General features: G+C 67.4%; 106 protein-coding genes, 3 tRNA genes, 1 pseudogene and 2 riboswitches (2 of these 112 cut by a window edge). Of the genes and pseudogenes, 35 read left to right on the top strand and 75 right to left on the bottom strand.

All coding sequences use genetic code 11. From position 1 onward, the window contains the following. The 4 genes in view from AC1D2F_RS07270 to AC1D2F_RS07285 are tightly spaced (at most 46 nt apart) and all read right to left on the bottom strand, a layout consistent with a single transcriptional unit that may run on beyond the window. Nucleotides 1–204, bottom strand: partial view of an N-acetylglucosamine-6-phosphate deacetylase gene (locus AC1D2F_RS07270; RefSeq protein ID WP_229993004.1) — the 5' portion only. It extends 1,023 nt beyond the left edge of the window; 204 of the gene's 1,227 nt are visible here — the first part of the coding sequence; the start codon lies at nt 202–204; its stop codon lies beyond the left edge, outside the window. Continuing rightward, on the bottom strand, nt 194–1,033 hold the full coding sequence (locus tag AC1D2F_RS07275) for a copper homeostasis protein CutC (protein WP_229993005.1): 840 nt from the start codon (nt 1,031–1,033) through the stop codon (nt 194–196). The genes AC1D2F_RS07270 and AC1D2F_RS07275 overlap by 11 nt, the downstream gene beginning before the upstream one ends. Next, nucleotides 1,018–1,794 carry a glucosamine-6-phosphate deaminase gene (gene nagB / locus AC1D2F_RS07280; protein WP_229993006.1) on the bottom strand — a complete coding sequence of 259 codons (777 nt, stop codon included), beginning with the start codon at nt 1,792–1,794 and terminating at the stop codon, nt 1,018–1,020. Before nagB ends, AC1D2F_RS07275 begins: the two co-directional genes overlap by 16 nt. Nucleotides 1,795–1,840: 46 nt before the next feature. Continuing rightward, a complete protein-coding gene (locus AC1D2F_RS07285) occupies nt 1,841–3,091 on the bottom strand; it encodes a PTS transporter subunit EIIC (RefSeq protein ID WP_364747419.1) in 1,251 nt (416 codons plus the stop codon). Nucleotides 3,092–3,296: 205 nt separating this feature from the next. Between AC1D2F_RS07285 and AC1D2F_RS07290 the strand changes: the two genes are divergently transcribed. Continuing rightward, on the top strand, nt 3,297–3,527 hold the full coding sequence (locus tag AC1D2F_RS07290; RefSeq protein WP_476966475.1) for a PTS sugar transporter subunit IIB: 231 nt from the start codon (nt 3,297–3,299) through the stop codon (nt 3,525–3,527). Then, the gene (locus tag AC1D2F_RS07295; protein ID WP_229993009.1) at nt 3,527–3,985 is read left to right on the top strand and encodes a PTS sugar transporter subunit IIA; all 459 of its coding nucleotides are present in this window, start codon (nt 3,527–3,529) and stop codon (nt 3,983–3,985) included. Before AC1D2F_RS07290 ends, AC1D2F_RS07295 begins: the two co-directional genes overlap by 1 nt. Nucleotides 3,986–4,025: 40 nt before the next feature. On the opposite strand, the gene AC1D2F_RS07300 is transcribed toward AC1D2F_RS07295, so the two are convergent. Continuing rightward, the gene (locus AC1D2F_RS07300) at nt 4,026–4,730 is read right to left on the bottom strand and encodes a GntR family transcriptional regulator (protein WP_229993010.1); all 705 of its coding nucleotides are present in this window, start codon (nt 4,728–4,730) and stop codon (nt 4,026–4,028) included. Between the two features lie 374 nt (nt 4,731–5,104). Between AC1D2F_RS07300 and AC1D2F_RS07305 the strand changes: the two genes are divergently transcribed. Further along, nucleotides 5,105–5,659 (top strand): NUDIX domain-containing protein, encoded by a 555-nt coding sequence (locus AC1D2F_RS07305; protein ID WP_476966476.1) that lies wholly within the window; start codon nt 5,105–5,107, stop codon nt 5,657–5,659. 44 nt (nt 5,660–5,703) lie between these two features. On the opposite strand, the gene AC1D2F_RS07310 is transcribed toward AC1D2F_RS07305, so the two are convergent. From AC1D2F_RS07310 to truB, 3 genes are all read right to left on the bottom strand, one after another. Then, the gene (locus tag AC1D2F_RS07310) at nt 5,704–6,195 is read right to left on the bottom strand and encodes a hypothetical protein (protein WP_476966558.1); all 492 of its coding nucleotides are present in this window, start codon (nt 6,193–6,195) and stop codon (nt 5,704–5,706) included. A gap of 76 nt (nt 6,196–6,271) precedes the next feature. Next, nucleotides 6,272–6,625, bottom strand: coding sequence for a hypothetical protein (locus AC1D2F_RS07315; protein ID WP_229993013.1), 354 nt, complete (start codon nt 6,623–6,625; stop codon nt 6,272–6,274). Continuing rightward, nucleotides 6,625–7,635: a tRNA pseudouridine(55) synthase TruB gene (truB, locus tag AC1D2F_RS07320; RefSeq protein WP_476966477.1), complete on the bottom strand. Its 1,011-nt coding sequence runs from the start codon at nt 7,633–7,635 to the stop codon at nt 6,625–6,627. Before truB ends, AC1D2F_RS07315 begins: the two co-directional genes overlap by 1 nt. Nucleotides 7,636–7,720: 85 nt before the next feature. Here truB and AC1D2F_RS07325 point away from each other — a divergent pair, with 85 nt between their 5' ends. Together AC1D2F_RS07325 and AC1D2F_RS07330 are read left to right on the top strand one after the other, a co-directional pair. Then, nucleotides 7,721–8,935 carry a pyridoxal phosphate-dependent aminotransferase gene (locus AC1D2F_RS07325; protein ID WP_476966478.1) on the top strand — a complete coding sequence of 405 codons (1,215 nt, stop codon included), beginning with the start codon at nt 7,721–7,723 and terminating at the stop codon, nt 8,933–8,935. Between the two features lie 91 nt (nt 8,936–9,026). Continuing rightward, nucleotides 9,027–9,236: a hypothetical protein gene (locus AC1D2F_RS07330; RefSeq protein ID WP_026266615.1), complete on the top strand. Its 210-nt coding sequence runs from the start codon at nt 9,027–9,029 to the stop codon at nt 9,234–9,236. A 98-nt stretch (nt 9,237–9,334) separates the two neighbouring features. Here the strand turns inward: AC1D2F_RS07330 and trxA are convergent, their stop codons facing one another. The 6 genes from trxA to AC1D2F_RS07360 form a co-directional block, all read right to left on the bottom strand. Beyond that, a complete protein-coding gene (trxA, locus tag AC1D2F_RS07335; protein ID WP_476966479.1) occupies nt 9,335–9,772 on the bottom strand; it encodes a thioredoxin in 438 nt (145 codons plus the stop codon). A 149-nt stretch (nt 9,773–9,921) separates the two neighbouring features. Beyond that, the gene (rbfA, locus tag AC1D2F_RS07340) at nt 9,922–10,431 is read right to left on the bottom strand and encodes a 30S ribosome-binding factor RbfA (RefSeq protein ID WP_364747414.1); all 510 of its coding nucleotides are present in this window, start codon (nt 10,429–10,431) and stop codon (nt 9,922–9,924) included. A gap of 291 nt (nt 10,432–10,722) precedes the next feature. Next, a complete protein-coding gene (infB, locus tag AC1D2F_RS07345) occupies nt 10,723–13,626 on the bottom strand; it encodes a translation initiation factor IF-2 (RefSeq protein ID WP_364747413.1) in 2,904 nt (967 codons plus the stop codon). A 152-nt stretch (nt 13,627–13,778) separates the two neighbouring features. After that, nucleotides 13,779–14,207: a YlxR family protein gene (locus AC1D2F_RS07350; protein WP_476966480.1), complete on the bottom strand. Its 429-nt coding sequence runs from the start codon at nt 14,205–14,207 to the stop codon at nt 13,779–13,781. Between the two features lie 173 nt (nt 14,208–14,380). Continuing rightward, on the bottom strand, nt 14,381–15,361 hold the full coding sequence (gene nusA / locus AC1D2F_RS07355; RefSeq protein WP_018774503.1) for a transcription termination factor NusA: 981 nt from the start codon (nt 15,359–15,361) through the stop codon (nt 14,381–14,383). Next, nucleotides 15,361–15,978, bottom strand: coding sequence for a ribosome maturation factor RimP (locus AC1D2F_RS07360; protein ID WP_229993401.1), 618 nt, complete (start codon nt 15,976–15,978; stop codon nt 15,361–15,363). The genes nusA and AC1D2F_RS07360 overlap by 1 nt, the downstream gene beginning before the upstream one ends. An 86-nt stretch (nt 15,979–16,064) precedes the next feature. Between AC1D2F_RS07360 and AC1D2F_RS07365 the strand changes: the two genes are divergently transcribed. From AC1D2F_RS07365 to fdhF, 5 genes are all read left to right on the top strand, one after another. After that, nucleotides 16,065–17,381: a ferritin-like domain-containing protein gene (locus AC1D2F_RS07365; protein ID WP_476966481.1), complete on the top strand. Its 1,317-nt coding sequence runs from the start codon at nt 16,065–16,067 to the stop codon at nt 17,379–17,381. 79 nt (nt 17,382–17,460) lie between these two features. Beyond that, a complete protein-coding gene (locus AC1D2F_RS07370) occupies nt 17,461–18,189 on the top strand; it encodes a VIT1/CCC1 transporter family protein (RefSeq protein ID WP_229993403.1) in 729 nt (242 codons plus the stop codon). Nucleotides 18,190–18,255: 66 nt separating this feature from the next. Beyond that, nucleotides 18,256–19,347, top strand: coding sequence for an aminoglycoside phosphotransferase family protein (locus AC1D2F_RS07375; protein WP_476966482.1), 1,092 nt, complete (start codon nt 18,256–18,258; stop codon nt 19,345–19,347). Nucleotides 19,348–19,431: 84 nt separating this feature from the next. Further along, complete coding sequence (locus tag AC1D2F_RS07380; protein ID WP_476966483.1) at nt 19,432–21,132, top strand: NAD(P)H-dependent oxidoreductase subunit E; 1,701 nt, start codon at nt 19,432–19,434, stop codon at nt 21,130–21,132. Beyond that, nucleotides 21,120–23,804: a formate dehydrogenase subunit alpha gene (gene fdhF / locus AC1D2F_RS07385; protein WP_476966484.1), complete on the top strand. Its 2,685-nt coding sequence runs from the start codon at nt 21,120–21,122 to the stop codon at nt 23,802–23,804. Before AC1D2F_RS07380 ends, fdhF begins: the two co-directional genes overlap by 13 nt. A gap of 9 nt (nt 23,805–23,813) precedes the next feature. On the opposite strand, the gene AC1D2F_RS07390 is transcribed toward fdhF, so the two are convergent. The 10 genes from AC1D2F_RS07390 to dxr all read right to left on the bottom strand — a co-directional run bounded on the left by AC1D2F_RS07390 (nt 23,814) and on the right by dxr (nt 34,683). Next, on the bottom strand, nt 23,814–25,226 hold the full coding sequence (locus tag AC1D2F_RS07390; RefSeq protein WP_364747400.1) for a pyridoxal phosphate-dependent decarboxylase family protein: 1,413 nt from the start codon (nt 25,224–25,226) through the stop codon (nt 23,814–23,816). Between the two features lie 75 nt (nt 25,227–25,301). Beyond that, nucleotides 25,302–26,096 carry a sulfite exporter TauE/SafE family protein gene (locus AC1D2F_RS07395; protein WP_364747399.1) on the bottom strand — a complete coding sequence of 265 codons (795 nt, stop codon included), beginning with the start codon at nt 26,094–26,096 and terminating at the stop codon, nt 25,302–25,304. Nucleotides 26,097–26,125: 29 nt separating this feature from the next. Continuing rightward, nucleotides 26,126–27,937: a proline--tRNA ligase gene (locus AC1D2F_RS07400; protein ID WP_229993409.1), complete on the bottom strand. Its 1,812-nt coding sequence runs from the start codon at nt 27,935–27,937 to the stop codon at nt 26,126–26,128. Nucleotides 27,938–28,369: 432 nt separating this feature from the next. Then, complete coding sequence (locus AC1D2F_RS07405) at nt 28,370–29,266, bottom strand: GNAT family N-acetyltransferase (protein ID WP_476966485.1); 897 nt, start codon at nt 29,264–29,266, stop codon at nt 28,370–28,372. Continuing rightward, a complete protein-coding gene (ispG, locus tag AC1D2F_RS07410) occupies nt 29,220–30,386 on the bottom strand; it encodes a flavodoxin-dependent (E)-4-hydroxy-3-methylbut-2-enyl-diphosphate synthase (protein WP_028277109.1) in 1,167 nt (388 codons plus the stop codon). Before ispG ends, AC1D2F_RS07405 begins: the two co-directional genes overlap by 47 nt. Nucleotides 30,387–30,434: 48 nt before the next feature. Then, entirely contained in the window at nt 30,435–30,725 is a 291-nt protein-coding gene (locus AC1D2F_RS07415) for a YciI family protein (protein WP_364747397.1), read from the bottom strand. Between the two features lie 59 nt (nt 30,726–30,784). Next, nucleotides 30,785–31,327 carry a hypothetical protein gene (locus tag AC1D2F_RS07420; protein WP_229993411.1) on the bottom strand — a complete coding sequence of 181 codons (543 nt, stop codon included), beginning with the start codon at nt 31,325–31,327 and terminating at the stop codon, nt 30,785–30,787. Next, entirely contained in the window at nt 31,324–32,022 is a 699-nt protein-coding gene (locus AC1D2F_RS07425; protein WP_229993412.1) for a MarR family transcriptional regulator, read from the bottom strand. Before AC1D2F_RS07425 ends, AC1D2F_RS07420 begins: the two co-directional genes overlap by 4 nt. 125 nt (nt 32,023–32,147) lie before the next feature. Then, nucleotides 32,148–33,479, bottom strand: coding sequence for a M50 family metallopeptidase (locus tag AC1D2F_RS07430; protein WP_476966486.1), 1,332 nt, complete (start codon nt 33,477–33,479; stop codon nt 32,148–32,150). A 19-nt stretch (nt 33,480–33,498) separates the two neighbouring features. Further along, complete coding sequence (gene dxr / locus AC1D2F_RS07435; RefSeq protein ID WP_229993414.1) at nt 33,499–34,683, bottom strand: 1-deoxy-D-xylulose-5-phosphate reductoisomerase; 1,185 nt, start codon at nt 34,681–34,683, stop codon at nt 33,499–33,501. A gap of 107 nt (nt 34,684–34,790) precedes the next feature. On the opposite strand from dxr, the gene AC1D2F_RS07440 reads away from it, so the two are divergent. Then, a complete protein-coding gene (locus tag AC1D2F_RS07440) occupies nt 34,791–36,269 on the top strand; it encodes a lipase maturation factor family protein (RefSeq protein WP_476966487.1) in 1,479 nt (492 codons plus the stop codon). A gap of 118 nt (nt 36,270–36,387) precedes the next feature. On the opposite strand, the gene AC1D2F_RS07445 is transcribed toward AC1D2F_RS07440, so the two are convergent. From AC1D2F_RS07445 to AC1D2F_RS07455, 3 genes are read right to left on the bottom strand one after another with little or no spacing between them, the layout of a single operon-like run. Further along, nucleotides 36,388–37,920, bottom strand: coding sequence for a tripartite tricarboxylate transporter permease (locus AC1D2F_RS07445; protein WP_229993416.1), 1,533 nt, complete (start codon nt 37,918–37,920; stop codon nt 36,388–36,390). Further along, nucleotides 37,913–38,434, bottom strand: a complete 522-nt coding sequence (locus AC1D2F_RS07450; protein ID WP_229993417.1) for a tripartite tricarboxylate transporter TctB family protein — start codon at nt 38,432–38,434, stop codon at nt 37,913–37,915. Before AC1D2F_RS07450 ends, AC1D2F_RS07445 begins: the two co-directional genes overlap by 8 nt. Nucleotides 38,435–38,436: 2 nt before the next feature. Continuing rightward, complete coding sequence (locus AC1D2F_RS07455; protein WP_476966488.1) at nt 38,437–39,468, bottom strand: Bug family tripartite tricarboxylate transporter substrate binding protein; 1,032 nt, start codon at nt 39,466–39,468, stop codon at nt 38,437–38,439. 172 nt (nt 39,469–39,640) lie between these two features. Between AC1D2F_RS07455 and AC1D2F_RS07460 the strand changes: the two genes are divergently transcribed. Together AC1D2F_RS07460 and AC1D2F_RS07465 are read left to right on the top strand one after the other, a co-directional pair. After that, a complete protein-coding gene (locus AC1D2F_RS07460) occupies nt 39,641–41,221 on the top strand; it encodes an ATP-binding protein (RefSeq protein WP_229993419.1) in 1,581 nt (526 codons plus the stop codon). After that, entirely contained in the window at nt 41,218–41,937 is a 720-nt protein-coding gene (locus tag AC1D2F_RS07465; protein ID WP_476966489.1) for a response regulator, read from the top strand. The genes AC1D2F_RS07460 and AC1D2F_RS07465 overlap by 4 nt, the downstream gene beginning before the upstream one ends. 1,036 nt (nt 41,938–42,973) lie before the next feature. Here AC1D2F_RS07465 and AC1D2F_RS07470 read toward each other — a convergent pair. The 7 genes from AC1D2F_RS07470 to AC1D2F_RS07500 all read right to left on the bottom strand — a co-directional run bounded on the left by AC1D2F_RS07470 (nt 42,974) and on the right by AC1D2F_RS07500 (nt 51,009). After that, complete coding sequence (locus tag AC1D2F_RS07470; RefSeq protein ID WP_476966490.1) at nt 42,974–43,807, bottom strand: HpcH/HpaI aldolase/citrate lyase family protein; 834 nt, start codon at nt 43,805–43,807, stop codon at nt 42,974–42,976. Further along, on the bottom strand, nt 43,804–44,364 hold the full coding sequence (locus AC1D2F_RS07475) for a MaoC family dehydratase (protein ID WP_229993422.1): 561 nt from the start codon (nt 44,362–44,364) through the stop codon (nt 43,804–43,806). The genes AC1D2F_RS07470 and AC1D2F_RS07475 overlap by 4 nt, the downstream gene beginning before the upstream one ends. Continuing rightward, nucleotides 44,361–45,122, bottom strand: coding sequence for a CoA transferase subunit B (locus AC1D2F_RS07480; RefSeq protein WP_290369350.1), 762 nt, complete (start codon nt 45,120–45,122; stop codon nt 44,361–44,363). The genes AC1D2F_RS07475 and AC1D2F_RS07480 overlap by 4 nt, the downstream gene beginning before the upstream one ends. A gap of 2 nt (nt 45,123–45,124) precedes the next feature. After that, the gene (locus AC1D2F_RS07485; protein WP_229993423.1) at nt 45,125–45,925 is read right to left on the bottom strand and encodes a CoA transferase subunit A; all 801 of its coding nucleotides are present in this window, start codon (nt 45,923–45,925) and stop codon (nt 45,125–45,127) included. A gap of 19 nt (nt 45,926–45,944) precedes the next feature. Further along, complete coding sequence (locus AC1D2F_RS07490) at nt 45,945–47,108, bottom strand: acyl-CoA dehydrogenase family protein (protein WP_229993424.1); 1,164 nt, start codon at nt 47,106–47,108, stop codon at nt 45,945–45,947. A gap of 96 nt (nt 47,109–47,204) precedes the next feature. After that, nucleotides 47,205–49,367, bottom strand: a complete 2,163-nt coding sequence (locus AC1D2F_RS07495; protein ID WP_476966491.1) for an acetyl/propionyl/methylcrotonyl-CoA carboxylase subunit alpha — start codon at nt 49,365–49,367, stop codon at nt 47,205–47,207. A gap of 34 nt (nt 49,368–49,401) precedes the next feature. Beyond that, a complete protein-coding gene (locus AC1D2F_RS07500) occupies nt 49,402–51,009 on the bottom strand; it encodes a carboxyl transferase domain-containing protein (RefSeq protein ID WP_364747377.1) in 1,608 nt (535 codons plus the stop codon). A gap of 149 nt (nt 51,010–51,158) precedes the next feature. On the opposite strand from AC1D2F_RS07500, the gene AC1D2F_RS07505 reads away from it, so the two are divergent. Further along, on the top strand, nt 51,159–51,830 hold the full coding sequence (locus AC1D2F_RS07505; protein WP_290369351.1) for an SACE_7040 family transcriptional regulator: 672 nt from the start codon (nt 51,159–51,161) through the stop codon (nt 51,828–51,830). A gap of 236 nt (nt 51,831–52,066) precedes the next feature. Here the strand turns inward: AC1D2F_RS07505 and AC1D2F_RS07510 are convergent, their stop codons facing one another. From AC1D2F_RS07510 to pdhA, 3 genes are read right to left on the bottom strand one after another with little or no spacing between them, the layout of a single operon-like run. Further along, nucleotides 52,067–53,488 (bottom strand): dihydrolipoamide acetyltransferase family protein, encoded by a 1,422-nt coding sequence (locus AC1D2F_RS07510; protein WP_476966492.1) that lies wholly within the window; start codon nt 53,486–53,488, stop codon nt 52,067–52,069. After that, entirely contained in the window at nt 53,485–54,495 is a 1,011-nt protein-coding gene (locus AC1D2F_RS07515) for an alpha-ketoacid dehydrogenase subunit beta (protein WP_364747374.1), read from the bottom strand. The genes AC1D2F_RS07510 and AC1D2F_RS07515 overlap by 4 nt, the downstream gene beginning before the upstream one ends. Continuing rightward, entirely contained in the window at nt 54,495–55,673 is a 1,179-nt protein-coding gene (gene pdhA, locus AC1D2F_RS07520) for a pyruvate dehydrogenase (acetyl-transferring) E1 component subunit alpha (protein WP_229993429.1), read from the bottom strand. The genes AC1D2F_RS07515 and pdhA overlap by 1 nt, the downstream gene beginning before the upstream one ends. A gap of 195 nt (nt 55,674–55,868) precedes the next feature. On the opposite strand from pdhA, the gene AC1D2F_RS07525 reads away from it, so the two are divergent. Both AC1D2F_RS07525 and AC1D2F_RS07530 read left to right on the top strand, forming a co-directional pair. Further along, nucleotides 55,869–56,342, top strand: coding sequence for an Lrp/AsnC family transcriptional regulator (locus tag AC1D2F_RS07525; protein WP_229993430.1), 474 nt, complete (start codon nt 55,869–55,871; stop codon nt 56,340–56,342). Nucleotides 56,343–56,476: 134 nt separating this feature from the next. Beyond that, on the top strand, nt 56,477–57,157 hold the full coding sequence (locus AC1D2F_RS07530) for a hypothetical protein (protein ID WP_229993431.1): 681 nt from the start codon (nt 56,477–56,479) through the stop codon (nt 57,155–57,157). Between the two features lie 90 nt (nt 57,158–57,247). Here the strand turns inward: AC1D2F_RS07530 and AC1D2F_RS07535 are convergent, their stop codons facing one another. After that, the gene (locus AC1D2F_RS07535) at nt 57,248–58,864 is read right to left on the bottom strand and encodes a solute symporter family protein (protein ID WP_229993432.1); all 1,617 of its coding nucleotides are present in this window, start codon (nt 58,862–58,864) and stop codon (nt 57,248–57,250) included. Continuing rightward, nucleotides 58,861–59,241 carry a DUF485 domain-containing protein gene (locus tag AC1D2F_RS07540; protein WP_229993433.1) on the bottom strand — a complete coding sequence of 127 codons (381 nt, stop codon included), beginning with the start codon at nt 59,239–59,241 and terminating at the stop codon, nt 58,861–58,863. Before AC1D2F_RS07540 ends, AC1D2F_RS07535 begins: the two co-directional genes overlap by 4 nt. Nucleotides 59,242–59,467: 226 nt before the next feature. On the opposite strand from AC1D2F_RS07540, the gene AC1D2F_RS07545 reads away from it, so the two are divergent. The 4 genes from AC1D2F_RS07545 to AC1D2F_RS07560 all read left to right on the top strand — a co-directional run bounded on the left by AC1D2F_RS07545 (nt 59,468) and on the right by AC1D2F_RS07560 (nt 63,400). Further along, nucleotides 59,468–60,685, top strand: coding sequence for a sensor histidine kinase (locus AC1D2F_RS07545; RefSeq protein WP_476966493.1), 1,218 nt, complete (start codon nt 59,468–59,470; stop codon nt 60,683–60,685). Nucleotides 60,686–60,784: 99 nt separating this feature from the next. Further along, nucleotides 60,785–61,504 (top strand): LytR/AlgR family response regulator transcription factor, encoded by a 720-nt coding sequence (locus AC1D2F_RS07550; protein ID WP_476966494.1) that lies wholly within the window; start codon nt 60,785–60,787, stop codon nt 61,502–61,504. Continuing rightward, the gene (locus tag AC1D2F_RS07555) at nt 61,501–61,896 is read left to right on the top strand and encodes a DUF485 domain-containing protein (protein ID WP_476966495.1); all 396 of its coding nucleotides are present in this window, start codon (nt 61,501–61,503) and stop codon (nt 61,894–61,896) included. Before AC1D2F_RS07550 ends, AC1D2F_RS07555 begins: the two co-directional genes overlap by 4 nt. Nucleotides 61,897–61,936: 40 nt before the next feature. Next, the gene (locus AC1D2F_RS07560; RefSeq protein ID WP_364747366.1) at nt 61,937–63,400 is read left to right on the top strand and encodes a sodium/solute symporter; all 1,464 of its coding nucleotides are present in this window, start codon (nt 61,937–61,939) and stop codon (nt 63,398–63,400) included. Nucleotides 63,401–63,488: 88 nt separating this feature from the next. Here AC1D2F_RS07560 and AC1D2F_RS07565 read toward each other — a convergent pair whose 3' ends face one another. From AC1D2F_RS07565 to rpsB, 6 genes are all read right to left on the bottom strand, one after another. Then, a complete protein-coding gene (locus AC1D2F_RS07565; RefSeq protein ID WP_229993438.1) occupies nt 63,489–64,115 on the bottom strand; it encodes a DivIVA domain-containing protein in 627 nt (208 codons plus the stop codon). Nucleotides 64,116–64,146: 31 nt separating this feature from the next. Beyond that, a complete protein-coding gene (locus AC1D2F_RS07570; protein ID WP_229993439.1) occupies nt 64,147–65,067 on the bottom strand; it encodes a phosphatidate cytidylyltransferase in 921 nt (306 codons plus the stop codon). Further along, nucleotides 65,067–65,624, bottom strand: a complete 558-nt coding sequence (gene frr / locus AC1D2F_RS07575) for a ribosome recycling factor (protein ID WP_018774548.1) — start codon at nt 65,622–65,624, stop codon at nt 65,067–65,069. Before frr ends, AC1D2F_RS07570 begins: the two co-directional genes overlap by 1 nt. 112 nt (nt 65,625–65,736) lie before the next feature. Continuing rightward, entirely contained in the window at nt 65,737–66,474 is a 738-nt protein-coding gene (gene pyrH / locus AC1D2F_RS07580; RefSeq protein WP_018774549.1) for a UMP kinase, read from the bottom strand. Between the two features lie 176 nt (nt 66,475–66,650). Then, nucleotides 66,651–67,487 (bottom strand): translation elongation factor Ts, encoded by an 837-nt coding sequence (tsf, locus tag AC1D2F_RS07585; protein ID WP_229993440.1) that lies wholly within the window; start codon nt 67,485–67,487, stop codon nt 66,651–66,653. A 133-nt stretch (nt 67,488–67,620) separates the two neighbouring features. Next, entirely contained in the window at nt 67,621–68,520 is a 900-nt protein-coding gene (gene rpsB, locus AC1D2F_RS07590; RefSeq protein ID WP_229993441.1) for a 30S ribosomal protein S2, read from the bottom strand. A gap of 908 nt (nt 68,521–69,428) precedes the next feature. Here rpsB and AC1D2F_RS07595 point away from each other — a divergent pair. Continuing rightward, nucleotides 69,429–70,040, top strand: coding sequence for a M23 family metallopeptidase (locus tag AC1D2F_RS07595; protein ID WP_229993442.1), 612 nt, complete (start codon nt 69,429–69,431; stop codon nt 70,038–70,040). 56 nt (nt 70,041–70,096) lie between these two features. On the opposite strand, the gene AC1D2F_RS07600 is transcribed toward AC1D2F_RS07595, so the two are convergent. Then, the gene (locus AC1D2F_RS07600) at nt 70,097–71,287 is read right to left on the bottom strand and encodes an acyl-CoA dehydrogenase family protein (protein ID WP_364747356.1); all 1,191 of its coding nucleotides are present in this window, start codon (nt 71,285–71,287) and stop codon (nt 70,097–70,099) included. Nucleotides 71,288–71,592: 305 nt separating this feature from the next. Further along, nucleotides 71,593–71,922, bottom strand: a complete 330-nt coding sequence (locus AC1D2F_RS07605; RefSeq protein ID WP_356815720.1) for a site-specific integrase — start codon at nt 71,920–71,922, stop codon at nt 71,593–71,595. 81 nt (nt 71,923–72,003) lie between these two features. Here AC1D2F_RS07605 and AC1D2F_RS07610 point away from each other — a divergent pair, with 81 nt between their 5' ends. Beyond that, entirely contained in the window at nt 72,004–72,141 is a 138-nt protein-coding gene (locus tag AC1D2F_RS07610; protein WP_229993444.1) for a hypothetical protein, read from the top strand. A 147-nt stretch (nt 72,142–72,288) separates the two neighbouring features. On the opposite strand, the pseudogene AC1D2F_RS07615 reads toward AC1D2F_RS07610, so the two are convergent. Then, nucleotides 72,289–72,390: pseudogene (locus AC1D2F_RS07615) on the bottom strand (IS3 family transposase); the annotation flags it as partial. Between the two features lie 759 nt (nt 72,391–73,149). Then, nucleotides 73,150–74,520, bottom strand: coding sequence for a sialate O-acetylesterase (locus AC1D2F_RS07620; RefSeq protein ID WP_476966496.1), 1,371 nt, complete (start codon nt 74,518–74,520; stop codon nt 73,150–73,152). Nucleotides 74,521–75,021: 501 nt separating this feature from the next. Here AC1D2F_RS07620 and AC1D2F_RS07625 point away from each other — a divergent pair. Further along, complete coding sequence (locus tag AC1D2F_RS07625; RefSeq protein WP_229995746.1) at nt 75,022–75,585, top strand: recombinase family protein; 564 nt, start codon at nt 75,022–75,024, stop codon at nt 75,583–75,585. A 101-nt stretch (nt 75,586–75,686) separates the two neighbouring features. On the opposite strand, the gene AC1D2F_RS07630 is transcribed toward AC1D2F_RS07625, so the two are convergent. The 6 genes from AC1D2F_RS07630 to AC1D2F_RS07655 all read right to left on the bottom strand — a co-directional run bounded on the left by AC1D2F_RS07630 (nt 75,687) and on the right by AC1D2F_RS07655 (nt 80,369). Then, nucleotides 75,687–76,025 carry a helix-turn-helix domain-containing protein gene (locus AC1D2F_RS07630; protein ID WP_476966497.1) on the bottom strand — a complete coding sequence of 113 codons (339 nt, stop codon included), beginning with the start codon at nt 76,023–76,025 and terminating at the stop codon, nt 75,687–75,689. 364 nt (nt 76,026–76,389) lie between these two features. Beyond that, nucleotides 76,390–76,463: transfer RNA gene (locus AC1D2F_RS07635), tRNA-Ile, on the bottom strand. A gap of 143 nt (nt 76,464–76,606) precedes the next feature. After that, entirely contained in the window at nt 76,607–77,803 is a 1,197-nt protein-coding gene (locus AC1D2F_RS07640) for a glycosyltransferase (protein WP_229995748.1), read from the bottom strand. 106 nt (nt 77,804–77,909) lie between these two features. Then, the gene (locus tag AC1D2F_RS07645; protein WP_229995749.1) at nt 77,910–78,812 is read right to left on the bottom strand and encodes a DMT family transporter; all 903 of its coding nucleotides are present in this window, start codon (nt 78,810–78,812) and stop codon (nt 77,910–77,912) included. Then, on the bottom strand, nt 78,812–79,435 hold the full coding sequence (locus AC1D2F_RS07650; RefSeq protein ID WP_229995750.1) for a CDP-alcohol phosphatidyltransferase family protein: 624 nt from the start codon (nt 79,433–79,435) through the stop codon (nt 78,812–78,814). The genes AC1D2F_RS07645 and AC1D2F_RS07650 overlap by 1 nt, the downstream gene beginning before the upstream one ends. Before the next feature lie 55 nt (nt 79,436–79,490). Then, the gene (locus AC1D2F_RS07655) at nt 79,491–80,369 is read right to left on the bottom strand and encodes a phage holin family protein (RefSeq protein WP_229995751.1); all 879 of its coding nucleotides are present in this window, start codon (nt 80,367–80,369) and stop codon (nt 79,491–79,493) included. A 184-nt stretch (nt 80,370–80,553) separates the two neighbouring features. On the opposite strand from AC1D2F_RS07655, the gene AC1D2F_RS07660 reads away from it, so the two are divergent. Both AC1D2F_RS07660 and AC1D2F_RS07665 read left to right on the top strand, forming a co-directional pair. After that, entirely contained in the window at nt 80,554–81,777 is a 1,224-nt protein-coding gene (locus AC1D2F_RS07660) for a multidrug effflux MFS transporter (RefSeq protein WP_229995752.1), read from the top strand. A 465-nt stretch (nt 81,778–82,242) separates the two neighbouring features. Continuing rightward, nucleotides 82,243–82,650 (top strand): hypothetical protein, encoded by a 408-nt coding sequence (locus AC1D2F_RS07665; RefSeq protein WP_229995753.1) that lies wholly within the window; start codon nt 82,243–82,245, stop codon nt 82,648–82,650. A gap of 100 nt (nt 82,651–82,750) precedes the next feature. Here the strand turns inward: AC1D2F_RS07665 and AC1D2F_RS07670 are convergent. The 7 genes from AC1D2F_RS07670 to AC1D2F_RS07700 all read right to left on the bottom strand — a co-directional run bounded on the left by AC1D2F_RS07670 (nt 82,751) and on the right by AC1D2F_RS07700 (nt 90,625). Beyond that, nucleotides 82,751–82,823: transfer RNA gene (locus tag AC1D2F_RS07670), tRNA-Asn, on the bottom strand. A gap of 135 nt (nt 82,824–82,958) precedes the next feature. Further along, nucleotides 82,959–83,031 (bottom strand) — tRNA-Asn (locus tag AC1D2F_RS07675). A 53-nt stretch (nt 83,032–83,084) separates the two neighbouring features. Continuing rightward, complete coding sequence (dnaG, locus tag AC1D2F_RS07680) at nt 83,085–85,022, bottom strand: DNA primase (protein WP_476966498.1); 1,938 nt, start codon at nt 85,020–85,022, stop codon at nt 83,085–83,087. 52 nt (nt 85,023–85,074) lie between these two features. Then, nucleotides 85,075–86,364: a deoxyguanosinetriphosphate triphosphohydrolase gene (locus AC1D2F_RS07685; protein ID WP_229995755.1), complete on the bottom strand. Its 1,290-nt coding sequence runs from the start codon at nt 86,362–86,364 to the stop codon at nt 85,075–85,077. Continuing rightward, nucleotides 86,357–87,535 carry a tRNA dihydrouridine synthase DusB gene (gene dusB, locus AC1D2F_RS07690; RefSeq protein WP_476966499.1) on the bottom strand — a complete coding sequence of 393 codons (1,179 nt, stop codon included), beginning with the start codon at nt 87,533–87,535 and terminating at the stop codon, nt 86,357–86,359. The genes AC1D2F_RS07685 and dusB overlap by 8 nt, the downstream gene beginning before the upstream one ends. 101 nt (nt 87,536–87,636) lie before the next feature. After that, nucleotides 87,637–89,103 (bottom strand): YibE/F family protein, encoded by a 1,467-nt coding sequence (locus AC1D2F_RS07695; protein ID WP_476966500.1) that lies wholly within the window; start codon nt 89,101–89,103, stop codon nt 87,637–87,639. Between the two features lie 148 nt (nt 89,104–89,251). Then, nucleotides 89,252–90,625, bottom strand: coding sequence for an FAD-binding oxidoreductase (locus AC1D2F_RS07700; RefSeq protein ID WP_476966501.1), 1,374 nt, complete (start codon nt 90,623–90,625; stop codon nt 89,252–89,254). A gap of 270 nt (nt 90,626–90,895) precedes the next feature. Between AC1D2F_RS07700 and AC1D2F_RS07705 the strand changes: the two genes are divergently transcribed. From AC1D2F_RS07705 to AC1D2F_RS07720, 4 genes are all read left to right on the top strand, one after another. Continuing rightward, a complete protein-coding gene (locus AC1D2F_RS07705) occupies nt 90,896–91,660 on the top strand; it encodes an alpha/beta hydrolase (protein ID WP_476966502.1) in 765 nt (254 codons plus the stop codon). After that, nucleotides 91,660–92,472, top strand: coding sequence for a DUF1295 domain-containing protein (locus tag AC1D2F_RS07710; RefSeq protein WP_364747332.1), 813 nt, complete (start codon nt 91,660–91,662; stop codon nt 92,470–92,472). The genes AC1D2F_RS07705 and AC1D2F_RS07710 overlap by 1 nt, the downstream gene beginning before the upstream one ends. A 76-nt stretch (nt 92,473–92,548) precedes the next feature. Next, a complete protein-coding gene (locus tag AC1D2F_RS07715) occupies nt 92,549–93,418 on the top strand; it encodes a lysophospholipid acyltransferase family protein (protein WP_476966559.1) in 870 nt (289 codons plus the stop codon). Nucleotides 93,419–93,438: 20 nt separating this feature from the next. After that, nucleotides 93,439–93,660: a hypothetical protein gene (locus AC1D2F_RS07720; protein ID WP_364747330.1), complete on the top strand. Its 222-nt coding sequence runs from the start codon at nt 93,439–93,441 to the stop codon at nt 93,658–93,660. A gap of 87 nt (nt 93,661–93,747) precedes the next feature. On the opposite strand, the gene AC1D2F_RS07725 is transcribed toward AC1D2F_RS07720, so the two are convergent. From AC1D2F_RS07725 to AC1D2F_RS07735, 3 genes are all read right to left on the bottom strand, one after another. Then, nucleotides 93,748–94,752 carry a GNAT family N-acetyltransferase gene (locus AC1D2F_RS07725; RefSeq protein ID WP_364747329.1) on the bottom strand — a complete coding sequence of 335 codons (1,005 nt, stop codon included), beginning with the start codon at nt 94,750–94,752 and terminating at the stop codon, nt 93,748–93,750. Nucleotides 94,753–94,754: 2 nt separating this feature from the next. Beyond that, nucleotides 94,755–96,140: a glycine--tRNA ligase gene (locus AC1D2F_RS07730; protein WP_229993749.1), complete on the bottom strand. Its 1,386-nt coding sequence runs from the start codon at nt 96,138–96,140 to the stop codon at nt 94,755–94,757. Between the two features lie 121 nt (nt 96,141–96,261). Next, the gene (locus AC1D2F_RS07735) at nt 96,262–97,227 is read right to left on the bottom strand and encodes a DMT family transporter (protein WP_229993750.1); all 966 of its coding nucleotides are present in this window, start codon (nt 97,225–97,227) and stop codon (nt 96,262–96,264) included. Between the two features lie 33 nt (nt 97,228–97,260). Between AC1D2F_RS07735 and AC1D2F_RS07740 the strand changes: the two genes are divergently transcribed. Further along, complete coding sequence (locus AC1D2F_RS07740; protein WP_229993751.1) at nt 97,261–97,497, top strand: RNA-binding S4 domain-containing protein; 237 nt, start codon at nt 97,261–97,263, stop codon at nt 97,495–97,497. Nucleotides 97,498–97,548: 51 nt separating this feature from the next. On the opposite strand, the gene AC1D2F_RS07745 is transcribed toward AC1D2F_RS07740, so the two are convergent. Next, nucleotides 97,549–98,205: an alpha/beta hydrolase gene (locus tag AC1D2F_RS07745; protein ID WP_476966503.1), complete on the bottom strand. Its 657-nt coding sequence runs from the start codon at nt 98,203–98,205 to the stop codon at nt 97,549–97,551. 94 nt (nt 98,206–98,299) lie between these two features. Between AC1D2F_RS07745 and AC1D2F_RS07750 the strand changes: the two genes are divergently transcribed. Together AC1D2F_RS07750 and AC1D2F_RS07755 are read left to right on the top strand one after the other, a co-directional pair. After that, nucleotides 98,300–99,163: an SGNH/GDSL hydrolase family protein gene (locus tag AC1D2F_RS07750; protein WP_229993785.1), complete on the top strand. Its 864-nt coding sequence runs from the start codon at nt 98,300–98,302 to the stop codon at nt 99,161–99,163. A gap of 99 nt (nt 99,164–99,262) precedes the next feature. Further along, on the top strand, nt 99,263–99,811 hold the full coding sequence (locus AC1D2F_RS07755; RefSeq protein ID WP_229993786.1) for a hypothetical protein: 549 nt from the start codon (nt 99,263–99,265) through the stop codon (nt 99,809–99,811). On the opposite strand, the gene AC1D2F_RS07760 is transcribed toward AC1D2F_RS07755, so the two are convergent. The 3 genes from AC1D2F_RS07760 to mmsB all read right to left on the bottom strand — a co-directional run bounded on the left by AC1D2F_RS07760 (nt 99,808) and on the right by mmsB (nt 102,977). Continuing rightward, nucleotides 99,808–100,374 carry an isochorismatase family protein gene (locus tag AC1D2F_RS07760; RefSeq protein ID WP_229993753.1) on the bottom strand — a complete coding sequence of 189 codons (567 nt, stop codon included), beginning with the start codon at nt 100,372–100,374 and terminating at the stop codon, nt 99,808–99,810. The genes AC1D2F_RS07755 and AC1D2F_RS07760 overlap by 4 nt on opposite strands. Nucleotides 100,375–100,512: 138 nt before the next feature. Then, nucleotides 100,513–101,997: a CoA-acylating methylmalonate-semialdehyde dehydrogenase gene (locus AC1D2F_RS07765; protein WP_229993754.1), complete on the bottom strand. Its 1,485-nt coding sequence runs from the start codon at nt 101,995–101,997 to the stop codon at nt 100,513–100,515. Nucleotides 101,998–102,074: 77 nt separating this feature from the next. Next, complete coding sequence (gene mmsB, locus AC1D2F_RS07770; RefSeq protein ID WP_229993755.1) at nt 102,075–102,977, bottom strand: 3-hydroxyisobutyrate dehydrogenase; 903 nt, start codon at nt 102,975–102,977, stop codon at nt 102,075–102,077. Nucleotides 102,978–103,180: 203 nt separating this feature from the next. Between mmsB and AC1D2F_RS07775 the strand changes: the two genes are divergently transcribed. Further along, nucleotides 103,181–104,080, top strand: coding sequence for a LysR family transcriptional regulator (locus AC1D2F_RS07775; protein WP_229993787.1), 900 nt, complete (start codon nt 103,181–103,183; stop codon nt 104,078–104,080). A gap of 91 nt (nt 104,081–104,171) precedes the next feature. Here AC1D2F_RS07775 and AC1D2F_RS07780 read toward each other — a convergent pair whose 3' ends face one another. From AC1D2F_RS07780 to AC1D2F_RS07790, 3 genes are all read right to left on the bottom strand, one after another. Next, entirely contained in the window at nt 104,172–105,551 is a 1,380-nt protein-coding gene (locus AC1D2F_RS07780; protein ID WP_229993756.1) for an MFS transporter, read from the bottom strand. A 166-nt stretch (nt 105,552–105,717) separates the two neighbouring features. Beyond that, the gene (gene metX / locus AC1D2F_RS07785; RefSeq protein WP_229993757.1) at nt 105,718–106,857 is read right to left on the bottom strand and encodes a homoserine O-acetyltransferase MetX; all 1,140 of its coding nucleotides are present in this window, start codon (nt 106,855–106,857) and stop codon (nt 105,718–105,720) included. An 11-nt stretch (nt 106,858–106,868) separates the two neighbouring features. Continuing rightward, nucleotides 106,869–106,984: riboswitch (SAM riboswitch) on the bottom strand. Between the two features lie 115 nt (nt 106,985–107,099). Further along, nucleotides 107,100–108,416, bottom strand: coding sequence for a bifunctional o-acetylhomoserine/o-acetylserine sulfhydrylase (locus AC1D2F_RS07790; protein ID WP_476966504.1), 1,317 nt, complete (start codon nt 108,414–108,416; stop codon nt 107,100–107,102). Nucleotides 108,417–108,478: 62 nt separating this feature from the next. After that, a riboswitch (SAM riboswitch) is annotated at nt 108,479–108,594 on the bottom strand. A 170-nt stretch (nt 108,595–108,764) separates the two neighbouring features. On the opposite strand from AC1D2F_RS07790, the gene AC1D2F_RS07795 reads away from it, so the two are divergent. Continuing rightward, nucleotides 108,765–109,403, top strand: a complete 639-nt coding sequence (locus AC1D2F_RS07795) for a VOC family protein (RefSeq protein WP_229993759.1) — start codon at nt 108,765–108,767, stop codon at nt 109,401–109,403. Nucleotides 109,404–109,500: 97 nt separating this feature from the next. Here the strand turns inward: AC1D2F_RS07795 and AC1D2F_RS07800 are convergent, their stop codons facing one another. After that, a complete protein-coding gene (locus AC1D2F_RS07800) occupies nt 109,501–110,268 on the bottom strand; it encodes a CPBP family intramembrane glutamic endopeptidase (RefSeq protein ID WP_229993760.1) in 768 nt (255 codons plus the stop codon). A gap of 100 nt (nt 110,269–110,368) precedes the next feature. Here AC1D2F_RS07800 and AC1D2F_RS07805 point away from each other — a divergent pair, with 100 nt between their 5' ends. Continuing rightward, a complete protein-coding gene (locus AC1D2F_RS07805) occupies nt 110,369–111,049 on the top strand; it encodes a histidine phosphatase family protein (RefSeq protein ID WP_229993761.1) in 681 nt (226 codons plus the stop codon). Nucleotides 111,050–111,096: 47 nt separating this feature from the next. Here AC1D2F_RS07805 and AC1D2F_RS07810 read toward each other — a convergent pair whose 3' ends face one another. Next, a complete protein-coding gene (locus AC1D2F_RS07810) occupies nt 111,097–112,326 on the bottom strand; it encodes an amidohydrolase family protein (RefSeq protein WP_229993762.1) in 1,230 nt (409 codons plus the stop codon). Nucleotides 112,327–112,337: 11 nt separating this feature from the next. After that, nucleotides 112,338–112,867, bottom strand: the final stretch of a protein-coding gene (locus AC1D2F_RS07815; protein WP_364747319.1) for an NAD(P)/FAD-dependent oxidoreductase. 613 nt of this gene lie beyond the right edge of the window; only the last 530 of its 1,143 coding nucleotides appear in the window; its start codon lies off the right edge, out of view — the gene reads right to left on this strand; it ends in the stop codon at nt 112,338–112,340.

The following is a 112,867-nucleotide window of genomic DNA, read 5'->3' on the forward strand; positions in this document are numbered from 1 at the left end:
GCAGTGCAGGTCCACGAGGCCCGGCAGCAGGGTGTACCGGCCGTCCCGCGCCGGGCGGTTCTGCTCCAGATCAGCAATTCCGGGGAATGCCGAAGCCGGTCCGACGTAGCTGATGCGGTCACCGGCCACGGCGATCACGCCGTCGTCGATGGCCAGGCTACCGGTGACGATGCGGCCACGAAGCGTCACGACCTCATTCACCATGTTCAGTGATCCTGTCCGCGGTCCGCAGCGCTGCCGCGATGCCCGCTGCGAGTTCCGGGTCCATCGCCTCCGGCCGGACGCCGGCGCCCGTATCCAGGGGAGATGCGGGCCGCGGGCGCGCCGATGAGTGCACCGCATGCACTCCTGCTGTCACGAGCCGCGGCACGATGTCCACAGTCACTCCGCCGCCAGCCATGATCTGTACTCCCGGCGCGTGGTCCCGTCCGAGTTCCACGAGCCGAGCCAACATTCCGATCCCCTGTGTGCAGTCGGTTCCGCCGCCGCTGGTGAGCACCCGGTTCACGCCGGCGTCTTCGAGCCGCCCGAGCGCGTCGGCGGGGTTCGCGCCGGCGGCCAGTGCGGCGTCGAATGCGCGGTGGAAGGTCAGCTGTGCGGCGGGCTTTTGGGCACGCGCGACGGCGACAATCCGGGTGAGCGCGACGGCGTCCGGTCCGCCGTCGGGTGCCAGGGCGCCGACCACGACGCCGGCCGCCCCTGCCCGCAGCACCGCCACCACGTCACGTTCGATGATCCGGAGCTCCTCGGGTGTGTAGGCGAACCCTCCCGGCCGGGGCCGGACGAGGACATGGACGGGCAGCCCGGCCTCGCACGCCATGTCCACCATCCGCATGTCAGGGGTGATGCCGCCCGTCGCGATGAGCGCGGCGCACAGCTCGACGCGCGTGGCGCCGACGGCCGCGGAGATCCGCATCCCGGTGACGTCTTCGACGGCGAACTCGAGGTCCGGCACAGGGCGCAGCTCCCCGGCGGCCGCGTCGTTCAGAAGCCCCGCTGTGCCGGCTTCCGCGCCGCTCAGAAGCCCTGCCATGCCGGCTTCCGTCCCAACGTGTAGTGGTAGTACTCGGTGTGGGCGAGCTTGGACGCTGCCGGCGTGTCCAGGAGAACGGTCACATGTGGATGGAGCTGGAGCGCCGAGGCGGGGCAGATAGCGGCGACCGGCCCCTCAACAGCCGCCGCAACGGCGTCGGCCTTCGCCTCGCCCAGCCCGAGTAGCAGAAGATGTCGGGCTTGCCGAATCGTTCCAAGACCCTGGGTGAGTACGTGCTCTGGGACCTCGTCGAGGCCAGCGAAGAAGCGTGCGTTGTCGCGGCGGGTCTGGGCGGTGAGCGTTTTGATGCGGGTCCGTGACGCGAGGGACGACATGGGCTCGTTGAAGCCGATGTGCCCGTCGGTGCCGATGCCGAGGATCTGAACATCCACACCTCCGGCTGCAGAGATACTCGCGTCGTACCGGGCGGCCTCCGCCGCCGGGTACGATGCGCCGTCGAGTCCGTGCACGGCGTCGGCGGGGAAATCCACGCTGTCCGTGAATTCGCGCCGGATCACCGAGTGGTAGGACTCGGGGTGGCTGGCTGGCAGTCCGACGTACTCGTCGAGGAGGAACGCCTGGGCGGCGGCGAAGCTCAGCCCGTCGCGGCGGTGGCGGTCGATAAGTTCGCGGTAGGTCCCGAGGGGCGTCGAGCCGGTCGCGAGGCCCAAGACGGACGGACCGCTGCGGAGGCGCTCCTCAATGATGTCCGCTGCGGTGTGGGCGACGTCATCGGCGCCGGGAAGGATGATGATTTCCATGCTGGGGTGTACTCCCTGTGGCTGTCAGTGCGGGTGGGCTGTGTGGCTATTTCGCGGGTTCGGTCTCGACGGTGACTTCGTCGTCCCCGCGTCCGGGAGTGCGCAGGTTCCAGCGCTTGATTACGAAGGAGAACAGGAAGTAGTAGATGGCCGCGTAGCCGAGCCCGATGGGGATGAGCATCCAGGCGTTTTGTGCCTTGCTGAAGTTCAGGACGAAGTCGATCAGGCCGGCGGAGAACGTGAAGCCGTCGTGGATTCCCAGTGCATTGACGAGCGCGTGCGAGGTGCCGGTCAGGACGGCGTGGACGATGTAGAGGGGCCACGCGACGAACATGAAGGCGTACTCAAGTGGTTCGGTGATCCCGGTCAGGAAGGCCGTCAGGCCGGTGGAGAGCATGATCCCGCCGACAAGATTCCGTTGTGACGGCTTGGCGTGGCGCCAGATGGCGAAAGCGGCCGCGGGGAGGCCAAACATCATGATGGGGAAGAACCCTGTCATGAACACGCCGGCGGTCGGATCACCTGCGAAGAAGCGGTTGAGGTCGCCGCGGACAAGCTGACCGGAGGCGTCATTGAAGTCGCCTACGAGGAACCAGACCACCGAATTGAGGACGTGATGGAGCCCCACCGGGATGAGCATACGGTTTGCAAAACCGTAAAGCCCGCCGCCAAGGACAGCGTTTCCGGCCACGATCTCGCCAACCCAGGACAGCCCCGCGTTGAACGCTGAATAGAGCAGGGCCATGATCACGCCGACCACGAGGGCGGTGAGGGACGTCAGGATGGGCACGAGGCGCCGGCCGCTGAAAAAGCCCAGGTAGTCCGGCAACTTGGTGCGGTAGAACTTTTGCCACAGGATAGCCGAGAACAACCCGACGACGATGCCGGCAAGAACGCCGTAATTGATGACGGCGGGTTTGCCCGCGGGATCCACTTGCCCGGCAAGAACGAGTGGAGACATTGCCTTGAAGACCCCATCGATCACCATGTAGCCGACGGCGGCCGCCAGAGCAGTCGACCCGTCGGACTTCTTGGCCCAGCCGATGGCGATACCAATGGCGAAGATGAGCGGAAGCCACGTAAAGACCGCGCTGCCGGCGGCTTCGACCACGGAGGCACCGCCTTCGAAGCCGGGGATGGCGCCCAAAAGGTCCACTTGACCGGCCCGGAGGAGGATACCCGCGGCGGGCAAAACCGCGATCGGAAGCATGAGCGTGCGGCCCAACCGCTGGAGGTTCGAGAAGGCGGCATTCGCCTTCTTCTCCGGCGCCGTGGCGATGGATTCAGGGACTGACATGAGAGGCACCTTTGCGTTTAGGAAGGGCTTGTGGAAGATCGGCTCAGCCGGTACTGTCTGGTTATAACCAGTGTGATTCATCCCACGCGGACCTGTCAAGGCAGTCGATCCGCCGGACGGATCGACTCATCCTGGCCACACCGGGGCCGCTTGGCCTCGGATCCGAAGTGCCCCCGGAAGGGGGGCGCAATGAGAGAGGCATGCCATGTCAAAGGCAGAAAAGATCATTGAAGGACTCGGCGGAGCTGGGAACATCGTCGAAGTCGAGGCGTGCATCACCCGCCTGCGCACTGAGGTCAAGGACTCCTCACTCGTGAGCGAGGCGGTCCTGAAGGCAGCCGGGGCGCACGGCGTACTCACTGCGGGCACAGCTGTTCAGGTCATCGTGGGCCCGGAGGCGGACACACTCGCCGACGACATCGAGGACCTCCTCTGATGACGGAGGCACTCCTCATCCACGCACCCCTGGCCGGCAGGGTTATGCCCCTCGGTGAGGTCCCGGACCCGGTGTTCTCTGCCCAGATGGTCGGCTCCGGCGCGGCCATTGAGCCGCCGGAGGGCGAAACATTTGACGTCGTCTCCCCGGTTGCCGGGAAGATCATCAAGCTGCTTCCGCATGCTTTCATCGTCGTCGACACCGCCGGCAGGGGCGTGCTTACACATGTCGGGATCGACACCGTCAAGCTTCAGGGCGAGGGGTTCGAGCTGCTCATTGACAAGGGGGCGACGGTCGACGCCGGTGCACTGATCATGCGCGTGGATCCGGCTGCCGCTGTGGCCGCCGGATATTCCCTCGTGAGCCCCATCGTCGTACTGGACACCAAGCCGGACACGGCGACGCCGATCGCCTCAGGCGCCGTGGCGGCCGGCGCCGAGCTGTTCTCGGTGCCGTAGGCAGGGCGGGGTCACGGAAACAAAGCCGGAGCCCTTCCCGCTACAGCCGCACCTCCATGTTCAGCGAGTACCTGTCAGATCGGTACCACGAACGCGTGTGCTCGATGGCGAGCTGGCCCGAGTAGGAAGTGCGGTCGAAGAACAGGACCGGCGCACCCGTCCCGGTGCCGAGCAGCGCCCCGACATCCGCCGGGGCGCCCTCGGCGCGCACGGTCTGGCGGGCGCGGTTGATCTCTTTGCCGAACTGGGCGGCCAGGGCCTTGTAAACCGAGCCGGTGAGGTCAATGTCGAGGAGCCCACTGGCATGTTCCGGGTTGTACCAGGCGTCGTCGACGCTGACCGGCCGGCCGTCGGCGAGACGCAGCCGGCGCAGGTGGATCGCCTCGGCACCCTGGGACAGGCCCAGTGCGTCCGCCGTGTCCTTCGGCGCGGCCGCGAGCTCCGCCAGGAGCACCACGGTGCTGGGGGTATGACCCTGGGCCTCCATCTCCTGGGTGAAGGACGCCAGGTGGAGGGTGGACTGAACTGCCGAGTCGGCTACGAATGTGCCCTTGGCCGGGACACGCACGAGGTGGCCCTCGGTGACGAGTCGGCCGATGGCGGCCCGGACGGTGATACGGCTGACGCCGTACGCGTCCATCAGTTCGCGCTCGCTGGGGAGGCGGGCGCCGGGTTCGAGTTCCTCTTTGGCCACCTTGAGGATAATCGAGCGCAGCTGCTCGTGCTTGGGTACCTGACTGTTCACGATATGCACCTGGGTGGCAGGTGCCGTGCTCGTGCGTGCGGCTGGCAAATCGGCCCCTTTGTTAGTGGAGCGATCCGGTAAGGACCACCTACTCGGATTATGCCACGTGAACCCTGACACGGCCTACCGGAATACTCACGACCAGCCCTGCCGGCTCTTGAAGCTGGTTTGGCCGACGCCGTGGTCTGGTTTGATCTCAATTATTTGGTGAGGCCCTTCGAGTGAAGGCCTGGGTGCAGGCTTCGGTCGAAGACCCTTGGCCAACGATCCCTGGTCGAAGATCGCTGAGCGAGTATCCGTGGGCAGCGGTTCAGCCCGTAACACTGCGTACGCCATCCGCCGTCGTATGGACCGGCGCGTGGCAAGCTGTAGGGATGGACAGCACAGCCGCGCCCCAAGCGGGGGAATCACCATTCGCACGACCGGTGCCGGGCGGCCTGCGCCACCCGTTGGGTCCACGCGATCCCGGTGACGCCTGGGTCGAGGGCGAGCACGGACGGTTCTGGGGTCGGTTCGGTTCCGCCGGGCTCCTGGTCCACGACGCCGCAAAGGGAATCCTTCTCCAACACCGCGCTTTGTGGAGCCATCAAGGCGGCACGTGGGGGCTCCCGGGAGGTGCCCTGCACCAAGGGGAAGGGGCCATCGACGGGGCGTTGCGGGAAGCACGCGAGGAAGCGGCCGTGCCTCCGGAGAACGTCCGTGTCCTGTTCACGTCGGTGTTCGACGTCGGCTACTGGACCTACACCACGGTGGTTGCCGAGGCACTGCAGGCCTTCGAGGCCGCCATCAGTGATCCGGAAAGTCTCGAACTGCAGTGGGTGGGGGTTGACGCAGTCGGTGGCAAGAAACTGCACCCGGGCTTCGCCACCGCCTGGCCCGGACTGCGCAGCAGGCTCACGGAGGCCCGGCGCATCACCAGCCGGCCGTAACCAGCCGTGTGTGCCCGGGCAAGCCCCGGACGGGGCAGCCCGGCCTAGTGCTGCCGGGGCGCGGGACGCCGGCGATACAGCCAGATGAGTCCCAGAATGGGCAGCAGGAGCGGGATGAATCCGTAGCCGCGGCCAAACAAGGACCACACCGTCTCGTGCGGGAAGTTCACCGAGTCGAATACGCTCAATGCCCCCACCACGAGGACGCCCACAAGCTCCACCAGGACTGCCGCCACGGAAACTTTGAACGCGGTGCGGCCCGGCTTCGCGAGGGACACGGTGGCAACTACGTAGACGGCTGCGGCGAAGGCGGACAGCAAATATGCCAGGGGCGCCTCGGAAAACTTCGTGAGAATCTGGTAGCCGGCCCGGGCGGTCGCCGAAATCGCAAACACGGCATAGACAGCAATCAGCAGCCGTCCCGGCCCAGTGTTGCGGGTGTCGGTCGCCGGCGCAGTTTGCGCCGCCCCAGTTTGTGTGGCACCAGCCTCAGTGGAACCAGCAGCTGCCGGCCCGGCGTCCGCTGCCCCGGTGATGCCGGAGGCCGACCCCGCCGGGTTGCCTGTGCCCTCCTGGGAGGATTTTGCGTTCACGTTTTCTGCCTCTTCCATCTCAATACCAGATCTGGTTCATACGGGCCGCCATCACCAGGGCAGTGACGCCGACTGCGGCCAGGACGAAGTTGCTCCAGCGGGTCCGCTCCAGGATGGACCAATACACGGCGCCGATCGGGAGGATCAGCGCTGTCGCCAGATAGCCCCAGAACTCCCAGGACTCCCCCGCGATCTGCTCCCCGCTGGCCACCCGGACAATCGAGCCCACCAGATAGACCAGGAGGGCAAGTTCGACGGCGGCCACCGACAGTATGGTCGTGTCGTTGGGCGCCTTCTTCAGGATGCCCGCGGCGACGCAGATGATGCTGGAGAGCAGGCCAACCACAAGGATGATGTAGAAATACGCGTCCACTACTGCCCGGCCCGCTGTTCGTTGCCGCCCGCTTCGGTGGCGCCCTTTTCAGTGGAGCGCTTTTCGGTGCCGCTCTTTTCAGTGAAGCGCTTTTCGTTATCGGGCGCGAACACCAGCACGGGCTTGGCGTAGCTTCCCGCGTCGGCCAGGAGCGCCACGAGCGTACCGTCCGGCGCGAACGCTGCTGCCGGCTTGTCCGCGGTCGCTGCCTCCGGCGTGCCGGCTGCGGCTCCTGCGGCGACCCTGCGGCCGAAGGAAATCTCGGTGGTCTCCGCCTCGCTGAGTTCACGGTTCGGCATTAGGGCCCGGGCCGCGTCCGAGATCTCCAGGACGTCCAGCTTCTCCGCCAATTGTTCAAGGGTGTGTGCCTGCTCAAGCGTGTAGGGACCCACTTGGGTCCTGCGCAGTGCCGTCAGGTGGCCGCCGACGCCGAGTGCCTCACCGAGGTCGCGCGCCAGGGCACGGATGTATGTGCCGGAAGAGCACTCCACCGTGACATCGACGTCCAGGGCTTCCCGGTCTGCGTCGCCATCGTGCACGCGGCGGACCTGGTGGACCTCAAAGCGGTGAATCGTCACGGGACGGGCCGCGAGCTTGACCTCTTCACCGGACCGGACCCGGGCGTAGGCGCGTTCACCGTTGACCTTGATGGCGCTGACACTGCTGGGAACCTGTTCAATTTCCCCGGTCAGAGCGGCGACTCCGGCGCGGACAGCGTCTTCGGTGACCCCGGCGGCGCTGCGGGTGGCGGTGACCTCGCCTTCGGCGTCGTCCGTCACGGTGGATTCACCGAGCCTGATGGTGGCGGTGTAAGTCTTGGAGGTGCCCACAATGTAGGTCAGCAGCCGGGTTGCCTTGTTGATGCCCACCACGAGAACGCCGGTGGCCATCGGATCGAGCGTCCCGGCGTGGCCGACCTTTCGGGTACCGGCGATCCGCCGCATCCGTCCAACCACATCGTGGCTGGTCCAACCTTGCGGCTTGTCTACTATCACCAGTCCAGAAAGCACGCCTCCCAGTATATGCGGGCCAGCCGCGCCCCACCGCCCACGGCCCCCGCGCCCACCGCGGACGCCGGGCGTTAGGATGGCACACATGCCCGAGCTTGCCGCACATGTCCGCGACGTCCCGATCAACCAGATCCGCGAGATCACCGAAGCCGCCTGGGGAACGCCCGGTGCGATCGTGCTCAGTATCGGGGAGCCGGGCTTCGCAGTCCCCCGCCACGTCCTCGAGGCCGGGATGGCGTGCCTGGACCGGGACGAGACCAACTACACCCCTAACGCCGGGATCCCCGCATTGCGGGAGGCCTTCGCCGCCCGCTTCCGGGAACACAACGCGACGCCGGTCGGCGCCGAGCGCGTCTATGTGGTCGACGGCGCCCAGCAAGGCCTGCACTTTGCCATGAGCCTGCTGCTCTCCCCCGGGGACGAGATCCTCATTCCCAACCCCGGCTACCCCACCTTCGCGATGACGAGCAGCCTGCTGCACGCCGTGCCCGTACGCTACCCGCTGTACCCGGAGCACGATTTCCAGCCGCGGATCGAGGACATCGAGGCGCTCATCACGCCGCGGACCAAGGTATTGATCCTGAACTCTCCGTCCAACCCGCTCGGCGCCGTCCTGGGCGAGGACCTGACGCGCCGCCTCGTGGAGCTGGCGAGGCGCAACGATCTGTGGGTCATCTCCGACGAATGCTACGAGGCGTTCACTTACGATGTGCCGCACGTCAGCCCGGCCCGCTTCGACAGCGACGTTCCAGGCGAAGCGCGCGTGTTCACCTCGCTCACGCTCTCCAAAACCTACGGGCTGACGGGACTGCGCATCGGCGCGCTGATCTGCCCGCCCGGGCTGGAGCAGAAGATGAATAACGTCATGGAGTCGATCGTGTCCTGTGTGGCCTCCCCCTCGCAGTACGCGGCACTGGCAGCTTTGACCGGTCCGCAGGACTACGTCAGCCATGCCCACGCCCATTACCGGGCCAACCGGGACGCGGCCTCGGCGGTGCTGAGCTCCCATGGCATCCCCTACCTCGCGGCCCAAGGCGCGTTCTATCTGTGGGCGGACGTCTCACATGCCAGCGGCGGGGATGTCCGGACATGGACGCGCCGCTTCCTGGCGGACTCCGGCGTGGCCTTCGCCCCCGGCACGGCGTTCGGCTCTATTGGCGAGGGTTGGATCCGCATTGCGCTCTGCGGAAACCAGGCCGATCTTGTGGAGGGCCTCCGGCGTATCCCTGCACGCGAACTGGCAGCAGACCCCGACGGGTCCACCGGCCCTACCGCCGGAGAAGCTGGCGCCCTAGCCTGAGCACACGGCGCTTCCAGGCTGGCCCGCCATCCTGGCTTCGGGTTGTCCTGGCCCGTCCGGGCGCCGTGGATTCCGGCCAAGGGAGTACATCGTGTGGTGGCAAGACCTGCTGTGGGGTTTCTGGAATGGGCTGACGGCATGGATCGTCCTGATCGCCCATGTCTTCGGTTTCTGGAGTGAGTTCCCGTTCTATAACTCCGCCCGCGCGGGGAACTGGTATGACTTCGGCTACCTCCTCGGCATGGGATCTCCCGTGCTAGGCGGTGGGCTGGGAGCCCGGGGACGCTCCAAGCGCCGCTAGGCATTTCGAGATGGCATTTGGCGGCAATTTTTGCCCGCGCACTGCCGTGTTCTGCAATCTCGACGTCATCTGGGTGCCAAGCCCGACCCAACCGGCGGTCATCCCGGATTTGCCGCCAATGCCTCATCGAGCCAGCTGCGGAGGGCCGCGGCCGGCGGCGCGCCAGCCTGGCGGGCCGCCACCGTCCCCTTCTTGATGACAAGCAACGTTGGGATGGCCTGGATATCGAACCGCCTGGACAATCCCGGGGAGGTGTCGACGTCGACCTTCACGAGCTTGAACTTCCCGGCCCGCTCCTGCGCCAACCTGTCCAGCACCGGGCTGACCATCCGGCACGGCCCGCACCACGCCGCCCAGAAATCGACGAGAACCGGAACGGAAGACTGCTCCGCGACAACCGGGAAGTCGGCGTCTGACGCCGACACGATCCAGGGAAGGTCCTTGCCGCAGTTGCCGCAGCGCGGGTGCCCGGCAGCGGCCGCGGGAATCCGGTTGGTCTTCCCGCAATGCGGGCACTTGGTCAGGCTGGATTCCACGGCACTCCGATGGCCCTGCGCATACGTGCAGTCATGGTTCCATGGGACTCCCCTGCCCCTCAACGGGCCAAGGGTCGAAGGTCCCCGGATACAGAAACAGCAGGGGCCGGACCCGTTTCCGGTTCCGGCCCCTGCTGTTAAAGGCACTCTTACTTGTTGCGGTCCTCATCGATCGCGTCGTTGTCGATGAGGTCCAGGTCCTCTTCGTCAAAGTCGTCCTCGTCGAGCTCCACGTCCTGGGGCGTATCACTCTTGTAAGGATCGGCGTCTCCGGCGTGCGTGGCGCTTTCGGCCAGCGCGGCCACCTCGGCGTCGCGCTTCTTCGCCGCGCGGAGCAGTTCCTCAAGGTTCGAGGCGGTGACGGGGATCTGGTCGGCCACGAATTCGAGCGTCGGTGTCAGCCGCACGGTGATGTTCCGGCCGACTTCCTGCCGCAGCACACCCTTGGCCTTCTCGAGCCCCTTGGCGGCATCGGCCTGGGCCACTTCGTCACCGAACACGGTGTAGTAAACAGTTGCGTGCTGCAGGTCGTTGGTCACCCGCGAGTCGGTCACGGTGACGCCCTCCAGTCGGGGATCCTTCACCCTCCGGCCCAGCGCCTCGGCAACGACAACCTTAATCCGCTGCGCCAACTTGGCAGCCCGTGCGGGATCAGCCATTTCCACTCCTAAAAATTTGGATGTACGACGGCGCCGGAACGGTGGCCGCACAACTGTTGGGTTTTAATGCCACGCCCCTAAGGCGAGTCTACGACGGACTCCCGTTGGTTTCTTCCGGCGACCCTTTGGAGCCGTGGAGGGGGCCCGGGAGTGGCATCGGGCCTGCCGGAGCTGGGTGGCCGACGTCGTAAGACGTCGGCCACCCAGCGTAGGGGCGGGGCCCCTCTACGGCGGAAAAGTGCGGGGCCGCCGGAAAATCCAACGACCCCGCACCTGTACTGCTAAACCAACCTAGACGCGCGGCTTTTCGCGCATCTCGAAGGTCTCGATGATGTCGCCTTCGGTGATGTCGTTGAACGAGCCAAGACCGATACCACACTCGAAGTCCGTGCGGACCTCGGTGGCGTCATCCTTGAAGCGCTTGAGCGTCTCAACGGTGAGGTTGTCACCGATGATCTTGCCGTCGCGGGTGATGCGTGCCTTGGCGTTGCGTCGGATAACACCCGAGCGGACGATCGAGCCTGCGATGTTGCCGAACTTGGAGGAACGGAACACTTCGCGGACCTCGGCGGTGCCAAGCTGGACCTCTTCGTACTCCGGCTTGAGCATGCCCTTGAGGGCTGCCTCAATGTCATCGATTGCTGCGTAGATGACGGAGTAGAAGCGCATGTCCACGCCTTCGCGGTCTGCCAGTTCGGCAACACGCTCGGCGGGCTTGACGTTGAAGCCGATGATGACGGCGCTGTCGACCGTTGCCAGGTTGACGTCGTTCTGCGTGATCGCACCGACACCGCGGTGGATGACGCGGAGCTGGACACCCTCGCCGACGTCGATCTTGAGCAGCGCGTCTTCGAGGGCTTCCACGGCACCGGACACGTCACCCTTGAGGATGAGGTTGAGGGTGTCGATCTTGCCATCGGCGACGGCCTGGTCGAAGTCTTCCAGGCTGATCCGCTTGCGGCGCTTGGCCAGTGCGGCGTTGCGGTCGGCGGCTTCACGCTTCTCGGCGATCTGGCGGGCGGTGCGCTCGTCAGCGGTCACGAAGAAGGTGTCACCGGCGCGCGGGACGTTGGACAGACCCAGCACCTGCACGGGGCGGGACGGGCCGGCCTCGGTCAGCGCGCTGCCGTCGTCGTCGAACATCGCACGGACGCGGCCGTGGGCCGTGCCTGCCACGATGGTGTCGCCGACGTGCAGGGTACCGGACTGAACCAGGACGGTGGCCACGGAACCGCGGCCCTTGTCCAGGTTGGCTTCAATCGCGATACCGCGGGCGTCCTTGTTCGGGTTGGCGCGCATGTCCAGGGCAGCGTCTGCGGTGAGCAGAACGGCGCCGAGGAGCTCGTCGATGTTGAGGTTCTGTCGGGCCGAGACCTCCACGAACATGGTGTCGCCACCGTATTCTTCCGGAACCAGGCCGTACTCGGTCAGCTGGCCGCGGACCTTGTCCGGGTTGGCGCCTTCCTTGTCGATCTTGTTCACGGCCACGACGATCGGCACGTTGGCCGCCTGGGCGTGGTTGAGGGCTTCAACGGTCTGCGGCATAACGCCGTCGTCCGCTGCGACCACCAGGATGGCGATGTCGGTGACCTTCGCACCACGGGCACGCATGGCGGTGAACGCCTCGTGGCCCGGAGTATCGATGAAGGTGATCTTCCGATCAATGCCTTCGTGGGCGTGGGTGACCTGGTAGGCACCGATGTGCTGCGTGATGCCGCCGTGCTCGCCCGCCATAACGTCGGACTTGCGGATGGCGTCGAGCAGCCGGGTCTTACCGTGGTCAACGTGACCCATGACGGTGACAACCGGAGGACGTGCCTCGAGGTCTTCATCGCCTTCGGCTTCCAGTTCGGCGTCGAAGTCGATGTCGAAGGTGGAGAGCAGCTCGCGCTCCTCGTCCTCCGGGGACACAACCTGAAGCTTGTAGCCAAGCTCCTCGCCGAGCAGCGCGAAGGTCTCTTCATCCAGCGACTGCGTGGCCGTGGCCATTTCGCCGAGGTGGAAGAGGACCGTCACCAGTGCGGCGGGGTTCGCCTCGATCTTGTCGGCAAAGTCCGTGATGGACGAGCCACGGCGAAGCCGGACTACGGTGTTGCCGTCGCCGCGGGGTACGCTCACGCCACCCAGCGACGGAGCACTCATCTGCTCCAGTTCCTGACGCTTGGCACGCTTCGACTTGCGCTGCTTGCCACGGCCTGCGCCGCCCTTACCGAAGGCACCCTGGGTGCCGCCGCGACCGCGACCGCCCTTACCAAAGCCACCACCGGCCGGAGCGCCGCCACCGGCACCGGGAGCACCGGTACCTGGAGCGCCACCCGGACGGCCCGGACCACGGCCTCCGCCGCCGGGACGGCCGGCACCAGCGGGTGCGGGACGTTCGGTGCGGTTAGGCATCATGCCCGGAGTCGGGCGGTTGCCGCCGGCTCCTGCCGGACGACCGGCGCCGGGAGCGCCGGCCGGACGCGGGGCGCCGGGGCGGGGGCCGCCTGCGCCTGCTGCCGGACGGGGACCACCCGGACGGGGGCCGCCTGCGCCTGCTGCGGGGCGCGGACCACCGGGGCGTTCACCCTCGGTGCGGCTTCCGCCCGGACGGGGCATGCCCTGGGACGGAGCGAACGGGTTGTTGCCCGGACGCGAGGGACGATCGTTGTCGCCGCCGCGGCCGCGGGGCATGCCCTGGGACGTGGCGAAGGGGTTGTTGCCGGGACGGGGACCGCCCGGACGCGGTGCAGAACCGCCCTGGCGTGCCGGAGCAGCCGGGGTTTCAGCCTTGGGGGCCGGACGCGCGCCGGGCTTGATGCCCGTCGAGGGAGCAGCCGGAGCCTGGGCGGCGGGGGCTGCCGGAGCCTGGGCGGCGGGGGCTGCCGGAGCGGCGGGCGCGGCGGCAGGTGCCGCAGCAGCCGGAGCCGGAGCTTCAGCCTTGGGTTCCGCGGCCTTGGGCGCAGCGGGGCCAGGCGCAGGCGCCGGACGGGTCGCTGCCGGGCTGGCAGATGCCTGGGGGGCGGACGCCGGAGCTTCGGACTTCGAAGCTGCGGGGGCGTCGGGGAAAGCGTTGCGCAGTTTCCGCACAACGGGAGCCTCGATAGTTGACGAGGCGGAGCGAACGAATTCGCCCAGTTCCTGCAGTTTGGTTACTGCATCTTTGGAAGTAATACCGAGCTCTTTAGCAAGCTCATGTACGCGGACCTTGGCCACATTTCTCCTGTCTCGGTCCGCACCGAGCCAGGCACGAACCGTCTACTTCTTACTGCGGGCCTCCGCCGCGAATGCAGCTGAAAGGCCCATTGCAGAGCGCAACAAAGTTGTCATCGTTGCGCACTCATCGCTGGGAACTCATCGGGTTTCCATCAGTTTTCTGACCCGCTTTCAGGTTGGACGGTTGTTGCTGCGGTCACCGGGGTGCCCACGGCTTCCGTGCCGGCAGTGATCCGGCGTTCCACATCAGCTGTACCGGCTGCGCCCTTGAGGGCGCGACCGAACGCTCGACGTTTGACCGCCAGTGCCAGGCACTTTTCGCTGGGGTGCAGCCATGCTCCCCGGCCAGCCATCCGGCGTCGTTCATCCACCACGACGGCGGACGAACCACCGGCGCCGGCGACGAGCCGGAGTAACTCCGACCGCGACCCTTTTTGTCGGCATCCGATACAAGTGCGCTGCGGCTGATTCCCGAGGTGTTGCACATGTGCCACGTTCGAGTATCTTCCTGCCAGTACAACTGCTTGGTGAATCACCGCGTCCCGGGAATCTGGGAAAACCCAGACGCGCCAAAGACACACGGATACCGGCCGTTAGGCGCGGTCATCTTCTATTCTAGCCCCTCCGGCGCCCGGGTCCCGAACCCAGGCGTGCCGGTCAGCTCGGAAATCACGGCTGACCCGTGAGAGTGCACACGCTCACCGGGCCACGACGGCGGCCCGGCGCCTGTGTTCGTGTGCTGCGCGCTTGCGAGCTATTTGCCGGTGTTGACGGCGGCGTCGGAGACGATGTCGATTCGCCATCCCGTGAGCTTGGCGGCGAGACGGGCGTTCTGGCCCTCCTTGCCGATGGCCAGGGAGAGCTGGTAGTCGGGAACGACCACCCGTGCAGAACGGGTCGCCTCGTCGGTGATCGTGACCGAGTTCACGCGCGACGGCGAGAGGGCGCTGGCGATGAAGGTCGCCGGATCGTCGTTGTAGTCAACGATGTCGATCTTTTCGTCGTTCAGTTCCGTCATGACCGCCCGGACACGAGAACCCATTTCGCCGATGCAGGCACCCTTGGCATTGACGCCGGGGGTGTTTGCCTTGACGGCGATCTTGGTGCGGTGGCCGGCCTCGCGGGCAAGCGCCACGATCTCGACCGAACGGTCCGCGATCTCGGGAACTTCGAGTTCGAAGAGCTTCCGGACGAGCCCGGGGTGGGAGCGGGACAGCGTGATGGACGGGCCCTTGGTGCCGCGGTGGACGTCGATCACGAAGGCGCGCAGCCGGTTGCCGTGGATGTACTTCTCGCCGGGAACCTGCTCGGGCGGCGGCAGCAGTGCCTCCACCGTGCCCAGGTTGACCTGGATCATGTGCGGGTTGTTGCCCTGCTGGATGGTGCCGGCCACGAGCTCACCTTCTCGGCCCTTGAACTGGCCCAGCACGTTGTCGTCCTCAGCGTCCCGGAGGCGCTGCAGGATGATCTGCCGCGCGGTGCTCGCCGCGATGCGTCCGAAGCCCGCGGGGGTGTCCTCGAATTCGCCGATCGGGGCGCCGTCGTCGTCGATCTCGGTGGCCCAGATGGTCACGTGGCCGCTCTTGCGGTCGAGCTCGGCCCGGGCCTTTTCGAAGGCGCCGGGGGTCTTGTGGTAGGCCACCAGCAGGGCCTGCTCGATCGTCGGAATCAGGAGATCCAGCGGGATTTCACGCTCACGCTCCAGAAGTCTCAGCGCGCTCATGTCAATATCCATCAGGCCTCCTCAGAAGGTCCATTGTTTGCTTTTTCCAGACCGGCCTCTTCGAGGTGGCTGAACTCTATCTCGACTTTTCCGCTGCGGATCCTGTCGAAAGGAAGCTTGACGGGTTCACCCTGTTTGGGTTTCATGCCCTTCTTGACGGCAATTTCCGGGACGAGGGTGACTCCCCCATCATCCACGGACTGGACCCTGCCGGTGACGTTGTCACCCTGGATCACGTTCACGTTGACCATCCGTCCGCGGGCGCGGTGCCAGTGCCGCTCCTCCGTCAGTGGACGTCCGACGCCGGGTGAGGAGACCTCGAGCTCATAGGGGCGCGCGTCCATGCTGGGGTCGTTGTCCAGGGTGTCGGAGAGGGTCTTGGAGATCTCCGCGATGACGTCGAGCCCGACGCCGCCGGTCTCCTCCTGCGGCAGGTCCACCACTACGTGGACCACCCGGTTGGCGCCGGCGACATGGATGGAAACGTCCTCCAGATACAGCCGGTTCGCCAGCACTGCGGGTTCCAGGAGTGCGTGAAGGCGCTCGGCCTCGACATTTTGAACGGGTGCGGCTTCAGCCTTCCCCGTCCCGGTCCGGTCTGTTGAAGTCGTGGCTTCTGCGTTCGTCATGATGCCGGCCGCCTCCCGCTAGATAATGTTGTGTGTACTAGCCTAGCGATTTTCCGGGCGGCGTGGTGCACGTGTTCCGGACCGGCATGACAACATGGTCTGTTGTGAACGACGACACCAGGGAAAAGCGATGGCAGGATCACTTTCCCCGGTCGCTCCCCCGCTACGTGCTGCTGGCGTGCCTCGCCCTGGTGGTGGTGAGCCTGGGGGTGGTCCTGATGCCGGCCCGGCCGCCGGAACCTGCGGATCCGCCCTTTTCCGAACAGGCGCGCGCCACCGCACTGGCAGAAACCGTGCGGTTGAAGGACGCTGGCAGCCAGCTTGGCACCGCGAAGCAAGACGGTTCAAAAGACAGCTCGGCGGGCAGCACGGACGGCCCTTCGGCCGGTGCCGGGAACCCTGCCATCGAACGGACTGTGACCTTGCTGACAACCCAGGCGCAGGCCCTGCTGGCACCGGGGGAAAGTCCTGCGGACGCAGCCAGCGCAGCGGCCGCTGACTCCGGCCGGGCAACGTCCCCGGCCCCGGCAACTTCCTCCGCCTCAACGGCTCCGTCCGTTTCCGGCCAGACCAGTGCCGGCCAGACCAGTGCCGGCCAGACCAGTGCCGGCCAGTCCAGTGCCGGAGCGACCGCCGCACCCCTGCCTTCGACCGCCGCCGGGCTCGTGGCGGCTCTCGCGGACAGCGGGAACCAGCGCCTCGCAGACGCTGCCGTGGCCGACGGCGGCATGGCACGGCTGTTGGCTGCAGTCGGCACCGCTCAGCTGCTGCAGGCTACCGCCCTCGCCGCGGGCACCGGGACGGCGGCGCCGGCCGTCGACGTGGCCGCACCGCGGCTGTCCGGCACATGCCCGTCCCCGTCCGCGACTCCGCAATCCGGTGCCGCCGAGTCCTCCGCCGGGCAGCCCGGTCCCGGGCAGTCCTCGGCAGTGCAGTCCGCGGCCGCGGCCGGCCTCGGCGGTGCCCTGGCGGCGGTGGTCCGGACCGAAGCGCAGACCATCTACGGCTACCAGGTGGCGCTGCCCCGGCTCGGCGGCACCGCGGCGAAATCCGCGGCCGAGGAACTGGCCCGCCATGACGCGCTCCTCGGCGGCGCGGAATTGCTGAGCCGGCTGCACTGCTCCACTGTTCCGCCGCGGGAGGCCGGCTACACGCTGGGTCAGTCCTTCCTGGCCTCCCCAGCCGCCGGCCTCGGCAGCCTGGAGGCCGCCGCGCTGCCCGCGTACGGCGACCTCGTGGCCCTGAGCGAAGGTGAGACCCGGCAGTGGGCCATCGCGGCCTTGCTCGGTGCCGGGAAGCGGGCCGTGCTGTGGGGCACGGATCCCGGCGCCCTGCCGGGCCTTGACCCCGCCACGCTGCCGGGCCTGGAACCCACCACGCCGCCGTCACAGCCGGCAAACTGAGCACGCGACCAAGCCTCGGCTTATTTTGGTTAGCCTCGGAATACTGGCATGCCTTTGGCCCGGGTGATTTGCTGTAGTCATGGACACGACCGGCGCCGCAACCCTGCACGAGAACGAGCCGCACCACAACGACATCGCGCACCGCCTCAACTGGCTCCGCGCGGGCGTCCTGGGGGCCAATGACGGCATCGTCTCGGTCGCCGCGATCGTCGTCGGTGTCGCCAGCGCCACGACGGACACCGGGCCGATCCTGGTCGCGGGCGTCGCAGGCGTCGTGGGCGGCGCCATCTCGATGGCCCTCGGCGAATACGTCTCCGTCAGCAGCCAGAAGGACAGCCAGCACGCCTTGATCGAGAAGGAGCGCCGGGAACTGGCGGAACAACCCGAGGAGGAGCTCGAGGAACTCGCCGCGATCTACCAGGGCAAAGGACTGAGCCCCGCGACGGCACGGACGGTGGCCAAGGAGCTCACGGCACACGATGCCCTCGGCGCGCACCTCTCAGCCGAACTCCACATTGACGAAACCGACATCGTGAGTCCGTGGCACGCGGCGTTCGCTTCTGCCATCGCTTTCCTCATTGGCGCGATCCTACCCATGCTGGCCATCCTGCTCCCGCCGGAAAACATCAGGATCCCGCTGACCTTCGTCGCCGTGCTCGTAGCATTGGCGGCCACCGGCGCCGTCGGCGCGTGGATAGGCGGCGGCTCGAAGCTCAGGGCAGCCATCCGCGTGGTGATTGGCGGCGCCGCAGCGCTGGTGGCCACGTTCGCGATCGGCAACGCGCTCGGCGCGAGCGGCATCGTCTAGGGCCGCGGCGCCAACCTGGCACCTGCCAAGCCGGCAGCATGCACTCCGGCGCCTACGATAGGTCCCGTGAGCCCCATCCCAGACGTCCCCATCCCGCCCGATCTTTCCCGCCGCTACTCCCGCACGCCTGACGGACGTGCCTGGCTGGCATCACTTCCTGGCCTGATCGGACAATTCCTCGAGCAGTGGGAGCTTCTGCCGGATCTGGAGCCGGGCGCCCTTCCGTGGAACGGTCACGGCGGCGTCGTCATCCCCGTCCGGCGCCGGGACGGGGACGGATCCGGCGGCAACGGCAGCCTGGCTGTGCTGAAGGTGGCCTTCGCGCATGAGGAGGCCACCCGCGAACACCACGCCCTCGCCCTGTGGGGAGGCCATGGCGCCGTCAGGCTCCTGGCCGCCGACGCCGGATCCTGCGCCCTGCTCCTGGAGCGCCTGGATGCCTGCCGCTCCCTCCTGGATGTCCCTTTGGAAACGGCGGTGACGGTGTGGGGCGGTTTGGTCCGCCAGCTCAGCGTGGTCCCCGATGACCGGCCCGGGTGGCAGGAAATCGACCATGTGGCGGCCCGGGCCGAACAGTGGAGCGATGAACTCCCCGCGACGTGGGATCAGCTGGGGCGGCCGTTCCCCCGGTGGTTGCTCGAGGCAGCGCTTGAGGTCTGCCAGACCCGCGGCGCCGTGGGCAGGCGGTCAGGCAAGGACGTCCTGGTCCACGCGGACCTGCACTACTTGAACATCCTCGCCCGGCCCGGCGTGCCGGGACCGGGCGCCCGTCAGGAAGCACCGGCGGGGCTGGAGCCGTACGCTGCAATTGATCCCCAGCCCATGATCGGCGAGGCCGAATTTGCCGTGGCCCCCGTGCTGTGGAACAGGCTCCGCGAGTTGCCGCAGCAAGATCCCGGACGGGCCCTGCTCGCACGTTGCGGGGATTTCAGTGCGGCCGCCGGTCTGGACGCCGAGACCGCCCGGCAGTGGAGCCTGGTCCGCGAGGTGGAGAACGCCCTGGGGTACGCCTCGCAGCGTCACCACGACGGCGATCTGGCCCGATCGCTGTGGGTGGCGAGCACGCTGGCGGGCCGGACGCTTCCCGGCCTGCCCGCTCCGCAGGAGCTGCCCGGACCGGGCGAGGACCCGGCCCACTGGGCGGAGGATCGACGCTAGGGCCGGCCCGTTCCGGAGGCACTTCACCTTCCGGGGTCTTTAGGCTCTTCCCCGACTGGGGGTCCCGGGGAGAAGGCTGGATGCATGCACGATTCCCCTGGCGGGCGCTCAGCCGCCGACCCCGGTGGGCAGGAGTACCGGAACAATGACGATCCGTTCCTCCGGTATGCGGCCCGCTTCGGGCGGCCGATCGGGGACGTCAGGACCATGCTCCGCACCCCGGACGCTGCTCCTGCCGCGATTGCCCGCGCGCTCGGGCTCCCCGCGGCAGCGGCCGAGGGACCGGCCTCGTTTTTCGCCGATTTCTCCGCACCGCGCGGAACCCGGCACGTCCGGGTCTGCGGCGCAGCCGCCTGCTTCGCGGCGTCCGGAGGCAGGCACATGGCGGACGTGGAGGCTGCCCTGGGAGTGGAGGCGGGGAGCCGAAGTTCGGACGGCGCCTTATCACTCCAGGAAGTGCGTTGCCTCGGCTACTGCTTCTGCGGACCGGCAGCCCTCGACGGCGAGAACGCGTGTGCCGGGGCCGACCTGCCGGCTCAATTGCTGGGAACGTCACCGCAGAAAGCCCCGCCCATCCCGGTGTACCGGGACAGTACGTTCCCCGTAGTGACCGCCGGACTGCTCGGAGCGTCGACACCTTGGTCGGTCTGGCCCGCCGTCGTGGCCTCAGGAACACCCGAAGCTGTCCTCAGCCAGGTCGAATCCGCCCGGCTGAAGGGACGGGGAGGGGCCGGCTTCCGCGTCGCCGCGAAATGGCGGGCCGCACTGGAGCACCCTGCACCGCGGGTGGTCGTGGCAAACGGCGATGAGGGCGACCCCGGTTCCTTTGCGGACCGCTTGCTCATGGAACGGGACCCGCACCGTGTGCTCGAAGGTCTTGCCCTTGCCTGCTTCGCCGTCGGTGCAGCCACCGGCGTCGTGTTTGTCCGCTCAGAGTATCCCGACGCGGTCGCCCGCCTGCAGGAAGCGCTGCTCGAGGCACGCACTGCCGGGCAGTTCGGCCCGGACGTGGGAGGCAGCGGATTCAGCCTGGAGGTCCACGTAGCTGTTGGCGCAGGGTCGTACGTCTCCGGTGAGGAAACGGCCCTGCTGAACGGGCTCGAAGGTCTGCGCGGCGTCGTGCGGCCCCGTCCGCCGTTTCCCACCGCGCGCGGACTCCACGGCTGGCCCACGGTGGTCAACAACGTGGAAACCCTCAGCGCGGTGCCGTGGATAGTGCAGCACGGCGGACCAGCGTACGCGGCGATGGGGACCGCGGATGAAGCCGGCACAGTGGTCGCTTGCCTGTCCGAACGGTTCCTCCGGCCCGGCGCCTACGAGGTGGAGATCGGCACGCCGGTGAGGCGGATCGTGGAGGATCTCGGCGGCGGCCTTCGGGACGGTGCAACACTGCGCGCCCTTCAAATCGGCGGACCCCTAGGCGGCTTCGTCGGCCCCGAGGACATGGATGTGCCGCTGAGTGATGCCGCGCTGACCAGGCACGGAGCAGCCCTCGGCCACGCAGGAATCGTCGCCTTCGATGACAGGCTGTCCGGCAGCCAAGTGCTGCGGAACCTGTGGGACTTTGCCGCCGCGGAGAGCTGCGGCCAATGCTCGCCCTGCCGGGTGGGGGCATGGCGCGGCCGGGCCTTGTCGGAGCGGCCGGATGACCAGGACATTCGCCGCGAACGCAGCGAAGTGCTGCGCACAATGGCGGCGGGCAGCCTGTGCGCTTTCGGCCGCCGGGTGCCGGCCGCGGTGCGAAGCCTCGCCCGCGTCTACGGACTGGATGGATGGCGGTCGTGAAACTCCTGGTCGACGGCCGTCAGGTCGAGGTTGCCGCCGGTGCTACGGTGCTCGACGCGGTGCGGGCGGCCGGCCTGGCCCTCCCGACGCTGTGCCACGATGACCGGCTCACAACGGTGGCCTCGTGCCGGACGTGCCTGGTCGGCATCACCGGCCGCGGTCCGGCGGCCGCCTGCAGCACCCCGGCCGAGGACGGACTGCGCATCACTGTCGAGGCGTCCCGGGCGATGCGGCGTGAGGCCCTGCGGGCCATCGTCGCGGGGCTGCCCGCCCGGGCGCTGGATGTCCCCGCCGACCGCAGCGAACTGGTCCGGCAATGCGCCGATTACGGGGTGACTGCCCCGGCCGGTTCGGTCGTGCCACCGGAGCGCGGAGTTGACCACTCCCACCCGTACGTCAAGCTTGACCGCGACCTCTGCATCGCCTGCGGGCGGTGCGTCCGCGCGTGCGCAGAGATCCAGGGCACGTTCGCCCTGACCCTCGTGGGCCGCGGAGCCGCCACGGTGGTGGCGCCGGGAACCGGGGGTCCCTGGGCGGAGTCCGATTGTGTCTCGTGCGGGGCGTGCGTGGACACCTGCCCCACCGGCGCGCTCTCCGAGCCCGGGCTGCTCAATCTGCTGCCGATCGAACGGCAGACGCGCACAACCTGCGGGTACTGCGGGGTCGGCTGCAGCCTGGAGGTCGCCACCCGTGACAACGTGATCATGACCGTCCGGCCCGCTGCTGACGGCTCGGTGAATCGCGGCCACGCGTGTGTCAAAGGACGGTTCGCCCATGGGTTCCTCGGTTCCGCGGACCGTCTGACCACCCCGCTGATCCGCAGGGACGGAACCCTGACGCCAGCGTCCTGGGAGGAGGCGACGACTTACGTGGCCGCCAGGCTGTCCGAAATTCGGGATGCGGACCCGGACGGATTCGCCCTCATCTCCTCGGCCCGGGCCACGAACGAGGAGAACTACCTGGCCCAGAAGTTCGCCCGGGCCCTCATGGGGACCAACAACGTGGACAACTGCGCCCGGCTCTGCCACGCCCCCTCGGCGGCCGGCCTGGCCGCCACGTTTGGCCTGGGCGGCGGGACGAACCCGTTCGATGACCTCGACCGGTGCGACGCGGTCCTCCTGGCAGGCGCCAATCCCACGGCGGCGCACCCGGTCGTCGGTTCCCGGATTTTCCAGCGGGTCATGGACGGCGTCCGCTTGGTGGTGGTGGATCCCCGGCGCACCTCTTTGGCCCGGCACGCCGACATCCACCTTCGGCCCCGGCCGGGTACCAACGTGGCCGTGTTTAATGGCCTCGCACACGTCCTGGCCCGCGAGGGACTCGTGGACACCGACTTCCTTGACGCGCACACAAGCGGCTACGAGGAGCTGCTGGCGTTGCTAGGCGACTATCCGCCGGAGCGTGTCGCAGGCATCTCCGGTGTCCCGGCGGAGGACCTGGTGCGGGCGGCTGTGATGTACGGCCAGGCGGCGGCTCCGGCAATCTTCTACGGACTCGGAGTGACCGAACATCGGCACGGCACGGACGGTGTCCGGACTCTGTCCAATCTGGCCCTCCTGCGCGGCGCCGTGGGGCCCGGTGCCGGCGCAGGGGTGAACCCGCTGCGCGGGCAGAACAACGTCCAGGGCGCGTCGGACATGGGGGCCCTGCCCGACCTGCTGCCCGGCTACCAGAAGGTCCTGGACCCCGCAGCGCGGGACCGGTGCGGCGTGGCATGGCAGGCCGATGTGCCGCCGCGACCCGGGCTTCGGATCCCGCAGATGTTCGAGGCCGCCCGGAACGGGGCGTTGAAGGCGCTGTGGGTGATCGGGGAGGACGTGCTCGCCACGGACCCTGACAGCACGTCGGTGCGGGCGGCCTTGACTGCCTGCCCGCTGGTGATCTGCAACGATCTGTTCCTCTCCCCCACGGCAGCAGCGGCGGACGTCGTCTTCCCGGTGGCCGCCTGGCTTGAGAAGGACGGCACGTTCGTCAATTTCGACCGGCGCTTCCAGCGGGTCCGGGAAGCCGTGGCGCCCCCGGCCGGCGTCCGCACGGACTTCGCCGTGTTGCACGCCGTCGCTGCCCGCATGGGGGCGGACCTCGGTTGCGCCACACCGGCGGAGGCCATGGCGGAATGTGCCACAGTGGCGCCGCTGTTCGGTGGAATCTCACACCCACGCCTGGACCGGGACGGCCCGCTGCATTGGCCGTGCGGGTCTGCCGATTCCCCCGGAACACCACGGCTCTATCAGGACCGGTTCGCCACGCCGGACGGCCTGGCGCACCTGGCCGCCCGGCCCTATCTGCCGCCGGGCGAGGAATGCGACGCGGAGTTCCCGTTCCTGCTGATCACCGGGCGCAGAGGAGAGCACTACAACTCCGGCAGCATGACCCGTCGGACGCACAACCTGCGCCTGCTCGCAGAAGAGACGGTCGACGTCGAACCCGGGGACGCGGCGGCACTGGGCGTCCGCCACGGTGATCTTGTCCGGCTGGGCAGCCGGCATGGAACGGCGGTCCTGCGGGTCAGGATCACGGACGATATGGAACCGGGCCAGGTGTTCGCGGGCTTCCACTTCCCCGGGGCAACGGTGAACAGCCTGACATCTTCCGTGGAGGATGAGGTTACGGGGTGCCCTGAATACAAGGTGACCGCCGTCCACATCTTTCGGATCCGCGTAACCGGATAATCCCCGCGGTTAGCCCCGTACGGCCGCCAATGCGTCGCGGACGGCGTCGACGGCGACTCTGACGTCGGCGTCGTCCGTGCTCCAGTTGCTCACCGAGATCCGCAGGATATCGCGGTCCTGCCAGTGTGAACCGGACATCCAGACCCGGCCGTCGCCGATGATCCGCTCCGTCACGGCGCGCGTCACGGCGTCATCCCCGAACGCCAGGGAAACCTGGGTGTAATCGACGTCGTTGAGCACCTCGACGCCGTCCAGCGCCGCGAGCTGTTCGGCCAACTGCGCGGCCCGCTGCACGAGCGTGCGGACCTGGCTGGCGACGCCGTCGCGGCCCAGGGATTTCAGCGCCGCCCACACCGGGACGCCGCGCGCGCGGCGGGAGAGTTCAGGCACGGACTCGAACGGGTCCCCGGCACCGTCCGCGGCCTGGATCAGGTAGCTGGTGCGCAGACCCATCGCCGACCGCAAGGCCTGGGCGTCGCGCACGATCGCGATCCCGCAGTCGTAGGGGACATTGAGGGTCTTGTGCGCATCCGTCCCCCACGAATCGGCCAGGCCGATTCCCGCAGTCAGGGCGGACAGCTCGGGCACGGCGGCCGCCCAGAGTCCGAACGCCCCGTCCACGTGCACCCAGGCGCCATGCGCCTTCGCGACGGCGATGGCCTCGGCGAAGGGGTCGAAGGCGCCCGAATGCAGGTTGCCGGCCTGCAGGCACACCAGGGCAGGGACCGGGCGGCCGTCCTCCCCCGCGCCGAGCGCAAGGTCCAGGGCGCAATCCAGCTCGGCCGGGATGATGCGCCCCTGACGGTCGGAGGGCACCACAATGGGACGCCCGAGGCCCAGGTAGCGCAGGCCGAGGTCGATGGTGTCGTGACGTTCCTGCCCCACGAAGCAGCGGATCCGGGGCGCACCGGCGAGACCGTCGCCGTCGAGATCCCAGCCGGCATCGGCCATGAGCCGCCAGCGGGCGGCGGCGAGTGAAGTGAAGTTGGCCATGGTGGCGCCGGTGGCAAAGCCGACGCCGGACTCTTCGGGTAGATCCAGCAGCTCAAGAATCCATTTGCCGGCGGCTTCCTCGATCGCGGCGGTGGCGGGCGTGGCGAAGCGCAGCCCCGCATTCTGGTCCCAGGCGCTGAGCAGCCAGTCGGCCGCCAGGGCAGCCGGCAGTGTGCCGCCGATGACCCAGCCGAAGAACCGTCCGGACGGCATGGCCATCAGCCCGGGTTCGGCCTTGGCCGCGAGATAGTCCACGACTTCCGCGGCCGGCATGCCCTCTTTGGGCAGCGGTCCGCCGAAGTCGGCCGCGAGCTCGGCCGCCGTTACCTGTGGCCCGATGTGGCGTGTTCCCTGGCTCTCGAGCCACCGGCGTGCGTGCCCGGCCGCGGCCTCCAGGGCATCCCGATAGCGTTCCTCACCTGCTGACATAGCTGCATGCTACGCCCGGGGCCAGCGGACCGGGAGTCCCTTTACCAGCCTGCCCGAGCCGCCGGAACTGCCGGCCTAAGCGAAGTTATCTTGCCAAACGTCGGAGCCGAGCTTGATGATCAGCGCACCCACGACCACCAGGAACACGATCCGGATGAACCTGCTCCCCTGCCGGACCGCAGTCCGGGCACCGAGGTAGCCGCCGGCCATGTTCGCCAGGCCCAGCAGCAGCCCCAGCCCCCACAGCACGGCACCGTGCGGAATGAAGAACAGCAGGGCTCCGGCGTTGGTGGCCATGTTCACGATCTTGGCCTTGGCGCTGGCTTCCAGGAAGGCGTAGCCCATGGCCGAGACGAGGGCGATGATCAGGAACGAGCCCGTGCCGGGGCCAATCATGCCGTCATAGAAGCCGATCACGCCGCCGATCACGCAGGCCACCACGTAGTGCCGGTGCCCCTCGTGGCGCAGCTTGGTCAGCTCACCGACGCCGGGCTGGAAGGCGGTGAAAAGGGCGACGGCGATCAGCGCCACCACGATGATCGGCTTGAACACGCTTGCGGGCAGGTTGGCGGCCAGCGCCGCCCCGCCGAAACTGCCCGCCATCGCGATCCCCGCCATGGGCAGTGCGGTGCGCAGATCGGGCCGGACACGGCCGTAATACGTGACCGCACTCGTGGTGGTGCCGAAGATGGAGCCCATCTTGTTGGTCGCCAGCGCCTGGACCGGGCTGATGCCCGGCACCAGGAGCATCGCCGGGAGCTGGATGAGCCCGCCGCCACCGACGACGGCGTCGACCCAGCCCGCCGCCAGGCCCGCCACGACGATCAGGATGACAGTTCCGAGCTGGATCGACTCGAGTCCGGAGACCACTACTTAGTACGGCTTAGGACGGCGCAGCATCAGCTGTTGCGCACGGCGTTGACCACGTAGTCAACAGCCTTGTCAACGGCTACGTTCTCGGCATCGCCGCTGCGGCGGTCCTTGATCTCCACGACGCCGTCCACGAGTCCGCGCCCGACGGCGAGGATGGTGGGGACGCCGACGAGTTCGGCGTCGCCGAACTTCACGCCGGGGGAAACCTTTGGGCGGTCGTCATAGATGACGTCGAGGCCGGCAGCTTCAAGCTCCAGGGACAGTTTTTCGGCGGCAGCGAAGATTTCCTCACCGCGGCCCACGGCCACAACGTGGACGTCGGCCGGGGCGACGGCGCGCGGCCAGACGAGGCCCTTGTCATCGTGGTTGGACTCGGCCAGGGCTGCCACGGCGCGGGTGACGCCGACGCCGTAGGAACCCATGGTCACCACCACCTGCTTGCCGTTCTGGTCCAGGACCTTCAGATCCAGTGCCGCGGCATACTTCCGGCCCAGCTGGAAGATGTGGCCCATTTCGATGCCGCGGGCGGTTTCGAGCGGACCGGAACCGTCCGGGGCCTCGTCGCCGGCGCGCACGTCGGTGCACTCGATGACGCCGTCCCAGCCGAAGTCGCGTCCGGCGACGAGGCCGAAGACGTGCTTGCCGGCCTCGTTCGCGCCGGTGACCCAGGCGGAGCCGCTGACGACGCGGGGATCCACGAGGTAGAGCATCTTGGCGGCGCCCTCGGTGCCCAGCAGCGGCGCATCCAGGGACATGCCGGGGCCGAGGTACCCCTTCACGATCAGGGGCTGCTTCTTGAGGTCGTCGTCGTTGGCGGCTTCGAGCGTGATCTCGCCGGCAATCGGCAGGAACGAGCCAATGTTCGCTTCGACGCGCTTGAGGTCGACGCCGCGGTCGCCGGGGAGGCCGATGACGACGAGCTGGCGTTCGCCGGTCGGCAGCGTCACGGCGAGCACGACGTTCTTGAGCGTGTCGGCGGCGGTCCAGGGGCCGCCGTCGGCCTCTGCGCGCGGAACGAGGACGTTGGCGGCGTCGACGAGCGTTTCGATGGTGGGCGTGTCCGGGGTGTCCCGGATTTCGGCGGCCGGGGCGTTGCTGAAGTCGATGTCCGCCGGGACCACCGTGGTGACGGCCTCGACGTTGGCCGCGTAGCCGCCGGCCGAGCGCACGAACGTGTCCTCGCCGATCTCGGTGGGGTGCAGGAATTCCTCGCTCTTGGACCCGCCCATGGCGCCGGCGGTGGCAGCAACCGGAATCACCTCGAGGCCGAGGCGCTCGAAGATCTTCAGGTACGCGCCGCGGTGGGCGGCGTAGCTGGCATCCAGTCCGGCGTCGTCGACGTCGAAGGAGTAGGAATCCTTCATGATGAATTCGCGGCCGCGCAGCAGGCCGGCCCGGGGACGTGCCTCATCGCGGTACTTGTTCTGGATCTGGTAGATGCTCAGCGGCAGGTCCTTGTACGAGGAGTACAGGTCCTTGACCAGCAGGGTGAACATTTCCTCGTGCGTGGGGGCCAGGAGGTAGTCGTTGCCCTTGCGGTCCTTGAGCCGGAAGATGCCCTCGCCATATTCGGTCCAGCGGTTCGTGGCCTCGTAGGGTTCCTTGGGCAGCAGCGCCGGGAAGTGGACTTCCTGGGCTCCGATGGCGGTCATTTCCTCGCGGATGACCTGCTCCACCTTGCGCAGCACGCTCAGCCCCAGCGGCAGCCAGGTGTAGATGCCCGGCGCGGCCCGCCGGATGTAGCCGGCCCGGACCAGGAGCCGGTGGCTGGCTACCTCGGCGTCGGCGGGATCTTCGCGCAGGGTGCGCAGGAACAGCTTGGAGAGTCGAAGGACCACAGGTGGGATATCCGTTTCTGGGGAAAGTGCGGGCAAAACCGGGAAAAGCATCTAGGTACTAATCTACCGTCCGGAGCGCACCCCTTTGCCGCGGCGGCCCTGCGGCGGACGCGCTGGGGCAGTGCGCAGGACGTGGAAGAGCCACGCCATAACTGTGGAAGCCCCTGGCCGTTTCCGGCTGGTCATCCCGTCATGGCGTGGCTCCCGTGGCCCCAGCACCCCCAGATCTCAGGCTGCGAGCTACTTGGTGTCGCCTCCAGACGTCGCCTTCCCCGAAAAAATGCGCTGGGGAACGCTCGCGCCTGTGCGACACGGCTAGGTAGAACCTATGTGACACGCGGCCGGGAATCAATAGTCTGCAACCGCATAATTCCTTCGTGTCCGTACAAGTCCGTTGCGGGGTGCCCAGCAGATGACGGCCGGCGGCGCCGGCTAAAAGAGCACCGTGGCGAACGTCCCGACCTGGTGGAAGCCCACCCGGTCGTAGGTGGCGCGCGCCTTTGAATTGAAGTCGTTGACGTACAGGCTGGTGACCGGCGCGAGGGTCTGCGCGAGGACGACGACGGCGGCCATGTAGCCCGCGCTCAGTCCCAGTCCGCGGAACTCGGGATTCATCCAAACGCCCTGGACCTGGGTCACTTCCTGCGTGACGGCACCGAGTTCGGCCTTGAAGACAACCTGGCCGTCCGCGTTCACGTGCACAAGGGAATGCCCCTGGCGGACGAGGCTTCTGACGCGGCGGCTGTAATACTCCCTGCCGCCCAGGTAGGGCGAATAGCCCACTTCCTCCTCGAACATGGCCGCGCACGCGGGCAGGATCTTGTCGAAGTCAGCCAGCTGGCCAAAGTCGAGTGCGGCCTCGGGCCGGACAGCGGGCGGGCCCGAGATCGTCAGCAGGGGCTGGTGGTCGCGGACTTCATGGGCCACCTGGCCGAGCTGTTCCAGGGCCACGTAGATGGCCAGGACAGTTTCGGCGGGGCCAAAGATCGAGGCGTAGCGGCGCCCGGAGCGGTGCGCGGCCATGGCAACGAGGCCCGCGAGGTCGGGGGCCAGCTCGATCGGCACCAGATTGGCGCCGGCCCAGCAGGCGCCGAGGAGGATGTCGCCGTCGAACACGCCAAGAATGCTGGCGCCCCCGGCCGTGGGGGACGCCGTGCCGGCGGCCTCCAGGTGCGAGAGGATGAAGACATTGGCGACGGCGTCCCGGTGTGCCAGCGCCAGCAGGGCTCCGGTGTCGGCGCCTCCAAGGACGCGGACAACGACGCCGGGAGCGGCGTCGTCCCTACGAGACGCTAACCACGGGGCTACCCTTGACAGCATCTTCGCCATCGGCGTCCCCCATCTCTTCCGCGATACGCATGGCTTCTTCGATCAGTGTCTCAACAATCTGATCCTCCGGGACAGTCTTGATGACTTCGCCCCTGACAAAGATCTGGCCCTTGCCGTTACCCGAGGCAACGCCGAGATCGGCCTCGCGGGCCTCGCCGGGACCATTCACTACGCATCCCATGACCGCCACGCGCAGCGGGACCTCCATGCCTTCGAGGCCGGCCGTGACCTGCTCGGCGAGCGTGTAGACATCCACCTGGGCGCGGCCGCAGGACGGGCAGGAGACGATTTCCAGCTTGCGGGGGCGCAGGTTGAGCGACTGCAGGATCTGGTTGCCCACCTTGATTTCCTCGACCGGCGGGGCCGAGAGGGAGACGCGGATCGTGTCGCCGATTCCGCGGGAGAGCAGCGCGCCAAACGCCGTCGCGGACTTGATGGTGCCCTGGAATGCCGGTCCGGCCTCGGTGACGCCGAGGTGCAAGGGCCAGTCGCCCTTTTCGGCCAGCATCTCGTAGGCGGCAACCATGATGACCGGGTCATTGTGCTTGACGGAGATCTTGAAGTCGTGGAAACCGTGTTCTTCGAAGAGCGAGGCTTCCCAGACGGCGGATTCCACGAGGGCTTCCGGGGTGGCCTTGCCGTATTTCTTCATGATGCCGGGTTCCAGGGAGCCGGCGTTGACGCCGATCCGGATCGAGGTGCCGTGGTCCTTGGCGGCCCGGGCGATTTCCTTGACCTGGTCATCGAACTTGCGGATGTTGCCCGGGTTCACGCGCACGGCGGCGCAGCCGGCCTCAATCGCGGCGAAGACGTACTTCGGCTGGAAGTGGATGTCCGCGATCACCGGGATCTGGGACTTCTTGGCGATGATCGGCAACGCCTCGGCGTCATCGGCGGACGGGCAGGCGACGCGCACGATGTCGCAGCCGGAAGCCGTGAGCTCCGCGATCTGCTGCAGGGTGGCGTTGATGTCGGTGGTCGGCGTCGTGGTCATGGACTGGACACTGATGGGCGAATCGGAGCCGACGCCCACGGATCCCACCTTGATCTGGCGCGTCTTCCGGCGCGGGGCGAGAACGGGGGGCGGTGCTGACGGCATTCCCAGGCTGACCGAGGTCACATGGACTCCCTTTTAGTTTCGATGAAGCGAAGGTGTGGGCGGGACGGGCTAGGCGTGCTCGGCCAGAAGACCGGTCACCGGTGCCCACACGGTGGTGCGCGTGCCCGAGATGGCACCGGCAGCTGCGAAGGGGTCCTGCCGCAGGAGGTCATTCAAGGCCGTCTCGTCGGACGCCTTGAAGATGAGCAGCGCGCCCGCACCGTCGCCGTAGGGGCCGCTGGCCAGCAGGGCGCCCTCGCGGGCCAGCCCTGCCGTCCATTCGCGGTGCGCCGGGCGGCTGGCATCGCGGACCTCGGAAGATTCGGCGTCGTACACGTACTCCACAGCAAAAACAGTCATATGGATACACTATCGCCCTGTTTGCCCGGTTCCCATCCGGGGGGCTCCGGGGCGCGCGGTCAGCCGAGGAAGAGGACCTTGGTCAGGGCGGCAACGCCGGCTGCCCAGAGCATGGAGGTGAGGGTTCCGATGATGAACCGCTCGGCGGCAACCGGTGTGGCTTTCAACTCGGCAAACCGGCCAAGGCCCTTGATCGCCACGACATAGGCGATGGCGACTGGCTGGCCGGCGAGGATTGCCATGCACACGGCGAACCGCTCCAGGATGCCAATGATGGCGCCGCCGCGCAGGATGCGCACGCTGCTGACGGTGTCGGCGGGCGGGGCCGCGTCCGGCGCTGCGGCCGCCGCGGCGGCTGGCGCGGCGTCCGGGGCGGCATCAGGGGTCGGCTGGATTTCGGGGTCTGTGGTGGAGTCGGCGGAGGGATCCTCGGCCGCGTCCCCTCCGGGAGTACCCGCCGCGCCGGCCGTGCTGCCGGCGTCGGTCCCGTCATCTAAAGTCCGGTCATCTATGGTTCGGGCGAGACGGAACACCCAGGCGGTGACCGGCCAGCCGGCGAAGCCTGCGGTGAGCAGGGCCAGCGTGATCCAGAGGGCGTTCACTTTTCTCCTTCTACGGTGTCGTGGGCGAGGGCCAGCAACATTTCTGCCGCCGGCCTCGCCGCCCATTCTTCCTGCCAGCCCGAGCGGAGGACTGCGCGGCTCACCGACTGCTCCGTGATTCCGAGTTGCTGCGCCGCAACTTTTTGGGTGCCGTGGGTACCGTGGGTGTCGTGCCGCACCGAGCGCAGCACGTCCACGACTTTCCATTGCGCCGCGGTCCGGTCCTGGACCAGGCGACCAATCAGTCGAAGCACCGCCTCGGCATTGGCGCAGGCCTTGGCCCCCCGGGACCCGTTGGCGCCGTCCGCGGCCGCTGCTGCGCCTACCGATGCACTTGCCCGACGCCGGCCGCGGCCGGCGACCACGGCGAGCGGCACATGGGCGGCCGCCCCTTTGGCCCGGTCAACGGCGGCCCGGGCCGCCACGAAGGCGGGACCGGAGCCTTCCCGCGGGCTGGCGGGCAGCGGCAGGTCCACCTCCCCCACCCCGATTCCGACGTACCAGCGGCCGCTGCGCAGGGCATGCAGGGCGATCTCCACAACCTCGTCGGCCCGCTCCACGACGCCCTGGACCTCGTCGCCCACCGAACGTTCAAAGCGCCCTGCAGTGGAAAGTGCGCTGACTTCCTTGAGGAGGCCGGGGACGCGGTCGACGTCGCCGGTGCTGCCGCGCTGGTCGATTGTCATGACGTACATGACCTCAGCCTAGGGAGGTGATCCTGAATAATCAATCACTTACAACTGATTATTTAAAATCAGCTGAAATAAGCTTATAAGTGAAAGTCAGCGGCATTTGGCTGGAACGGCCGGTGCGGCTCCCCTTATCCGAAGAGATTGACCGGCTTGACGATGTCCGCGTAGATCAACAAGGCTCCCATGCCCATCAGCAGCACCGCCACCACATAGGTCACCGGGAGCAGCTTGGCGATATCGAAGGCTCCGGGATCCGGGCGGCCGGACAGCTTGGCGATCTGGCGGCGGGCCCCCTCGTACAGCGCGCCCGCCACGTGGCCGCCGTCGAGCGGCAGCAGCGGGATCAGGTTGAAGACGGCCAGGGCGAAGTTGAGTCCGGCCAGCAAACCTATCAGGGCGGCGAAGCGGGACTGCAGCGGGACCTCCTCCATGGCGGCGACCTCGCCAGCCACGCGGCCCACGCCCACCACGCTGATGGGGCCGTTGGGGTCCCTGGGTTCCTCGCTGAAGGCTGCCTTGGCCACGCCGGCCACGCGGGCCGGCAGGTTCACCACAACCCCGGCAACCTGCGCAATGTTCTCCCCCGCCATCGGCAGCACGGACGACGCCGGCTGCTGCACGAGTACCGTCTGGGCGCCGATGCCCAGGAAGCCGACGTCCTGGTACTGGAGGCTTCCGTCAGCGGCCTTGGCCTGGCGGCCGTCGGGACCGATCACCGGGCGGGCGGAGAGCACGGGCGTGACGGTGGTGGAGACCGTGGCGCCGCCGCGCTCCACGGTGATGCTGACCTGCCTGTCCGCCGAGGCCCGGATCCAGCCGGTGAGTTCGTCCCAACCGGTGACGGCCTTGCCGTCGAAGGAGGTGATGGTGTCGTTCGGCAACAGGCCCGCGGCCGCGGCGGGCGTGAGCTTGCAGTCGGCGGAATCCGGGTCCACGGTCTCGCCGGCCTTGACCTGGCACTTGGAGACGTCCGCGATAGTGGTGGTCTGGCTGGCGGTACCGAATCCCATCAGCAGCACCGCGGTCAGCACGACGCCGATCAGCAGGTTCATCGCGGGCCCGCCGAGCATGATGATGATCTTCTTCCAGACCGGCAGCCGGTAGAAGACCCGCTTTTCGTCCCCGGGGCCGATTTCCTCGTGGGCCAGGGAGCGGGCATCGGATGCCAGCGACTGGAACATGCCGGTGCTGGAGGCGCGGACGGTGCCGTCTTCCTTGTTCGGCGGGTACATCCCGATCATGGACACATAGCCGCCCAGCGGGATGGCCTTGAGGCCGTACTCGGTTTCGCCCCGCTTCTTGGACCAGACGGTGGGTCCGAATCCGATCATGTACTTGGTGACGCGGACTTTGAACAGCTTGGCCGGGACCAGGTGCCCGACTTCGTGCAGGGCAATGGACACGGCAATGCCGATCGCCACGAAGACGACACCGAGGATAAAGAGGAGGACGGGGCTCATGTGCGTGATCTGCTGCTTCCTAGACGCTTCTGACGGCTAAACGTTCGTGGGTGCGGGCGCGTGCCCATCTTTCAGCATCCAGCACTGACTCCACCGTCAGCCCGGAGGATCCTGTGTGTTCGCTGAGGACGGCGTCGATGGTGTCCACGATGTCGGTGAACCGGATCTGCCCGGCGTGGAAGGCCATCACCGCCTCCTCGTTCGCGGCATTGAACACGGCCGGGAAGGTGCTGCCCTGCCGGGCGGCAGCCTTCGCGAGGGCGACGGCGGGGAAGGCCGCGGCATCCAGCGGCTCGAACGTCCAGCTGGTGGCCTTGCTCCAGTCGCAGGCGCTGGCGGAACCGGGGACACGGTCCGGCCAGCCGAGACCGAGGGCAATGGGCAGGCGCATGTCCGGCGGCGAGGCCTGGGCGATCGTGGAGCCGTCGACAAACTGGACCATGGAGTGCACCACGGACTGCGGGTGGACTACGACGTCGATCTTCTCCAGCGGGATGTCGAAGAGCAGGTGCGCCTCGATCACCTCCAGGCCCTTGTTGACCAGGCTGGCGGAGTTGGTGGTGACCATGAGGCCCATGTCCCACGTGGGGTGGGCGAGGGCGTCCTGCGGCGAGACGTCATGCAGCTCGGCCCGGGTCTTGCCGCGGAACGGGCCGCCGGAAGCCGTCAGGATCAGCCGGTCCACTTCCGCCGCGGAGCCGGAGCGCAGGCATTGGGCAATGGCCGAATGCTCCGAATCCACAGGCACGATCTGCCCTTCGCGGGCCGCGGCCTTGACCAGGGCGCCGCCGACGATCAGGGACTCCTTGTTCGCCAGGGCCAGCGTGGCACCGGACTTCAGGGCTGCCAGGGTGGGGGCAAGTCCGATTGAGCCGGTGATGCCGTTGAGGACGACGTCGGCGCTGATTTCCGCGATCCGGGTGGAGGCATCCGGGCCGGTGATGATCTCGGGACGGTAGCCCGTCACTGAAGCCGCGCGGGCGGCGTCGTCGATCATGTCCCGGAGGGCGGAGGCCTCCCCGGAGGCGACTCCGACGGCCCAGGCGCGGGTGTGGACGGCCTGCCGGGCCAGGAGTTCGAGGTTGCCGCCGCCGGCGCTGAGCGCCACGATCTCAAACAGGTGCGGGGCGCCGTCGACGACGTCAATCGCCTGTGTGCCGATGGAACCGGTGGACCCGAGGAGGACGATTTTGCGCGGCTGCATGCTTCAAGTATCCCGCACCGCGTCCCGTGCTCGGGTTGCCCGTTTCCACGCGCGGCGGGTCGCAGCCATGCGTTGACGCAGCAGGCCGGAGGCGTAACGTGGAAAACGTGGAGTGGACCGCGTGGTTCGACGCGCCGGAGTACGAGTTCGCCCGGCAAGTGCTGCAGCGCAGCACCGCCACCCTCTTCTTCGTGGCCTTCCTCTCCTCGCTCAACCAGTTCCCGGCCCTCCTCGGCGAGCGCGGCCTGTTGCCGGTGCCGGCGTATCTCGAAGGCTTCAACCGCCTGGGCCGGCCCAGCCTGTTCCGCTGGCGCTACTCGGACCGGCTGCTGCGGACGGTCTGCTGGAGCGGCATGGCCATTGCCGCCACGCTCATCGCCGGGCTGCCCCAGCTCGGGCCGCCCTGGGTTCCACTCATCGCGTTCCTGACCCTGTGGTTGTTGTACATGTCGATCGTGAACGTGGGGCAGACGTTTTACGGCTTCGGCTGGGAGATGCTGCTGCTGGAGGCCGGGTTCACAGTGGCCTTCCTGGGCTCCGACCAGACTCCCCCGCCCAGGCCGATCCTGATCCTGCTGGTCTGGCTGGTGTTTCGGCTGGAGTTCGGCGCCGGCCTGATCAAGATCCGGGGCGGCCCGGAGTGGCGGGACCTGACAGCCCTGTACTACCACCACGAGACCCAGCCGATGCCGGGGCCGCTGAGCCGGCAGGCGCATCTGCTCCCCAAGGCCTGGCACCGGCTGGAGGTCCTGGGCAACCACTTCGCGCAGCTGGTGGTGCCGTTCTTCCTCTTTGCCCCGCAGCCACTGGCCAGCGCCGCCGCCGGGATCATCATCTTCACCCAGCTGTGGCTGGTGGCGAGCGGAAACTTCGCCTGGCTGAACTGGATGGCTATCATCCTGGCCTTCGCGGCGGTCAGCGATCCCGTGGCGCACGCCGTGCTTCCGGCAATCCCGCTTGAGTGGCACGCCGCGTCCGCGTCCGCAGGCGCAGGCGCCGGGGCCGGCAGCCAGGCGCCGGTCGCGTGGCTGGTGGTGGTCCTGGTTGCCACGGTGCTGCTCGTGGTGCTCAGCTACCGGCCGATCGAGAATCTCTTTTCCCACCATCAGCTGATGAACGCATCTTTCAACCGCTGGCAGCTGGTGAACACCTACGGCGCGTTCGGCACGGTCACGAAGCGGCGGATCGAGATCGTGGTGGAGGGGACCCTCGACGCGGAACCCGGGGATGATGCGGACTGGCGGGAGTATGGGTTCAAGGGCAAACCGGGAGACCTCCGGCGCATCCCGCGCCAGTTCGCCCCATACCACCTGAGGCTTGACTGGCTGATGTGGTTCCTGCCGCTGCGTACCGTGCACGAGGAATGGTTCTACGCGTTCCTGGCCAGGCTGCTGGCGGCGGACCGGCCCACGCTGCGGCTGCTGCGCCATGACCCGTTCGACGGCGAACGGCCCCACTGGGTGCGTGCCAGCAGCTACCTCTACCGTTTCTCCACCCGGGCCGAGTTCCATGCGAGCGGCCAGCGTTGGATCCGGACTCCGTTGTATGTCGTCATCCCGCCCTCGCGCCTGCCGCCGGACGCCTGAGGCCCGTGTTCCGGGCGGCCCAGCGCCGGCCGGTGCGTTCTCGTGCGGCCGTTTGCCACAAATGGCCGGAATGAGGGTCGTCATTCCGGCCATCTGCGGCAATCGGGAACGCCCGCGCCTAGACGGACACCTGCTCCTGCGCCGGCGCGGCCTCCACCGCTGCCTGGCGGCGGCGGAGCCACCACGAGGCAACGAAGATCAGCGCCATGGAGACGTACACCACCAAGGCGAACGGCGAGGAGAACAGGGCCGTGGGGTCGTTCTGCGAGAGCTGCAGCGAGCGCCGCAACTGCACCTCGAACATCGGTCCCAGGATCATTGCCACCACCATGGGCGCCACCGGGTAGCCGTAGCGGCGCATGAAGTAGCCCAGGATGCCCACCACCAGCAGGATGCCGACGTCGCTCGGGGAGAAGTTCACCGAGAACGCTCCCAGGGCGGCGAACACCAGGATGCCGGCGTAGAGGTAGGGCCGCGGGATCTGCAGGATCTTCACCCACAGGCCCACCAGCGGCAGGTTCAGGACCAGCAGCATGAGGTTGCCGACATACAGCGACGCGATCAGGGTCCAAACAAGCGCCCCCTGATTTTCGAACAGGAGCGGGCCGGGCTGGATCTGGTAGCGCTGGAACGCCGTGAGCATCATGGCCGCGGTCGCCGTCGTCGGGATGCCGAGGGTCAGCAACGGCACCAGGACACCGGCGGCCGCGGCGTTGTTGGCCGCTTCGGGCCCGGCGACGCCTTCGATCGCGCCCTTGCCGAACTGGGCCTTATTGGCGCCCTTGGCCAGCTTCCGCTCGGCGGCGTAGGACAGGAACGTGGAGACGTCCGCGCCGCCTGCCGGGACGGTGCCGATCGGGAACCCGATGAAGGTTCCGCGCAGCCACGGTTTCCAGGACCGCTTCCAGTCCTCCTTGGACAGCCAGGCGTTCTTGCCCTTGCTGACCGGGATGAGCTCCACGGGGCCGTGCCGCAGCTTGGAAGCGACGTAGAGTGCCTCGCCGAGGGCAAAGAGGCCCACGGCCACCAGGACCATGTCGATGCCGTCCACCAGGGTGGGGTTCTCGAACGTGAAGCGCTGCTGGGCCGTGCTGTCATCGATGCCGATCAGGCCGATGAACAGCCCGAGGGCAAGGGAGGCCAGGCCGCGCAGGACGGAGGCGCCCAACAGCGCGCCGACGGTCAGGAAGGCCACCACCATGAGGGCCACGTAGTCCACGGGGCCGAGGCCGACGGCGAAGTCGGCCACGACGGGCGCCAGGAAGGTCAGCAGGACCGTGGCGATGGTCCCGGCAATGAAGGATCCGATCGCCGCCGTCGCCAGGGCCGCCGCTCCCCTGCCGGCCTTGGCCATCTTGTTTCCTTCGAGCGCCGTGACGATCGAGGAGGATTCGCCCGGCGTGTTCAGCAGGATGGAGGTGGTGGAACCGCCGTACATGCCGCCATAGTAGATCCCGGCGAACACGATCAGCGCCGCGGCCGGTTCCAGGGCATAGGTGATGGGCATGAGCAGGGCCACGGTCATGGCGGGGCCAATGCCGGGGAGCACGCCGACGGCGGTGCCGACGAAGACCCCGCCCAGGGCGTAGAGCAGGTAGACGGGCTGCAGCGCGGTGGCGAATCCTTCGAGCAGGAGCATGAAGCTATCCATGGAAGAAGGCCACCCCCTCGAGCAGCGGCCCCGGCGGCAGGGATACGCCCAGCAGCCCGCCGAATACGTACTGCAGCACCAGCGCCAGGATCACGGACACGGTGATCGCCTTCCAGAGGGGTTTGGCGTCCAGGGACCAGGCGGCACCGCTGAAGAGCACGGCGGCGGCCACCGGCCAGCCGGCCGGCTCGATCAGGAAGATGTGCAGCACCACGAAGCCCACCAGTTTGGCGAGGGCCACCCAGTCGGTCTTGGCGGTCACGTCCAGGTCTTCGCTGTCCTCGGCCTGGCCAACCTTGCCGCGGAGGACCTGCAGGACCACCCCGGCGCCGCACAGCACCAGCATGCCGCACACGATGTAGGGGAAGGCGCGCGGGCCGATGCCGGTCTCCGACGGCGGGATCGGAATGGATCCCGCCGTCGCCAGGCCCGCGACGCCCACGCTGACGAACACGAGGGCGAACAGGATCTCCCCCGTCGGGCGTTTGGCGGGCGTTGTTGCGAGAGAAGACATTCTTACTTGACCAGGCCGATCTGGGTCAGGGTGGTCTTGACCTTGGCGATGTCCTCGGTCAGGAAGGTCGTGAAGCCGTCACCGGCCAGGAAGGCGTCGTCCCAGTTGTTCTTGGACAGGGTGGATTTCCAGGCCTCGGAGGCGTGCAGCTTGGTGACGACGTCGGTCAGCTTCGCGCGCTGGGCGTCGTCGATGGAGCCGGGGGCCACCACCCCGCGCCAGTTGGTCAGCACGACGTCGATCCCCTGGTCCTTGAGCGGCTTGACGCCGGGAAGCGCCGGGGCCTCGGCCTTTCCGGAGACGGCGAGCGCCCGGACCTTGCCGGCCTTGACCTGTTCGGCGTACTCGCCCACGCCGGAGATGCCGGCCTGGACCTTGTTGCCGAGCAGCGCCGCGATGGATTCGCCGCCGCCGGAGTAGCCGATGTAGTTCAGCTTGTCCGCCTCCACGCCCTGGGATTTCAGGATCTGCCCGGCCAGGATGTGGTCTGCGCCGCCGGCCGAGCCACCGGTGATGGACACGCCCTTGCCGTTGGCCTTGATGTCCGCCACGAGGTCGGCGACGGACTGGTATTTCGACGACGCCGGCACCACGAGGACCAGGGGTTCTTCGGTGAGCCGCGCGATCGGGGTGGTGTCTTCGAGCCGGGTCTTGGCTCCGTTGGTTTCGACTGCGCCCACCATGACGTAGCCCATCACCATAAGGGTGTTGACGTCCTTCTCCGTGGCCAGCTTGGCCAGCCCGTTGGTCCCGCCGCCGCCGCCGATGTTGGTGACCTGGGCAGAGGAGACGAGCTTGTTGGACTGCAGGTCCTGCTGCATGGCGCGTCCGGTCTGGTCCCAGCCGCCGCCCGGGTTGGCGGGGACGATGATGCTGAGCTTCTTGATCGGGTCGGCGCCCCCGGACGCGCCGGCAGCCGCGCCGGTTCCGCTTCCTGCGCAGGCGGACAGGGCCAGGACGACTCCGGCGGCTCCGGCAATGAAGGCGGCGCGGCGGGTGTGGGTGGGCCGCGTGAAAAAGTTCTGCGAAGTCATGGTTTCTCCTTGAGCGAATGTGATGCACATCATCGGAATCACGTCACTGACCCTAGGAGCGCCCAGCGAAGGGCAACAGAATTTGGCCTTAGAGGTAGTAGTGGTCATATTGGTCACGGCCGCGGCCGTCTTTTTGGCGGGCGGCCGGCGCTCCCAATGCGAAACTTGTGACATGTTTCACAGAATTCCCCTACGGTTCCAGCTGGTCGCATTGCAGCTGGGCATCGTGCTGGCTGTCCTCACGGCGGTAGGGGCGGTGACCATCCGGATGCAGGAACAACAGCTCCGGGACGCCTACAAGGGCCGCCTGATCGGCGTGGCCGAAAGTGTTGCCCAGCTGCCGTCCGTCATCAACGCGTTCGGAACGCCCTCGCCGGCCCAGACCATCCAGCCGATCGCGGAAGTCATCCGGCAGGCATCCAATGTCACGTACGTGGTGGTGACAGACCGGCACGGTGTCCGCCAGTCGCACCCCAATCCGGCGGAAATCGGGCGGCCGGTCTCCACCGATCCCTCTGTGCCCCTGTCCGGGGAGATCTATGTTGGCACCCAGACGGGCACGCTCGGTGAATCCTGGCGGGTGAAGGTTCCCATCTTCGATGCGGCCGGCACGGTGATCGGCTCCGCTTCCGTGGGAGTTTTGGAGAGCACCCTGGCCGCCGACCTCCATGAGGACATGCCGCAGCTGTTCGGCTGGCTGCTCGGGGCGGCGCTGCTGAGTTCCCTTGGCGCGATGTACGTCTCGAAACTGGTCTGGCGGCGGATCTACAAGCTTGAGCCCGAGGACATCGCGGCCCTGCTTGAAACGCGCGACGCCATGCTCCACGGCCTGGGCGAAGGGCTCGTGGCGGTGGACGTGGACGGCAGGATCGCGCTGGTCAATGATGAGGCCCGCCGCCTGCTGGCGCTGGCCGGGGACATCACCGGGACGCCCGCCGCGGCGAGCCTGGAACCGGCGGTCCTCCGCTTGCTCTCGGCCGGGTCCGCCACGGAGGAACTGGTGCTCTCGGGCGAGCGGATCCTGCTGGGCAAGGTCAATGCGGCCACCGTCGACGGCCGCGAAGTCGGCAAGGTGCTGATCCTGCGGGACCGCACCGAACTGCACACCGTCCTGCGTGACCGCGACGGCGCCGTGGACGTGACGCAGGCCCTCCGCGCCCAGGCGCACGAATTCGCCAACAAGCTGCACGTCATTTCCGGACTGCTGGAGCTCGGAAAGCAGGACAAGGCCATCGAATACCTGGGCCGCAGCCACAACGACGCCGTTTTCGCGAACCGGCCGCAGGCGGCCGGAATCACCGATCACGGGGTCCAGGCCCTGCTGATCGCCAAGTCCACAGTCTGCGCCGAGCGCGGCATCGAGATCATCGTCAGCCCTGAGTCGCTGTGCTCCGCCGATGACTCGGGCGACGTTATTACGGTTCTGGGCAACCTGATCGACAACGCTGTGGACGCTGCCGGCTACGACAGCACTGTTGCCGTCCGGCTGGGCGAGAGCGCCGACGGCGGGCGGACCATCGTGGTGGAGGACGACGGACCGGGCGTCCCGGTTGCGGAACGCGCTAAAGTGTTCGAGCCCGGCGTCACCAGCAAGGAGGCCGAGGGAATCAACAGCCGCGGATTTGGGCTTGCCCTGGTCCAGCGGGTTGCCCTCCGGCGCGGAGGCCGGGCGGCGGTCTCCTCATCGGCATTGGGCGGAGCCTGCTTCTCGGTAGTGCTCAGGACAAAAGAGGCGGAACTACAAAAGCAATGAGCGCCATACGCACCCTCATCATTGACGATGACGTAGCAGTGGCCGGGATCCATCACGGGTTCCTGCTGGCACGCGGCGGATTCGACGTCGTGGCCATGGCCCACACCGGGCAACAGGGCCTCGATCTGGCCGCGGAGTTGGGGCCGGAGCTGGTGTTGCTGGACATTCACCTGCCGGACATGTCCGGCCTGGACGTCCTGCAGCGGCTGCGCGGGCGCCGGCGGCCGGTGGATGTCCTCGTGATAACTGCGTCCCGGGAGCTCGACACGGTCCGGGGCGCGATGGCCGGCGGGGTGCTGCACTATCTGGTCAAGCCCTTCTCCTCGCAGGCATTGATCGAACGGCTGGACGAGTACGTCATGCTGCGGGAGGAGCTGGCCTCCGGAGCCGCCGGGCCGCTGGACCAGGCAAGCATCGACCGCCTGGTGGCTCCCACCCGCCGGCCCGCGGCGGCGGAAACCCCTGCGGGACAGTCTGCCGAGCCGCTGGCCAGGCTGCCGAAGGGGCTGTCCCGGCCCACGCTGGACGCCGTCATCGAGGCGCTGAAGGCCAGTCCCGAGGACGTCTCGGCGGCCGGTCTGGCGGTCGAGCTCGGACTGTCGCGGGTCAGCGCCCGGCGTTATCTCGAATATCTGGTCATCCACGGCTTCGCAAGGCTCACGCCCCGTTATGGTGCGGCTGGGCGGCCGGAGAACCGATACCTGTGGAAACGCTGAGCATGTCCAGTCTTCGGTGCGGGCAGCCCGGGACGCCTGGCACAAAATGCGGGGCACGGGCCAGGGTTGCGCGTCACGGGGCAGCCTTTCGACGCAGATGGCCGCTACAGGACCGCCAATCCGGCCATTTGTGGCGAATCGACGACGTCCAGCCGGGGAGGGCCCTACATCGGCACCCACGAAACCGCCCGGCCACCTAGGGACCATGGGCGCAGGCCCTCGGGGACGGGTCGAGGATTCAGAGCCACAGGGCACCCATTCGACGCAGATGGCCGCAATAGGACCGCCAATCCGGCCATCCGTGGCGAATCGACGACGTCCAGCCGGGCAGGGCCCTACATCGGCACCCACGAAACCGCCCGGCGGGCACCCATTCGACGCAGATGGCCACAATAGGACCGCCAATCCGGCCATCCGTGGCGAATCGACGACGTCCAGCCGGGCAGGGCCCTACATCGGCACCCACGAAACCGCCCGGCAACACGGGAAGTGTCGGCACCCACGAAACCGCCCGGCAACACAGGAAGTGTCGGCACCCACGAAACCGCCCGGCCACCCAGGGACCATGGGCACAGGCCCTCGGGGACGGGTCGAGGATTCAGAGCCACAGGGCACCCATTCGACGCAGATGGCCGCAATAGGACCGCCAATCCGGCCATCCGTGGCGAATCGACGACGCCCGGCAACCCAGGGACGTGTCGGCACCCACGAAGCCGCCCGGCCACCCAGCGACGCATGGGCACAGGTGCGAGCCAGGGGTTGCGCGCCACAGGGCACCCATTCGACGCAGATGGCCGCAATAGGACCGTCAATCCGGCCATCTGTGGCGAATCGACGACGTCCAGCCGGGCAGGGCCCTACATCGGCACCCACGAAACCGCCCAGCCACACCCATTCGACGCAGATGGCCGCAATAGGACCGCCAATCCGGCCATCTGTGGCGAATCGACGTTTCACACGGCAGAGCCTCACCTGGGCACACGTTGGTGGGCACACGTCGGTGGGCAGCTGGGCGAGGGGCGGGAACTTCCGGCGGCTACCGGCCCGCGCGGCGCAGCGTGGACGCGGCGTGCTTGAGGATGGGTCCGTCGATCATCTTGCCCTTGAACTGGAAGACGCCCGTGCCTGCCGCGGAGGCAGCGGCGAGCAGCTCGGCTGCCGCTGAGACGTCTTCTTCTGTTGGCGCGTAAGCTTCGCGGACCACGGCCACCTGGTCCGGGTGGATGCACGCTTTGGACGCAAATCCGGACGCCACGGCGTCACGGGATTCGAGGGCCAGCCCGGCCAGGTCCGGGATGTTGACGTAGACGGCGTCGATTGCGTCCTTGCCGAAGGCGCCGGCGGCCAGGAGCACGCTGGAGCGGGCGTGCAGCGCGACGGCCCGGTAGCCGCCGCTTTCCGTCCTGCTGGAGGTTCCGCCGAGCGAGGCCAGCAGGTCCTCCGCACCCCACATCAAGGCCACCACATTGGGTTCGGCGGCGATGGCGGCGGCATTGAGGACACCTGCGGCCGTCTCACAGAGGGCAACCACGCTGTAGCCCTCGAGCTCCTTCAGCTGGGCGGCGCTCTCGGCCTTGGCCAGCATGACGTGCCGGTAGGGCGTGTGCTTGAGGCAGTGCAGGTCCTTCTCGAACTCGTCCGTGCCGGCCGGGTTGACCCGGATGATCGTGCGGCTCGGATCCAGTTCCGGGACGTCGCCGGTGGCGCCGAGTTGGGCGAGGATGGCGCCGCGGGCCCGCTGCTTGTCGGCGGGGGCGACGGCGTCCTCGAGGTCAACGATCACGGTATCGGAGCGCTCGGCGGCTTTCTGGTACCGCTCGGGGCGGTCGGCGGGGCAGAACAGCAGGGCAGGACCCATCAGGAAACTCATGTTTCTATTGTCCCCTTTTGCGCGGCTTCCAGCTCGGCAGCTGCGTGGGCCTCGCGTGTCCACATCAGGCAGCTGCGGGCAGCGAGCGCCACCACGTCCCCGCGCTGGTTCCGCCCCGTGTGCTGCATGGTCACGATGCCCTGGCCTGGGCGGGACGCGGACAGCCGTTTCCCGGTGACCACCGTCTCCGTGTACAGGGTGTCCCCGTGATACAGCGGGCGCGGAAAGGACACGTCCGTCAGGCCCAGCTGGGCGATGATGGTGCCCTGGGTCAGCTGCGGCACGGACTGGCCCACCACGGTGGCCAGGGTGAACATCGAATTCATCAGCCGCTGGCCGAACGGCTGCCCGGCGCTCCAGGCCGCGTCGAGGTGCAGGGCCTGGGTGTTCATGGTCATGGTGGTGAACAAGACGTTATCCGTCTCCGTGACGGTCCGGCCCGGCCGGTGGGCGTAGACCACGCCCTCCTCCAGCTCGTCGAAATAGAGGCCGCGCTGCTCGATCACCCGGGGGGTGCCGGCAACGGGGCTAGGGGCGGATCGGTCTGCGTCACTCATACGGTCAGTTCCTGGTCTTCCTCAAAGAGTTCGGCTCCGGTGGCCGCCACGACGTCCTCCACGGACACGTTCGGCGCCAGTTCGCGCAGCACCAGCCGGGGCGGCCCGGCGTCGGTCACGACGTCGATCACGGCGAGGTCGGTGATGATGCGGTCCACGCAGCCCTTGCCGGTCAGCGGCAGTGTGCAGGTTTCCACGATTTTCGGCCTCCCGTTGCGGTCCACGTGATCCATCATCACGATCACCTTCTTGGCCCCGAACACGAGGTCCATCGCACCGCCCATGCCCTTGACCATTTTGCCCGGGATCATCCAGTTGGCGAGGTCGCCGTTGGCGGCGACCTCCATGGCGCCGAGCACGGCCACATCGACGTGGCCGCCCCGGATCATGCCGAAGGAGGCGGCCGAATCGAAGAACGCCGCGCCCTTGTTGACCGTGACGGTTTCCTTGCCGGCATTGATCAGGTCCGGATCGATCTGGTCCTCGGCCGGGTAGGGTCCGACGCCCAGGATGCCGTTCTCCGAATGCAGCACCACCTCGACGCCGGCCGGAATGTAATTGGGTATCAGCGTCGGCATGCCGATGCCGAGGTTGACGTACTGGCCGTTGTGCAGTTCCTGCGCCACCCGGGCGGCGAGTTCATTGCGGGTCCAGCCCTTGCTCTCAACACCGGCGGGGTGTTCGAGCGCGGAGCGCCGGTATTCGTGGCGCACGGCCTCGGGACGGGGCGGGGCGTCTTGGGCTTTGTTCGTTTCCACGGCTATGCTCCTGCCTGCTCTGGCGCCTGCTTTGGTGCGCCGGAGGCCCCGGTGGTCACCGCAACCGTCCGCTTCTCAATGCGTTTCTCGCCCTGCGGGGCCAGCACCACGCGCTGGACGAAGATCCCAGGGACGTGGACGTGCTCCGGGTCCAGTTCCCCCGGCTGCACAAGTTCCTCGACCTCGGCGATCGTGATCTTCCCGGCCATGGCGCACAGCGGGTTGAAATTCATGGCGGTGGCGTGGAAGACGAGATTGCCGTGGCGGTCACCCTTCCAGGCGTGAACCAGGCCGAAGTCGGGCGTGAGCGATTCTTCCAGCACGTAGTCGGCGCCGTGGAAGCTGCGCACTTCCTTGGCGGCAGAGGCGATCGCTACGTTGCCGTCGGCGTCGTACTTCTGCGGCAGGCCGCCGTCAGACACCTGGGTTCCGACGCCGGCCGGCGTGTAGAAGGCGGGAATGCCGGCCCCGCCGGCGCGCAGCTTTTCGGCCAGCGTACCCTGCGGGGTGAGGACCACCTCCAGCTCGCCGGCGAGGTATTGCCGGGCGAACTCTTTGTTCTCCCCCACGTAGGAGCTGATGGTGCGCCGGATCCGGCCGTCCTTGAGCAGGATCCCGAGGCCCCAGTCGTCCACGCCGCAGTTGTTGCTGACGGTTTCCAGGTCCGTGGCGCCGCGCTCGTGCAGGGCCTCGATCAAGGTCACGGGGATGCCGCACAGCCCGAACCCGCCGACGGCGAGGGAGGCGCCGTCGTGGATGTCCGCGACAGCCTCGGCTGCGCTGGCAACAACTTTGTTGATCATCGGTGATCCTTCCGGCCGGCTACAGTCCCAGTTCGCGGGCGATCAGCATCAGCTGGACCTCCGTGGTGCCCTCGCCGACTTCAAGGATCTTGGAGTCGCGGTAGTGGCGCGCCACGGTGAATTCGTTGATGAAGCCATAGCCGCCGAACACCTGGGTGGCGTCCCGCGCGTTGTCCATGGCTGCCTCGCCTGCGACCATCTTAGCGATGGCCGCCTGCGTCTTGAACGGCTTGCCGGCAAGCATCCGGGCGGCAGCGTCGTAGTAGGCCAGGCGGGCCGTGTGGGCGCGTGCTTCCATCCGGGCGATCTTGAACGCAATGGCCTGGTACTTGCCGATGTTCTGCCCGAACGCGCTGCGTTCCTTGGCGTATTTCACCGACAGGTCCACGCAGCCCTGGGCCGCGCCGACGGCCAGGGCTGCGATCGCGATCCGGCCCTCGTCCAGGATGGAGAGGAAGTTGGCGTAGCCGCGGCCCTGGGTGCCCAGCAGGTTTTCCTCGGGGACGTGGACGTTGTTGAGCGTCAGCGGGTGGGTGTCCGAGGCGTTCCAGCCGACCTTGTTGTAGGCCTTCTCGGCTTTGAAGCCCGGGGTGTTGGTGGGCACCAGGATGGTGGAGATTTCCTTCTTGATGCTGCCGTCCGGGCGTTCGTCCTGGCCGGTCACCGCGGTGACGGTGACGAGCTTGGTGATGTCGGTGCCGGAGTTGGTGATGAACTCCTTGTTGCCGTTGATGACCCACTCTCCGCCGCCGCGTTTGGCGGTGGTCTTCGTTCCGCCGGCGTCCGAGCCGGCTTCCGGCTCGGTCAGGCCGAAGCCGGCGAGCGCCTTGCCGGAGGCCAGCAGCGGCAGCCACTCCTCCTTTTGGGCGGCGTTGCCGAAGCGGTGGATCGGCATGGCACCGAGGGAGACGCCGGCCTCGAGTGTGATGGCGACGGACTGGTCCACCCGGCCAAGCTGTTCCAGGGCCAGGGCGAGGGCGAAGTAGTCGCCGCCCATGCCGCCGAACTCTTCCGGGAACGGCAGGCCGAACAGGCCCATGTCCGCCATCTGGGCGACGATTTCGTAGGGGAAGCTGTGTTCCTCGTCGTGCTTGGCGGAAACCGGGGCCACCACTTCGTCGGCGAATTCGCGGACGGTGTTGCTGAGGTCCTGGTAATCCTCGCTGAGTTCAAAATCTGCCATGGGAGTGACTCCTGTGTCTGAGGTATTTCTGTGGTCTGTTGAAAGGGGTGTTGGGTCAGCGGCGGGCGTTGCTCCGCGGGCGTCAGTACGGTGCGGTCATTCGGCCGCGCCCATCGCGATGACCGCTTCCTCGATCGTGTCCTCGGCCTTCGAAGGCTCGGCCGGGACGGCGGGGTGGATCGTCGCCAGCACCTGGTCTGCCTTGACGAGGTCGCCTGGCCCGACGCTGATGTGGACGGTTCCGTCGAGGGGCGCCACGAGCTGGTGCTCCATCTTCATAGCCTCCACGGAGAGCAGCACTTGGCCGGCTTCCACGGCGTCACCGTTGCTGACGGACACGGACACCACGGTGCCGGGCATCGGCGAGCGCACCGCCGGGTCAGCGGCGCCTTCCTCGCGTTCGATCGCGGCCAGCACCCGGGCGAGCCGGGTCTCCCGGGTGAGCACCTCCAGGCGGCAGGACCAGCCCTCGTTGCCGAGGAAAAGTTCCGTGGGCGTCGTGTTGTTGTCCCGGTCTGGGCGGATCGGTCCCTGAGACACGGCCACGAGCGAGTACACCCGGGCTTCGCCGCCCAGGGTCAGCTCTGCGTGGTTGCGGTTGGGGAAGCGAAGCGAAGCCGTGCGCTGCGGCCCGCCGTCGACGGTCACTGCCGCCGTGCCCTGCCCCACGGCGCCGGACACCTCAACCGTCGCGACACCGCTGTCGGGAGTGCCAAGGCTGATCCGCCGTGGGGCGGGGGCACCAAGCCTCCAACCGTCGCGAAGGTCCCACGGGCCTTTCCCGGCGGCCTGCGCATCGTGCTCCTGCGTGGCAGCTGCGTAAAGCGCCGCGGCAGCGATCTCGAAGTCGCCCGGGCGGCGGAAGGAGAACTCCGGCATTTTGCGCTCTATCAGACCGGTGTCGAGGCGCCCGGCCCGGACGTCGGCGTCGTTGATCAGGAGCCGCAAGTACTCAACGTTGGTGTCGATGCCAAGCGCCGTGTAGCCGGCGAGTGCCCGGTTTAGGGTGTCGAGGGCCTCGGTGCGGTCCTGACCCCACGCGATGACCTTGGAAATCATCGGGTCATAGTTGGAGGAGATCTCCAGGTCCTCCAGCAGGGCAGAATCGACCCGGACTTGGCCATCTGCGTCACCGGGCAGTTCGTCCAGCACCAGGACCTTGCCGGTGGAGGGCATGAAGTTCTTCTCCGGAACCTCCGCGTACACGCGGGCCTCCACCGAGTGGCCGTTGAGCACGACGTCGTCCTGCCGGACGGTGAGTTCCCCGCCGGCGGCGATCCGGACCTGCCATTCAACGAGGTCGATGCCGGTGACCATCTCGGTGACGGGGTGTTCGACCTGCAAACGGGTGTTCATCTCCATGAAGAAGAACTCGTCCGGGGCGTTGTCCGAGACCAGGAATTCGACAGTGCCGGCGCCGGAGTAGTTGACGCTGCGCGCGGCGTTGCAGGCGGCCTCGCCGAGACGGGCCCGGATGTCCGCGCCGTCGGGCAGGGATTCCAGCAGCGGGGACGGCGCCTCCTCGATGACTTTCTGGTGGCGGCGCTGCAGGGAGCACTCGCGCTCCCCGAGGTGGATGACGTTGCCGTGGTTGTCGGCAAGGACCTGCACCTCGATGTGGCGCGGGGTGAGCACGAGCCGTTCCAGGAACAGGGTGTCATCGCCGAAGGCACTGGCAGCGACCCGCCGGGCGGTGGCCAGGGTGGCTTCGAGGTCCTCGGGCCGTTCCACGATGTGCATGCCCTTCCCGCCGCCACCGGCGGAGGGCTTGATCAGCAGCGGGAAGCCGACGCCGGCCGCGGCCTCGATCAGTTGCGCGTCCGTCATGTCCGGTTCGGCGATGCCCGGGACCACCGGGACGCCGTAGCCGGTGACGTGGTTTTTGGAGCGGATCTTGTCGCCCATGACGTTCAGGGATTCGACGCCGGGGCCGATGAACGTGATCCCGGCGTCCGCCAGGGCACGGGCGAAGTCGACGTTCTCGCTCAGGAAGCCGTAGCCCGGGTGCACGGCCTCGGCGCCGGTGTCGCGGCAGGCCTTCAGGATGGCCTCGATCTTCAGGTAGCTCTCGGTGGCGGCGGCCGGGCCGATCCTGACCGCGACGTCGGCCTCCCGCACGTGCCGCGCGCCGGCATCGGCGTCGGAATAGACGGCCACCGAACGGATCCCCAGGGCGCGCAGGGTCCGGATGACGCGGCAGGCGATCTCGCCGCGGTTGGCGACGAGCACGGTGCCGAACAGGGGCTTCTGGGGTGTCAAAGGTGCAGTCGACAAAGAAATAGTCACAGCTGGCTCACATCCGGAACAGGCCGAAGGAGGTCTCCGGCAGCGGGGTGCGGGAGACGACGTCGAGCGCCAGTCCCAGGACGGTGCGGGTGTCCGCGGGGTCGATCACGCCGTCATCCCAGAGGCGGGCGGTGGAGTAGTAGGGGCTGCCCTGGTCCTCGTACTGGGCCTTGATCGGGGCCTTGAACGCTTCCTCGTCCGCGGCGGACCATTCCTCGCCGCGGGCCTCGTACTGGTCCCGCTTCACGGTGGCGAGCACGCTGGAGGCCTGGTTGCCGCCCATCACGGAAATCCGGGACGCCGGCCACATCCACAGGAAGCGCGGCGAATAGGCCCGACCGCACATGGAGTAGTTCCCCGCGCCGAAGGACCCGCCGATCACCACGGTCAGTTTGGGGACGCGGGCGGTGGCGACGGCGGTGACCATCTTGGCGCCGTTCTTGGCGATGCCGCCCTGCTCGTAGTCCTTGCCGACCATGAAGCCGGAGAGGTTCTGCAGGAAGATCAGCGGGATGCCGCGCTGATCGCAGAGTTCGATGAAGTGCGCGCCCTTGAGTGAGGACTCGCTGAACAGCACTCCGTTGTTCGCCACGATCCCCACCGGGTGGCCGTGCAGCTTGGCGAAGCCCGTGACCAAGGTGGTGCCGTAGTTCTTCTTGAACTCGTGGAACTTGCTGCCGTCCACAAGCCGGGCAATGACCTCACGCACGTCGTACTGGGCGTTGACGTCCGTGGGAACGGCGCCGTAGAGCTCCTCCGGGTCGGCGACGGGTTCGACGACGGTATCCACGTCCCAGACGGGGGCGGCGGGCCGGGGCAGGGTGGAGACGATGTCGCGGACGATCTGGAGGGCATGCTCATCGTTCTCGGCCAGGTGGTCCGTGACTCCGGAGATCTTCGAGTGCACGTCGCCGCCGCCGAGTTCCTCGGCCGTGACGATCTCGCCGATCGCGGCCTTCACCAGCGGCGGGCCGCCCAGGAAGATGGTGCCCTGGTTGCGGACAATCACGGTCTCGTCGCTCATCGCCGGGACATAGGCGCCGCCGGCGGTGCAGGAGCCCATGACGGAGGCGATCTGCGGGATCTTCGCCGCGGACATCCTTGCCTGGTTGAAGAAGATCCGGCCGAAGTGTTCCTTGTCCGGGAAGACCTCGTCCTGCTTAGGCAGGAACGCGCCGCCGGAATCCACGAGATAGATGCAGGGCAGCCGGTTCTCCAGGGCGATTTCCTGCGCCCGGAGATGCTTCTTGACCGTCATCGGGTAGTAGGTGCCGCCCTTGACCGTGGCGTCGTTGGAAATGACCAGCACCTGCCGGCCGTGCACCAGGCCGATCCCGGCTATGACGCCGGCACCGGGCGAGTCGCCGTCGTACATGCCGTCCGCCGCCAGCGGGGCGATCTCCAGGAAGGGGCTGCCGTCGTCCAGCAGCCGGTCGATGCGCTCGCGCGGCAGGAGCTTGCCGCGCGCAACGTGGCGTTCCCGGGACTTTGCCGGCCCGCCCAGCGCTGCGGCGGCGAGCCGTTCCCTCAACTCGCCGGCCAGCCCCAGCTGGGCCTCCCGGTTCGCGGCATAGGCTGTGCTCATCGCATCCACCCGGCTGGCGATTGTCTCCATTGACTGATTCCGTTCCCTGACCTGCGCGCCGGACCGGCGACTCACGCCGCCCGGCTGTTTCGGTTAGTACCGCATAACTGAGATTTAGGTTAGTCTCTATTAACTGTGATGTCCAACACAGGGATCATTCGCAACGAGGGGATGCGCCGGTGACCGAGCCCAGCCAGACCGCCCAGCTTCCGTCCGCCCAGGCAGCCTCCACCCCGGCCCCCTCCACGCAGCGCAGCCAGGCCAAGGCGAACAGGCGGCAGGCCCTCTTGTCCGCCGCCGCTGCGCTCTTCGCCCTCGAGGGCTTCAACCGCGTTTCCCTGGAGGATCTGGGGGCCGCGGCCGGCGTCAGCGGGCCGGCGGTCTACCGCCACTTCGCCGGCAAGCAGGCCGTCCTCGGCGCGCTGCTGCTGAGCGTGAGCAAGGACCTGCTCGACGGCGGCCGCAAGGTGGTGGCCGATTCCGACGACGACCTGGCGGCGCTGGGCGGCCTCGTGGCCTTCCACGTCGACTTTGCCCTGAGCAACCCCGACGTCATCCGGGTCCAGGACCAGGACTTCAGCAACCTGGCCGGTGAGGACCAGGCCGAGGTCCGCACGCTCCAGCGCAACTACGTTGAACTCTGGGTGGACGTGCTGGCCGGGCTGCACGAGGGCACGGAGGCCGCCGAACTGCGGATGCGGGCACATGCCACCTTCGGCCTGATCAACTCGACCCCGCACTCGGTGCGCAGCCACGGGCGCCGGATCGGCGTCCGCCGCGCCAGGCCGCTGCTGGAAAGCATGGCGCTGGCCGCGCTCATGGCACCGGCCGCGCCCGAGCCGCTCGGCTAGGCAACTCCCCCGCCGCGCAACGCACTCCACGGTTCCGCGTGTCCACGTGTCCACGGCGCAGCCCGAGGGCACTTTGGCGCGGACATGCCGTGAACCAGGGCCCCGCCGTCGAACATTGCCCTTAATGTGCCCCCGGACGGAAACCACCCCGCCCACAAGACACTCCTGCGGACAACAACGCTGCCGGCCACCCTTCCTTGGCGGGAAGGGCAGCCGGCAGTTGTGATCTGGGGTGCCTAGACCATCGCCAGGACCATGCCCGGATCGGCCAGCATGGTCCCGAGGTCCTGCAGGAACCGTGAGCCCTGCTCGCCGTCGACCAGTCTGTGGTCGAAGGAGAGGCTGAGCGTCATGACCTGGCGCAGCGCGACCTCGTCCTGGTACTCCCACGGCATCTTCCGCACCGCGCCGAGGGCCAGGATGGCTGCCTCCCCCGGGTTCAGGATGGGCGTGCCGGCATCGATGCCGAAGACGCCGATGTTCGTGATGGAGATTGTGCCGCCGGAGAGCGCCTCGGTGCCCGTCTTCCCGGCCCGGGCCGTGTCCGTCAGTTCCGTCAGCGCGGTGGAGAGCTCCATGAGGGACATCCGGTCCGCGTCCTTGATATTCGGAACGGTCAGGCCCCTCGGGGTCGCGGCCGCGATGCCCAGGTTCACATAGTTGAACTGGACGATCTCCTGGTTGGCCTCGTCCCACCGGGCGTTGAGCGTCGGGTGGTTGCGCAGCGCGATCAGCACGGCCTTGGACACGAGCGTCAGCGGTGTGAGCTTGTAGCCGGCGAACGCGCGGCTGGCCTTCAGCCGTGCCAGCAGCTCCATCGTGGGGGTGACGTCAACGGTGAGGAATTCCGTGACGTGCGGTGCGGTGAAGGCGCTGGCCACCATGGCGGCGGCCGTGAATTTCCGCACGCCCTTGATCGGTGTGCGGGTCTCCCGTTCGCCCCCGGCCGGGACGCGCCCGGTGGACTGTGCCCCAACTGACTGCGCCGGCGCGCCGGCGAGTTCCTGGGCGGCTGCGGTCAGGTCTCCGCCGCCGACGAAATTCAGGACATCCTCACGGGTGATCAGCCCGTGCTCGCCCGTGCCGGTCAGGGCCTCGAGGTCGACGCCGAGATCCTTGGCCAGCTTCCGCACCGGCGGCGTGGACCGCGGACGCTCCCCCGGCGCGGATGTGGCCGGCTTGGTTGCGACGGGCGTGGTTTCGACCGGCTCAGCAGCGCGGACCGCTGCCACCGGCTCGACGAGGGCGGCCGGAGAAGCCGCCGCCGGGGCCGCGAAGGTGCGGGTGCGGCGGGCGGGCCGGCCGGAGGCTTCGAGGACGGCGCCGTAGCCCACCAGGTTCGGCTCACGTTTGGCGGCGGCGTCTGCACCGGCACCTACGGCGGTACCGGCACCGCCGGCGCCGTCGTCCTCAATCTCGAAGGACACGATCGGCTTGCCGACCTCGACCACGGTGCCCGGCTGCTCGTGCAGCGCGGCGACGACGCCGGCGAACGGCGAAGGCAGCTCGACGACGGCCTTAGCTGTCTCCACCTCGGCGATGATCTGGTTGAGTGTGACGGTGTCCCCTACCGCGACCTTCCAGGCGACGATTTCCGATTCCGTCAGTCCTTCGCCGAGGTCCGGCAGCCTGAATTCCTTGATCATTGTGGCGCTCATCCTTCCAGCCCGCTGAGGGAGTTGGGGCGGCCCAGGGCACGGTCGACGCCGTCGAGAATCCTGTCAAGGCCCGGCAGGTGGTGCATTTCCAGCTTGGAGTACGGGTACGGAACGTCGAAGCCGGTCACGCGGACCGGGGCGGCTTCGAGGTGGTAGAAGCAGCGTTCGGTGATGCTCGCGGCAACTTCGGCGCCGAGCCCGCCGGACTGGCCGGCCTCGTGGGTGATGACCAGCCGGCCGGTCTTGCGGACAGAGGCCTCAAGGGTGGTGAAGTCCAGCGGTGCCAGCGAGCGGAGGTCGATGACCTCGACCGAGACGCCTTCGTCCGCGGCCGCCAGTGCGGCGTCGCGGGCGGTCTTGACCAGCGGGCCGTAGGCCACGAGGGTGACGTCGTTGCCCTCGGTGACCACGCGGGCCTTTTCCATGGACAGCGCAGCGCTCAGGTCGACGGTCTCGTCCACCTCGCCCTTGTCGTGGTAGCGCCGCTTGGGCTCGAAGTACAGGACGGGATCATCGGAGGCGATGGCCTGCTGGATCATGGTGTACGCGTCCTGGGGGTTGGACACGCTGATCACGCGCAGCCCCGAGGTGTGGGTGAAGTAGGCCTCGGGCGATTCCGAGTGGTGTTCCGGCGAGCCGATGCCGCCGCCGAACGGGACGCGGATGGTGATGGGCATCTTGACCGCGCCCTGGGTGCGGTAGTGCATCTTGGCGACCTGGCTGACGATCTGGTCGAACGCCGGGTAGATGAAGCCGTCGAACTGGATCTCCACCACCGGGCGGTAGCCGCGGTACGCCAGGCCGACGGCGGTGCCCATGATGCCCGATTCGGCGAGCGGGGTGTCCACGACGCGGTGCTTCCCGAAGTCTTTCTGCAGCCCGTCGGTGACACGGAAGACACCGCCGAGGGCGCCGATGTCCTCCCCCATCAGGATCACCTTGGGATCGTTTTCGAGGGACTTGCGCAGGCCCGAATTGATGGCTCGGGCAAAGGTCATCTGCGTCATCAGCGTGCACCTTCTTCTGAAGCGGCTTCTGCGGGATCGCCGAAGGAAGCCAGGTAACGGGAGTAATGGTCCTGCTGGCGGTCCAGCCAGGAGTTAGGTGTGCTGTAAACGTGCTTGAAGATATCCAGCGGCTGCGGCTCGGGCATGTTGATGGTGCCGGCCCGGAGTTCCTTGGCCACGGCGTCGGCCTTCGCGGCGACGGCGGCCTCAAGGTCCGCGGTCAGCAGTCCCTTGCGGTCCAGCAGCGATTTCACCCGGGAAATCGGGTCCTTGGCGGCCCAGTCCTCGAGCTCGTTGGCATCCCGGTAGCGGGTGGGGTCATCCGCCGTCGTGTGTGGGCCCATCCGGTAGGTCACGGCCTCGATAAAGGTGGGTCCGCCGCCGTGCCTGGCGCGGTCCAGGGCGATGCGGGTGGCCGCCATGACGGCGAGGACATCGTTGCCATCGACCCTCATGCTGGGGATGCCGAAGCCTGAGGCGCGGTCCGCCAGCTGAATGTGGGACTGCAGCCGGACGGGCTCCGAGATGGCCCAGTGGTTGTTCTGGCAGATGAAGACGACCGGCGCCTGGAAGCTCGCGGCGAAGACCATGGCTTCGTTGACGTCGCCTTCGCTCGTGGCACCGTCGCCGAAGTAGGCCACGGCAACGCAGTCGGCGCCGTCGTTCTGGATGCCCATGGCATAGCCCGTGGCGTGCAGGCTCTGCGCACCGATGATGATCTGCTGGGTGGCGACGTTGACGGTGAACGGGTCCCAGCCGGCGGAGGCGTTGCCCCGCCAGGCGCGGACCAGGTCCTCAACCTTCACTCCGCGGCAGTAGGCCACGCCGTTGTCGCGGTAGCTGGGGAAAACAAAGTCGTCGTCGCGCAGCGCGCGGGCCGAGCCGATCTGGGATGCTTCCTGGCCAAGCAGCGGGGGCCAGAGTGCCAGTTCGCCCTGCCGCTGGAGGGCAGTGGCTTCGGCATCGATCCGGCGGATGACCACCATGTCCTCGTAGAGCGAGCCAAGCTGCTCGTCGCTGACGTCCTGGAGCCAGGGATCGAACTCCGGATGGCTGATGCGCTCACCCGCCGGAGTGATGAGCTGGACGAGATCCCCGCCCGTCCGCCTCGTTGAATTTTCACTGTTCCCGGGGCCCCCGGCGGAAATGCCGCCCTTGCCCGCGTCGTCGGTAAACACTGTTGTCCGCACCTTCTGACGTCGTCTGACCGGAACTCGCAGGACTCGTGATCCCGCGGCGCGCCAGCCGCCCGGGCGCCGTTGCCCCGGATAATTGTGACCCTACTCACAATGCTCATCGGGTACAACCGCCCGTTAAAATGTTGAGCATTATGCACTGTTTGACGCCACCGGACCGTGCTAATCTTGCGCATTATGCAACCCTTGGATGGCACTGACACCCGCCTGCTTTCGGCCATGGCCCGGGACCCCCGGCGGACCGTGGTGGCCCTCGCCCAGAAGCTGGGCCTGTCGCGCAATACGGTGCAGGCCAGGATGGCCCAGCTGGAGAAAAAGCATGTGTTCCTCTCCTTCGAGCGACGCATCAATCCGGTGTCCTTGGGGTACCCGCTGATGGCTTTCATCTCCGTCCACGTCCAGCAACAGAAGCTCGGCACCCTGGCGCTCGAGCTGGCCGGGATTCCGGAAATCCTGGAGGGCTACGGCCTGACAGGCTCGGCCGATCTGCTCCTGCGGGTGGTGGCACTCGACGCCGAGGACCTGTTCCGGATTAACGGCAAGATCCTGGCCTGCGACGGCGTGGACCGGACCGATACCGCCCTGGCGATGGGTGAGCTGATCCCGTTCCGGATTCAGCCGCTGCTCGAACGCGGATCCGCCGACAACTGATCGGCTCCTCATCTGTGCCGCGGGCGGCCGCGGCGCTAGGCTGTGTCCGTTGGGTCTTCCTGAGTCCTTGGGTCCGCGCACGCGGCCCTGCGCAACAGGCAGTGGCTGTCTGGACTGCCGGAAAGGCTTGAACCGTGAGCAGTCCCGAGGAACCGCACCGCCCGGTACCGCCGCAGCCCGGGCATGAGCCTGCGTCCGGCCACCCGGCGCCCGGTCAGCCGCCCGTTCCGTACTATGCGGCCCCGCCCGGGGCGCCCGGCAACGGTGCACCTCCCAACTACCCGCCGCCCAGCAACCCGCCACCTGCGAACGGCGCACCGCCGTACTACGGCGGACCGGGGCAGCCGCCGCCATACTACGGCGGCCCCGGCCAGCCTCCCCCCAAAAAGAGCCGCAAGGCCTTGTGGATCGTCCTCGGGATCGTCGGCGGGGTCCTGCTGCTGGTAGCGGCCGGCGTCGTCATCCTCATCAGCGTGGTGGGCGGAGCAACCAACCAGGCACGGGGCATCGCGGACGATTTCACGAAGCTGATCATCGCCGGCGAGGCGAGCACCGCCTACGAGAAGTACCTGGACCCCGCCCTCATGCAGAAGATTTCCCCGGAGGAGTTCGCCGCGGGGGTGGAAAGCCTGGAGCTGGACGGCAGCTGTAAACCAAACTTTTCAAGCCTCAACGTCAGCTCCAACAACGGCTCCAACGCGGCCGACGTCGCGGGTTCCATCGACTGCGACACCAAGCGCGTGGAGCTGGCCTACCGCTTCGAGGGCCGCGACGAGCTGAAGATGGTGAACATTCGGCTGCGGCCCCAACGCTGACCTCGGAAAACTCTTGCGCGGCCGGCGCCCATCCAACGGCAGGAGCTCCCGTGCTGCCGCACGGGAGCTCCTGCCGTTGGTATGCCGGTCCTAGTGGTTGGTAGCCTTCTCGGCACCCACCCCGGTCAGGGAACGGACCTCCATTTCGGCCTGCTTCGTGGCGTCTTCCTTCCGCTTGTCCAGGACGGTGCCGAGCCATCCGAGGAAGAACGCGAGCGGGATGGAGACGATGCCCGGGTTGCTCAGCGGGAAGACAGCGAAGTTGGCGCCTGGGATCATCGACGTCTTGGCCCCCGACACCACCGGGGAGAGCGCAATCAGGATGATGGCCGCGGACAATCCGCCGTACATGCTCCATACGGCTCCCTGGGTGGTGAACCGGCGCCAGAACAGCGAGTAGAGGATGGTCGGAAGGTTGGCGGACGCCGCCACAGCGAAGGCGAGCGCCACGAGGAACGCGACGTTTTGTCCGTTGGCGAAGATGCCGCCGGCGATGGCCAGCAGGCCGATCACCACCACGGTGCGGCGGGCAACCTTGACCTCGGTGTCGGCGTCGGCCTTCCCCTTGGCCAACACGTTGGCGTAGATGTCGTGCGCGAAGGACGCCGCAGCGGTGATGGTCAGGCCGGCCACCACGGCGAGGATCGTGGCGAAGGCCACCGCGGAGATGAAGCCGAGCAACAACGGTCCGCCGAGGTGGAACGCGAGCAGCGGTGCGGCCGAGTTGACGCCGCCCGGAGCGGACTTGATGGTGTCCGCGCCGACGAGTGCCGCTGCGCCGTAGCCGAGCACCAGCGTGAAGAGGTAGAAGATGCCGATCAGCCAGATGGACCACACCACGGACTTGCGGGCTTCCTTGGCCGTGGGCACGGTGTAGAAGCGCATCAGCACGTGCGGCAGGGCCGCGGTGCCGAGCACCAGCGCCAGGCCCAGGGACATGAAGTCGAGCTTGGAGGTATCGGACTTGCCGTACTGCAGGCCAGGGTTCAGGACGGCGGGATTCTTCGCGGTTTCCACTGCACCGCCGAGCAGATCAGAGAGGTTGAACCCGTAGATCGCCAGGACCCAGAAGGTCATGACCGCGGCGCCGGCAATCAGCAGCATGGCCTTGATGATCTGGACCCAGGTGGTGCCCTTCATGCCGCCGATCAGCACGTACATGATCATGAGGACGCCGACGACGATGATCACCAGGGCCTGTCCGCCCCAGTCGCTGATGCCCAGCAGCAGGGAGATGAGGCTGCCGGCACCGGCCATCTGCGCCAGCAGGTAGAAGAAGCAGACGGCCAGGGTGGAGATGGCGGCCGCGATGCGCACGGGGCGCTGCTTGAGCCGGAAGGACAGAACATCGGCCATGGTGAACTTGCCCGTGTTGCGGAGCAGTTCGGCCACGAGCAGCAGGGCAACGAGCCAGGCGACAAGGAAACCGATGGAGTACATGAAGCCGTCGTAGCCGTTGATGGCGATCGCGCCGGTGATGCCCAGGAAGGAAGCCGCGGAGAGGTAATCGCCGGCGATCGCCGTGCCGTTCTGCGAACCCGTGAAGGAGCGTCCGGCGGCGTAGTAGTCGGCTGCGGTCTTGTTGTTGCGGCTGGCGCGGAAGACGATCACCATGGTGACCGCCACGAACAGGGCGAAGATGGCCATGTTCAGCAGGGTGGTGTCTTTGAGTGCGGCGACATTGACCGCGGGGACCATGAGTGTCATTTTGCTGCTCCGCCTACCGGGTTGCCGTGCTTGTCGAATTCGTGCCCTTCGATTCCGTGGCGGATTTCAGAGGCAATGGGGTCGAGCTTGCGGTTCGAGTAGCTGACGTACCAGCCGGTGATGGCAAACGTGGAGACGAACTGCAGCAGGCCCAGGATCAGGCCGATGTTGATGTTGCCCCAGACCTTCGTGGACATGAATTCCACCGCATAGTCGGCCAGCAGGACATACGCGAAGTACCAGAGCAGGAATGCAATGGACATCGGGAAGACAAAGCTGCGGTGACGTTTGCGCAGTTCCTTGAACTGCTCCGTCGACTGGACTTCCTTGAAGTCCACGGCCGCCGCTGCGTCCGTTTCTTGGGCGTCGTGACCCATCGGTTCCTCCTCATTGAGACTGGTGAGCCCACACCGGCTGCCGTGGTCTCGCGGGACACCGCATACAACCCCTCGAGCCAATGTGACTTCAATCACTGTGTACCGTGGCACGCGTGCGTTCCAGAACCCGCGCTACTTGCGTCGCCCAGCGGTCCCCATGCTGCGCCAAACGGTGCCCCAGGACGCCGAAAGGGGCACGCGCCGGCCCCGACGGTAGGCTGGCACCATGCCGGATTCTCCCCTGCTCACCGCCGCCTCAGTCGCGGTGATTGCCCTGGCGATCGCGGCCGTCATCGCCGTGGGTCTCAAGGTCCTCCGCTCCTTCCGGGACCTCGGCACCGATGCGGAGCGGGCCACGTACAAGACGCTGCATGCCGCCTCCCGTGCCGGCCAGTACCTGCGGACGGGCCTGAACCCGGCCGGCGCGGCCAAGGCCAGCAAGCAGTTGCGCAGCCTGCTGGGCTGCGACGCCCTGGCCATCACCGACACAACGGGCGTGCTCGCGTGGGACGGTGCCGGCGAGGAGCTCAAGCCCGCCCTGATGGGGCTAGCGGCCAAAGTGCTCGACGGCGGCCACCTCGCCGTGATTCCCGCGGGCGAACTTCAGCTGCTTGCCGCAGGCGACGGCGGCCGGCCGCTGACGCCGGAGGTGGAGCGCGCCGTCGTGATCGCCCCGATCAGGGCCGGCGCCCGCGTGGTCGGCGTGGTCGCGGCCTTCGCGCCGGCCGCCGGCGCCGGACTGGTCCGTGCCACCGGCGAGGTGGCCGACTGGGTGGCCACACAGGTGGAACTCGCCGAACTGGATGCCTCCCGCACCCTCTTGATGGAAGCGGAGGTCCGGGCCCTCCGCGCCCAGATCAGCCCGCACTTCATCTACAACTCGCTCAACGCGATCGCCTCCTTCATCAACACGGATCCGGTTCGCGCGCGCGAGCTCGTCGTGGAGTTCGCCGATTTCACCCGCTACTCCTTCCGCCGCCACGGTGACTTCACCACCCTGGCCGAGGAGCTGCGCTGCATCGACCGCTACCTGCTCCTGGAACGGGCCAGGTTCGGGGACCGGGTGCAGGTCAGCCTGCGGATCGCTCCGGAGGTCCTCAGCACGGTGATCCCCTTCCTGAGCCTGCAGCCGCTGGTGGAAAACGCGGTGCGGCACGGTCTGGAGGCCAAGGAGGGGCCGGGCCACATCTCCATCACGGCGAACGACTCCGGCGCGTTCGCCGAGGTGACGATCGAGGACGACGGCGTCGGCATGGACCCGGAGCAGCTGCGCTCCGTCCTTGCCGGGCACAGCGACGGCGAGCACGTGGGGCTGCGCAATGTCGACGCCCGCCTGCGGCAGGTTTACGGTGACGACAACGGCCTCGTGATCGAGACGGCACCGGGCGAAGGTACCCTGATCACGATGCGCGTCCCCAAGTCCCAGCCCCGGCACGACGCCTGATCCGGGACGGTTCCCGCCGTCCTGTCTTGGTGTCCCCGGCGGCTGCACATGGCTGACGGCCTGAGCCGGTCAAAACGGCTGCGGCAGTAGGCTAGAGCCATGATTAACGTCCTCGTCGCCGACGACGAGCTCCCCGCCGTCGAGGAACTGGCCTTCCTGCTCGGCAAGGATGACCGGATCGGCGCCATCCACCGTGCCTCCTCCGGTGCCGAGGCCCTGCGGGCGCTTGAGGCCGAGGAAGTCGACGCCGTCTTCCTCGACATCCACATGCCGGCGCTCACAGGGCTGGATATTGCCCGGGTCATTTCCCGCAGCGCCCACCCTCCCGCCGTAGTCTTCGTGACCGCGGATGAGGACTGCGCGCTGGAGGCCTTCGAGCTCGCGGCCGTGGATTACCTCCTCAAGCCCGTGCGCGCCGAACGGCTGGCGAAATCGATCGGCCGCATCAGCGAGCTGCTCAAGGACGATGCCCCGGCACCGGAAATGATCACCGTGGATCTGGGCGGGACCACCAAGATGATCCGGCGCGATGATGTCACGTACGTCCAGGCGCAGGGCGACTACGCCCGGTTGCACACCGCAGAGGCGAGTTACCTCATCAGGGTTCCGCTGGCCGACCTCGAGCAGCAGTGGGCCGACGCCGGTTTCCTCCGCATCCACCGCTCCTACCTGACCGCGCTGAGCCACATCAGCCACATGAGGCTTGCCGCGGCGCGGCCCAGCGTCACCGTGGCAGGGGCCGAACTGCCTATCAGCCGCAGGCACCTGCCGGCGGTCCGGGAAAAGCTCGAAGCAAACCGTATCCGGCCGCAGGCATGACGCGGGTCCGGGTCACAGCGCCCCGCAGCCTCACGCCAACCGGCACTGTCACGCCAGACGGCGCCGCCCTGGCCGGCGGGCGCTCCGCGGCGGACGCGCATGAGGCGGCAGAGGAATCCGACGCCGGCCAGTTGTTCGTCCGCTCACTCATCCGGTCCCAGCTCCGCCTGGGCCTCGTGGTGGGCCTGGGCTTCCTGCTGATCCTGCTCGCTTTCCCGCTCATGCTCGGGCTGGTCCCGGGCCTGGCGGACTCCACCATTGCCGGCCTGCCTTTCGACTGGGTCCTGCTGGGTGCCGGAATCTATCCCGTGATCGGTCTCAGCGCCTGGCTCTACGTGCGGACCGCCACCAGGAACGAGGCCCGCTACCGGGACCTCGCCGGCGACAAGTGAGGGACATGGCCGGGCAGCTGACGTTCCGGGTGAGCGGAACGTGAACCCCGTCGTCGGGCTGGCGGCGTTCGCCGCGGTCTCGCTCGCTACGGCCGTCATCGGTTTCTACGGGTTGCGGGTCTCACGCACCACCGGGGACTTCTACGTGGCTTCCCGGACGGTCAAGCCGTGGTGGAATGCCTCGGCGATCGGCGGCGAGTACCTCTCCGCCGCGAGTTTCCTTGGTGTGGCCGGACTGATCCTGCTCTCCGGCACTGATGCTTTGTGGTACCCGGTGGGTTACACGGCCGGCTACCTGATGCTGCTCCTGTTCGTCGCCGCTCCCTTGCGCCGCTCCGGCGCCTATACGATTCCGGATTTCACCGAGGCACGCCTGGATTCTCGTGCCGTCCGCCGCGTGACAAGCCTGGTGGTGGTCCTGGTCGGCTGGCTCTACATCGTCCCGCAGCTCCACGGCGCCGCCCTGGCAATCCGGATCACCACGGGCCTGCCGGCCTGGGTGGGCCCGGTGGCGGTGGTCGGCGTCGTCTGCATCACTGTGGTGGCGGGCGGGATGCGCTCCATCACGTTCGTCCAGGCGTTCCAGTACTGGCTCAAGCTGACCGCGCTGGCGGTGCCAATAGTGTTCCTGCTGTTTGCGCTGGGCGGCGGCGAATCCGCCGCGGCGGCCCCCGCCGCCAATCCGACGGCGTTGGCCCCCGCGGGCCCGTATCAGATCATTTCGCTGCTCGTGGCCCTGCTCTTTGGAACACTCGGGCTCCCGCACGTGCTGGTCCGTTTCTATACGAATCCGGACGGGCAGTCCGCCCGGCGGACCACCCTGATTGTCCTGGGCCTGCTGTCGGCCTTCTACCTGTTCCCGACGGCGTACGGCATGCTCGGGCGCATGTTCGCGCCGGACCTTGCCCAGAGCGGCCAGGCCGATGCGCTGGTGCTGCTGCTGCCGGGCCGGATGATCGGCGGGATGGCCGGCGACCTGCTGACGGCGCTCGTGGTGGCCGGTGCGTTCGCGGCGTTCCTGTCGACGACGTCCGGCCTGGTGGTCTCCCTGGCAGGCGTGATCAGCCAGGACGTGTTCGGCGGCAGTGTCCGGGGCTTCCGGCTGGCGGCATTGATCTCGGCCATTGTCCCGCTGGGGATCGCGTCGATGACCGAATCGCTGGCCCTGGCCGGCAGCGTGGGGCTCGTGTTTGCCTTTACGGCGTCCACTATCTGCCCGGTGCTGCTGCTGGGCATCTGGTGGCGGGGTCTGACGGACGCCGGGGCAATCGCCGGCATGGCGACCGGCGGTGTGCTCTGCGGCAGCGCGATGGTGGCCGGTTCGGTGCTGGGTGCTGCCCAGTCGCCGTCGTGGCTGGCGCAGCCCGCCGCCTGGACGGTCCCGGCGGCGTTCGCCGTCACGGTGCTGGTCTCCCGGGCCACGCGGGGCCGGGTGCCGCGGACCATGACGCGGGTCATGACCCGGCTGCACACCCCGGAACGGCCGCTCGCGACGGAGCGGTGACTGGACAACGCTGACCCGGCGTCGGCAATCCGGCGTGGGGCGGCCCCGGCAGGTGGGCACCGGGTTGGGGCGCCGGCGTGGGGCGTGGTTAGTCGATGGCCGCCATGAGCTCGACGGCGCGCTCCAGGAACGCGTCGACCTGGCTTTCCTCGTAGCCCTCCCGGCCCACGGCGGGGCGGAACACGGCACGCCGGACGTTGTCCACGCTCAGCGGCTGGTCCTCCTCCAGGTAGCCGATCAGCTCGTGGCACAAATCGTCGACGTCGGTGGTGTTGTAGCTGCGGGTCTTGGGCTTGGACGGGCGCCGGAAGCGCTGGCCGTCCGGGCGGTGCAGGCGTCCGCGCAGGACGCCCGCGAGCCGGCCGATTTCTCGCAGCCAGGCTTCCTCGCCGCGTTCGGCAACCAGCTCATCGCGTTCCCGCCGGGCCAGGGCGTCTTCGAGCCGGTCCAGCGCGGCGTCCACGCCGGCAGCCACGTAGCCACCCTTCACGGGGTCGAAGGACACGGCGCGGACGTCCGAGCTCTTGATGGCGCGGGAGGCGGAGGACGGAGCTTCAAATGACACCCGTGCGCGCTGCAGGAAATCGTCGACCTGCCTGGCGTTGTAGCCATACTGGTTCCGCTGCACACGGTCAAAAGACGCAGGAATCTGCCGTTGAATGTCCACTGTTACTTTGTTCCTTTGATGCCGTTCGGCTGGTTTGCTCGGCACCATTCTAGGCGCCGGAAGTGCTGGACCGGTGCTTTTAGGCGCCAGCGAGGGCCGAGAACAGGATGAACGCCACCGGCGACGCGAAGACAATCGAGTCCAGGCGGTCCATGACGCCTCCATGACCGGGGAGGATGCTGCTCATGTCCTTGATGCCGAGCTCGCGTTTGACCATCGATTCGGCGAGGTCGCCGGCGGTGGCGGCTGCCACCATGCCCACAGCGAGCACGACGCCGAACCACCACGGCTCACCCAGCACGAAGACCATGGCGAGCACGCCCACGATGACGGCCCCCGCGATCGAACCGGCGAAGCCTTCCCAGGTCTTCTTGGGGCTGATCTTGGGGGCCATCGGATGCTTGCCCAGGGATGCGCCCACGAGGTAGCCGAAGGTGTCGTTGGCCACCACCAGGAGCAGCAGGGTCGCGATTTGCCACGCTCCCGGCGGAATCACCCCGTCAGGCCACAGGCCCACCGGCGTCTCGCCGTCGGCGGTGTGCAGCAGCAGCGTCGCGAAGCTGATCAGGAACGGCACCCAGGACAGGGTGAAGACCCCCGCGAAGATGCTCCGCGCCGAACCCGCGGCGCCTTCCAGGGTCCGCCACAACAGCACCGCCACGCTGCTGACGAGCATGGCAAAGAGCAGGCTTTCGAGGCCGCCGAAGTAGGCGGCGATCGGCATGGCGACCGTGCCGACCATCACCGGGACGATCGGCAGGCGGGTGCCTGCGGCCTCCAGCGCACGGAAGATCTCCCAGACACCGAAGATCGCGAAGGTAGCCGTCACCAGGACGAAGCCGAGCGGGAGGAACAGCAGGCCGCCGAGGACGCACACGAGCATGCCAACGCCCGAGCCGATGGCGGCGGGCAGGTTCCGGCCCGCTTTGGGCGTCGGGTTTTCGCGTTGCTTCCCCCGCCTCCGGGCGCGCGGCCCGGAGGCCCCCTGTACCTGATCCATCAGACCTCGAGCAGCTCAGCTTCCTTGCGCTTGAGCAGCTCGTCAATCCCGTCCACGTGCGCCTTGGTCATGGCGTCGAGTTCCTTCTCGCCGCGTGCGCCTTCGTCTTCGCCGGCGTCGCCGTCCTTGACGAGCTTGTCCAGCGTTTCCTTGGCCTTGCGGCGGATGTTGCGGATGGACACCTTCGCGTCCTCACCCTTGGACTTGACGATCTTGACGTATTCCTTGCGCCGTTCGGACGTCAGCTCGGGAATGGTGATCCGGATGACGTTGCCGTCGTTGGAGGGGTTGGCGCCCACCTCGGAGTCGCTGAGGGCGCGTTCGATGTCGCGGAGGGCCGTCTTGTCGTACGGGGTGACGAGGATGGTGCGGGCATCCGGGACCGCGAAGGAGGCCAGCTGCTGCAGCGGCGTCGGCGTGCCGTAGTACTCCACGATGACCTTGTTGTACAGGCCAGGTGTCGCGCGGCCGGTCCGGATCGAGGCGAAGTCTTCCTTGGCTACCTCAACTGCCTTGTCCATCTTGTCCCCGGCTTCGAGCAAGGTTTCTTCGATCACGGTCTCTCCTCAGAAATTGGTGCGTCCCGGGGGCCGGGGCGCGGCACGTCTTCTTGTGCGCCTGTGTCTTCCGCCTGGCAGCGGAAAGGTCCTGAAAACATCCTAGCCGTTGCTACGGGGTGACGACGGTGCCCAGGTCTTCACCCCGGATGGCGCGGGTGACGTTGCCCTCGCCTTCCATGCCGAAGACCACCATCGTGAGGTTGTTGTCCTTACACATGGTCATCGCGGTCTGGTCCATCACGCGGATGTCGCGGCGGAGCGCGTCGTCGTAGCTGAGGCGGTGCAGCTTCTCCGCCGTCGGGTCCTTCTTCGGGTCCGCGGTGTAGACGCCATCGACGCCGCTCTTGGCCATCAGGACGACGTCGGCGTGGACCTCCATGGCGCGCTGGGCAGCGACGGTGTCCGTGGAGAAGTATGGCAGGCCGGCGCCGGCGCCGAAGATGACAACCCGGCCCTTTTCCATGTGGCGGATGGCGCGGCGGGGAATGTACGCCTCGGCGACCTGGCCCATGGTAATGGCGCTCTGCACGCGTGTTTCCACCCCGGCCTGCTCCAGGAAGTCCTGGAGGGCCAGGCAGTTCATGACGGTTCCGAGCATGCCCATGTAGTCGGCGCGGGAGCGGTCCATGCCGCTCTGGGACAGTTCGGCGCCGCGGAAGAAGTTGCCTCCGCCGACGACGATTGCGACCTCGACGTCGGGGACTGCGGCGGCGATCTGTTTGGCCACGCCGCGGACGGTATCCGGGTCAACGCCAAGTTTCCCGCCGCCGAAGACCTCGCCGGAGAGCTTCAAGAGGACGCGGCGCCTGTTCTTCTTTGGCTGGGCTGAAGTGGTGACGGTTTCCATGGTGCCTTCCCGTTGGTGAACTCTGAGTTAGGTTATCGTGCTGGGCGCCCAAGGCGGCATTCCGGCCGTGGCCGGAACCGGTGCCTCGCGCGTGCATGCAAAAGGGGTGGCCACCGTGGTGACCACCCCCTTAGCGTGCCTGGCTATTGCCTGACTGGTGTCTGGCTAGTCTCTGACTAGGAACCGACGCGGAAGCGCGTGAAAGCGGTTCCCTTGACGCCGGCCTCTTCGAGGACCTGGGCGACAGACTTCTTGGCATCCTTGGCGAATGCCTGGTCGAGGAGAACCTCGCCCTTGTAGAAGCCGGTGACGCGGCCTTCGACGATTTTGGTCATCGCGGCTTCGGGCTTGCCCTCGGCCTTGGCGGTTTCCTCGGCGATGCGGCGCTCGGACTCGACGAGCTCGGCCGGAACATCCTCGCGGGCGAGGTAGTTCGGGGACATCGCGGCGATGTGAACGGCGACGTCGTGGGCTGCGGTAGCAGCTGCTTCGCCTTCGCCGTCAACAGCAAACAGCACGCCGACCTGGGCCGGGAGATCCTTGGAGGTCTTGTGCAGGTAAGCGTCGACCGTTGCGCCCTCGATGCGGGAGATGCGGCGGACAACAACCTTCTCGCCCAGAACGGCGCCCTCTTCGATGACAACCTCGGACAGCGGCTTGCCGTCGACGTCGGTGGCCAGCAGGGTCTCGAGGTCGGCAGCGCCGGACTCGACGGCCACGGCCAGGACCTTGTCAGCCAGCTGGATGAACTTGTCGGCCTTGGCCACAAAGTCGGTCTCGCAGTTGACTTCGATCATCACGCCGACGCCGTTGGCGACCTTGGCAGCAACCAGGCCTTCAGCGGTGGAGCGGCCTTCGCGCTTGGTGGCGCCTTTCAGGCCCTTGATGCGGATGATTTCGATGGCCTTCTCGGCGTCACCGTTGGCTTCGTCAAGAGCCTTTTTGACATCCATCATGCCGGCGCCGGTGCGCTCGCGCAGAGCCTTGATATCAGCGGCAGTGTAGTTCGCCATGTGAACCCCTCTGTCTAGAAATTTATGTGGTGTACGGACCGACAGGACGGCTGCTCACCGAGTGAGCGGCCATCCTGTCGGTACCCCCTATGCAGCTGAGCGCATGTGGGGAGATCCAGATTTACTTGTCTGACTACTTGGCTTCGTCGGCGGCCGGTGCTTCTTCAGCAGCCGGTGCTTCCTCAGCAGCCGGAGCAGCTTCAGCGGCGGGTGCTTCCTCAGCAGCCGGAGCAGCCTCAGCGGCGGGCGCTGCAGCAGCTTCAGCCTTGTTGCCTTCGAGGAGCTCGCGCTCCCACTCGGCCAGCGGCTCTTCCGGAGCTTCCGTGGTGCCGGTGGCGCGCTGGTTGCGGGCGATGAGGCCCTCAGCAACGGCGTCGGCGACAACGCGGGTCAGCAGGTTGACGGAGCGGATGGCGTCGTCGTTACCCGGGATCGGGAAGTCAACTTCGTCGGGATCGCAGTTGGTGTCCAGGATGGCCACAACCGGGATGTTCAGCTTCTTGGCTTCATCGACAGCAAGGTGTTCCTTCTTGGTGTCAACGATCCACAGCGCGGACGGCGCCTTCGTCAGGTTGCGGATACCACCGAGGTTGGTTTCCAGCTTGGTGAGTTCGCGGCGAAGGAGCAGCAGTTCCTTCTTGGTGTAAGCCGAACCGGCGACGTCGTCGAAGTCGATCTCTTCGAGTTCCTTCATGCGCTGGATGCGCTTGGAGACCGTCTGGAAGTTGGTCAGCATACCGCCGAGCCAACGCTGGTTGACGTACGGCTGGCCAACGCGGGTGGCCTGCTCGGCGATGGATTCCTGCGCCTGCTTCTTGGTGCCGACGAAGAGAACGGTGCCGCCGTGTGCAACGGTGGCCTTCACGAACTCGTAGGCACGGTCGATGTAGGACAGCGACTGCTGCAAGTCAATGATGTAGATACCGTTGCGCTCCGTGAAGATGAAGCGCTTCATCTTCGGGTTCCAACGGCGGGTCTGGTGTCCAAAGTGGACGCCGCTGTCAAGCAGCTGGCGCATAGTTACGACGGGCATGCCGACGCTCCTTCCGGCAGGTCATTCATGAGAGAGCCCATGGCTCTCTTACCCTGCCAATAGTTGACGGTTGTTTAGCATTCGCCCGGGGCGGGCGTTGCTCCTGGCATCCACTGCGCTTCCCATCCGTGCCCAAAGGAACGGACCGCAGGAGGCGCAGTCCTCCGCATCGGAAGTTTCAGGCTTCTTTTGAGGAGGGCTGGATACGCGTAGTCAGCTGCTGCTCCCCCGCACCCCTGAATGAGGCGTGCCGGCTTCGGCAACCACGAATTATCGCGACTAACAAGCGTGAGGGCACAGCAAACTGCTCCACCAAGTGTACTACAGCGCCCCCGCCCCGAAGGACGGTTTTCGCGGTGCAACGGGGCGGCGTTCCGGGCCTGTGGCGGGGGTGGTTGAGCACCTTCCGCGGCGCCTTGAAGCGAAGCCGGGCGGCATGCGTCGTGGCCGGTGACCGTCGCGGCCAGCGCGCGTCGCGGCGGCATCCGTACCGGGGCGGTTGCGCCCGTTGTGGCGGCGTGCCGGTCGTGGCGGGTGCGCCCGTCGCGGCGGCGTGACGGTCGTGGCGGCATCCGTACCGGGGCGGTTGCGCCCGTTGTGGCGGCGTGCCAGTCGTGGCGGGTGCGCCCGTCGCGGCGGCGTGCCGGTCGTGGCGGCATCCGTACCGGGGCGGTTGCGCCCGTTGTGGCGGCGTGCCAGTCGTGGCGGGTGCGCCCGTCGCGGCGGCATGCCTCGTCACGTCGTCGGAGGCCGGGGCGCCGGTCGTGGCGGGTGCGCCCGTCGCGGCGGCATGCCTCGTCACGTCGTCGGAGGCCGGGGCGCCGGCGCCTAGCGACCGCGCCGGAAGCTTTTCCACATAGCCGTCGTGGGAGATTCCGCCCAGTACGCTGCCCCGGCAGGCTGGGGACATGAAGTTCTCCCCCGGCCTTGCAGCATTGCTCCTGGCGCTGTCCCCCATCCCCGCAGATTCCGTCGCCGCGGCCTCCCAGGTTTCGGTTTCCACTCCGGCTTCGGCTTCGGCTTCGGCTTCGGATTCCACTCCGGTTCCGGCTTCCACCGGCCGGGGCACCCCCAGGGCAGGACCAGTCCCGGCACTTGACTGGAGCTGGCCGCTCAGCCCGCGCCCTGCGGTTCTGCGCGCCTTCGACCCCCCGGCCAGGCCGTGGCTCAGCGGTCACCGCGGTGTCGATATTGCGGCGGCACATGATCGTGCCCCGCTCATCTCGCCGGCCGCCGGAACGGTGAGCTTTGTCGGGACGGTGGTGGACCGGCCGGTCATCACAATCGATCACGGCAACGGGCTGCGCAGCAGTTTCGAGCCGGTGGCGAGTTCGTTGACGGCGGGGTCCGCCGTGGCAGAGGGCGACGTCCTGGGGCAGGTACAGGCCGGCCACTGCGGCCCGGGGCCGCCCTGCCTCCATTGGGGCGTCCGCCGGGGCGAAGACTACGTCAACCCGCTGGCGTTCGTGATGGACCTGAGACCTTCTGTCCTGCTCCAGCCCCTGGATGCCGGCCCCTGACGATCGGCCCGCCCATGCACGGACCCCAGGCTGTCGCGGCGGCTATTGGGCGCGCATTAGACGATCGCGGAAATTCCCGTGATCGCCCGGCCGGTGACCAGGGTGTTGATCTCGTGCGTGCCCTCGTAGGAATAGATGGCTTCGGCGTCCGCGAAGACCTTGGCCATCTCGAAGTCCGTCACGATTCCGTTGCCGCCAAGGATGCTCCGGCCCAGGGCCACACTCTCGCGCATGCGCGCGGTCGTGAACGCCTTGGCCAGGGCGGACTGCTCGTCCTTCGCCTCCCCCGCGTCCTCCAACTGGGAAAGCCTCACCATCATGCCCATCGAGCTGACCGCGTTACCGAGGATCTGCACGAGCTGGTGCTGGACCAACTGGAAGGAGGCAATCGGGCGGCCGAACTGGCTGCGCTCCACGGCGTAGCGCCGGGCGACGTCAAAGGCCGCGAGCTGCTGGCCCACCGCCTGCCAGGCCACCGCGAGGCGGGTGACCTTCAGGACCTTGTTGGTGTCGCGGAAGCTGTTGGCGTTGGCGAGCTTGAAGAAGTCCGGCACCACCACGTTATCGAGCGTGATGTCGGCGTTCTGGACCGTGCGCAGCGAGATCTTGTTCTCGATCTTCACGGCGCTGTACCCCTCGGTCTTGGTGTCGACGAGGAAACCCTTGACCTGGTTGTCATCGACGTCGCGGGCGTAAATGACCACCCAGTCGGAGAAAGTGGCGTTGCCGATCCAGCGCTTGGCTCCGTTGAGGATCCAGTTCCCGCCGTCGCGCCGTGCTGTGGTGCGCGTGCCGCCGGCGACGTCGGAGCCGCCAAGGGGCTCCGTGAGGCCGAAGGCTCCGATCTTCTTGAGCGAGTAGATATCGGGAAGCCACGCGTCCTGCTGCTCCTTGGAGGCAAGGGCTTCGATGGAGCCGGTGAAGAGCCCGTCATGGACGCCCATGAACGTCGCGATCGACGTGTCCGCGCGGGTGGCTTCGGCGTGCAGGATTCCGGCGAAGAGGTTCGAGTAGCCCTGCCTCCTGACTGGGCTGACCAGGTCAATTTCGGCAAGCTTCGGGATCAGCTCCATGGGGAACTCAGCGCGATTCCAGCAATCGACGGCGATCGGCCTGACTTCACGGGTGAGGAACTCGCGGACCTCGGCCAGCCGGTCCTGCTCCTTGGCGCTGAGCAACTGCTCGAACGCGAAGAAGTCGCCGTCAGCGTAGGGCAGGTTATGAATGTCGATTGCAGCCTTGGGCATGGTGTTCCTTCACTCGTGATCAGCGGCGACCAAAAGGACGCGGGTTTCGCGCCTGAGATATGTTACTCACGAGTAACATATCTCAGTCTGGTGCCTCCTGCAAGCGACGGCCCGACAAAAAGAGCCGCGGCCGACGTCGAACGTCAGCCACGGCTCCCGTGGTGCGGACCCCGGGTGAGGAGGATTCGCAAAAATGTAGGGCTACTCGGACTTGAACCGAGGACCTTAGGATTATGAGACCTTGGATAATTCCGCGCCACTAGAGGGAACTTCAGGGGATGACTATCCTCCGACTATCCACCACGTTAGAAATTGAGCTTGACATCAAGCCGTGCGGCGCTCTCGTGAAGGTCTTCATCGAACAACCCCGCGTAGGTATCCAGCGTGAGAAGGGCTGTGGCATGGCCAGCTATCCGCTGCACAACTTTCACGTTTGAGCCTACGCGGATATGCAGACTGAACCTCTTCAAGCGCCGCTGGCTGGCTGCCATGAGCGCCACCCCGGACTTACTGCCGGGGATTTGCGCGTAGCCGAGTGGCTGGCCGCCAATCTGGACGGCACCACCACTGTGCACCGCACGTGGCAACAGCTTCGCAACGAACTGCGCCTGCCGAATCATGCGGCGGGCGTTCACCTGACGACGCTGGCCCGGTTGGGATTTGTCGGAGAACGCATCAGGACGGGACCCCAGGCCGGATTACCGCTGGAGCTGCCAGTGCCCAAGCTGCCCGCGGAACGCACCGTCAGCAACTACGAAACACGCGCCGCCGTCGAAGCCAGGAATTCGCGCCGCGCCGCCGGCAAGCGGGCCGCTGACTTGCGGGCGGATGCCAAGTGGGGCGTGCGCGCCTAGTGTGGAGCGTCGCTACTGAGGACGCCGCTGCCTACTCACTGCGGCAAGTGCGGGAGGCGGCAGCCCGGCATGCACTCCCCTACTTCCAAAAGGACTCCTACCTGAGCGCCATAGCCGGAGCACCACTACTACCGGCAGAGAAGCGCACTAGGTGTAATTCCCACGGACGTTGTGAACGCGCTGGATGGGTGAGTGGCCTTTGATGCCGCTGTGCGGTCGATGGTGATTGTAGTAGTGGACCCAGTCCTCAGCGTCTTAGCGCCATGCAACCGGCTCGGTCGTCGCGTTAGCGGCCGGACAGCGGTGGCCTGGTTCTAGGATTTCCCGCATGCACTTTGATGGAATCCGATGGTAGGGCCGCCACCCCCGGGCATTTGGCCGGCCCGGGCCAGTCGAGGAATAGAGCGCTGCGGAAGGGGTGGTGCGGGCGTGACTGTCCGTAACCCGCCGCGCCTGTGTAATGGCTGGTGCGATTATCTGCCAGGAGCCGGCCACGGAAACATGCAGGTCAGGCGCCTACTTTTATACTGTGGCACAGCAGTCCGGTTAGGGGCACGCCACGGCGTCATTTCTCCCTAGGAGTGACGATTAGCACCCCAGAGACCGGCTCCATCGTCCCTTGAAGATGGAGCCGGTCTGAGCGGCCTGCGCCGAGACGCAACCATCACAGGATTCAGAAAAGCCCCCGCGCTCGATCCCCGAGGAGAGCGCGGGCGCCTTCACTGAGGCTTCCATCCGCTACTGGGGGGACATGGAGGAACCTGCCAAACACAGTTGGCTCGAAAGCGCAAGTCAAACGCACGGATTGAGGCGTCAAGTCGTCGCTCGTCCCGAATATACTGATCAGTGCTGCAGCGGTGAGCAGTGAGACTTTCAAGGAAGTTTCCCCGGTTCGTTGAACAGATGGTGTGTTGCAGCGGGGTCAGCCATCAGGACCGGCACGGCCCGTGACAGGCCGGCTGGAGCAGGCCGCGGGAGGTGAATGGCTCCGCCCCGTTCCACCGGGTGCTACCCGGCGACTTTGGTGCCGGTGGAGGTTTCGGAGGCGGTGTTGTAGCCGCTCTTGGAACCGGTGACCTTTACCGTGATGGTCCGTCCCCGGTCACCGGAGCGGACCTTGTACGTGGCGGAGCTGGCATCGCTGATCAGAATGTTCGAGCGGTACCACTTGTAGGTCAGTGTCACCGGCGGCGGGCCCCACGCCCCGGGGACAGCGGTGAGGGTGGACCCGGCCGCCGCGGTGCCAGTGATCGTGGGCGTGGGTGCGGTGAGCGTGCCCTTGGCGATCGCTGAGGTCCCTGCGGACGTCCTGGAGGCCGTCGTGTAGCCGGTCTTGGAACCGGTGACCTTCACGGTGATGGACCGGCCCGCATCGCCGGAGCGCAGCTTGTAGCTGGTTCCGTAGGTATCTCTGATCTCGTTGCCCGATCGGTACCACCGGTAGGCCAAGTTCACCGGCGCCGGTCCCCAGGTCCCTGGCACCGCGGACAGCGTGGACCCGACCTTCCGGATCCCGCGGATTGTCGGAACCGGACCGTAAGTGATCTTGGCTGCGTGCCAGTAGCCGGAAAGGTACGTTTTCCCCAGGTATTGGACGCCGGCCCGGTTGAAGTGGATCAGGTCGCCCTCATTCACGGCTCCGGATTTGGAGGGTGCAAAACCCGTGGAGGAGACGCGCGCCGGCGTTTCCCGGTGGCTCCTGTCGATGTTGACCCTGCCCGGCGTGGCTTCGATGCCCTCCGGCGTCATCTGCCCCACCACAAAGGGGAGCTTCGACGCGGCCAACCGGGACCGGAAGAACGCAATGAGTTTATCCAACTTCGCGCTGTACGCGGAGGTCGTCATCGACGAGTTATTCTCGCCCTGGTGCCAGAGAACGCCTTTGAGATCCACCGTGCGGCCGGTCGCCCTCGCCGCCGCGATGCCCTCTTGCGTCTGCCTCACCGCCAACTCCGGGAGGTCACGCGCGGACGATGTAGCCGCGCCGACAGACCACGTGAGTGAGGACGAGTCGCTCGTGAACCCGGTGCCGCCGTGCGCCGCCGGGATGATGAGAACCCCAACGTTGGCGGGCTGGGCTTTCAAATACTCACGGGCAAACGTCGTGGCAGGCGAAATCCCGCTCGCAGTGTCGTGCATGTCTAGGGGCACCGTGGCCGTCCGGAACCTGCGGTCCTTGGCGCCGTACTGGAAGATCCGCGGATCCACCGGATCATCGGTGGTGCCGCCTGGCAGACCCCGCCCGGACATGTTCGACTGCCCCGCCGCCAGGAACACATGCAGTACGGTGACCGCCTCCGCCGCCTGCACCGGCACCACGCCTGCCAGCATCATCGCAGAAACCGCCAGACCGACCAGCAGGCCCCGAACCTTTAACATGCGTCTTTTCACGGATCCCCATTCCGTTAGCGGGAGGCCCAGCACCCGGACCTGCAAAGCCGCAGACCCACCCGCCCTAGACGCCTCCCTCACCGGCAGCCAGCCCCGTCAGGTGCACCAACACAGCCCCGGACCGGCCATCATGAACAGTCTTATCCAAGGACCCTGCAGTTTTCTTGACCCACCCGCCCCGAGGCGATGGATTCACCGGCAACCCCGGGCGCCGGCAGTCCTGATTCGCCCGTCCGGGCACATGTTCCTTCGGGCGGCCGGCTGTCCATCGGGCCGCGTTGCGGGACGGTTCCACCAGCCGGGCGGGCGGAAGTGTCCGGGCATGCCCGTGTGAACGCCCACTATGGGCAGGACGAAGGCCGTTGCCGGCAAGGCGCCTAGTGTCTCGCTTGTGTGTCTCGCTTGTGTGTCTCACTAACATGTGTCACCATGTTGTTAGGAAAGCACCTAGTGAGATACCGATGGTGTCTCTTGGGCATAGGGGACACCATGAACAAGCTCATTGGATACGCACGAGTCAGCACCAAGGACCAGAACACCGAGCGCCAGGAGATTGACCTCAAGGCGGCTGGCGTCCGCGCTGACGATCTGTATATGGATCATGGCATCAGCGGAGCCAAGGCCGAGCGCCCCGGCCTTACGGCGGCGCTCAAGGCGCTACATGAGGGCGACACGCTGGTCATCACCACCCTTGACCGACTGGGCCGCTCCACCGTAAACCTGCTTGCCCTGATCGACGGGCTAACGAGGCGCGGCGTGCACGTCAAGATTCTTGGACTCGACATTGATACCCGCAGTTCAGCGGGTCGCATGGTTCTGACGATGATGAGCGGACTGGCGGAGATGGAACGGTCCCTCATTCGGGAACGGTCAGCGGATGGAATGCGCAAAGCGCGCGACGCCGGCCGCATTGGCGGGCGTAAGAACACATATAGCGAGAGCCAGATCAAGAATGCCAAGCACCTGATAGACGCGGGCAAGCCAGCAACCGACGCGGCGCGTGATCTCGGCATGAGTCGCGCAACGCTGTACCGCCGCATGAACGCGCTGTAAGCCGTTCTAACGGCGTCGGACACAGAAAAGCCTCAGCCATCAACGGCTGGGGCTTTTGTCGTCGCTGAGGTTAATCAGTGGCGTGTGAGCCCGATTCTCGGCTAGTCCGTCACTCGCCGCTGGCGAAGCCAGTTGGCAATGTCTGTCTCGCTGTAGCGGATCGTGCCGCCCGGAAGCTTGTAGTAGTCGGCGCCGCTTGCGGCGTTGCGAATCAGCCAGCGAGTGCTGACGCCGAGGCGCCTGGCAACCTCTTCACGGCTAAGCATGGCCGGAACCTCCGGTCCCGCCTTTGCAGGTGTCGCGGGCGGCTCAGGTGGCAGGGCTTGCGGCACCTGCGAAGAGTTCAGGATTGCAGCTACTCCTCTGGCTGGTTCCTGCGACGGCTCCGGCATGGCGTCCACAAGCCGCTGGACCTTCGCCTGCATCTCCTCGCGCTTCATCGATCGATCTCCAAAGGCTCGCGCCCATCCCGTAAAGGGAATGGCATGGCTGGCGTGCTTCATCTTTCGTCATCCGAACTTCCCAGAAGTAGCGGCCGAAGTCCACAGCGCTTCAATCCCTGCACCGTTTTGGCTGCTTCCGCCGCTCCGGGCGCCACTATCGGACTGAATCCAGCTACATCACGCGGAAAACAGGGCCTCGTCCGACCCTGCCGACTATCCAAAAACTATCCAATAGCTGGGGAACAGCCAAGAAAAGCAGGGAACGCATCGACGGCCCATTCTGTCAACCATTCACCCGCCGGAGACAGCAAGAGAGGCCCGGTTCCCTTTGTTTGCAAGGAACCTGGCCTCTCTATTTCAGTAGGGCTACTCGGACTTGAACCGAGGACCTTAGGATTATGAGTCCCGCGCTCTAACCAGCTGAGCTATAGCCCCCTGTGCCCGGAGCCGGACCTGGCCCGCGGGGGCCGGATTGAGTCCGGGCAAAAATACTCTAGCAATACTAGACGCATCACACGTGCACGCGGCCACCGGTCGGCACGGCCCGCATCCAGCCGGCCGGCCGACCCGGAGCCTGCCTAGACGACGAGGTCGTCGTAGCTGGCGCCCCGATAGATGTCCTCAAACGTCTGCAGCGTGCGCGCGATGCCGTGGTTCTCCACCATTTCACGGCTGGTCTTGCCCATCGCCGCGAGCTCGTGAGCGGGCAGCGAGAAGACACGCGCCAGCTTGGCGGCGAGGTCATCGCTGTCATTGGGCGTGAAGAGGTAGCCGTTCTCCCCGTCGCGCACCAGGTGCGGCAGCGCCATGGCGTTGGCCAGCAGCACCGGAGTCGACGCCGACATCGCCTCCAGGGTCACCAGGGACTGAAGTTCCGCCGTGCCGGGCATGCAGAACACGTCGGCCGTGATGTAGGCCCTGCGAAGGTCGGCGTCACTGGCCATGCCCAGGAACCTGACCCTGTCCGTCAGCCCGAGCCGTGCGACCTGGGCTTCGAGGGCCGGGCGGACTTCTCCGCCGCCGACGATTTCCAGGTGGATGTCCAGGTCCTTTGGCGTCTTGGCGACGGCGTCAATCAGCACGTCCACGTGCTTCTCCTCCGCCAGCCGGCCGGCGAAGAGTACGGTCGGGCTGGCGTGGCGTTCCACGGTTTCGTCGGGACCCAGTTCGTAGGCGGCAGCGTCGATGCCGTTGGAGAGGGGCAGGACCTTACGGAGGAAGGCATGCTGGTGCATGGCTGTTGCGGCGAGCGGCGTGGGTGTGGTCACAACGTCGGCTTGGCCCATGACCTTGCCCATGTCCCGCCAGGAAATCCGGCCAATGATGTCTTTGAACCATTGCGGGAACGGCAGGAAGGGGTTCAGGTTTTCCGGCATGAAGTGGTTCGTCGCCACCACCCGGATGCCGCGGTTCACGGCCTCGTACAGGACGTGCTCGCCGATCATGTAGTGGCTCTGGATGTGCACCACGTCCGGCTGGATGCGGTCGAACAACAGTCCGATTTCCTTCTTGATCTCCCACGGGAAGGTGACCCGGAAGTACTCGTGCGTGGGCACGGAATGGGAGCGGAGGCGGTGCACGGTGGCCTCATCGCTGAACTCGCTGTAGCTGGCGCCCTTGCCCGGGCGGCAGGCCAGGACATGCACTTTGTGTCCGCGGGCCGTCATGCCCTTGGCGAGGCGGTAGCCGAACTGGGCGGCGCCGTTGACGTGGGGCGGGTACGTGTCAGCGGCAATCAGGATGGTCAGCGGGGGCTGGTTGTCGGACTTGGTCACGTGAAGGGCTCCTGGTGGTCGCTGTGCGGACAGCTGGATCAATGGCGGCCGGTTGGCGGTCGGCACAGGCGCGCCGGGGCCCGCAGCCGGAATCTGGACTGACGCCCTAGGACCTGCCCGCTGCCTTCCGCGCGTCCTTCTTGCGCTTGGTGACTTCCGGGTGGTGCCTGGAGAGGGCTATGACTCCCACGATAGCAAGCAATGCGGCCGTCCCCATGGCAATAGCCGTCACGGCTTGGACATCTGGACGCAGTTCTCCAAGAATGACGATGCCGATCGCGATGCCCACAATGGGGTCGATCACGGTCAATCCTGCGATCACGAGATCCGGCGGTCCGCTCGAGTACGCGCTTTGGACAAACCACGATCCCAGAGCGCCGGCAGCAATAATCGCCACAACGCTGTACCACGGCACGTTCAGCAGGAACTGTCCGTTGGGATCGAGCAGGTGCCTGCCGATGATGCGGGTCAGGACCGCCACGAAGCCGAACAGGACCCCGGCGCCCAGGATGTAGACGAAGGCGCTCATGCGGTGCCTGAACAGGACGGCGAGCGTGCCAAACGCCGCGACCGCCACGGCCAGGAGCAGCACGATGGTCAGCTCGTCCTCGCTGCTGACGTTGTGATTCTCCTGCGTGGCGGTGACGGCCAGCAGCACGAACAGCGCTGAGCCGGTCACGCAGAGCGAGATGGCCACGATGGTGGCCCGGTTCATGCTCAGGCCCTGGTCCTTGGTGTTGACCACGGTAGTGATGACCAGGGCGATCGCGCCGATCGGCTGCACCACCGTCAAGGGCGCCATGACGAGGGCGATCGCGTTCATCCCCATCCCGACGCACAGCAGCAGGAACCCGAATACCCAGCGCGGGTTGCGCACGAGCCGCAGCAGGCCGTGGGTGCTCAGCGCCAGTCCGCCGGTATCGGCCTTGACCGCACTGCCCTGGCGCTGTGCCCCAAACGCCAGGCAAAAGGCGCCGAGGACCGCAAGCAAGACCGCAAGCCAGACCATCAGTGGGAGCCGCCGTCGTGCGCCCGAAGCTGCCTGCCCTTGCCGATGATGGCCCAGACGTAGTTGTAGGCCGCGATCCAGTGCCCCACGAGTCCCAGTCCCAGGAAGATCCACGCGACCACGGCGTAGACGTTCGCGGCAGGCACCGGAAGTTTGGACAGCACCAGCAGCGGTGTGCCCACCAGAAGCAGACCCGTCCGGATCTTTCCGATGCGGCTCACCGGCAGATCCGGGTGCCCGTGGAAATAGAACAGCGACAGGGCCAGCAGGACCGCGTCCGGGACCAGCAGTGCGACCAGATACCACCACTGGACGACACCGGCGATCACGAGGGTCACGGCCACGGCGATCAGCGAGAGCCTGTCGGCAATCGGGTCCATGACCCGCCCGAGGTTGGACATCTGGTTGAAGCGGCGGGCGATGTAGCCGTCCACCCAGTCAGTGCTGGCCATGATGGCGAGCACGAGGGCGCCGTAGCCGTACTCGTGTTCCGAGAGGACGAGCCAGATGAAGAGGGGAACACCAAGGAAGCGCACCACGGTCAGGACATTTGGAACCGTGAAGATTGCGTCGCGGTGCACAAGGGGCTGCCCGGGGCGGGCGCCAGCGCCGATGAACTTCATCGATTCCCCCCTTCCGTGGACGGCAACAGTTTGGCGTTTCGGTACAGGGGTCTGCCTAGCCCTTGATCAGCTTGCGCAGCAGAATAGCCAGGGCAGCGGCCGCCGCGGCCAGCACGGCAAGGGGCTTCCAGCGGTCCTTGATCTGGCCGGTCAGGTTTTGCCCGTCAGCGGATGTGGGCGTCCCCGCCGAGGAGCGGGCTGCGGAGCGGAAGCCTGCGATCTTGTCGCTGAGCTGCCCTTTGCCGACCTGCAACCTGGCCTGGGTGGCGGCCAGCAGCGTCTGCGCCTGGGTCCTGACATCGAGTTCCCGGCCGAGGTCGTCCCGCACGCTGGTGAGATGCGTGCGCCGCTGGTCCAGACGGCGTCGGAGTTCGGCCTCTGTGGGGGCGGGCCCGAAGTCGGGCTTTGCGGCCGCCCTGGCTTCCTTTTCCGCCTTTTCCTTAGCGGCGGCGGCTTCCTTGGCGGCCTTGGCGGCTTTGTACTGTTCGGAGTTCGGATCCAGGATCGCTGCGTCGAAGGCGGAGCCTTCCTTGGCGATGCCGAGATCGTACTTGAGTCCCCGGATCGTTTCCTCGGGGACCAGCGGCATGACCGCCTTGAACTTGTTCAGCCCGATGAGCGCCCCGATCGTGGCGATGATCAGGCAGACGGCGGAAACCAACAAGGCTGCGAGCCACGCCGGCATGATCGTGGCCAGACCCATGATCGCGGCGACCATCAGACCGATCACCAGGAGCGCAACGAAGACCAGGGCAACGCCGAAGAAGGCGCCGGCAACACCGAGCTGGATCCCCTTGCGCTTGATTTCGGCCTTGGCCAGAGCTATCTCGTCATTGAGCTGGCGGGGGGCCAGCCTGAAGATCATCTTCAAGGTTTTCGGCAGCGCCGAAATGCGCAACCCGCTGCCTGTCCCGCCGCTGTGACGTCCGCTCATCGGTCCCGCCTAACTGGTGCCATCCGTCGATCCGCTCGCGCGGGCTTGCCGGGTCTGGACAGCTTCGCACAGACCCCGGTGTCAAAACTATCATTTCGGCTCTTGGGAGGCCCTTTCGGGCAAGGTGTGGCGCGCCCGCGCAACCACCGGCCTGCCGCCCTTGCGGGCCCTAGGATGGACCTCTGTGAGCACACCCCCCAATCCCGGTGATTCCCTGAGCCGGCGTCGCAAATTCCTCTATATCCTGACGCTCGGCGCCCTGACGGCACTTGGGCCGTTCACAGTGGATCTCTACCTGCCCGCGTTCCCGGCCCTGGAAGACAGCCTTGGCGTTTCCGAGGCCGCGGTGCAGCTGACGCTCACGGGGACGACCATAGGTTTCGCGCTGGGACAGCTGGTGGTGGGCCCGCTGAGCGACAAGTTCGGCCGGAGGCTGCCCCTGATCCTGGCGACGGCAGTCCACATCACTGCCTCCCTGGGCGCGGCCCAGTCCACGGATATCGCCACGCTGGGTTTCTTCCGTGTCCTCATGGGCATCGGGGCCGCCGGCGGCGGTGTGGTGGCCATGGCCATGGTCCGTGACCTGTTCAGCGGCTACGCGATGGTGCGGATGTTCTCGAGGATGGCACTGGTCAACGGGCTGGCCCCGATCCTCGCCCCGGTCATCGGCTCCCAGCTGCTGTTGCTGATGCCCTGGCCCGGCATCTTCCTGTTCCTGGCCGCCTACGGGACCTGTGTCATCATCGCGGCCCTGTTCGTGATCCGGGAGACCCTGCCCCCGGAGCTGCGCGGCAAATCCGGGATGACCGCGCGCCAGCGCTACAAAGTGCTGTTCTCCGACCGTATCTTCGTGGGCCTGCTGCTGGTGGGCGGCATGAACTTCGCGGGCCTCTTCGCCTATCTCTCCGCCTCGCCGTTCCTGTTCCAGAATGTCTACGGTTTCACTCCCCAGCAGTACGGCCTGCTCTTCGGCATCAACTCACTCGGCATCGTGGCAGGCGTGCAGACCAGTGCACGGCTCATCAGGCGCGTTCCGCCGCAATGGATCCTGGCCTGTTCCACGGCCTGGATGTTCATCATGGCCGTCCTGATTGTCGTCTTCGACCAGCTGGGATTCGGGCTGTGGGGCATCCTGGTGCCGCTGTGGTTCTACATCCTCGGCGCCGGTTTCACCTTCCCCACCGTGCAGGTGCTGGCCCTGGCCAAACACGGCGCCCAGGCCGGAACCGCGGCTTCGCTTCTTGGCGCGGCGACCTTCATGATGGCGGGCCTGGTCTCCCCGGTGGTCGGCTGGCTCGGCGTCGACTCCGCAACCCCCATGGGTGCCGTCCAGGCAGCCTGCATCCTGCTGGCGGCCGCTGCGCTGTGGCTGGTTGTTCGGCCCAGCACAGTGCCCCCGATCCAGTAGGGCCGGGCCGCCGCGCTCTCCGGCGGGACGTGCCCGTTCTTCGCGGCACCCCGGCGGGACATGCCCATTCTTCGCGGCATCCCCGGCGGGACATGCCCATTCTTGACGCCCGGGAATGGGCATATTGGCACTATGTCCACGCGCCAGGACCAGCACTGAGCATGTCCCCATGGGCACCTCACCAGGACTGAGCATGTCCCTCCGGGCACCTCACTGATCGGACCAGGGCGGGGCATGCCCATTCTTCGCGGCGTCCCGGGCGGGGCATGCCCATTTTTCGCGGCGGCCCCGGCGGGACGTGCCCATTCTTGGCGCCCGGGGCTGGGCATATTGGCACTATGTCCACGCGCCAAGAGCAGCAGTGAGCATGTCCCCCGGGCACCGCGGACTCCTCGACCCCTCACTCCCTGGCCCTGGCCCGCTCGCACCCTGTTCGGCGTCCGCGGCGGGCGATAAAGTTATTTCATGCCCGACAGGCAGGACCCCCCGCCCCTTCCGGCCACTTGGCAGCGGTGCGACGCCGGAATCCTGCCCCTGTGGTGGGATCGTCTGTGCAGTCAGACCAGTCCCCAGTCGGCGGCCCTGTACGCCTCCGGCCTGTTCACCGAAGACCGCCGCCGTCCGATTGCCCAGTGGTACAACCCGGCATACGACTCCGCCCTCCTCGTGGCACCGGAATCTTCCCCGGAGTGGCCGGTGCAACGGTTCGGCATCTTCTATGCGCCCCCGGGCGGCGGATTCACCCAGGTGCACTCGGCGCCGCATGAGTGGCACCCGCGCGAGCCGCGGAAGTCCCCTACGGAGCTGGAAGCCTTCCAGGCCGCGGTGGCCGAGGCCCAGCGCTTCCTCCAGGTGGAAATGTACTTCGTCTGAGTCCGGCACCTGAAGCGCCCGGGCCACGGAACGGAACCATAACCACGGGGCAACAAAAAAGGTCCCGCGGCTGGTTTTCACCGGCCGCGGGACCTGTCCGCTCCTCCTGCTGGACTTGAACCAGCAACCCTTCGATTAACAGTCGAATGCTCTGCCAATTGAGCTAAGGAGGAATGAAGCAGGTACGACATTAGCAAACGTTTTGCCGGTAGGGAAATCGGCCAAGGGACCAGGGCCTGCCAGCCGCTAAATACCCCCTCCGGGTATAAAAAAGTCCCCGTTCCGGAACCCGGAACGGGGACTGCGCGCTCCTCCTGCTGGACTTGAACCAGCAACCCTTCGATTAACAGTCGAATGCTCTGCCAATTGAGCTAAGGAGGAATGAAGCGGGTATAAGCCTAGCAAACACCAGCCCGGGAAACGAAATCGGCGGCTCAGGCGTCCGAGCGCAGGGACCGCCGCTGCATCTCCAGTTGCATGAGTTCGCGGTTCAGGCGCTGGAAATCCTCGGGATCGGCCGAGGCGTCCAGACGCTGCAGCTGGCCCATCTTCTCGGCCTTGACCCGGGTGATCTGGAGTTCGAACAAGCGGGCAAGGATGTCCTTGCAGTAGCGCAGGACACCTTCGGGCGTGTTGGCCGGCAAGGGCACCACCGCGAGTTCGGACACGAGCGGGCGCAACGGCTCAGGGACCTCCTGCAGCAGCTGCTCCACCCAGCGCACCGGGTCCCCGGCAAACCCGAGTCCGGTGGCCCGGATGGCCTCGTGGATGGCCAGATAGGCGGGCGTGGAGAACCGCGCTTCCGAGAAGCGCTGCCACGTCTCACCCTCGAGCATGCCGGGTTCCTGCAGCGCGACCTCGAGTGCCTGGCGTTCCATCGCTGCCACGGGGTCCCGGGGATCAGGACGGTTGAAGGACGGGAGCACCGCCGACGGCGGCAAGGGAGCAACGCCCGGCCCAGTCCCGGCAAAGCCGCGGCCGGACCCGGGATGTCCCTGCCCGCCGCCCTGGCCGCCGCCCGGCGGGGCCGAGGCAGCCTGTGCGGCACGCTTGGTCGCGGCACCGACGGCCCTGCTGACCTCCTCGACCGGCATCCCCAGCCAGCCGGCGAGCTCCCGGGCGTAGGCCGGCCGGATGCCGGCGTCGCGGATCTGCGCCACCACAGGCGCGGATTCACGCAGGGCAGCGATCCGGCCCTCGACGGTGTCCAGATTGTGCCGCTTCAGGGTGGCACGGATGGCGAACTCGAACAGCGGCCGGCGGCTCCCGATCAAGTCCCGGACGGCGGAGTCGCCCTTGGACTGGCGGAGTTCGCAGGGGTCTGCGCCGCTGGGTTCCACCGCCACGAACGTTTGCGCGACAAACCGCTGGTCCTCCTCGAAGGCGCGCAGTGCCGCCTTCTGGCCGGCGGCGTCGCCGTCGAAGGTGAAGATGACTTCTCCCCCGCTGCCGTCGTCGGAGAGCAGCCGGCGGGCGATCTTGATGTGCTCGGTGCCGAAGGCGGTGCCGCACGTGGCCACCGCCGTCGGAATGCCGGCCAAGTGGCAGGCCATGACGTCGGTGTAGCCTTCCACCACCACGAGCTGGCGGTCCTTGGCGATGCTGCGCTTGGCGAGGTCGATGCCGTAGAGGACCTGGGACTTCTTGTAGAGCGCGGTTTCGGGGGTGTTCAGGTACTTCGGGCCCTGGTCGTCCTCATAGAGCTTGCGGGCACCGAAGCCGATAGTGTCGCCGGCGATGTCCCGGATGGGCCAGATCAGCCGGCCGCGGAAACGGTCGTAGATCCCCCGGCCGCCTTCGGAAAACATCCCGGTGAGCTTGAGCTCGGCATCCGTGTAGCCGCGGCCGCGGAGGTGCTTGAGCAGCGAGTCCCAGCCCTGCGGCGCGTAGCCCACACCGAACTGTTCCGCCGCCGCACGGTCAAAACCCCGTCCGTAGAGGAAGTTGCGGCCCTCGGCCGCGCCCGGGGTGATCAGCTGGGCACGGAAGAATTCGTCGGCCACTTTGTGCGCGTCCAGCAGACGCTGGCGCCGGCCGATATCCTCCCGGTTGGGACCGGAGCCGCCGTCCTCGTAGTGGAGTTCGAAGCCGATCCGGTGGGCCAGCTTTTCGACGGCCTCGTGGAAAGTGGTGTGGTCCAGCTTTTGGACGAAGGAGATGACGTCGCCGTCCTCGCCGCAGCCAAAGCAGTGGTACCGGCCAACCTGGGGGCGGACCGTGAAGGAGGGTGAGCGTTCGTCGTGGAAGGGGCACAGGCCCTTGTAGGACCCCAGCCCGGCTCCCTTGAGCGTCACGTAGCCATCGACTACTTCCTTGATGTCAGTGCGCTGGCGTACTTCATCGATGTCTTCGCGTTTGATCAGGCCGGCCACAGTGCCATCCTAGTCCCCGGGTACGACGCCGACTGTCCGCCCACGGCGGCACTCACCACAGCGACGGCAGGCTGCCCACGAGGCGCTCGTACATGGCCAGCGCTGAGCCGTCCGTCAGCGAGGCGACCTGGTCGATGACCACGCGCAGCCGCGCGGCGTCGTCCGCGGCGTCGAGCCAGTCGGCGGCGAACATCGGCTCCAGGTGGCGGTCACCCGTGGCGCTGAGCGCGGTGACCAGGGCATGCAGGACCTCGCGCTGGCGCTCATAGATGGGCTGCCGGTGTTCGGTGGTCATCACGAAGGTGGTGGCCAGGCCCTTCATCACCGCGATTTCCATGACAGTCTCATCCGGGACGATCAGCTCCGCGTTGTAACGGGTCAGGTTTTCCGGGCCGTAGACCGTGCGGGTGGCCTCCAGCGCACTCTGGCAGAAGCGGCCGATGAGCTGGCTGGTCATGTCCTTGAGCGCCGCCATGGCCTTGCGGCTGCCATCGGCCTCGCGCACCCAGACGTCAGTGGCCTCCAGCCGGGCCAATGCGGCGTCGATCGCGGCGGGATCGTTGTGCGGCAGGTACCACTGCTTGGCGTAGCCGACGACGCGGGCGCGGTGGTCCGGGTTGTCCATCCAGCGCAGCTGGAAATGGCCTGCCACGATCGCGTCCTCGACGTCGTGCACCGAGTAGGAGATATCGTCCGCCAAGTCCATGACCTGCGCTTCGAGGCAGGACCGGCGTTCCGGGGCGCCGTCGCGCATCCAGTCGAAAATGGGGAGGTCGTCCTCGTAGGCGCCGAACTTGCTGGTCCGTTCCCCGTGGATGACCGGCGCGTTCACGGCGGACCAGGGGTACTTGGCGGCGGCATCGAGGCTCGCCCGGGTCAGGTTCAGGCCAGCCGGCCGGCCATCGGCGGCAAGGACCTTTGGCTCCAGCCGGGTCAGCAGCCGCAGCGTCTGGGCGTTGCCCTCGAAGCCGCCGATCCCATGGGCCACCTCGTTGAGGGCGGCTTCGCCGTTGTGGCCGAAGGGCGGGTGGCCGAGGTCGTGGCTGAGGCAGGCCGTGTCCACGACGTCGGGGTCGCAGCCGAGGGCACGGCCCAGTTCGCGGCCCACCTGGGCAACCTCAAGGCTGTGGGTGAGCCTGGTCCGGACGAAGTCGTCAGTATCCGGCGCCACCACCTGGGTCTTCGCGCCGAGCCGGCGCAGAGCCGAGGAATGCAGGACCCGCGCACGGTCGCGCTCGAAGTCCGACCGGTAGGTGCTCTTGGGCGGCTCTTCGACCCACCGGGCGCAGTCGCGGGAGGTGTAGCCGTCCAGGACGGGGGCGGTGGTCCGGGTTTCAGCCACCGGAGACGTCCAGTTCAGCGAAGGAGATGTCGCGGGTCTGCGCGTCATTCAGCGTCCGGTTCAGCAGCCAGTCCTTCGGCAGCGCAGGCTTCTTCGGAGAGCCGGCGCGGCCGCGCGGGCCCTCGGCGTCGCCCCCCGGATACGGCGAGTCGAGGTCCAGCTGGTCCAGGGTCCCGCACAGCACCTCGAGGCTGGTGACGAGTGCCAGCTTGGTCCGCAGTTCGCTGCCGACCACGTAGCCCTTGAAGTACCAGGCAATGTGCTTGCGGATTTCGCGCAGGGCCTTGCCCTCGTCCCCGAACGTCTCGACCATGAGCTCGGCGTGCCGGTACACGCTTTCGGCCACCTGGCGCAGATCCGGCCGGTGCCGCTGGTCGCTGCCTTCGAACGCGGCCATGAGATCGCCGAACAGCCAAGGCCTGCCCTGGCAGCCGCGGCCGACGACGACGCCGTCCACACCCGTTTCGCGGACCATCCGGACCGCGTCTTCCGCGGACCAGATGTCTCCGTTGCCAAGGACGGGAATGTCCGGCAGGGCTTCGCGCAGCCGGGCAATGGCGGACCAGTCGGCCTGGCCGGAATAGAACTGTGCGGCCGTGCGGCCGTGAAGTGCGACGGCGGCGACGCCGGAATCACGGGCAATCCGGCCGGCATCGAGGTACGTCAGGTGGTCCTCGTCAATGCCCTTGCGCATTTTGATGGTCAGCGGGACGTTGCCCTTGGAGGCTTCCTTCACCGCGGTCTGGACGATCGAGGTGAAGAGGTCGATCTTCCACGGCAGGGCCGAGCCGCCGCCGCGGCGGGTCACCTTGGGCACAGGGCAGCCGAAGTTGAGGTCGATGTGGTCTGCCCGGTCCTCCTCGACGAGCATCCTGACGGCTTGGCCGACGGTCACGGGGTCCACACCGTAGAGTTGGACGGAGCGGACTTTCTCGTCGTCGTCGTGCGAGATGATGCGCAGCGATTCCGGCGTGCGCTCCACGAGGGCACGCGAGGTGACCATCTCCGCCACATACAGGCCGCCGCCGTATTCACGGCACAGCCTGCGGAAGGCGGAGTTGGTGATGCCCGCCATGGGAGCCAGGATCACGGGGGTGTCCACGGTGATCGGGCCCAGCTTCAGGGGCGGGAGTTCCAGCTTGGGGGCGGGAGGCGTTGCTACAACAGTCACCCGTCCATTGTCTCAAAGACGGGCAAATCGGCCCGGTCCCGCTCCGGTTATGTGGAAATGACCGGCTATGTGGAAACTTTCGCGTGCCGCCAGGGCCCGCGTCAGCCCCGCAGTGCGGCACGCCGCCCGCGGCGCGTGGCAGGACCGGCACCGGCGCCGTCCGGCTCGAACCCGTCGGCCGCGAACCCGTCCGGCGCGATCCCGTCGGATTCGCTCCAGCCTGACCCGCCGCCGTCGGACCCGACCCAGTCGGGCTCGATTGATGCGGACTCCCCGCCCTTAACCGCGCCGCCCTTAATCCCCGTGGCCTTGACCACCAGCACGGCGATGAGCGTGGTGACCGGCACGGCCAGGACGAGCCCAACGGAGCCGACGAGGGTTCTGATGACTTCCTCGGAGAGTTCGGCGCTGGTGAGGGCGTCCCCGAGCGGGCGCTCATAGAGCATGACCAGGATCAGGATCGGCAGGGCCGCGCCGGCGTAGGCAAATGCAATGGTGTAGACCGTGGAGGCGATGTGGTCCCGGCCGATCCGCATCGCGGACGTGAAGAGCTGCCGCGCACTGGTTTCCGGGGCGAGTTCCCACAGTTCCCAGACGGCCGACGACTGCGTGATGGTGACGTCATTGAGCACGCCCAGACCGGAAATGATCAGTCCGCACAGGATGATCCCGGAGATTGAGATGTTGTCCGACATGTTGGTGAGCGTAGCGGCGTCGTGGCTGCCCACACCGGCGAGGTTTGCGGCGTCGGTGGCCCAGGCCGCCAGCAGCGCTGTGATGGCGAGGCCGAACATTGTCCCGAGCAGCGCCGTCGACGTGCGGGCGGAGAAGCCGTGGGCGAAGTAGAGCACCCCGATCATGATCACCGTGGAACCCACGAGCGCCAGGAGCAGCGGCGGCTTTCCCTCGACCAGCCCGGGCAGCATGAACGAGACAAGCACGACGTAGGCGCCGACAAGTCCGATCAGGGCCCGCAGGCCGCGCCAGCGCGCCACCGCGATCACGACGACAGCGTACAGCACGGCCAGGAAGATGATGGGCAGTGTCCGGACAAAGTCGACGAAGACATAGGCGGGCGCGCCCTGGCCATCGGCGCCCTGCACCTTGGAGAGGTTCAGGTAGCGGATGTTGTCCCCGGGCTTCACACCGTGGGATTTCGCGATGTCCGGGTTGATGACCACCTTCACCGGGTTGCCGCCCTTGTCCGGCTCGGTGTAGGCGAACGTGCATTGCGAGCCCTCGTTCGGGGGCTGCGGGGTGGTGCCGGAACCGGGTGTGCCCTGCGCCGCGGCGTCACCGCCGGCCTGGGCATCCGAACAGCTGCCGACGACGACCCGCTGGATCTTGCCGGTGTCGAACGTCACGCCCGGGGCCGCGGCGTAGGGGCTGGCCAGGGTGATGCCCTCTTTGCTTCCCGACGGCCACATGAAGGCCATGGCCGCCAGGGTCAGCAGCGTCAGCGGGATCAGGATGGCAGCCAGGATCCAGTTGGCCTTCTTCCGCGCCGCGAGCGTCTGGGGTGTGGGCTCGACATCGTCAGTGTGAGAGTGGGAGTGTCCAGCGCCCATCAGCAGTTCAACCTCATGCCGAAAACTCTACGGCGTGGGCGGGGGCTGTCCGGACGGATGACGGGACACGCCGCGCAGATGCGGCGTGTCCCGGTGTGCGGCGTGCCCCGGCGTGCCGGAGTGCCGGAGTGCCGGCAGGACATCGAGGTTACGCCGGCGGGATGTTCTGGTTGATGTGGAAGAGGTTCTGGGGATCGTACTTGGCTTTGACCTCCCGGAGTCTGCTGAAGTTGGGCCCGTAATTCTCCGCGACCCGGGGCAAGTCATCGCGGTCCATGAAGTTGATGTAGCCGCCCGGCGCCGAGTAGGGGCGCAGTGCCGCCGCATATTCCTTGACCCAGGCGATGTTTGCCTCGTTCTCGGCCGGGTCCTGCCAGATGCCCGCAATCACCGGCGCGAACTTGACGTTCCGGTTGGCGAATGCCGTATCGTCCGCACCTACTCGCTGCACTGCTCCGTCAATGGGATACAAGTGCACGGCGGTTTGCACGCTGGGTACTCTGCTCCCAAAGTCGAGGTGCGCGGCGATGGCTCCGTCACTGAGCTCCGCGAGGAAATCGGCTTTCCAGTAGGCCTGCAGACCCTTGGGCATCAGGGGGTCGAAGGCCTGGTTCAGGACCGGGTAGGGCATCGGCCCCACCATGGAACCCGCCACGGGAGCGATATCGAGGAAGGGCTGCCATTGGGCGGGACCCGCGGCCTGATCGCCCGTCCACATGCCGACTACCACAGCCACCGGTTTGCCGTGCCATTCCTCGGGCAGGAATGGTACAGGCGGCCCCATGGCAAATGCCAGGAAGACCCCCAGTTCCTCGGGCGCGGAGTCCATATGATCCCGGTAGAACTTCGCCACAGTTTCTGCATGCTCCATCGGATAGATGATGATGCCGGCGTGAACCATATCCACCGGGTGCAGCCGGTATTCCAGCGACGTGACTACGCCGAAGTTCCCGCCGCCGCCGCGCAGCGCCCAGAACAGGTCCTCATTCTCGCTTTCACTGGCAGTTAGGAACTTACCGTCCGCTGTAACGACGTCGGCAGCGATCAGGTTGTCGCAACTGAGCCCATACTTCCGCGCGAGGTAGCCAATGCCGCCGCCCAGTGTGAGCCCTGCGACGCCCGTCGAGCCGATGATGCCGCCCGTAGTCGCCAGCCCGAAGGCGTGCGTGGCGTGGTTGAAATCGGCCCAGGTTGCGCCGGCCTCGGACCTCGCCGTCTTGTTTGCCGGATCGACCCGGACGCCGGATGTGTTCGAAAAATCGATGACCAGGGCGTCGTCCCAGGTGCCAAATCCGGGAGCGCTGTGGCCTCCGCCGCGGATGGCAAGGTCCAGGGAATTGTCCCGGGCGAAGTTGACGCAGGCTATGACATCCGCCACCTGGGATACGCGGACCACCGCGGCCGGCCGCTTGTCGATCATGCCGTTGTACACCGCACGCGCCGCGTCGTAGTCCGCGTCACCAGGCGTGATGATCTGGCCGCGGACTTGCTCGCGCAGGCTATCGAACTTTGTTCCGTTCATTTTCTATACCGTCGATTTCGTCGTGGGATTCAACCCGGACGGTTCTCTGCGCTCCCAGCCGGCGTGACGCCCGGAGGTTTACCTGCACATGCCTACTCCTCCCGCATTTCCCCGTCAAGGGCGCCGTCAAAATGCGCGCCTGCCGGCCGCACCCATCACCGCGGGCACCGGCTCCGAATCCACACTGGGCACCACCTGCCTTGACGGGCGGAGGCTGCAACCTAGGGTTGGTTATTGACGGACGAAAGACGGAAGGACACACGCGTGGCCATGCGTAAACTAGACGACCGCGAGCCGGGGGCGGGCCGATCCGGGCCCGCCGCCAAGGCCGTGCTGAGAATCGCCGAAGCCGCCGGGGAAACCCGCGCAGTTGCCTTGGTCCTGCACGGCGGGCGGGCCGACAGCTACGACGCGGTCCGCGGCCGGCACCTGAGCCCGGCCCGGATGCGGCCCTTCGCCCGGGCACTGAACAGGCAGGGCGGCCCGCACGGGCTGGCTGTGTGGACCCTGCGCAACCGGTATCGCGGCTGGAACGGGGAAGACATGTCCCCCGTTCATGATGCCCGCTGGGCGCTCGCCCGGATCAGCCAGGAGCATCCTGGCGTGCCGGTGTACCTGCTGGGCCACTCCATGGGCGGTCTCACGGCGCTGTGCGTGGCCGACGACCCGCAAGTCGAGGCCGTCGTCGCGCTCGCCCCATGGCTCAATCACAAAACCCCGGTCCAACCCGTCGCCGGCCGCCGGGTCCTGATCGTCCACGGCACCGACGACCGCTGGACCAGCCCGGCGAACTCGCTGGACTATGCCCGTCGCGCCGAGGGCGTCGCCGCGTCCTTTGACTACGTCTCCCTCAAGGGTGCCGGCCATTTCATGATCCGCCGGTTGGCACTGTGGAACGTGCTGGCGAACGGTTTCGTCCTGGATGCCTTCGGCGAGGCCACGGGGGCTGATGTCTCCGGCGCCACGGACGCCTTACGCAGCGCGCTGCGCAGCGCCCCGCCGGCGGCCGGAACACGCCTGCCGGTGGTGCTGTGATGCCGACGTTCCCGCTTGATGCCTTCCTGGCCAGCCTGCCGTGGGTCATCGCGGGACTCGTGTTGCTGCTGGGCCTGACCTTCGCGGTTGCCGTGCGGCAGAACCGGCACTCCGTTATCGACACCGTCTGGGGCCTGGGCTTCGTGGTGGTGGCCGGCATCTCCTGGGTGCTCTCCGCCGGATACGGCGACGCCGGCCGCCGGCTGCTGCTCCTTGTCCTGGTCGCGGTCTGGGGCATCCGCCTCGCCGTCCACATCGGGCTCCGTGCACGCGGCGGCCACGAGGACCCACGGTATGTGGACATGCTCTCCGCAGCACCCGGATCACGCAACGTCTACGCCCTGCGGCGGGTCTACCTGCCCCAGGGTGTGGTGATGTTCTTCGTCTCGCTCACCATCCAGGTCGGCATGTTCGCCACCGGAACCCTGGGCTGGCTGGCGTTCGCCGGTGTCCTGCTCTGGATCCTTGGCTTCGTGTTCGAGACGGCCGGCGATTGGCAGCTGACGCAGTTCAAGGCCGATCCCGCCAGGCGTGGCACCGTCCTCAACACTGGGCTGTGGCGCTATACCCGCCACCCCAACTACTTCGGCGACGCCGCCGTCTGGGCCGGGCTCTTCCTCGTGGCCGCCGATTCCTGGCCCGGCGTGCTGACCATCCTCTCCCCCGCCCTGATGATCTGGACTCTTGCCGGCAAGACCGGGAAGCCGCTGACGGAAAAGGCGATGGCCGCACGGCCCGGCTACAAGGAATACATCGAATCCACCTCCGGTTTCCTGCCCTTGCCGCCCCGGCGGCGGACCGTGGGGCACTGACATGCGCGGCCCGGGACAGGGCCGGCCTGCCCTGAACTGGCGGCGCCTGAACTGGCGGACCCTGAGGTGGCGGACCCTGAGCTGGCGGCCGGAACCCAACGACCGCTTCTACCGTTTCATCGTCCGCACCGGGCTGGCGCTGCGCTGGCTGTTCCGGATCCGTGTCCTCGTCACGGGCCGGGAGCACCTGCTCCAGCCCGGGCCGCTCAATGCTTCCACCCGAGACGGCGCCCGCGGTGCCGCCCACCGGTGCCCGTCGCGGCCGGTGGTGCCCGGCCAGGGTGCCGTCGTCGCGATCACGCACTTCGGCTACCTCGACTTTGCCTTCGCCGAGATGCTGCTGTGGTGGCACAACCGGGCCCAGCTGCGCTTCCTCGTCACGCAGGGAGCCGCCGACCACTGGTTTGCCGGGCCCGCGGTCAGTGCAGCCGGGCATGTTGTGGTCGGGTACGGATCGGGAGCCCGCGCCTACGACGCCGCGGTCGCCCGGCTGAGGGAGGGCGAGTACATCGCCATCCTGCCCGAGGCGGGCGTGAGCCGCAGCTTCACGGTGCGCGAATGCAAGACCGGTGCCGTGCGAATGGCCGCCGAAGCCGGCGTGCCGATCATCCCGGTCTCCATCTGGGGCGCCCACCGGCTGATGACCCGCCATCATGCCTTCTCGCCGCGGCGCGCCTGGCGCGCCCCTGTCCGCATCCACGTGGGCGAGCCGATCCTTCCGGGCTCGCTCCCGGGCCCGGCCGACGACGCCCGGCCGGCCACGGCACGCCTGGCCAAGACGCTCCAGGACGGGATCGACGCCGGCATGGCCGACTTCCCCCTGCAACCCGCGCCCGGTGCCTGGTGGATGCCGGCCGGGCTCGGAGGCGGCGCCCCGACGGAGGAGGAACGGCGCCGGCTCGACGAGGCCGACGGTCCGCGGCGCGCAGGTGCCAGGCGCCGATAAGACCGGTTTCCGCCATCGTCTTGACTAAGCTCCATGGGGTACAAAATGCAGCGCCGCAGGGCGGCTCGATCCGCGCTGCCGGGGACCTCGGAGTCGACCTGCTCGCGGTGCTGAGGCTGCGCGCCCGGGACCTGGTGGGCTTCACTTTCCTGCAGTTCGTGTTCCACCTGCCGGTGGTCCTGCTGCTGGTCTGGCTGCTGGGCATGAGCTTCGAGTTCGTGCCGCCGGTGATCCCCAAATAACGGTGTCTGACAGAAAAGGTGTTTGACGGTAACTGTGCTTAACCAAACTGACCCGCAGCTGTGGCTGCGGGTCAGTTTGGTTAAGGCTTACGCCGCGTCGGAGACGACCAGGGTTTCCGAGCCCTGGACATGGGCTTTTCCGCTCACGAGCAGCGGTTCGACGACGGCGCGCAGGGCGGTCATCGCGTCGTCCAGTTCCAGCATCACCGGGTGCTGGTAGGCGATCAGGGCCAGAAGATCCCGGACGGCGGCCCGGGCTTGATCCGCGTCGAGCTTGGGTTCGTGTCCGAGGAAGACTTCAGTTGGCCCGGCCGACGCGTCCGCACCGGCACCGTCGGCGTCGGCCCCGGGAATTCCCTGGGCGTAGCTGATGGCGAACCCCTCCAGCCGGCCCTTCCGGCTCGCCGCGATGCCGTGCCCGAAGGCACTGGCCTTGGGCGCCCGCAGCACGATCGCTCCGTGGGCGCCGCTGAGATCATCCAGGAACAAACGCTGCACTGCGGCAACGCTCAGCTCCCCCGGGCTGTCCCAGCCGTGCACGGCCGTGTAGTAGCGTCCCACGACGTCGCTGAGCTCCACCGAGCCCGTGGCCAGGTCTTCGACCTGATCAGTGGCCGCGGACTCCGAACCGTCGCCGAACACGGGCAACTTGAGCGGCGCCGGGTCAACGACGACGAGGCGGGAGCGCTGGATCGGGGCCAGGCCCGCGGCCTCGGCAAACGCCGCCCCGGGGGTGCCCGGCTCCACTTTGCAGCGCAGTTTGGACACGCCCGACGGCGCCTGGGCGGCCTCGTGCCGCAGCATGGTCAGCAGCGTGGACCCGAGGCCGGCGCGGCGGTGGTCCCGGGCGACCTCGACATACGCCCAGAGCCGTTCCGGGTGCAGCGAGGCCTCGTGGACCACGGCAGCCGCCACGGGAATGGCAACGCCGTCCACGACGTCCTCGGCCACGATGCAGCGGCGCCACGGGGAATTGCCCGAGGGCGCCAGCGTGCCGCGGAACTGTCCGGCCTGGACCGTCTCAGGACCGCCCCAGATTTCCAGCAGCGCGAGGTCGTCGCCCTCCCGCCATTCCCGGTATGCGATGGCCATGATCAGGCGCCGATCAGCCGTGCGGCCAGGTAACCCTCCACCTTGTCCAGGGAAACGCGTTCCTGGCTCATGGTGTCGCGTTCGCGGATGGTGACGGCCTGGTCGTCCAGGGTCTCGAAGTCCACGGTGATGCAGAACGGGGTGCCGATCTCGTCCTGGCGGCGGTAGCGGCGGCCGATGGCGCCGGCGTCGTCAAACTCGATGTTCCAGCTCTTGCGCAGCTGGGCCGCGAGGTCCTTGGCCTTCGGGGACAGGTCCTCGTTGCGGCTCAGCGGCAGCACTGCGGCCTTCACCGGGGCCAGTCGGGGATCGAGCTTGAGCACAGTGCGGATGTCCACGCCGCCCTTGGCGTTGGGGGCCTCGTCCTCGGTGTAAGCATCGATCATGAAGGCCATGAACGAGCGGGTGAGGCCGGCGGCGGGCTCGATCACGTACGGGGTGTAGCGCTCGTTGGTGGCCTGGTTGAAGTAGCTCAGGTCCGCGCCGGAGGCCTTGGCGTGGGTGGAGAGGTCAAAGTCGGTGCGGTTGGCGATGCCCTCGAGCTCGCCCCACTCCGAGCCCTGGAAGCCGAACCGGTATTCGATGTCGGTGGTGCCCTTGGAGTAGTGGCTGAGCTTGTCCAGCGGGTGCTCGAAGAAGCGCAGGTTCTCGTCGCGGATGCCCAGGCCCGTGTACCAGGACATGCGTTCCTTCATCCAGTACTCGTGCCACTGCTCGTCGGTGCCGGGCTCGACGAAGAATTCCATCTCCATCTGCTCGAACTCGCGGGTGCGGAAGATGAAGTTGCCCGGCGTGATCTCGTTGCGGAACGACTTGCCGATCTGGCCGATGCCGAACGGCGGCTTCTTCCGCGAGGTGGTCAGGACGTTGCCGAAGTTCACGAAAATTCCCTGGGCGGTTTCGGGCCGCAGGTAGTGCAGGCCTTCCTCGCTGGCAACGGGGCCGAGGTAGGTCTTGAGCAGGCCGGAGAATTCGTGGGGCTCCGTCCACTGGCCGCGGGTGCCGCAGTTGGCGCAGGCGATGTCCTTGAGGCCGTTCTCGGCCGGACGGCCCTTCTTCTCCTCGTACTCTTCTTCGAGGTGGTCCGCGCGGTAGCGCTTGTGGCAGGACAGGCACTCCACCAGCGGGTCGGAGAAGACATCGACATGGCCGGAAGCTTCCCAGACCTGGCGGGGCAGGATGACGGAGGAATCCAGGCCTACAACGTCTTCGCGGCCGCGGACCACGGACTGCCACCACTGGCGCTTGATGTTTTCCTTGAGCTCGGCGCCGAGCGGCCCGTAGTCCCAGGCAGAACGGGAGCCACCATAGATTTCACCGGCCTGGAAAACGAATCCCCGGCGCTTGGCGAGGGAAATGATCTGGTCAAGGACGGATTTTGCTGCCATGGGAACTCCAATTTTGTACAGGGCCGCTGGGTGCGGTCCGCGGTGTCAGCCCCGGGTCACCGGCTGGTTGCCGGACGGGGGAAACGAACAGTGCGATGCAAACTCCAAGCCTACCGGCCCGCTACCGCTTCAGCGCCCCGCGGGGCCAGGGCAGCGTGGCCAGGATGATGGCGCCGAGCGTCAGCACGGTGCCCAGGACTGTCGGGAGCGCGATCACAGTTCCGGGCACCGGCAGTATCAGGTCCAGACCGAGGGATCCCAGCAGCTGACCGGCGATCATCCCGAGGCCGGTGACCAGCACGCCCAGGCTGCGGACCAGGAGGGCGCCGATGCCGATGAAGATGCAGCCGAGCGGGCCGCCAAGGTAATACCACCACTGCGCCGGCAGGGGGTTGCCGGCGCCGGCCACCGCGAGTTTGATCAGCCACGCCGCCCACAACAGGGCGGCTCCGGCGATGAAGTTCACCAGCGTCGCGGCGATGGGGGTGCCGTAGTGCACGGTGGCTGTGCCGTTCATGGCCTGCTGGAAACTCATCAGGAACCCGGCCAGGAGCGGCAGCAGCACGGGCACAAACAACTGCAGCACGGATTCCCCGGCGCTGAACCTGGGCGAGACCGCCCAGGCGACGGCGGCGACGGTGAGCACGCTGCCCAGCACCCGGATGCCGGTAATGGGCCTCTTCCCCGCCGGTCCGATCCCCATCCGGTCCACCAGCAGGCCGCTGAGGGTCTGTCCCGTCACGGCGGCCACCGTGAAGAGGGCGACGCCGAGCAGTCCCACGGTGAAGGACTGGGCGAAGACGAAGACGGCCCCGATGCAGCCGGCCATCACGTAAAAGGGCGGAAACTGCCGCTCGCGCACGGCCGGCAGGATCCGCGCCAGCCCGGCCCGCCCTTTGGGCAGTGCCAGCGAAATGGCCGTCATCACCACCAGCCCGGTGCTGAAGCTGACGACGGCGGCGCCGATTCCGTCCCCAAGCGCCACCCCGAGGGCGCCGTTGATCCGGCCCTGGACCGGGATGAACAGTCCGGTCGCGACGGCCATGGGAAGGCCCACGATCAGCGGGAGCCGGGGGGTGTGGGTCATTGGTGCCACCTTAGGTCAGGCATCATTGCTTGTATGAGCAATCCGGAATTCGAAGACATCACCATCCGCGACAGCATGATCCGGCTGGGCCAGCTGCTGAAGCTTGCGAATCTGGTGGAAGACGGTGTGGAGGCCGCAGAACTGATCAAGAACGGGCTGGTCAAGGTCAATGGCGAAATCGACGAGCGCCGCGGCCGCCAGCTTCACGACGGCGACACCGTCACCGTGAGCGGCCGGACCGTGCGGATCAGCGCGCCCGCCGCCTCTTAGCCACCCGAGCGCACCTCATTCATGTGGCGCGCCTGACGTCTACGGGCGCACCTACTTCTTGGAGTTGAGCACCACGTGCGTGAGGAACTCTGAGACGTGGCCGATTTCCTGCTGGTTGATGCCGTGCCACATGCCCGTGTAAAGGACCTTGGTGAGCTTCACGTGCTTGCGGACCCAGCCGATGGTGTAGTCAATCTTGTCTGCGGTGATCACCGGGTCCTGCTGGTCCCGGCCCCAGAACAGCGGCACGGTGCCGTCCAGTTCGCCGTCGCGGAAACTGGGGTCCTCGCCGGCGTCGACGACAAACCCTGACAGGCCGACGACGGCGGCGAAGTCAGCCGGCCGCTGCCGCAGCAACGTGGTGGCCATGGCCATGCCCATCGAGAACCCCAGCAGCGTCACCGACGGGTGGTTGGCTTTGACGCCGTCGAGCCAGTCCTGGACATATGCGGCGGCGACCTTGACGGCGTCGAGCGAATAGTCAATGGACGCTGTCAGCGGGAACCAGGTGAAGCCCGGGCCCATGGGGAGCGGGGCGCGCAACGAGGCCACTGTGAAATCCTGCGGGAGCATCTCCGCCAGGCTGAGCAGATCCTGTTCGTTGGCGCCGTAGCCATGCAGCAGGACCAGCAACGGTTTGCCGGCCCGCTCCTGCTCCGGCTTGGACCAAAGAACGACAGGGGCCGGGAGGGCATCAGCGTGAGTCATGGAACCATTCTTACAGTTACCCAGCGGTAACAACCTACGGTGGCGTAGCTTAACGTGAACAGTGCAGGATATGGGGGTGAGCGAAACCGAAGCCATGGAAAATTCACCGGACCCCTCAGCCGACACCGTCGTAACCCACCCGTGGACCCGCTATGTGGCCATGGGCGACTCTTTCACGGAAGGCATCGGCGACCCTGAACCGGCCAGCCCGGGCGGCCACCGGGGCTGGGCAGACCGGGTCGCCGAGGAACTCAGCCGCGGGCACAACGACTTCGCGTACGCCAACCTGGCCGTCCGCGGCCGGCTCCTGCAGCAGATCGTGGACCAGCAGATGGCGCACTGTCTGTCCCTCAAGCCGGATCTCATCACGCTCTCCGCCGGCGGCAACGACCTCATCCGCCCGGGCGGGGATCCGGACGTGCTGGCCGAAAAGCTGGACTCGGTGGTGCAGATCCTGAGCCTGGGCGGCGCCACCGTGGTCCTGTTCAACGGCCCTGACACGGGCTCCACGGTGCTGGGCCGGATCCGCAGCAAGGTGGCCATCTACAACGAGAACCTGCGTACCATCGCCGCGCGCCACGACGCCGTGATCGCGGACATGTGGTCCCTGCGCCAGCTCAATGACCCGCAGATGTGGAATGCTGACCGGCTGCACTTCTCACCGCTGGGCCACCACACCATCGCGGCCATGGTGCTGGACTCGCTGAACGTCGAGCACACCCTCCGGCCCCTCGCCCCCAAACCGCTGCCGCAACGCGGTTGGCGCGAGGCGCGCAGCGGCGACCTTGTGTGGGCCAAGGAGTATTTTGTCCCCTGGGTGGTGCGGCGGCTGCGGCACCGCTCCTCGGGCGACGGCGTGACGGCCAAGCGGCCCCTGGCCGGCCCGGTGTTCGGTCCCGGCGTTCCGCTCGGCTCCGGCGAAGGTCCGCCCGGCGCCGAGGATGCGGTGCGGTCCTGAGCCTGCGGGGCATAAGCTGGAAGAACACTTCTCCGGCCCTATAGATGAGCCCGCAGATGAGAAGGCCCAGCAGCTGAAAGGCCCCATACCGTGAGCAGCATGTTCTTCTGGATCATCGTGTTGTCGTTCCTGATTCCCGTGGCCATGCGCCTCTACCGCAGGTCCGCCCGCGGCCGGAACCAGGGCACGCCGGGGCAATTCGGCGGGTTCCCCGGAAACCAGAACAACCCCGGCAACCAGGGCAACCAGCCGCGGGACGGCTACACACAGCAGGACTACTTTGGTGGCTTCGGCCAGCTGGGCGCCCCGAGGCAGCCGGGACCGGGCAACGAGCCGTACCCCAGTCCCCGGTTCCCCAACCAGCCGTTCCCGAACCAGCCGTACCCCGGTCAGCAGTACCCGGGTCCGGCCGGCTACCAGTCCCCCGTTCCCTACGAGGACAGCCCTGAGTACCTGAACAACCCTCCGCAGCGGCACGAACCGGCGCCGGCAGCCGGACAGCCGCAGACTCCCGAGGTGCCCCAGGCGCCGTCGCCAGCGCAGGGCTACCGTGCCCGCAAGCTGGCCGAACTCGACCAGCAGTACAGCGACGGCAAGCTGTCCATGGAGGACTACATGGCCCAGCGCGCTGAAATCATGAAGGGCTAGGCTCCTGCAGGGCTAGCGAAGTCGACGTCGGCTGCGTTGACCGTTCCGGCCGTCCGCCCGGGAGCCTTGTGGTACTGCCAGTACAAATTGGTGTGGGCCACCACCAGCTCCGGCGGCGGTGCGCCAAATTCGGTCAGGTCCTCGGTGGTGTGGGCGTCGGCGACCAGCGTGACATCGTAGCCGCGGGTGATCGCGCCGTGGAGGGTGGAGCGAATGCACTCGTCGGTCTGCGCACCGGCCAGGAAGAAGCGGCCGATGCCGCGGGCGGCCAGCACGGCCTCCAGGTCGGTCGCCTCGAACGCGTCGCTGTACTCCTTCGCCACGAGCGGCTCTGAATCGCGCCGCGCGAGCTCCGGCACATACTGCCAGCCGTCGCTGCCGCGCGGGAGTTCCTCGCCGTTGTGCTGCACCCAGACGACGTCAACCCCGGCGCCGCGCGCCTTGTCCACGAGGGCGGCGATGGTCGCGACGACGTCGTTACGGCGGTAAGCCTCCGCGACGACGCCGACCTGCATGTCGACGACGAGCAGTGCCGTGTTGGGGCGGTTGATGAGCGTGGTCATGGTGCCTCCCGGATCGTGGCCCTCCCTGCCTGCCTACTCTAATCCCGGAGCCGGAAAGCAACGAGGGGCCACTTGCGGCCCATGATCCGGTGCCGGATGGGCGCGAAGTGACCCCGCGTTGCTTGGAGCGGTGAAGTGTCAGTCGACCTGGGGGAAGCCGAGGTCGATCACCGAGGTGGACGGGTCCGGCCAGCGGGTGGTGACAACCTTGCCGCGGGTGTAGAAGCGGATGCTCTCCGGGCCGTACATGTGGGTGTCGCCGAAGAGGGAGTTCTTCCAGCCGCCGAAGGAGAACGTGCCCACCGGCACCGGGATGGGCACGTTGACGCCCACCATGCCGGCCTCGACGTCGAATTCGAACTGCCGGGCGGCGCCGCCGTCGCGGGTGAAGATCGCCACGCCGTTGCCGAACTCGTTGTCGTTGACCAGCTTCACGGCGTCGGCGTACGTCTCGACACGGACCACCGAGAGGACGGGGCCGAAGATCTCGTCGTCGTAGACCTTCATGCCGGGCTTGACGTGGTCGATCAGGCTCACGCCGATGAAGAAGCCGTTGGAGTCGAATTCGTGCTCGCGGCCGTCCACCACCACGGTGGCGCCTTCGTTGGCCGCGCCGGCAACGTAGGAGGCCACCTTGTCACGGTGCTCGGCTGTGATGAGCGGGCCCATCTGGGAGGCCGGGTCCGTGCCCGGGCCGATGGTTAGCGTGGCCATGCGGGTGCTGATCGCGTCCACCAGTTCATCGGCGATGCTGCCGACGGCGACCAGGACACTGACTGCCATGCAGCGCTCCCCGGCGGAACCGTAGGCGGCCGAGACAGCGGCGTCCGCGGCCATGTTGAGGTCCGCATCGGGCAGGACCACCATGTGGTTCTTCGCGCCTCCCAGGGCCTGGACGCGCTTGCCGTGATCGGCGGCGCGCTGGTAGATGGACTGCGCGATCGGCGTCGAGCCGACAAAGCTGATCGCCTTGACGTCCGGGTGTTCCAGCAGCACGTCCACGGCCTCCTTGTCGCCGTGGACCACGTTGAGCACGCCCGCCGGCAGTCCGGCCTCGGCGAAGATCTGGGCGATGAAGATGGCGGAGGACGGGTCCTTTTCGCTGGGCTTGAGCAACACGGTGTTGCCGCAGGCCAGGGCGCTGCCGATCATCCACAACGGCACCATGGCGGGGAAGTTGAACGGCGTGATGCAGGCGACGACGCCGACCGGCTGGCGGACCGAGTGGACATCGACGCCGCCGGAGACCTGCTCGGAGCGCTCGCCCTTAAGCATGTGGGCCAGCCCGGTGGCGAATTCGATGTTCTCCAGGCCGCGGGTGATTTCACCTTCCGCATCCGAGAGGACCTTGCCGTGCTCGCTGGTCAGCAGGGCCGCCAGTTCGGGCCGGCGCTGCATGAGCAGTTCACGGACCTTGAAGAAAATGCCGGTGCGCTTGGCCAGGCTCGTGGCGCGCCAGCCGGGCAGGGCGGCGCGGGCGGCCGCGACGGCCTCCTCGACGCGGGCGGCGGAGGCCAGGGCGACCTCTTTCTCCTGCTCGCCGGTGGCGGGGTTGAAGACGGGGCCGAAGCGCTCGGCGTCGGAAATCAGGGCGCCGTTGATGTAGTGCGGAATGCGTTCCATGGGGTGGGTCTCTTTCGTGAAGGGCAGGGCCGTGAAGTTGTGGGCCCTGAAGGATTGCGTGCTGTTGGGCAGGGCGCCTAGTTGGCGGGGTCGAGCGTGCCGTCGACGAGCTTGACGATCATCGAGCAGTCCTGGCCGGATTGGCCGGAGTCGATGAGCCGCTGGAAGAGCTGCTGGACGTGCTCGCCGATTTCCAGCGGGGTGCCGGTGTCGCGCGCGGCGCTGATGGCCAGGCCAATGTCTTTGTTGGCCAGCTCCGTGGTGAAGGTCGGGGCGAAGTCGTTGTTGGATGCCGCGGTGGGCACGACACCGGCCACGGGGTACCAGGTGCGCAGCGCCCAGCTGTCGCCGGAGGAGACCGACGCGATGTCCCAGAAGACCTGCTTGTCCAGGCCGAGGCGGTCGGCGAGGACTGCGCCCTCGGCGGTGGAGGCGAGGTTGATGAAGAGCATGAGGTTGTTGCAGATCTTCGCGGCCTGGCCGGTGGTGGCGCCGCCGGTGGGGATGATGTTCGCCGCCATGGGTCGGATGTATTCGGTGGCCTCGGCAACCGCGCCGGCCTCGCCGCCGATCATGAACGTCAAGGTGGCGGCCTTTGCGCCGCTCATGCCGCCCGAGACGGGCGCGTCGACAAAGCGGAAGCCGGCGGCAGCGGCGGCGTCGTGCAGGGCCTGCGCGGAGGCAATATCGATCGTGGAGGAATCCACCAGCAGGGTCCGGGTGTCCGCGTGGGCCAGGACGCCGTCCTCGCCCAGATACACGGCGCGGGCGTGCTCGCCCTTGGGGAGCATGGTGAAGACGACGTCGGCGCCGTCGACGGCCTCGGCGATGCTGCCTGCGGCCTTGACTCCCCCGGCCTCGGCGGCAGCAACGGCTGCGGTGTTGAGATCGAAGCCGCGGACCTCATGTCCGGCGTTCGAGAGGTTGACGGACATGGACCCGCCCATGTTTCCGAGTCCGATCCAGGCGATGACTGCCATGGCTTAAGCTCCTTTGCTTGATGTGCTGCCGGGCGCTCCGGGCTGAAAGCCGAAACCCCGGCATCCCTGTGTCCACCATCACACCCCTGATAGAGTGCAATCAAGGGAAAAAATCACAGATGCCATGTGCACAAATGCACACTGGCGGCGCTGCCTACCCATATCCGTTGACGACACTCGCTGAAGAGGGGACAAAAGTGGACCTGCGCCGGCTTCCGAGCCCCGATGACCTGCTGATCCTGCTGACCGTGGCGCGGTTGGGCCGGTTCAACGCGGTGGCGGAGACGCTCGGCACCACGCACACCACCATCTCCCGCCGCGTCCTGGCCCTGGACAAGCAGCTCGGCGGCCGGACGCTGGAACGCAGCCCGCACGGCTGGGAGCTGACCGAGCTCGGCAGCCAGGCCGTCGCGGCCGCGGAGGCCATCGAGGGCACTCTCGGTGCCCTGTCCAGCAGCATTGCCCGCTCCGGCGACGTGGTCTCCGGCCTTGTCCGGATCAGCACCCCGGACGGCTTCGGCGCCGAATTCCTGGCCCCGGCCCTCGTGCGGCTGCAGCGGGCGAATCCGCTGCTCAACGTTGAGCTGCTCAGCGCCACACGCAAGGTGAGCCAAAACCGCTCCGGCGTGGACCTGGAAGTGGTGGTGGGCAACATGGACACCGCAAACGCCCAGGCCATCTTCCTGAGCAACTATTTCCTCAGGCTGTACGCCAGTCCCGGATATGCCCAGGAGCACGGGCTTCCGGCAACGCTCGACGACGTCCGCCAGCACGGCTTTGTCTCCTACGTGGAATCGGCGCTCCAGGTGGCCGAGCTGGGGCACCGCTCCACGCAGCTGCCGGTGCCGCGGTCCAGCTTCCAGGCCACAAGCGTCTTCGCCCAGCTCGAAGCCGTCCGGCGGGGCGCCGGGATAGGCCTGCTCCCCAACTTCCTGGTGGCCGGAAGCCCCGATTTCCTGCCCGTCCTGCCGGACGACTTCCAGCGCCAGCTGCCCATCTGGGCAGTGGCCAGGCCCGAGTCGCTGCGTTCCGCCCCCGTCCGTGCCGTGCTGGAGGCGATCCGGACCGAGATTGCCGACCGCCAGGCGGTCCTGGCGGGCTGAGCCGCCCTGGCGGGCTGAGCCTGCCGGCACACACGGCAACAGCCCGGGCCCCGCAGTGCGGGACCCGGGCTGTTGCCGTGTTAGTCCGTTGTTACTTCTTGGAGGCGGCGAGGAGATCGGCCGTGCCACGGGCATCGGCGGCGTCGACGTCGCGCAGGGAGATGCCGCGGGTTTCCTTGAGGAAGAACACGGCCACCATCGTGACCACACAGGCGCCGAGGAGGTAAATCGCCACCGGCGTGGAGGACTTGTACTGGCTCAGCAAGGCGACGGCGATGATCGGAGCCAGCGAACCGGCCACAATCGAGGTGACTTGGTAGCCCAGCGAGACACCGGAGTAGCGCATCCGGGTCGGGAACATTTCGGCCATGAGTGCCGGCTGGCCGGCGTACATGAGCGCGTGGAACAGCAGACCGATGGTGATCGCGGCCAAGATGACGAGGTCGTTCTTGGTGTCCATCATCGGGAAGGCGAAGAAGCCCCACGTGCCGCCGAGGACAGCGCCGGCCATGTAGACCGGTTTGCGGCCGACGTTGTCCGAGAGCTTGCCGACCATCGGGATCACGGCGAAGTGGACCAGGTGCGCAACGAGCAGCAGCAGCAGGATCCGCGAGGTGTCCGTCTGGACAATCACCTTCAGGTAGGTAATGGAGAAGGTGACCACAAGATAGTAGAGGATGTTCTCCGCGAAGCGCAGACCCATGGCGGTGAAGACGCCGCGCGGGTAGCGGCGGAAGACTTCGGCGACGCCGTAGCCCTTGTTCTCAACGGTGACCTCTTTGCGGGCCTCCAGGAAGATCGGGGCGTCCTGGACCTTAGTGCGGATGTAGTAGCCGACGATCACGATCACAGCAGAGAGCCAGAAGGCCACACGCCAGCCCCAGCTGAGGAACTCGGCGGAGGACAGCGTGGCGGACAGGGTGAACAGCACACCGGTGGCCAGCAGGTTGCCCATCGGAACCGCCGACTGCGGCCAGCTTGACCAGAATCCGCGGGACTTGCTCGGGCTGTGCTCGGCAACGAGGAGGACTGCGCCGCCCCACTCACCGCCGACGGCGAAGCCCTGGACGAAGCGCAGGAAGACCAGCAGGGCCGGGGCCCAGTAGCCGATCTGCTGGAAAGTCGGCAGGCAGCCCATCGCGAAGGTGGCAACGCCGACAAGGATGATGCTCAGCTGGAGCAGTTTCTTACGGCCGAACTTGTCGCCGAAGTGGCCGAAGACGATGCCACCGATGGGGCGGGCAACAAAGCCGACCGCATAGGTGACGAACGCGGCAATGATGCCGTCCAATTCCGAACCGGTATTGGGAAAGAACAGCTTGCCGAAGACAAGGGTGGCGGCGGAGGCATAGAGGAAGAATTCGTACCACTCAACCACCGTGCCGGCCATGGAGGCCGTGACTACCTTCTTCAGGCCGGACGATTTGACGTCCGTTTCTTCAGCGCGCCTCGCGGCGTTTTCCGTACTCATCGTGACTCCTTCGGTGTCTCCGTCGACACCCTGTGGACCATTGGGCTGAGGACGCCCGTGATGTAGGGCACATGGCGTCATTCCCCATGAGTATGGACGCTCCCGCCCTGAGCATCAACGGCCATTAGTGCAGAGCGCGTCTGCAAAAATGCACAACCGATGTGGTCTAGTGGCCGAAGAAGGCCTCACGCAGCTGGGCGCTGAGCTGGCCGATTTCGGTCAGGAAGCCGTCATGGCCGATCGGCGCTTCAATGATGTGCAGTTCGGGGCCGCCCGGCAAGGCCTCGGCCAGTTGACGGGACTGGGCCGGGAAATACAGGCGGTCCGAGTCCACCGCCGCCACCAGGAACTCTGCGGTGGCCGGGGCCAGGGCCTCCCCGAGGCTGCCGCGCCCCCGGCAGACATCGTGGCTCATGAGGGCTTCGGTGATGGCGATGTAGCTGTTCGCGTCAAAGCGCCGGACCAGTTTGCTGCCCTGGTGGTCCAGGTAGCTTTCCACCTGGTAGCGCCCGCGTCCGGCCAGCGACCCGGCTTCCAGGGTCGCCTCGGACTCCTGGGCGTTCCGGCCAAACCGGCCGTCCAGTTCGGCCGCCGATCGGTAGGTGATGTGCGCGATGCGGCGGGCGAGGGCGAGACCTGCTTCGGGTTCCGGGCCGCCGTAGTAATTTCCGCCGTTGAAATGGGGGTCCTGGCGGATGGCCAGGGTCTGGGCCTGCGCGAAGGCAATCTGTTCGGCCGTGCTGCTGGCGCCGACGGAAATCACGGCGCAGCGCCGGACCCGGCCGGGGAACGTGACGGCCCATTCGAGTGCGCGCGCGCCGCCGAGTGAGCCGCCCAGCACGGCATACCAGCTGCCGATGCCCAGGGCGTCGGCCAGCCGCGCCTCGGCGGCGGCGGTGTCCCGCAGGGTGACGAGCGGGAACCGCGATCCCCAGGGGCGCCCGTCGGGGGCCGGGGTGGAGGGTCCCGTGGAACCGTGGCAGCCGCCCAGGATGTTGATTGAAACGACGAAGTACTTGTCAGTGTCCACGGGAGCCCCGGGTCCGGCGAGCTGTTCCCACCAGCCGGGTTCCTCGCTGTCGCCGCGGGTCACGTGCGTGTCGCCGGTCAGGGCGTGTTCTATGAGGACGGCGTTGGAGGCGTCCGCGTTCAGGGTCCCCCACGTCTCGTAGGCGAGGACCACATCGGGCAGCGGAATCCCTGATTCGAGCTGCAGGTCGCCGATCCGGACGTACTGGACGGTCCCGTCCGGGTTGCGGGATGGCTTGGTTTCGGGAGCACCCGTGCGGGTGACGGCAATCGTCATGTGAGGACCTATCTTCGCGCTTGCCTGCCGTCAGCTGACCGGCAGGCCAGGTCTTCACCCGGGGCACCCCGCCGCAATAGGAGGGTTGCCGGCCAGCAAGCCGGGGCTGTCACTGGCACTCATGACCTGGTACGAGTCTACGAAACAGGGGGCGGAAATCACGAAGATTGTGACTTCCATGTGACAGCCCGGCGGCCGGCCGTCCCGTCGAGGGGACACCGGCCGCCGGCCGCCCTGCTTGCCTAGGCGCCCTTGGCCGCGCGGAATCCGGCGTCGAGGTCCGCGAGGATGTCGTCGATGTGTTCCAGGCCCACCGAAAGCCGCACCAGCCCGGGATTGACGCCGGCGATCGCCTGCTGTTCGGGCGAGAGCTGGCTGTGGGTGGTCGACGCCGGGTGGATTACCAGGGAACGGACATCGCCGATGTTCGCGACGTGCGAGTGCAGTTCGAGCGCATCGGCGAACCGCTTGCCGGCCTCGGCTCCCCCGGCGATGTTGAACGCCACGACGGCGCCGGTCCCCTTGGGCCCGTACTTGCGGCCTCGCTCGTACCAGGGGCTGGACGGCAGCCCGGCGTAGGCGACCGATTCGACGTCGTCCCTTGCCTCCAGCCAGTGCGCCACCTTGGTGGCGTTGGCCACGTGGCGTTCGACCCGCAGGCTCAGCGTTTCGATGCCCTGGGCGATGAGGAAGGCGTTGAACGGGGAAACGGCGGAGCCGAGGTCGCGCAGGAGCTGGACGCGGGCCTTGAGGATGTAGGAAAGGTTCGCGCCCAGCGCCCCCTCCGCACCGAGATCGCGGGCGTAAACCAGGCCGTTGTAGGTAGGGTCCGGGGTGTTGAAACCGGGGAACCGCTCCGGGTCCTTGCCGAAGTCGAAGTTGCCGGAGTCCACGATCACGCCGGCGATCGCGGCGCCATGGCCGCCGAGGTACTTGGTGGCGGAGTGGACCACGATGTCCGCGCCCCACTCGATGGGCCGGATCAGGTACGGGGTGGAGAGCGTGTTGTCGACGATCAGCGGCACCCCGGCCTCGTGCGCCACATCGGAGATGCCCTCGATGTCCAGGACGTCCTGGCGGGGGTTGGAGACCACTTCGCCGAAGAACAGCTTGGTGTTGGACCGGACGGCGTCCCGCCACTGGTCCAGGTTGTCCGGGTCCTCCACGAAGGTCACGGAGATGCCGAATTTCTTCAGCGTGTGGGCGAGCAGGTTGTAGGTTCCGCCGTAGAGGCTGGGGCTGGCCACCACATGGTCCCCGGCCTCGGCGACGTTGAGGATCGCGAAGGTCTCCGCGGCCTGGCCGGAGCTGAGCAGCAGGGCCGCGAGGCCGCCTTCCAGGCTGGCCACGCGCTGCTCGACGGCGTCCTGCGTGGGGTTGCCGATCCGGGTGTAGATGGGGGCGAGTTCGGCGAGTGCGAAGCGGTTGGCGGCGCTTTCGGCGCTGGGGAACACGAACGACGTCGTCTGGTAGATGGGCAGGGACCGCGCGCCGGTGGCGCTGTCCGGCTCCTGGCCGGCGTGGATCTGGCGGGTTTCGAAGGACCAGGCGTTGGACATTGATGCTCCTCAAAGGGACCGGGCACAGCACCGGCCAGGGCTTTGGGCCCGGACCGGCACAGGCGCCGCGCTTGCCCTCCGGCGGGCGCCGGACGGCCAGGTCTTCACCCGGGGCACCCCACCGCGATACGAGGGTTGCCGGCCAGCAAGCCGGGGCTGTGCGCTGGCACTCATGACCTGGCTTCAGTGTAGGAATGGCGGCGGAGCCCTGGATAGCTTTGTGACGAAGATGAAGACGGTTGCCGTGGCGGCGCCTCGCGGGACACCGCGCCTGCCGCCGTCGGACATCCCATGACGGTTAGGGGAACCTAAGCTGAGAGGTCCATCACAAAGTGCCAAGATGATGGCATGCGCATGGATCACGTCTCTTACGCCTGTGAACACGATGGCTTGGCAGCCACCACTGAACGTATTGCGTCTGCCCTCGGCGTTGAAGCCGTGAAGGGTGGAGTGCACCCCCGTTTCGGGACACGCAACATGATTATCCCGCTCGCGGGACACAAGTACCTGGAAGTCGTGGAGGTCCTGAACCACCCGGCATCGGACAAGGCCCCGTTCGGCCAGGCAGTCCGGGCACGCTCGGAAGCGGGCGGCGGCTGGATGGGCTGGTGCGTCGAGGTTGACGATCTCGCCCCGTTCGAGGAGCGGCTGGGCCGCGCGGCCGTCAACGGCAACCGGAAGTTTCCGGACGGCCGCGAACTGGTCTGGAAGCAGATCGGCATCCTGGGGCTCATCGCGGACCCCCAAGTGCCCTACATGCTCAAATGGGAGGGCGACCCGGAGCTGCACCCGTCCAACGCCTACGCGAGCGAAGTCAAGATGTCCGCACTGACCATTGCCGGTTCGGCAGCGCGCGTGACGGAATGGCTGGGCGAGCCGGTTGAAAAGCCGCTGGAAGACGTCGCCGTGAACTGGATCGCGCCGCACGGTACTCCGGGCATCCTCTCTGTCACCTTCGAGACAGCCTCCGGAGCGGTCACGATCTAACGCTCCACCTGCCCCACGCTTCGGCCGCCATCTCTTAGGTGCCAACGATGTCACCTAGGAGATGGCGGCCGAGATCATTTAAAGGCCGGCCAGGTACTCAGCCCAGGCCCACGGCCTTGCCGAACAGACTGAATCCCACGAACGCCACGGTGTCCAGGATGGCGTGGGCGATCACGAGCGGCATCACCCGTTTGGTCCGCGTGTAGACCAGCGCGAAGACGACGCCCATTATCGCGTTGCCGATGAACGGCCCGAACCCCTGGTACAGGTGGTAGCTGCCGCGGAGCAGGGCGCTGGCGGCGATGGCCGCCGGCATGCCCCAGCCCAGTTTCCCGAGCCGGTCCAGCAGGTAGCCCACCACAATCACTTCCTCCACGATCCCGTGCCGGATCGCGGACAGGACCAGTACCGGCACGGTCCACCAGTACGGGTCCAGCGCGCTGGGGATGATCGACGTCGTGATCCCCAGCGCCCGGCCGGCGGCGTAGAGTCCCAGGGACGGAATGCCGATGAGCGCGGCGAGCCCCAGCCCCTGCAGGAGGTCCTTGCCGGGCCGGGCGAAGTCGAAGCCGATCTTTCGGAACGCCGAGGTTCCGCGCTCTCCGGCCGGCCAGTGTTCGGTGAGGAAGTAGATCACGAGGGCCACCGGGACCAGCGCGAAGAAGATGTCCAGCATCTGGTAGGTGAGGTCGAAGTATTCGCGCGGGCTCTGCGAACGGTTCAGCGTGGACGTCCCCTGGGCCAGTGGCGCCGTGGTCATCTTGTCCAGCAACTGCACCAGGGAGTAGACCGCGGACTGCCCCAGCGACAGGCCCAGGACAATCAACATTTCGAACCGCAGCCGACGGCGGGAGGGAACCAACATGTTCCTATCTTGCCTGCAGTTGCCGATTGTTTGCTGGTGCCCGCGTGGTGCCGGCCGCGCCGGTGCCACCGGCTTTTTGGGAGCCCTATGCTTGGGGATTATGAGTGCGCCCCGGAAAATCATCATGATCCGGCACGGCCAGTCTGCCGCCAATGCCGATACCTCGATCTACAACCGTGTTCCGGACTACCGGATCCCGTTGACACCCCTGGGCCTGGAGCAGGCCACCGCGGCCGGGGAGGAGGTCCGGCGCCAGCTGGGCGGCCGTCCGGTGTGCGTCTACGTCTCCCCGTACCTGCGCGCCTACCAGACCCTCGAGGCGCTCAACCTCGGTCCCCTCGTGGAGCGGGTGATCGAGGAACCGCGCCTGCGCGAACAGGACTGGGCCAACTTTCAGATCGCCGGCGACATCGAGGACCAGAAGGAGCTCCGCAACGCCTACGGGCACTTCTTCTACCGCTTCCGCGAGGGCGAGTCCGGTTCGGATGTGTACGACAGGATTTCCTCCTTCATGGAAACCCTGCACCGGCACTGGTCGAAGCCCAGCTATGCCCCGAACGCACTGTTCGTGACGCACGGGCTGACCATGCGGCTGTTCTGCATGCGCTGGTTCCACTGGTCCGTGGAATATTTTGAGTCCTTGAACAACCCGGAAAACGCCGAGGTCCGCACCCTGCTGCGCACCTCGCGCGGCAAGTACGAGCTCGACAAGCCGTTCACGCAGTGGGAGGAGAGGCGCGTGGACGAGACCGTCCTCGACGCTCCGCCCATGGTGTTCTAACCGGCTCGAGCCGGATCAGAGAGCCGCCTGGCTAACGGACGGCCTGGCTAACGGACCGGCTGCGCTGCGCCGGCCCGCCACACCGCGTGCGTCAGGGGGATGCCGGGCCGGTAGGCCAGGTGCGTGGCGGAAGGCGCGTTGAGCAGGTGCAGGTCCGCGCGGTGTCCGACGGCGATCGAGCCCACCGCGCGTTCGCCGTCGACGTCCCTCCCGGACTCCCGGCCCAGGGCCAGGGCGCCGCCGTAGGTCGCGGCGCGCACCGCCTCATGGACGCTGAGGCGCATCTGCAGCACGGCGGTGGTGACGCAGAAGGCCATGGAGCTCGTGTAGGACGTGCCGGGGTTGCAGTTGGACGCCAGCGCCAGCTGCACGCCGGCGTCGAGCAGCTCCCGGCCGGGGGCCAGCGGCTGCCGGGTGGAAAGATCGCAGGCCGGAAGGCAGGTGGCCACCGTGCCGCGCTGCCCGGCTCCAGGCGTGCCGTTGCCGCCGCCGTCCCAGCCGGACCAGCTGGCGGCGAGCGCGTCGACGTCCGCAGCAGAAAGGTAGTTCACGTGGTCCACGCTCGCGGCGCCGACTTCCACGGCCAGCCGGACGCCGGGACCCTCCCCGAGCTGGTTGCCGTGGACCCGCAGCCCCAGCCCGGCCGCCTTGCAGGCCAGCAGCACCCGGCGGGACTGGTCCTCGTTGAAGGCGCCCTGCTCGCAGAAGACGTCGGCCCAGCGGACGTAGGGCCTGACCGCGGTGAGCATCGGCCCGCAGACCAGCTCGGTGTAGTCCTCTGCGTCTATCCCGGCGGGAACGAGGTGCGCCCCAAGGTAGGTCACCTCGTCCGCCACGGTAGAGGCGATGCGGGCGCTGCGGGCCTCGTTCTCGAGGTCCAGGCCGTAGCCTGTTTTGGTCTCCAGGTAAGTGGTGCCCTGTGACACGGCCTCCGCGACGCGGCCCATCGCCAGCCGGGTGAGGTCGAAGTCGCTCGTGCTCCGGGTGGCACCGGTGGTCACGGCGATCCCGCCGGCGCTGTAGCTCTCCCCCGCCATCCGGGCCTCGAACTCGGCCGTGCGGTCCCCTGCGAAGATCAGGTGCGTGTGCGAATCGACCCAGCCCGGCAGGAGCGCCCGGCCCCCGGCGTCCACGGCTTCGTCGGCCGCCGGAGCGTCCGCCGCGGGGCCGAGCCAGGAAATCCGCTCCCCCTCGATCACCACCGCCGCGTCGCGGAGGACGCGGTGTTCCGCGTCCTGGGTCATCAGTTCGGCGATATTGGTGATGAGGGTGCTCATGGATCCATTCTTCAGCGCCGGATGGACCAGCGGGTTGCGGCCAGCGCCTCCGCTGTCCGGGATGCCGGACTAGCGTCCCGCGCGGAGGGCACAGCCGGGGCAGCTGCGGCTGCGGCTGCGGATCCCTGGCCGGCCAGGATCAGCCCGGCGGCCAGTTCCGCGATGCCGGATGAGGTCTGGAATCCGTACCCGCCCTGGCCGGCGAGCCAGAAGAATCCGGTGGCCTCGGCGTCGAACCCCACCACGGGGACGCCGTCGGCCGCCTCCGTCCGCAGCCCCGTCCAGGCCGTGCGGACGCCCCGGATCCCGAGTGTGGTGATCGTGTTGAGCCGGGCGACGAGCCGTTCGATGTCGCCGGGATAGGGCCGGGCGTCCTCGGGCCCGCTGGGCACGTGTTCGGCGGGCGAGATCAGGACCTGGCCGTCGTCGGGCCGGAAATAGAAGCTGTCATCGGCCGCCGCCACCATCGGGCAGGCCTCCGGGAGGGGATTCTCAACGTCGACGATCGCCGCGGTGCGCCGGTACGGCTGCAGGCCCAGCT

Source organism: Arthrobacter sp. P1_B3 (genome assembly GCF_056406615.1).

Coding starts and splice junctions, on each gene's coding strand:
- AC1D2F_RS07275 (WP_229993005.1), bottom strand. CDS start 1,033: ATGGCAGGGCTTCTGAGCGGCGCGGAAGCCGGCACAGCGGGGCTTCTG.
- nagB (WP_229993006.1), bottom strand. CDS start 1,794: ATGGAAATCATCATCCTTCCCGGCGCCGATGACGTCGCCCACACCGCA.
- AC1D2F_RS07285 (WP_364747419.1), bottom strand. CDS start 3,091: ATGTCAGTCCCTGAATCCATCGCCACGGCGCCGGAGAAGAAGGCGAAT.
- AC1D2F_RS07290 (WP_476966475.1), top strand. CDS start 3,297: ATGTCAAAGGCAGAAAAGATCATTGAAGGACTCGGCGGAGCTGGGAAC.
- AC1D2F_RS07295 (WP_229993009.1), top strand. CDS start 3,527: ATGACGGAGGCACTCCTCATCCACGCACCCCTGGCCGGCAGGGTTATG.
- AC1D2F_RS07305 (WP_476966476.1), top strand. CDS start 5,105: ATGGACAGCACAGCCGCGCCCCAAGCGGGGGAATCACCATTCGCACGA.
- AC1D2F_RS07325 (WP_476966478.1), top strand. CDS start 7,721: ATGCCCGAGCTTGCCGCACATGTCCGCGACGTCCCGATCAACCAGATC.
- rbfA (WP_364747414.1), bottom strand. CDS start 10,431: ATGGCTGATCCCGCACGGGCTGCCAAGTTGGCGCAGCGGATTAAGGTT.
- nusA (WP_018774503.1), bottom strand. CDS start 15,361: ATGGATATTGACATGAGCGCGCTGAGACTTCTGGAGCGTGAGCGTGAA.
- AC1D2F_RS07360 (WP_229993401.1), bottom strand. CDS start 15,978: ATGACGAACGCAGAAGCCACGACTTCAACAGACCGGACCGGGACGGGG.
- AC1D2F_RS07365 (WP_476966481.1), top strand. CDS start 16,065: ATGACAACATGGTCTGTTGTGAACGACGACACCAGGGAAAAGCGATGG.
- AC1D2F_RS07370 (WP_229993403.1), top strand. CDS start 17,461: ATGGACACGACCGGCGCCGCAACCCTGCACGAGAACGAGCCGCACCAC.
- AC1D2F_RS07380 (WP_476966483.1), top strand. CDS start 19,432: ATGCACGATTCCCCTGGCGGGCGCTCAGCCGCCGACCCCGGTGGGCAG.
- fdhF (WP_476966484.1), top strand. CDS start 21,120: ATGGCGGTCGTGAAACTCCTGGTCGACGGCCGTCAGGTCGAGGTTGCC.
- AC1D2F_RS07390 (WP_364747400.1), bottom strand. CDS start 25,226: ATGTCAGCAGGTGAGGAACGCTATCGGGATGCCCTGGAGGCCGCGGCC.
- AC1D2F_RS07405 (WP_476966485.1), bottom strand. CDS start 29,266: ATGGCGAAGATGCTGTCAAGGGTAGCCCCGTGGTTAGCGTCTCGTAGG.
- AC1D2F_RS07415 (WP_364747397.1), bottom strand. CDS start 30,725: ATGACTGTTTTTGCTGTGGAGTACGTGTACGACGCCGAATCTTCCGAG.
- AC1D2F_RS07425 (WP_229993412.1), bottom strand. CDS start 32,022: ATGTACGTCATGACAATCGACCAGCGCGGCAGCACCGGCGACGTCGAC.
- AC1D2F_RS07430 (WP_476966486.1), bottom strand. CDS start 33,479: ATGAGCCCCGTCCTCCTCTTTATCCTCGGTGTCGTCTTCGTGGCGATC.
- dxr (WP_229993414.1), bottom strand. CDS start 34,683: ATGCAGCCGCGCAAAATCGTCCTCCTCGGGTCCACCGGTTCCATCGGC.
- AC1D2F_RS07445 (WP_229993416.1), bottom strand. CDS start 37,920: ATGGATAGCTTCATGCTCCTGCTCGAAGGATTCGCCACCGCGCTGCAG.
- AC1D2F_RS07450 (WP_229993417.1), bottom strand. CDS start 38,434: ATGTCTTCTCTCGCAACAACGCCCGCCAAACGCCCGACGGGGGAGATC.
- AC1D2F_RS07455 (WP_476966488.1), bottom strand. CDS start 39,468: ATGACTTCGCAGAACTTTTTCACGCGGCCCACCCACACCCGCCGCGCC.
- AC1D2F_RS07460 (WP_229993419.1), top strand. CDS start 39,641: ATGTTTCACAGAATTCCCCTACGGTTCCAGCTGGTCGCATTGCAGCTG.
- AC1D2F_RS07465 (WP_476966489.1), top strand. CDS start 41,218: ATGAGCGCCATACGCACCCTCATCATTGACGATGACGTAGCAGTGGCC.
- AC1D2F_RS07470 (WP_476966490.1), bottom strand. CDS start 43,807: ATGAGTTTCCTGATGGGTCCTGCCCTGCTGTTCTGCCCCGCCGACCGC.
- AC1D2F_RS07475 (WP_229993422.1), bottom strand. CDS start 44,364: ATGAGTGACGCAGACCGATCCGCCCCTAGCCCCGTTGCCGGCACCCCC.
- AC1D2F_RS07485 (WP_229993423.1), bottom strand. CDS start 45,925: ATGATCAACAAAGTTGTTGCCAGCGCAGCCGAGGCTGTCGCGGACATC.
- AC1D2F_RS07490 (WP_229993424.1), bottom strand. CDS start 47,108: ATGGCAGATTTTGAACTCAGCGAGGATTACCAGGACCTCAGCAACACC.
- AC1D2F_RS07500 (WP_364747377.1), bottom strand. CDS start 51,009: ATGGAGACAATCGCCAGCCGGGTGGATGCGATGAGCACAGCCTATGCC.
- AC1D2F_RS07510 (WP_476966492.1), bottom strand. CDS start 53,488: ATGAGCGCCACAATGATCAAGGAATTCAGGCTGCCGGACCTCGGCGAA.
- AC1D2F_RS07515 (WP_364747374.1), bottom strand. CDS start 54,495: ATGACGCAGATGACCTTTGCCCGAGCCATCAATTCGGGCCTGCGCAAG.
- AC1D2F_RS07525 (WP_229993430.1), top strand. CDS start 55,869: ATGCAACCCTTGGATGGCACTGACACCCGCCTGCTTTCGGCCATGGCC.
- AC1D2F_RS07535 (WP_229993432.1), bottom strand. CDS start 58,864: ATGACACTCATGGTCCCCGCGGTCAATGTCGCCGCACTCAAAGACACC.
- AC1D2F_RS07540 (WP_229993433.1), bottom strand. CDS start 59,241: ATGGGTCACGACGCCCAAGAAACGGACGCAGCGGCGGCCGTGGACTTC.
- AC1D2F_RS07545 (WP_476966493.1), top strand. CDS start 59,468: ATGCCGGATTCTCCCCTGCTCACCGCCGCCTCAGTCGCGGTGATTGCC.
- AC1D2F_RS07550 (WP_476966494.1), top strand. CDS start 60,785: ATGATTAACGTCCTCGTCGCCGACGACGAGCTCCCCGCCGTCGAGGAA.
- AC1D2F_RS07555 (WP_476966495.1), top strand. CDS start 61,501: ATGACGCGGGTCCGGGTCACAGCGCCCCGCAGCCTCACGCCAACCGGC.
- AC1D2F_RS07565 (WP_229993438.1), bottom strand. CDS start 64,115: ATGGTGCCGAGCAAACCAGCCGAACGGCATCAAAGGAACAAAGTAACA.
- AC1D2F_RS07570 (WP_229993439.1), bottom strand. CDS start 65,067: ATGGATCAGGTACAGGGGGCCTCCGGGCCGCGCGCCCGGAGGCGGGGG.
- pyrH (WP_018774549.1), bottom strand. CDS start 66,474: ATGGAAACCGTCACCACTTCAGCCCAGCCAAAGAAGAACAGGCGCCGC.
- tsf (WP_229993440.1), bottom strand. CDS start 67,487: ATGGCGAACTACACTGCCGCTGATATCAAGGCTCTGCGCGAGCGCACC.
- rpsB (WP_229993441.1), bottom strand. CDS start 68,520: ATGCCCGTCGTAACTATGCGCCAGCTGCTTGACAGCGGCGTCCACTTT.
- AC1D2F_RS07595 (WP_229993442.1), top strand. CDS start 69,429: ATGAAGTTCTCCCCCGGCCTTGCAGCATTGCTCCTGGCGCTGTCCCCC.
- AC1D2F_RS07600 (WP_364747356.1), bottom strand. CDS start 71,287: ATGCCCAAGGCTGCAATCGACATTCATAACCTGCCCTACGCTGACGGC.
- AC1D2F_RS07620 (WP_476966496.1), bottom strand. CDS start 74,520: ATGTTAAAGGTTCGGGGCCTGCTGGTCGGTCTGGCGGTTTCTGCGATG.
- AC1D2F_RS07625 (WP_229995746.1), top strand. CDS start 75,022: ATGAACAAGCTCATTGGATACGCACGAGTCAGCACCAAGGACCAGAAC.
- AC1D2F_RS07630 (WP_476966497.1), bottom strand. CDS start 76,025: ATGAAGCGCGAGGAGATGCAGGCGAAGGTCCAGCGGCTTGTGGACGCC.
- AC1D2F_RS07645 (WP_229995749.1), bottom strand. CDS start 78,812: ATGGTCTGGCTTGCGGTCTTGCTTGCGGTCCTCGGCGCCTTTTGCCTG.
- AC1D2F_RS07650 (WP_229995750.1), bottom strand. CDS start 79,435: ATGAAGTTCATCGGCGCTGGCGCCCGCCCCGGGCAGCCCCTTGTGCAC.
- AC1D2F_RS07655 (WP_229995751.1), bottom strand. CDS start 80,369: ATGAGCGGACGTCACAGCGGCGGGACAGGCAGCGGGTTGCGCATTTCG.
- AC1D2F_RS07665 (WP_229995753.1), top strand. CDS start 82,243: ATGCCCGACAGGCAGGACCCCCCGCCCCTTCCGGCCACTTGGCAGCGG.
- AC1D2F_RS07695 (WP_476966500.1), bottom strand. CDS start 89,103: ATGGGCGCTGGACACTCCCACTCTCACACTGACGATGTCGAGCCCACA.
- AC1D2F_RS07700 (WP_476966501.1), bottom strand. CDS start 90,625: ATGAACGGAACAAAGTTCGATAGCCTGCGCGAGCAAGTCCGCGGCCAG.
- AC1D2F_RS07705 (WP_476966502.1), top strand. CDS start 90,896: ATGCGTAAACTAGACGACCGCGAGCCGGGGGCGGGCCGATCCGGGCCC.
- AC1D2F_RS07710 (WP_364747332.1), top strand. CDS start 91,660: ATGCCGACGTTCCCGCTTGATGCCTTCCTGGCCAGCCTGCCGTGGGTC.
- AC1D2F_RS07725 (WP_364747329.1), bottom strand. CDS start 94,752: ATGGCCATCGCATACCGGGAATGGCGGGAGGGCGACGACCTCGCGCTG.
- AC1D2F_RS07730 (WP_229993749.1), bottom strand. CDS start 96,140: ATGGCAGCAAAATCCGTCCTTGACCAGATCATTTCCCTCGCCAAGCGC.
- AC1D2F_RS07735 (WP_229993750.1), bottom strand. CDS start 97,227: ATGACCCACACCCCCCGGCTCCCGCTGATCGTGGGCCTTCCCATGGCC.
- AC1D2F_RS07740 (WP_229993751.1), top strand. CDS start 97,261: ATGAGCAATCCGGAATTCGAAGACATCACCATCCGCGACAGCATGATC.
- AC1D2F_RS07745 (WP_476966503.1), bottom strand. CDS start 98,205: ATGACTCACGCTGATGCCCTCCCGGCCCCTGTCGTTCTTTGGTCCAAG.
- AC1D2F_RS07750 (WP_229993785.1), top strand. CDS start 98,300: ATGGAAAATTCACCGGACCCCTCAGCCGACACCGTCGTAACCCACCCG.
- AC1D2F_RS07755 (WP_229993786.1), top strand. CDS start 99,263: ATGTTCTTCTGGATCATCGTGTTGTCGTTCCTGATTCCCGTGGCCATG.
- AC1D2F_RS07760 (WP_229993753.1), bottom strand. CDS start 100,374: ATGACCACGCTCATCAACCGCCCCAACACGGCACTGCTCGTCGTCGAC.
- AC1D2F_RS07765 (WP_229993754.1), bottom strand. CDS start 101,997: ATGGAACGCATTCCGCACTACATCAACGGCGCCCTGATTTCCGACGCC.
- mmsB (WP_229993755.1), bottom strand. CDS start 102,977: ATGGCAGTCATCGCCTGGATCGGACTCGGAAACATGGGCGGGTCCATG.
- AC1D2F_RS07780 (WP_229993756.1), bottom strand. CDS start 105,551: ATGAGTACGGAAAACGCCGCGAGGCGCGCTGAAGAAACGGACGTCAAA.
- metX (WP_229993757.1), bottom strand. CDS start 106,857: ATGACGATTGCCGTCACCCGCACGGGTGCTCCCGAAACCAAGCCATCC.
- AC1D2F_RS07790 (WP_476966504.1), bottom strand. CDS start 108,416: ATGTCCAACGCCTGGTCCTTCGAAACCCGCCAGATCCACGCCGGCCAG.
- AC1D2F_RS07795 (WP_229993759.1), top strand. CDS start 108,765: ATGCGCATGGATCACGTCTCTTACGCCTGTGAACACGATGGCTTGGCA.
- AC1D2F_RS07800 (WP_229993760.1), bottom strand. CDS start 110,268: ATGTTGGTTCCCTCCCGCCGTCGGCTGCGGTTCGAAATGTTGATTGTC.
- AC1D2F_RS07805 (WP_229993761.1), top strand. CDS start 110,369: ATGAGTGCGCCCCGGAAAATCATCATGATCCGGCACGGCCAGTCTGCC.
- AC1D2F_RS07810 (WP_229993762.1), bottom strand. CDS start 112,326: ATGAGCACCCTCATCACCAATATCGCCGAACTGATGACCCAGGACGCG.